The 115,343-nt window shown below is 60.2% G+C and carries 94 protein-coding genes, 1 pseudogene and 1 riboswitch (1 of these 96 running past the window's edge); of the genes and pseudogenes, 70 read left to right on the top strand and 25 right to left on the bottom strand.

Annotated elements, in window-relative coordinates:
* The 5 genes in view from fni to BN1079_RS09715 are tightly spaced (at most 16 nt apart) and all read left to right on the top strand, a layout consistent with a single transcriptional unit that may run on beyond the window.
* On the top strand, positions 1 to 268 hold the 3' end of the coding sequence (gene fni / locus BN1079_RS09735; RefSeq protein WP_037023998.1) for a type 2 isopentenyl-diphosphate Delta-isomerase. 773 nt of this gene lie to the left of the window's left edge; 268 of the gene's 1,041 nt are visible here — the last part of the coding sequence; the start codon falls outside the window, past its left edge; the stop codon is at positions 266 to 268.
* A 16-nt stretch (positions 269 to 284) separates the two neighbouring features.
* The gene (locus BN1079_RS09730; RefSeq protein ID WP_037023996.1) at positions 285 to 1,568 is read left to right on the top strand and encodes a glycosyltransferase; all 1,284 of its coding nucleotides are present in this window, start codon (positions 285 to 287) and stop codon (positions 1,566 to 1,568) included.
* On the top strand, positions 1,558 to 2,727 hold the full coding sequence (crtY, locus tag BN1079_RS09725; protein ID WP_037023994.1) for a lycopene beta-cyclase CrtY: 1,170 nt from the start codon (positions 1,558 to 1,560) through the stop codon (positions 2,725 to 2,727). The genes BN1079_RS09730 and crtY overlap by 11 nt, the downstream gene beginning before the upstream one ends.
* A complete protein-coding gene (locus tag BN1079_RS09720; RefSeq protein WP_037023993.1) occupies positions 2,724 to 4,214 on the top strand; it encodes a phytoene desaturase in 1,491 nt (496 codons plus the stop codon). The genes crtY and BN1079_RS09720 overlap by 4 nt, the downstream gene beginning before the upstream one ends.
* Positions 4,211 to 5,137: a phytoene/squalene synthase family protein gene (locus BN1079_RS09715; protein ID WP_037023992.1), complete on the top strand. Its 927-nt coding sequence runs from the start codon at positions 4,211 to 4,213 to the stop codon at positions 5,135 to 5,137. Before BN1079_RS09720 ends, BN1079_RS09715 begins: the two co-directional genes overlap by 4 nt.
* Here BN1079_RS09715 and BN1079_RS09710 read toward each other — a convergent pair.
* Positions 5,097 to 5,624, bottom strand: a complete 528-nt coding sequence (locus BN1079_RS09710) for a sterol desaturase family protein (protein ID WP_037023990.1) — start codon at positions 5,622 to 5,624, stop codon at positions 5,097 to 5,099. The two genes, BN1079_RS09715 and BN1079_RS09710, sit on opposite strands and share 41 nt — an antisense overlap.
* Positions 5,625 to 5,709: 85 nt before the next feature.
* Positions 5,710 to 6,753, bottom strand: coding sequence for an NAD(P)H-dependent flavin oxidoreductase (locus BN1079_RS09705; RefSeq protein WP_037023988.1), 1,044 nt, complete (start codon positions 6,751 to 6,753; stop codon positions 5,710 to 5,712).
* A gap of 119 nt (positions 6,754 to 6,872) precedes the next feature.
* Between BN1079_RS09705 and BN1079_RS09700 the strand changes: the two genes are divergently transcribed.
* Positions 6,873 to 7,715, top strand: a complete 843-nt coding sequence (locus BN1079_RS09700) for a 23S rRNA (adenine(2030)-N(6))-methyltransferase RlmJ (RefSeq protein ID WP_037023986.1) — start codon at positions 6,873 to 6,875, stop codon at positions 7,713 to 7,715.
* A gap of 298 nt (positions 7,716 to 8,013) precedes the next feature.
* On the opposite strand, the gene BN1079_RS09695 is transcribed toward BN1079_RS09700, so the two are convergent.
* Both BN1079_RS09695 and BN1079_RS09690 read right to left on the bottom strand, forming a co-directional pair.
* A complete protein-coding gene (locus BN1079_RS09695) occupies positions 8,014 to 8,988 on the bottom strand; it encodes a serine/threonine protein kinase (protein WP_037023984.1) in 975 nt (324 codons plus the stop codon).
* A 174-nt stretch (positions 8,989 to 9,162) separates the two neighbouring features.
* Entirely contained in the window at positions 9,163 to 9,873 is a 711-nt protein-coding gene (locus BN1079_RS09690; protein WP_037023983.1) for a ComF family protein, read from the bottom strand.
* A gap of 82 nt (positions 9,874 to 9,955) precedes the next feature.
* Between BN1079_RS09690 and bioB the strand changes: the two genes are divergently transcribed.
* From bioB to BN1079_RS09645, 9 genes are all read left to right on the top strand, one after another.
* Positions 9,956 to 11,011: a biotin synthase BioB gene (gene bioB, locus BN1079_RS09685; RefSeq protein ID WP_037023976.1), complete on the top strand. Its 1,056-nt coding sequence runs from the start codon at positions 9,956 to 9,958 to the stop codon at positions 11,009 to 11,011.
* A gap of 120 nt (positions 11,012 to 11,131) precedes the next feature.
* Positions 11,132 to 12,301, top strand: coding sequence for an 8-amino-7-oxononanoate synthase (gene bioF / locus BN1079_RS09680; RefSeq protein WP_037023975.1), 1,170 nt, complete (start codon positions 11,132 to 11,134; stop codon positions 12,299 to 12,301).
* A 2-nt stretch (positions 12,302 to 12,303) separates the two neighbouring features.
* Positions 12,304 to 13,026 carry an alpha/beta fold hydrolase gene (locus BN1079_RS09675; RefSeq protein ID WP_037023974.1) on the top strand — a complete coding sequence of 241 codons (723 nt, stop codon included), beginning with the start codon at positions 12,304 to 12,306 and terminating at the stop codon, positions 13,024 to 13,026.
* Positions 13,023 to 13,829 carry a malonyl-ACP O-methyltransferase BioC gene (gene bioC, locus BN1079_RS09670; protein WP_037023973.1) on the top strand — a complete coding sequence of 269 codons (807 nt, stop codon included), beginning with the start codon at positions 13,023 to 13,025 and terminating at the stop codon, positions 13,827 to 13,829. Before BN1079_RS09675 ends, bioC begins: the two co-directional genes overlap by 4 nt.
* A gap of 1 nt (position 13,830) precedes the next feature.
* Positions 13,831 to 14,511, top strand: a complete 681-nt coding sequence (bioD, locus tag BN1079_RS09665; protein WP_037023972.1) for a dethiobiotin synthase — start codon at positions 13,831 to 13,833, stop codon at positions 14,509 to 14,511.
* A gap of 72 nt (positions 14,512 to 14,583) precedes the next feature.
* The gene (locus BN1079_RS09660; RefSeq protein WP_037023971.1) at positions 14,584 to 14,838 is read left to right on the top strand and encodes a hypothetical protein; all 255 of its coding nucleotides are present in this window, start codon (positions 14,584 to 14,586) and stop codon (positions 14,836 to 14,838) included.
* Positions 14,839 to 15,184: 346 nt separating this feature from the next.
* On the top strand, positions 15,185 to 16,990 hold the full coding sequence (locus BN1079_RS09655; RefSeq protein ID WP_037023970.1) for a phenylacyl-CoA dehydrogenase: 1,806 nt from the start codon (positions 15,185 to 15,187) through the stop codon (positions 16,988 to 16,990).
* Between the two features lie 195 nt (positions 16,991 to 17,185).
* Positions 17,186 to 18,487, top strand: a complete 1,302-nt coding sequence (locus BN1079_RS09650) for a GGDEF domain-containing protein (RefSeq protein WP_037026760.1) — start codon at positions 17,186 to 17,188, stop codon at positions 18,485 to 18,487.
* A 137-nt stretch (positions 18,488 to 18,624) separates the two neighbouring features.
* A complete protein-coding gene (locus tag BN1079_RS09645) occupies positions 18,625 to 20,403 on the top strand; it encodes an acyl-CoA dehydrogenase C-terminal domain-containing protein (RefSeq protein WP_037023969.1) in 1,779 nt (592 codons plus the stop codon).
* A 531-nt stretch (positions 20,404 to 20,934) separates the two neighbouring features.
* On the opposite strand, the gene msrA is transcribed toward BN1079_RS09645, so the two are convergent.
* Both msrA and BN1079_RS09635 read right to left on the bottom strand, forming a co-directional pair.
* Entirely contained in the window at positions 20,935 to 21,582 is a 648-nt protein-coding gene (gene msrA, locus BN1079_RS09640) for a peptide-methionine (S)-S-oxide reductase MsrA (RefSeq protein WP_037023968.1), read from the bottom strand.
* Positions 21,583 to 21,638: 56 nt separating this feature from the next.
* A complete protein-coding gene (locus tag BN1079_RS09635) occupies positions 21,639 to 24,302 on the bottom strand; it encodes a bifunctional diguanylate cyclase/phosphodiesterase (RefSeq protein ID WP_037023967.1) in 2,664 nt (887 codons plus the stop codon).
* 105 nt (positions 24,303 to 24,407) lie between these two features.
* Between BN1079_RS09635 and BN1079_RS09630 the strand changes: the two genes are divergently transcribed.
* Positions 24,408 to 24,932, top strand: coding sequence for a hypothetical protein (locus BN1079_RS09630; RefSeq protein ID WP_052114461.1), 525 nt, complete (start codon positions 24,408 to 24,410; stop codon positions 24,930 to 24,932).
* A gap of 235 nt (positions 24,933 to 25,167) precedes the next feature.
* On the opposite strand, the gene aceF is transcribed toward BN1079_RS09630, so the two are convergent.
* Entirely contained in the window at positions 25,168 to 26,868 is a 1,701-nt protein-coding gene (aceF, locus tag BN1079_RS09625) for a dihydrolipoyllysine-residue acetyltransferase (RefSeq protein WP_037023966.1), read from the bottom strand.
* Positions 26,869 to 26,895: 27 nt separating this feature from the next.
* Positions 26,896 to 29,541, bottom strand: a complete 2,646-nt coding sequence (gene aceE / locus BN1079_RS09620; protein WP_037023965.1) for a pyruvate dehydrogenase (acetyl-transferring), homodimeric type — start codon at positions 29,539 to 29,541, stop codon at positions 26,896 to 26,898.
* A gap of 441 nt (positions 29,542 to 29,982) precedes the next feature.
* Here aceE and glnE point away from each other — a divergent pair, with 441 nt between their 5' ends.
* From glnE to BN1079_RS09550, 14 genes are all read left to right on the top strand, one after another.
* Positions 29,983 to 32,928: a bifunctional [glutamate--ammonia ligase]-adenylyl-L-tyrosine phosphorylase/[glutamate--ammonia-ligase] adenylyltransferase gene (gene glnE / locus BN1079_RS09615; protein ID WP_037023963.1), complete on the top strand. Its 2,946-nt coding sequence runs from the start codon at positions 29,983 to 29,985 to the stop codon at positions 32,926 to 32,928.
* A gap of 45 nt (positions 32,929 to 32,973) precedes the next feature.
* On the top strand, positions 32,974 to 33,897 hold the full coding sequence (locus BN1079_RS09610) for a branched-chain amino acid transaminase (protein ID WP_037023961.1): 924 nt from the start codon (positions 32,974 to 32,976) through the stop codon (positions 33,895 to 33,897).
* Between the two features lie 81 nt (positions 33,898 to 33,978).
* Positions 33,979 to 35,028 (top strand): lipopolysaccharide heptosyltransferase II, encoded by a 1,050-nt coding sequence (gene waaF, locus BN1079_RS09605; protein WP_037023959.1) that lies wholly within the window; start codon positions 33,979 to 33,981, stop codon positions 35,026 to 35,028.
* Positions 35,029 to 36,030 (top strand): lipopolysaccharide heptosyltransferase I, encoded by a 1,002-nt coding sequence (waaC, locus tag BN1079_RS09600; RefSeq protein ID WP_037023957.1) that lies wholly within the window; start codon positions 35,029 to 35,031, stop codon positions 36,028 to 36,030.
* Positions 36,030 to 37,151 carry a glycosyltransferase family 4 protein gene (locus BN1079_RS09595; protein ID WP_037023956.1) on the top strand — a complete coding sequence of 374 codons (1,122 nt, stop codon included), beginning with the start codon at positions 36,030 to 36,032 and terminating at the stop codon, positions 37,149 to 37,151. The genes waaC and BN1079_RS09595 overlap by 1 nt, the downstream gene beginning before the upstream one ends.
* Positions 37,152 to 37,563: 412 nt before the next feature.
* On the top strand, positions 37,564 to 38,376 hold the full coding sequence (rfaP, locus tag BN1079_RS09590) for a lipopolysaccharide core heptose(I) kinase RfaP (RefSeq protein ID WP_037026754.1): 813 nt from the start codon (positions 37,564 to 37,566) through the stop codon (positions 38,374 to 38,376).
* Positions 38,376 to 39,110 carry a lipopolysaccharide kinase InaA family protein gene (locus BN1079_RS09585; protein ID WP_037023953.1) on the top strand — a complete coding sequence of 245 codons (735 nt, stop codon included), beginning with the start codon at positions 38,376 to 38,378 and terminating at the stop codon, positions 39,108 to 39,110. Before rfaP ends, BN1079_RS09585 begins: the two co-directional genes overlap by 1 nt.
* Positions 39,107 to 39,853: a lipopolysaccharide kinase InaA family protein gene (locus BN1079_RS09580; RefSeq protein WP_037023951.1), complete on the top strand. Its 747-nt coding sequence runs from the start codon at positions 39,107 to 39,109 to the stop codon at positions 39,851 to 39,853. Before BN1079_RS09585 ends, BN1079_RS09580 begins: the two co-directional genes overlap by 4 nt.
* Entirely contained in the window at positions 39,850 to 41,274 is a 1,425-nt protein-coding gene (locus BN1079_RS09575; RefSeq protein WP_037023950.1) for a lipopolysaccharide kinase InaA family protein, read from the top strand. Before BN1079_RS09580 ends, BN1079_RS09575 begins: the two co-directional genes overlap by 4 nt.
* Before the next feature lie 172 nt (positions 41,275 to 41,446).
* A complete protein-coding gene (locus BN1079_RS09570; protein ID WP_037023949.1) occupies positions 41,447 to 43,201 on the top strand; it encodes a carbamoyltransferase family protein in 1,755 nt (584 codons plus the stop codon).
* A complete protein-coding gene (locus BN1079_RS09565) occupies positions 43,188 to 44,306 on the top strand; it encodes a glycosyltransferase (RefSeq protein WP_037023947.1) in 1,119 nt (372 codons plus the stop codon). Before BN1079_RS09570 ends, BN1079_RS09565 begins: the two co-directional genes overlap by 14 nt.
* Positions 44,306 to 45,211 carry a DUF6625 family protein gene (locus tag BN1079_RS09560; protein ID WP_074436835.1) on the top strand — a complete coding sequence of 302 codons (906 nt, stop codon included), beginning with the start codon at positions 44,306 to 44,308 and terminating at the stop codon, positions 45,209 to 45,211. The genes BN1079_RS09565 and BN1079_RS09560 overlap by 1 nt, the downstream gene beginning before the upstream one ends.
* On the top strand, positions 45,211 to 46,347 hold the full coding sequence (locus tag BN1079_RS09555; protein ID WP_037026752.1) for a glycosyltransferase: 1,137 nt from the start codon (positions 45,211 to 45,213) through the stop codon (positions 46,345 to 46,347). Before BN1079_RS09560 ends, BN1079_RS09555 begins: the two co-directional genes overlap by 1 nt.
* Before the next feature lie 128 nt (positions 46,348 to 46,475).
* Complete coding sequence (locus tag BN1079_RS09550) at positions 46,476 to 47,639, top strand: O-antigen ligase family protein (protein ID WP_037023943.1); 1,164 nt, start codon at positions 46,476 to 46,478, stop codon at positions 47,637 to 47,639.
* Positions 47,640 to 47,707: 68 nt separating this feature from the next.
* Here BN1079_RS09550 and BN1079_RS09545 read toward each other — a convergent pair whose 3' ends face one another.
* Complete coding sequence (locus tag BN1079_RS09545; protein ID WP_037023941.1) at positions 47,708 to 48,352, bottom strand: BUD32 family EKC/KEOPS complex subunit; 645 nt, start codon at positions 48,350 to 48,352, stop codon at positions 47,708 to 47,710.
* Positions 48,353 to 48,386: 34 nt separating this feature from the next.
* On the opposite strand from BN1079_RS09545, the gene msbA reads away from it, so the two are divergent.
* From msbA to hldE, 4 genes are all read left to right on the top strand, one after another.
* The gene (gene msbA / locus BN1079_RS09540) at positions 48,387 to 50,204 is read left to right on the top strand and encodes a lipid A export permease/ATP-binding protein MsbA (protein WP_037023940.1); all 1,818 of its coding nucleotides are present in this window, start codon (positions 48,387 to 48,389) and stop codon (positions 50,202 to 50,204) included.
* Positions 50,205 to 51,101, top strand: coding sequence for a GNAT family N-acetyltransferase (locus tag BN1079_RS09535; RefSeq protein WP_037023939.1), 897 nt, complete (start codon positions 50,205 to 50,207; stop codon positions 51,099 to 51,101).
* Between the two features lie 2 nt (positions 51,102 to 51,103).
* Complete coding sequence (locus BN1079_RS09530) at positions 51,104 to 52,498, top strand: PIG-L deacetylase family protein (protein ID WP_037023937.1); 1,395 nt, start codon at positions 51,104 to 51,106, stop codon at positions 52,496 to 52,498.
* Between the two features lie 94 nt (positions 52,499 to 52,592).
* On the top strand, positions 52,593 to 54,014 hold the full coding sequence (hldE, locus tag BN1079_RS09525) for a bifunctional D-glycero-beta-D-manno-heptose-7-phosphate kinase/D-glycero-beta-D-manno-heptose 1-phosphate adenylyltransferase HldE (RefSeq protein ID WP_037023935.1): 1,422 nt from the start codon (positions 52,593 to 52,595) through the stop codon (positions 54,012 to 54,014).
* A 388-nt stretch (positions 54,015 to 54,402) separates the two neighbouring features.
* Here the strand turns inward: hldE and BN1079_RS09520 are convergent, their stop codons facing one another.
* From BN1079_RS09520 to BN1079_RS09510, 3 genes are all read right to left on the bottom strand, one after another.
* Positions 54,403 to 55,293: a hypothetical protein gene (locus tag BN1079_RS09520; protein WP_037023933.1), complete on the bottom strand. Its 891-nt coding sequence runs from the start codon at positions 55,291 to 55,293 to the stop codon at positions 54,403 to 54,405.
* 546 nt (positions 55,294 to 55,839) lie between these two features.
* The gene (locus BN1079_RS09515; RefSeq protein ID WP_171819297.1) at positions 55,840 to 56,643 is read right to left on the bottom strand and encodes an aldo/keto reductase; all 804 of its coding nucleotides are present in this window, start codon (positions 56,641 to 56,643) and stop codon (positions 55,840 to 55,842) included.
* Positions 56,640 to 57,812 (bottom strand): NAD(P)/FAD-dependent oxidoreductase, encoded by a 1,173-nt coding sequence (locus BN1079_RS09510; RefSeq protein WP_037026751.1) that lies wholly within the window; start codon positions 57,810 to 57,812, stop codon positions 56,640 to 56,642. The genes BN1079_RS09515 and BN1079_RS09510 overlap by 4 nt, the downstream gene beginning before the upstream one ends.
* A gap of 634 nt (positions 57,813 to 58,446) precedes the next feature.
* Between BN1079_RS09510 and waaA the strand changes: the two genes are divergently transcribed.
* The 18 genes and pseudogenes from waaA to BN1079_RS09440 all read left to right on the top strand — a co-directional run bounded on the left by waaA (position 58,447) and on the right by BN1079_RS09440 (position 78,933).
* On the top strand, positions 58,447 to 59,718 hold the full coding sequence (gene waaA / locus BN1079_RS09505) for a lipid IV(A) 3-deoxy-D-manno-octulosonic acid transferase (protein ID WP_037023929.1): 1,272 nt from the start codon (positions 58,447 to 58,449) through the stop codon (positions 59,716 to 59,718).
* Positions 59,719 to 59,924: 206 nt separating this feature from the next.
* Positions 59,925 to 60,635, top strand: a complete 711-nt coding sequence (locus tag BN1079_RS09500) for a Wzz/FepE/Etk N-terminal domain-containing protein (protein WP_037023928.1) — start codon at positions 59,925 to 59,927, stop codon at positions 60,633 to 60,635.
* Positions 60,636 to 60,658: 23 nt separating this feature from the next.
* Positions 60,659 to 62,296, top strand: coding sequence for an MBL fold metallo-hydrolase RNA specificity domain-containing protein (locus BN1079_RS09495; RefSeq protein ID WP_037023927.1), 1,638 nt, complete (start codon positions 60,659 to 60,661; stop codon positions 62,294 to 62,296).
* Positions 62,297 to 62,395: 99 nt separating this feature from the next.
* Positions 62,396 to 63,283 carry a UTP--glucose-1-phosphate uridylyltransferase GalU gene (gene galU, locus BN1079_RS09490; RefSeq protein ID WP_037023926.1) on the top strand — a complete coding sequence of 296 codons (888 nt, stop codon included), beginning with the start codon at positions 62,396 to 62,398 and terminating at the stop codon, positions 63,281 to 63,283.
* A gap of 203 nt (positions 63,284 to 63,486) precedes the next feature.
* On the top strand, positions 63,487 to 64,656 hold the full coding sequence (locus BN1079_RS09485) for a nucleotide sugar dehydrogenase (protein ID WP_037023925.1): 1,170 nt from the start codon (positions 63,487 to 63,489) through the stop codon (positions 64,654 to 64,656).
* Positions 64,657 to 64,871: 215 nt separating this feature from the next.
* Positions 64,872 to 66,167, top strand: a complete 1,296-nt coding sequence (locus tag BN1079_RS09480; RefSeq protein ID WP_037023923.1) for a lipopolysaccharide biosynthesis protein — start codon at positions 64,872 to 64,874, stop codon at positions 66,165 to 66,167.
* Positions 66,164 to 66,826 carry a hypothetical protein gene (locus BN1079_RS17590; protein ID WP_139053058.1) on the top strand — a complete coding sequence of 221 codons (663 nt, stop codon included), beginning with the start codon at positions 66,164 to 66,166 and terminating at the stop codon, positions 66,824 to 66,826. Before BN1079_RS09480 ends, BN1079_RS17590 begins: the two co-directional genes overlap by 4 nt.
* Positions 66,823 to 68,049, top strand: coding sequence for an O-antigen ligase family protein (locus tag BN1079_RS17585; RefSeq protein ID WP_139053057.1), 1,227 nt, complete (start codon positions 66,823 to 66,825; stop codon positions 68,047 to 68,049). Before BN1079_RS17590 ends, BN1079_RS17585 begins: the two co-directional genes overlap by 4 nt.
* Before the next feature lie 2 nt (positions 68,050 to 68,051).
* Entirely contained in the window at positions 68,052 to 68,660 is a 609-nt protein-coding gene (locus BN1079_RS17355) for a CatB-related O-acetyltransferase (protein WP_074436833.1), read from the top strand.
* Positions 68,657 to 69,802, top strand: coding sequence for a glycosyltransferase family 4 protein (locus tag BN1079_RS09475; protein WP_037023921.1), 1,146 nt, complete (start codon positions 68,657 to 68,659; stop codon positions 69,800 to 69,802). The genes BN1079_RS17355 and BN1079_RS09475 overlap by 4 nt, the downstream gene beginning before the upstream one ends.
* Positions 69,803 to 69,811: 9 nt before the next feature.
* Positions 69,812 to 70,846 (top strand): polysaccharide biosynthesis protein, encoded by a 1,035-nt coding sequence (locus tag BN1079_RS09470; RefSeq protein WP_037023920.1) that lies wholly within the window; start codon positions 69,812 to 69,814, stop codon positions 70,844 to 70,846.
* Positions 70,847 to 70,849: 3 nt separating this feature from the next.
* Complete coding sequence (gene wbjC, locus BN1079_RS09465) at positions 70,850 to 71,968, top strand: UDP-2-acetamido-2,6-beta-L-arabino-hexul-4-ose reductase (protein ID WP_037023919.1); 1,119 nt, start codon at positions 70,850 to 70,852, stop codon at positions 71,966 to 71,968.
* 19 nt (positions 71,969 to 71,987) lie between these two features.
* Positions 71,988 to 73,118 (top strand): non-hydrolyzing UDP-N-acetylglucosamine 2-epimerase, encoded by a 1,131-nt coding sequence (gene wecB, locus BN1079_RS09460; RefSeq protein WP_037023917.1) that lies wholly within the window; start codon positions 71,988 to 71,990, stop codon positions 73,116 to 73,118.
* Between the two features lie 5 nt (positions 73,119 to 73,123).
* Positions 73,124 to 74,257 (top strand): annotated as a pseudogene (locus BN1079_RS17835) (glycosyltransferase family 4 protein); the annotation flags it as partial.
* Between the two features lie 75 nt (positions 74,258 to 74,332).
* The gene (locus BN1079_RS17830) at positions 74,333 to 74,962 is read left to right on the top strand and encodes a sugar transferase (protein WP_231850804.1); all 630 of its coding nucleotides are present in this window, start codon (positions 74,333 to 74,335) and stop codon (positions 74,960 to 74,962) included.
* Complete coding sequence (locus BN1079_RS09450) at positions 74,959 to 75,579, top strand: acetyltransferase (RefSeq protein ID WP_037023914.1); 621 nt, start codon at positions 74,959 to 74,961, stop codon at positions 75,577 to 75,579. Before BN1079_RS17830 ends, BN1079_RS09450 begins: the two co-directional genes overlap by 4 nt.
* A gap of 12 nt (positions 75,580 to 75,591) precedes the next feature.
* Complete coding sequence (locus BN1079_RS09445) at positions 75,592 to 76,788, top strand: DegT/DnrJ/EryC1/StrS family aminotransferase (protein WP_037023912.1); 1,197 nt, start codon at positions 75,592 to 75,594, stop codon at positions 76,786 to 76,788.
* A gap of 132 nt (positions 76,789 to 76,920) precedes the next feature.
* Positions 76,921 to 78,933 carry a polysaccharide biosynthesis protein gene (locus BN1079_RS09440; RefSeq protein ID WP_037023911.1) on the top strand — a complete coding sequence of 671 codons (2,013 nt, stop codon included), beginning with the start codon at positions 76,921 to 76,923 and terminating at the stop codon, positions 78,931 to 78,933.
* Positions 78,934 to 79,118: 185 nt separating this feature from the next.
* Here BN1079_RS09440 and BN1079_RS09435 read toward each other — a convergent pair whose 3' ends face one another.
* Positions 79,119 to 80,549, bottom strand: a complete 1,431-nt coding sequence (locus BN1079_RS09435) for a TolC family outer membrane protein (RefSeq protein ID WP_037026749.1) — start codon at positions 80,547 to 80,549, stop codon at positions 79,119 to 79,121.
* Positions 80,550 to 80,687: 138 nt separating this feature from the next.
* Positions 80,688 to 80,794: riboswitch (TPP riboswitch) on the top strand.
* Between the two features lie 104 nt (positions 80,795 to 80,898).
* Here BN1079_RS09435 and thiC point away from each other — a divergent pair.
* Positions 80,899 to 82,779, top strand: a complete 1,881-nt coding sequence (gene thiC / locus BN1079_RS09430; RefSeq protein ID WP_037023909.1) for a phosphomethylpyrimidine synthase ThiC — start codon at positions 80,899 to 80,901, stop codon at positions 82,777 to 82,779.
* 419 nt (positions 82,780 to 83,198) lie between these two features.
* Here the strand turns inward: thiC and BN1079_RS09425 are convergent, their stop codons facing one another.
* A complete protein-coding gene (locus tag BN1079_RS09425; protein WP_081950825.1) occupies positions 83,199 to 84,050 on the bottom strand; it encodes an RsiV family protein in 852 nt (283 codons plus the stop codon).
* Between the two features lie 216 nt (positions 84,051 to 84,266).
* On the opposite strand from BN1079_RS09425, the gene BN1079_RS09420 reads away from it, so the two are divergent.
* The 9 genes from BN1079_RS09420 to BN1079_RS09375 all read left to right on the top strand — a co-directional run bounded on the left by BN1079_RS09420 (position 84,267) and on the right by BN1079_RS09375 (position 94,122).
* The gene (locus tag BN1079_RS09420) at positions 84,267 to 84,884 is read left to right on the top strand and encodes an NUDIX domain-containing protein (RefSeq protein WP_037023908.1); all 618 of its coding nucleotides are present in this window, start codon (positions 84,267 to 84,269) and stop codon (positions 84,882 to 84,884) included.
* Positions 84,881 to 85,327, top strand: a complete 447-nt coding sequence (locus tag BN1079_RS09415) for a DUF1249 domain-containing protein (RefSeq protein ID WP_037023907.1) — start codon at positions 84,881 to 84,883, stop codon at positions 85,325 to 85,327. Before BN1079_RS09420 ends, BN1079_RS09415 begins: the two co-directional genes overlap by 4 nt.
* Before the next feature lie 220 nt (positions 85,328 to 85,547).
* The gene (gene cpdA, locus BN1079_RS09410; RefSeq protein ID WP_037023906.1) at positions 85,548 to 86,363 is read left to right on the top strand and encodes a 3',5'-cyclic-AMP phosphodiesterase; all 816 of its coding nucleotides are present in this window, start codon (positions 85,548 to 85,550) and stop codon (positions 86,361 to 86,363) included.
* Positions 86,364 to 86,856: 493 nt separating this feature from the next.
* Positions 86,857 to 87,474: a YqiA/YcfP family alpha/beta fold hydrolase gene (locus tag BN1079_RS09400; RefSeq protein WP_037023903.1), complete on the top strand. Its 618-nt coding sequence runs from the start codon at positions 86,857 to 86,859 to the stop codon at positions 87,472 to 87,474.
* 18 nt (positions 87,475 to 87,492) lie between these two features.
* Positions 87,493 to 89,379 carry a DNA topoisomerase IV subunit B gene (gene parE / locus BN1079_RS09395; RefSeq protein ID WP_037023902.1) on the top strand — a complete coding sequence of 629 codons (1,887 nt, stop codon included), beginning with the start codon at positions 87,493 to 87,495 and terminating at the stop codon, positions 89,377 to 89,379.
* A gap of 11 nt (positions 89,380 to 89,390) precedes the next feature.
* Positions 89,391 to 90,362 carry an esterase-like activity of phytase family protein gene (locus BN1079_RS09390; RefSeq protein ID WP_037023900.1) on the top strand — a complete coding sequence of 324 codons (972 nt, stop codon included), beginning with the start codon at positions 89,391 to 89,393 and terminating at the stop codon, positions 90,360 to 90,362.
* Complete coding sequence (locus tag BN1079_RS09385) at positions 90,362 to 90,889, top strand: retropepsin-like aspartic protease family protein (protein ID WP_037023898.1); 528 nt, start codon at positions 90,362 to 90,364, stop codon at positions 90,887 to 90,889. Before BN1079_RS09390 ends, BN1079_RS09385 begins: the two co-directional genes overlap by 1 nt.
* A complete protein-coding gene (gene parC / locus BN1079_RS09380; RefSeq protein ID WP_037023896.1) occupies positions 90,886 to 93,141 on the top strand; it encodes a DNA topoisomerase IV subunit A in 2,256 nt (751 codons plus the stop codon). Before BN1079_RS09385 ends, parC begins: the two co-directional genes overlap by 4 nt.
* A 342-nt stretch (positions 93,142 to 93,483) precedes the next feature.
* Positions 93,484 to 94,122 carry a PqiC family protein gene (locus tag BN1079_RS09375; protein ID WP_081950847.1) on the top strand — a complete coding sequence of 213 codons (639 nt, stop codon included), beginning with the start codon at positions 93,484 to 93,486 and terminating at the stop codon, positions 94,120 to 94,122.
* A gap of 140 nt (positions 94,123 to 94,262) precedes the next feature.
* Here the strand turns inward: BN1079_RS09375 and BN1079_RS09370 are convergent, their stop codons facing one another.
* Positions 94,263 to 95,789: an AhpA/YtjB family protein gene (locus BN1079_RS09370; protein WP_037023894.1), complete on the bottom strand. Its 1,527-nt coding sequence runs from the start codon at positions 95,787 to 95,789 to the stop codon at positions 94,263 to 94,265.
* 182 nt (positions 95,790 to 95,971) lie between these two features.
* Between BN1079_RS09370 and serB the strand changes: the two genes are divergently transcribed.
* On the top strand, positions 95,972 to 97,186 hold the full coding sequence (serB, locus tag BN1079_RS09365) for a phosphoserine phosphatase SerB (protein WP_037023892.1): 1,215 nt from the start codon (positions 95,972 to 95,974) through the stop codon (positions 97,184 to 97,186).
* A 246-nt stretch (positions 97,187 to 97,432) separates the two neighbouring features.
* Here the strand turns inward: serB and BN1079_RS09360 are convergent, their stop codons facing one another.
* The 6 genes from BN1079_RS09360 to BN1079_RS09335 form a co-directional block, all read right to left on the bottom strand.
* Positions 97,433 to 98,506, bottom strand: coding sequence for an NAD(P)-dependent alcohol dehydrogenase (locus BN1079_RS09360; RefSeq protein WP_037023890.1), 1,074 nt, complete (start codon positions 98,504 to 98,506; stop codon positions 97,433 to 97,435).
* 96 nt (positions 98,507 to 98,602) lie between these two features.
* A complete protein-coding gene (locus BN1079_RS09355; RefSeq protein ID WP_037023888.1) occupies positions 98,603 to 100,669 on the bottom strand; it encodes a GGDEF/EAL domain-containing response regulator in 2,067 nt (688 codons plus the stop codon).
* Between the two features lie 61 nt (positions 100,670 to 100,730).
* Positions 100,731 to 102,539 carry a hypothetical protein gene (locus BN1079_RS09350; protein ID WP_037023887.1) on the bottom strand — a complete coding sequence of 603 codons (1,809 nt, stop codon included), beginning with the start codon at positions 102,537 to 102,539 and terminating at the stop codon, positions 100,731 to 100,733.
* A 156-nt stretch (positions 102,540 to 102,695) separates the two neighbouring features.
* Positions 102,696 to 103,598: an archaetidylserine decarboxylase gene (asd, locus tag BN1079_RS09345; protein ID WP_037023886.1), complete on the bottom strand. Its 903-nt coding sequence runs from the start codon at positions 103,596 to 103,598 to the stop codon at positions 102,696 to 102,698.
* 11 nt (positions 103,599 to 103,609) lie between these two features.
* Positions 103,610 to 104,425, bottom strand: a complete 816-nt coding sequence (locus tag BN1079_RS09340) for a rhodanese-like domain-containing protein (RefSeq protein ID WP_037023884.1) — start codon at positions 104,423 to 104,425, stop codon at positions 103,610 to 103,612.
* A 49-nt stretch (positions 104,426 to 104,474) separates the two neighbouring features.
* The gene (locus tag BN1079_RS09335; RefSeq protein ID WP_037023883.1) at positions 104,475 to 105,980 is read right to left on the bottom strand and encodes an HDOD domain-containing protein; all 1,506 of its coding nucleotides are present in this window, start codon (positions 105,978 to 105,980) and stop codon (positions 104,475 to 104,477) included.
* 171 nt (positions 105,981 to 106,151) lie between these two features.
* On the opposite strand from BN1079_RS09335, the gene motA reads away from it, so the two are divergent.
* Positions 106,152 to 107,003 carry a flagellar motor stator protein MotA gene (motA, locus tag BN1079_RS09330; protein ID WP_037023882.1) on the top strand — a complete coding sequence of 284 codons (852 nt, stop codon included), beginning with the start codon at positions 106,152 to 106,154 and terminating at the stop codon, positions 107,001 to 107,003.
* A gap of 6 nt (positions 107,004 to 107,009) precedes the next feature.
* Complete coding sequence (gene motB / locus BN1079_RS09325) at positions 107,010 to 108,008, top strand: flagellar motor protein MotB (protein ID WP_037023881.1); 999 nt, start codon at positions 107,010 to 107,012, stop codon at positions 108,006 to 108,008.
* Between the two features lie 24 nt (positions 108,009 to 108,032).
* Here motB and rsgA read toward each other — a convergent pair whose 3' ends face one another.
* Entirely contained in the window at positions 108,033 to 109,055 is a 1,023-nt protein-coding gene (rsgA, locus tag BN1079_RS09320) for a small ribosomal subunit biogenesis GTPase RsgA (protein WP_037023880.1), read from the bottom strand.
* Between the two features lie 127 nt (positions 109,056 to 109,182).
* Here rsgA and BN1079_RS09315 point away from each other — a divergent pair, with 127 nt between their 5' ends.
* Both BN1079_RS09315 and orn read left to right on the top strand, forming a co-directional pair.
* Positions 109,183 to 109,971: a hypothetical protein gene (locus BN1079_RS09315; RefSeq protein ID WP_037023879.1), complete on the top strand. Its 789-nt coding sequence runs from the start codon at positions 109,183 to 109,185 to the stop codon at positions 109,969 to 109,971.
* Positions 109,972 to 110,011: 40 nt separating this feature from the next.
* Positions 110,012 to 110,554: an oligoribonuclease gene (gene orn, locus BN1079_RS09310; RefSeq protein WP_037023878.1), complete on the top strand. Its 543-nt coding sequence runs from the start codon at positions 110,012 to 110,014 to the stop codon at positions 110,552 to 110,554.
* A 147-nt stretch (positions 110,555 to 110,701) separates the two neighbouring features.
* Here orn and BN1079_RS09305 read toward each other — a convergent pair whose 3' ends face one another.
* The gene (locus BN1079_RS09305) at positions 110,702 to 111,343 is read right to left on the bottom strand and encodes an NAD(P)H-binding protein (protein ID WP_037023877.1); all 642 of its coding nucleotides are present in this window, start codon (positions 111,341 to 111,343) and stop codon (positions 110,702 to 110,704) included.
* A gap of 167 nt (positions 111,344 to 111,510) precedes the next feature.
* Positions 111,511 to 111,966 (bottom strand): MaoC family dehydratase, encoded by a 456-nt coding sequence (locus tag BN1079_RS09300; protein WP_037023876.1) that lies wholly within the window; start codon positions 111,964 to 111,966, stop codon positions 111,511 to 111,513.
* Positions 111,967 to 112,137: 171 nt separating this feature from the next.
* On the opposite strand from BN1079_RS09300, the gene BN1079_RS09295 reads away from it, so the two are divergent.
* The 3 genes from BN1079_RS09295 to BN1079_RS09285 all read left to right on the top strand — a co-directional run bounded on the left by BN1079_RS09295 (position 112,138) and on the right by BN1079_RS09285 (position 113,919).
* Positions 112,138 to 112,500, top strand: a complete 363-nt coding sequence (locus BN1079_RS09295; RefSeq protein ID WP_037023875.1) for a CidA/LrgA family protein — start codon at positions 112,138 to 112,140, stop codon at positions 112,498 to 112,500.
* A gap of 5 nt (positions 112,501 to 112,505) precedes the next feature.
* Positions 112,506 to 113,216 carry an LrgB family protein gene (locus BN1079_RS09290; protein ID WP_414860259.1) on the top strand — a complete coding sequence of 237 codons (711 nt, stop codon included), beginning with the start codon at positions 112,506 to 112,508 and terminating at the stop codon, positions 113,214 to 113,216.
* Positions 113,217 to 113,328: 112 nt separating this feature from the next.
* Complete coding sequence (locus BN1079_RS09285) at positions 113,329 to 113,919, top strand: LON peptidase substrate-binding domain-containing protein (protein WP_037023873.1); 591 nt, start codon at positions 113,329 to 113,331, stop codon at positions 113,917 to 113,919.
* Between the two features lie 4 nt (positions 113,920 to 113,923).
* Here BN1079_RS09285 and BN1079_RS09280 read toward each other — a convergent pair whose 3' ends face one another.
* Positions 113,924 to 115,240, bottom strand: coding sequence for a bifunctional DedA family/phosphatase PAP2 family protein (locus BN1079_RS09280; RefSeq protein ID WP_037023872.1), 1,317 nt, complete (start codon positions 115,238 to 115,240; stop codon positions 113,924 to 113,926).
* Positions 115,241 to 115,343: the final 103 nt, after the last annotated feature.

Here is a 115,343-nt window from a genome sequence, read left to right as displayed (position 1 = left end):
GACGGTGCGCGAAGCCTGTCCTGATACGCCGCTGATCGCCTCCGGCGGCGTTCGCGACGGTGTTGAAGTGGCCAAGGCGATTCGCCTGGGTGCGGACCTGGTCGGTCAGGCCGCGGGCGTGCTGCAGGCCGCTCTGCATAGCAGCGAGGCAGTGGAGGCGCACTTTCGAGTGCTTATCGATCAGCTGCGCATTGCCTGTTTCTGTACCGGCTCGGTGGATCTCGCCGCCCTGCGCCAGGCTCCGCTGTTGCGGAACTCGACGTCCTGAACGCCGGAGGCGTCGAATGACCCATTTTGCGATCATTGCGCCGCCCTTTCACAGTCATATGCGGGCGTTCGAAGCAATTGCCCTGCTGCTTGTATACCGCGGCCATCGCGTGACTTTCGTTCAGCAGGCCGATGTTCGCGCCATGCTGAGCCTGCCTCAGGCTGAATTCGCGGCCATCGGCGCCGGTTCTCATCCTGCCGGCTCGCTGGCGGCGGTAGTGCGCCGGGCCGCTCAGCCGGGGAACCCCATCGGGTTGCGTCGGGTAATTGCCGATATGGCGGCCAGCACCGACATGATCTGCCGCGAGGCGCCAGCGCTGCTGCGCAGCCTGGGCGTCGATGCCCTGCTGGTGGACCAGATGGAGCCCGGCGGCGCGCTGGTGGCCGAGCACCTCGGGCTTCCCTTCATATCCGTCGCCTGCGCCCTGCCGTTCAATCGCGAGCCTTTGGTGCCGCTGCCGGTGATGCCCTGGCGCTACCGGGCCACGCCTTGGGGCGAAAAGCTCAACCTGAACGCCGGGCGCGTCTACGACTACCTGATGCGACCCCATGGCGATGTGATCCGCCAGTACTGCCAGGCCTTCGGTCTACCACCGCGTCACGGCCTCAGCGATTGCCTGTCGCCGCTGCTGCAGATCAGCCAGACGGTCGCCGGCTTCGACTTCCCGCGCCAGGCGCTGCCTGCGCACTTTCACGCTGTCGGACCGTTGCGCCTGCCGATGAACGAAGCTGCGTCACCCGTACTCGCAACGCTGGAAAAGCCTTTCGTCTATGCCTCGCTGGGTACATTGCAGGGTCATCGCTATCGACTGTTTCGCCAGATAGCCCAGGCCTGCAGTGTGCTGAGCGTGCCGCTGCTGATCACCCATTGCGGCGGGCTGGGTGCAGAACAGGTCAAGCGCCTGGCGGGCGAGGGAGAGGTGTGGGTCAGCGATTTCGTGCCGCAGCGCGCCGCCTTGGCTGAGGCGGCGGCGGTGGTTACCCATGCCGGGCTCAACACTGTTCTTGATGCGCTGGAAGCCGGCGCGCCGATGCTGGCGCTGCCCATCGCCTTCGATCAGCCTGGTGTGGCCGCGCGTATCGAACATTCCGGGGTGGGGTTGCGGCTGAATCATCGCCTGGCCAGCCCTGCGCGCATCGCCGCTGCCCTCGATGGGTTGCTCAGCGAGACGAGGTTTCGGGAGCGTTCGATGCAGCTGGGGGAGGAGGTCCGCAGTTCTGGTGGTGCAGTGCGCGCGGTGGAGTTGATCGAGGCTGCCCTCGGCGTGAAGAAAAAATCGGAGGTCCGCCGTGCCGGTTGATGCCAATCTGATCCTCGTCGGTGGCGGACTTGCCAACGGATTGCTGGCCTGGCAACTGCGCCGGCGGCGTCCGGCCATGCGGGTGCTGGTGCTTGAGCAAGGCAGAGTGCTGGGCGGCAATCACACCTGGTCGTACCATGCGGGTGATCTCGATGAACAGCAGCATCGCTGGCTGCGGCCGCTGATTGGGCATCAATGGCCGGGCCAGGAGGTGCGTTTCCCGGCATTGAAGCGGCGCCTGGACAGCGGTTATGCCAGCATCTGCTCGGAAGATTTTCACCGCCTGTTGGTTGACGAACTCGCCGATGCGGTGCGTCTGGATACGCCAGTGGTCGATGTGTTCCCGAAGGAGGTGCTACTCGCCGACGGACAACGGCTGCGCGCCACGGCGGTGATCGATGGTCGCGGCCCGCGCAGCAGTCGTCACCTGGCGCTCGGCTTTCAGAAATTCCTCGGCCAGGAGCTACGCCTGGCCGCACCGCATGGCTTGAGCGTGCCGGTGATCATGGACGCCACGGTGGACCAGCACGAGGGGTACCGCTTCGTCTATGTGCTGCCGTTGACGGCGGACAGCTTGCTGATCGAGGACACTTACTACGCCGATGCCGGCGACTTGCCGGTCGAGCGCCTACGGGAAAATCTGCAGGGCTACGCCCGCGATCACGGCTGGCAGATTGCCGAACTGCTGCGCGAGGAACAGGGCGTGCTGCCCATCGTGCTCGCCGGAGACATCGAGGCCTTCTGGGACGAGGCCGGCGAGGTGCCGCGCGCGGGGTTGGCCGCTGCGCTGTTTCATCCCACGACCGGCTATTCGCTGCCCGATGCGGTGCGCCTGGTGGATCACCTGATCGCCACCGACCGTTGGGATGCCGCCAGCCTCTACGCGACGCTGCGCGCCTACTCCTGCCGGCTGTGGCAGCAGCGGCGCTTCTTCCGCTTGCTTAACCGCATGCTGTTCCTCGCCGGCCCGGCGGACCGGCGCTGGCAGGTGATGCAGCGTTTCTACCGGTTGCCCGAGCCCTTGATCGAACGTTTCTATGCCGCGCGGCTGACGCTTGCCGACCGTGTCCGCCTCGTCAGTGGCAAGCCGCCCGTCCCGCTTGGCGAGGCGCTGCGCGCGCTCGCTGCTCATGATCTGCATCGCAAGGAGCTTCGATGAACCCTGCCAAACGTGCCGTGGTGATAGGTGCCGGCTTCGGCGGCCTGGCGCTGGCCATCCGGCTGCAGCGTGCCGGCATCCATACCACGCTGCTGGAAAAACGCGACAAGCCCGGCGGCCGCGCCTACGTCTACCACGAGCAGGGCTTTACCTTCGATGCCGGGCCCACGGTGATCACCGACCCGGCCGCGCTGGAGCAGCTCTTCGAAGGTGCCGGGCGGCGCATGGCCGACTATGTCGAGCTGCTGCCGGTCAGCCCTTTCTACCGACTGTGCTGGGAGGATGGCTACAGCTTCGACTACGTCAACGACCAGGCTGAACTGGACAGGCAGATCCACGCGCGCAATCCGCGGGATGTCGCCGGTTACCAGCGTTTTCTTGACTACTCCAAGGCCGTCTACCAGGCCGGCTACGTCCAGCTGGGCACGGTGCCCTTCCTGTCGATTCGCGACATGGTCGCGGTGGCGCCGCAGCTGGCCAAGCTGCAGGCCTGGCGCAACGTCTACGGCACGGTGGCACGCTTCGTCGAAGATGACCGCCTGCGCCAGGCGCTGTCCTTCCATTCGCTGCTGGTGGGTGGCAACCCCTTCGAGACCTCGTCGATCTATGCGCTGATTCATGCGCTGGAACGCCAGGGTGGCGTGTGGTTTCCCCGTGGCGGCACCGGCGCGCTGGTGCAGGGCATGGTCAGGCTGTTCGAGGACCTGGGCGGGCAACTCGAACTGAATGCCGAGGTGGCGCGCATCGAACTGGAGCAGGGGCGTGCGAATGCGGTCATCACCCGCGACGGGCGGCGTTTCGACACCGATGCAGTGGCCTCCAATGCCGATGTGGTGAATACCTACAAACAGCTGCTGGGGCACGAGAAGCGCGGGCGCGACGAGGGCAGACGGTTGTCCGGCAAGCGGTTTTCCATGTCGCTGTTCGTCATCCACTTCGGCCTCAAGCGTCGTCATGCCCATCTGCAGCATCACACCGTCTGCTTCGGCCCGCGCTATCGCGAGCTGATCGACGAGATCTTCAAGCGTGACGGTCTGGCCGATGATTTCTCGCTTTACCTGCACGCGCCCTGTGTCACCGACCCGTCGCTGGCGCCGGAAGGCTGCGCCAGCCACTACGTGCTGGCGCCGGTGCCGCACCTGGGCACGGCCGACATCGACTGGGCGGTGGAAGGGCCGAAGTATCGCGACCGCATCTTCGAGTACCTCGAGCGCCACTACATCCCCGGCCTGCGCGACGATCTGGTGACCCACCGGATCTTCACGCCGGTGGATTTTCGCGACGAACTCAACGCGCACCTGGGCTCGGCGTTTTCCCTGGAGCCGATCCTCACCCAAAGCGCCTGGTTCCGCCCGCACAACCGCGACGACGTGATTCCCAACCTCTACATCGTCGGCGCCGGGACTCATCCCGGCGCGGGCGTACCAGGCGTGGTGGGTTCGGCCAAGGCCACCGCCGGGCTGATGCTGGAGGACCTGACGCCATGAGTGATCAGGTTATTGCGCAGGCCACCCGGTCGATCAATGTCGGCTCCAAGAGTTTTGCCGCAGCGGCCAGGCTGTTTGACGAGCACACCCGGCAAAGCGCGGTGATGCTCTATGCCTGGTGCCGGCACTGCGACGACGTGATCGACGGCCAGGTCCTGGGCCACGGACAGCTCGAGGGCGATCGCTCGTCGGGCGAAGAGCGATTGGCAATCTTGCTGGAGCTGACCGAGCGAGCCTATGCCGGCGAACTGATGCAGGACCCGGCTTTTGCCGCGTTTCAGCAGGTGGTGCAGCGCCATGGCATTCCGCCCAAATATCCTCTGGAACACCTGGCCGGCTTTCGCATGGATGTGCAGGGTTACCGTTACCAGACCCTCGATGACACGCTGCTGTACTGCTACCGGGTCGCGGGCGTGGTGGGCCTGATGATGGCGCAGGTAATGGGCGCCGAATCGGAAGCCACGCTGGATCGTGCCTGTGACCTGGGTCTGGCGTTCCAGCTGACCAACATCGCGCGGGATATCGTCGAAGATGCCCAGATCGGTCGAGTCTATCTGCCCGCCGACTGGCTGGAAGAAGTAGGCATTCCGCCTGACGAGATCGCCCTTGCCCATCATCGGCCGGCATTGGCGCTGCTGGCCGCCCGGCTGGTCGATCTGGCCGAACCCTATTATCAGTCCGCATCGCAGGGGTTGCGCGATCTGCCCTGGCGCTCGGCGTGGTCCATCGCCACGGCGCACGGCGTCTACCGGCAGATTGGCATTGAGGTGAAGGCGCTCGGTGCGGCGGCCTGGGATGAGCGAGTGTCTACCAGTCGCGCGCAGAAGCTGCAGTTCCTCGCGGGTGGCGCTCTGCTGGCGCTGGCTTCACGGCGGATGCCGTTCAGGCCGCGTCCGAGCGCTCTGTGGGAGCGTCCGCGCTAGCCTCGGCTTTGCGCAGCGGCCCGTCGTGCAGTTCGCGCAGCTGTCGCTTGAGGACTGGCAGCGGCGGAGCGTAAAGGAAACCGAACGAAACGCAGCGCTCCTTGCCCTCCACCGCGTGGTGCAGGCGGTGCGCCTGATATAGACGCTTGAGGTAACCGCTGCGCGGCACGTAGCGCAACGGCCAGCGGTGGTGCACCAGGCCGTCGTGGGCGACGAAGTAGAGAAAGCCGTAGGCGGTCATGCCGGCGCCGATCCACTCCAGCGGATGGTAGCCGGCGCTGCCCAGCGCAATCAGCACAATGGCCACGCCGGCGAAGACCACCGCATAAAGGTCGTTCTTCTCGAACCAGCCGCTGCGCGGTTCATGATGGGAGCGATGCCAGCCCCAGCCCCAACCGTGCATCACGTACTTGTGCGCCCACCAGGCGAAGACCTCCATCCCGGCGAGCGTGGCAAGAAAGACGAGGGTATTGGTCAGGGGGCTCATGGCGGCGGAACCTAAGTGAAGTCCGGTCAAGTGTACCTTGGCCGCCGGCCACGCTGATCTGGGCCGACGGGCTGCCGGTCCTGACTTAGGCCTGCCAGCCCGCTGCCAGTTCACGGGTCAGCTCGGCGGCGGACACTTCCCGACAGCCGCTGACGTTCTGCCCGGCCCACAGCGGCGTGCAATGGTCCAGCCCCAGGCCTTCGGTCTTGGCGCGCAGCGCGCCGATGGCATTGCCCGCCAGCGGGAACGCCGGTACGCCCACAGGCAGCGGTCCGAGTTCGCGCATCAGGCGGTTGACGATGCCGCGGGCCGGCCGCCCGGTGAACAACGTCGTCAGCGTGGTATGCCGGGCGCGTGGGCTTTGCAGGGCAGCGCGATGCAAGGCGCTGGTGCGGCTTTCGGGGCACAGCAGGTAGGCTGTGCCCAGCTGCACGCCGGCAGCCCCCAGTGTGTGTGCGGCCGCGACGCCCTTGCTGTCGGCGATACCCCCTGCGGCGACGACCGGCACCTTCAGCGCATCGACCAGTTGCGGCAGCAGGGCGAAGGTCCCCAGCTGGGTGGTCAGGTCTTCGTTCAGGAAGATGCCTCGATGGCCGCCGGCCTCCAATCCCTGGGCGATCACCAGATCGACCCCATGCTCCTGCAGCCACAGACCCTCTTCGAGCGTGGTGGCGCTGGAGGCGATCTTCGCGCCGGTAGCACGGGCGCGCTTAAGCAATTCCGGCGACGGCAGGCCGAAATGGAAACTGACCAGCGCCGGGCGGTGGCGCTCCAGCACCTCTGCCATGGTGTCATCGAACGGCTGGCGGGTCGGGCCGCTGGGCAGGGTGCTCGAATCGATGCCGAACTCGGCGAACCAGGGCGCCAAGCTCTGGTGCCAGGCCTCGATACGTGCGGGGTCGTGAGCGGGCGTCGGGTGGCAGAAGAAGTTGACGTTGTAGGGGCGGTCCGTCAGTGCCTCGATAGCGCTCAGTTCGGCTTCCAGCGCCTGGGCATCGAGCATGCCTGCCGGAATCGAGCCCAGACCGCCGGCACCGCAGACGGCGGCGGCCAGCTCATGATTCTGCGCACCGGCCATGGGCGCCTGGATGATGGGAAGTTCGGTGCCAAGCAGGTCGCGCAGGTCCATGTCAGTTCCGTTCAGTCGTTGAGTGAAGTGCCAACTGTAGTCTGAAACGGCATCGTTCGTGATCGTCCTGCACAGTCGCGGGCGGCGCGGTAAACTGCGCGGCTCTTGAGGAGCCCCTGATGAACTACCGCCACGCCTTCCATGCCGGCAATCATGCCGACGTGTTCAAACACCTGGTCCTGAGCCGCATCTTTGCTCTGTTGTCGCGCAAGGAGGCGCCTTTTGCCTACCTCGACAGCCATGCCGGAATCGGCCTTTACGATCTGGCGGGCGACCAGGCCAGCCGCACCGGCGAGTGGCAGCAGGGCATCGAGCGCATCTGGAATGCCGAGGCGCGTCCGGCAATGCTCGATGATTATCTTGGCGTGATCCGCTCGCTCAACAGCGATGACGAGCTGCGTTATTACCCCGGCTCGCCCGAGCTGGCGCGGCGGTTGAGCCGAGAACAGGATCGGCTGCAGCTCAACGAAAAGCATCCCGAAGACGGGCGCCTGCTCAAGGACAACATGGCCGACGAGCGCGTCGTCGTGCACCTGGGTGAAGGCTGGCACGTGCCACGGGCGCTGATGCCGACGCGGGAAAAGCGCGTGGTGCTGCTGATCGACCCGCCGTTCGAGCAGGCCGACGAACTCAGCCGCTGCGTGACGGCACTCAAGGAAGCGCTGGGCCGAATGCGCCAGACCATCGGCGTGATCTGGTATCCGATCAAGGACGAGCGCCAGCTCAAGCGTTTCTACCAGGATCTCTCACGCAGCGGCGCGCCCAAGTTGTTGCGCGCCGAACTCTACGTGCACCCGGCCGATGACGCTCAGCGCCTCAATGGCTCAGGGCTGGCCATCAGCAATCCGCCTTGGGGGCTGGAAGAGGAACTGCGCGAACTGCTGCCCTGGTTGGCCAAGCAGCTGGCACAGAGCGAAGGCGGCTGGCGGCTGGATTGGTTGGTCGAAGAAAAGCAGGCGTAGGGTTTATCGCGCGTTAGCGGTCGGGCGGTTGGCGATCCACCGTGGGGAGCCCGGGAGGCGAAGGTGTATGTAAAAAGCGACATCCACCCTACGCAAGACGATACGCGCTGGGCCGATTAAAGCAGCGAGTAACCTGGAAGTGATGCGTGGAAAGGCTTCGCCGTCTTCCACCCAACGCAACGCTGCTGCCTCGCCGGGTGCGACGGTGCGGTGAGGTAGGGTGGATCACGCTTCACCGATCCACCGACGACCCACCGGGTGGCGGTCCATCACGGCACGGAACCCAAAACCGTGCCCGTTAAAACAGCTTCAGCGGCTCTTCCTGCAGCGCCGAAATCTGCTCGCGCAGGATCAGCACCTGATCGCCCCAGTAGCGCTCGCTGCCGAACCAGGGAAAGCTCATTGGGAAGGCCGGGTCATCCCAGCGGCGCGCCAGCCAGGCGCTGTAGTGCAGCAGGCGCAGGGCACGCAGGGCTTCGATGAGCGGCAGTTCGCGTGGGGCGAAGTCGTGGAACTCGTTGTAGCCATCCACCAGTTCAGACAGTTGTCCGAGGCGCTCGTGGCGTTCGCCGGCAAGCATCATCCAGATGTCCTGCACCGACGGCCCCATGCGGCAGTCATCCAGATCGACCAGATAAAAGGCGTCGTCGCGGGCGAGGATGTTGCCTGGGTGGCAATCGCCATGCAGGCGGATCGGCTGAAAGTCGGTCTGCGCAAATACATCATCGACCCGCTTGAGCAGATCACGCGCCACGGATTCGTAAGCCGGCAGCAGGCTCTTCGGGATGAAGTTGCCGTCCAGCAGCGTGGCCAGGGAGTCGTGGCCGAAGCTTTGCGCGTCGAGGGTCTGGCGGTGCTCGAAGGGGCGGCTGGCGCTGACCGCATGCATGCGTCCTAGCAGCTGCCCGAGGCGGTAGAGCTGGTCGAGATTGCCCGGCTCGGGCGCACGCCCGCCGCGCCGGGGGAACAGCGCAAAGCGAAAACCTGCATGCTCGAACAGGGTCTTGCCGTCACGCGATAGCGGTGCCACCACGGGAATTTCCCGCTCGGCCAGTTCCAGGCTGAACTGGTGCTCTTCGAGGATGGCCTCGTTGCTCCAGCGGTCGGGACGGTAGAACTTCGCAATCAGCGGTGTTTCGTCCTCGATGCCCACCTGATAAACACGGTTTTCGTAGCTGTTCAGTGCCAATACCCGCGCATCACTGATGTAGCCGGCACTCTCCACGGCATCGAGCACAAGGTCCGGCGTGAGAGTGTCAAAGGGATGGCTCATGGTCGGCTCCGTGAATGGGCCGATCAGTGTATTGCAGCTGCGGAGTTAAACAAGGCTGAGCCCGTGGCTGGTTGGTCCATGGGCGATGTTAGAGCGGATTTATCCACGAGCTTCTAGCGGGGCTTGGTGCCGAAACTCAAGTTAAAGCTCGCGGCCGAGGCCGCTCTGGAGCCCCTAATCCCCCGGCTTTGGCGTACGCGCCAGGCAGTAGATATCCACCCGCGCCGCGCCGGCCCGCTTCAGCAGGCGGGCCAGGGCTTCGGCCGTGGCGCCGGTGGTGAGCACGTCATCGATGATGGCCAGGTGTTGATCGTGCAGCGGCTTCTTATCAGGCAGGGCGAATGCCTGGCGCAGGTTGCGACGACGCCCGGCGGCATCCAGTTGCTGCTGTGCCGGCGTGTCCAGGGTGCGTTGCAGCAGTTCGTTGCGCACCGGAATCCGCAATTCGGGGCTCAGCCAGTCGGCGAGCATCCTGGCCTGGTTGAAGCCACGCTGGCGCAGACGCTTGCGCGCCAGCGGCACCGGGAGCAGGGCGCTCGGGCGAGGCAGGCCGGCGTCGTCGAAAAGATGTTGCATGTGCCGCGCCAGTAACTCTGCCAGCAGTCGCCCGAACGGCCAGCGCGACTGGTGCTTGAAGCGGTTGATCAGGCTGTCGATGGGGAAGTCGAAGCGCCAGGGCGCTACGACTTGATCGAACGCAGGTGGACGTTTCAGGCATTGGCCGCAGATCAGGCCGCCCGCGTGCAGCGGCAACGCGCAGACCGTGCATTGCGGGCCGAGCCACGGAAGGTCGGCTTCGCAGGCGCCACATAGCGAATGCTCGGGGTCGCAGCGCTCATCGCAAAGCAAACAGAATTGTTCGATATTTAACCAGTTGTAAACCATGATTCCTTTCCTGGTTGACAGCTTGTCTGACTTGGCTAACCATTTCGCCTCCGTGCCAAACCCTATGTACAAGGAATGCCCCATGAGCGCCACTGCCGCTTGCGCCACGCGTCACGACTGGACTCTCGCCGAGGTCAAGGCGCTCTTCCTGCAGCCGTTCAACGATTTGCTGTTCCAGGCGCAGAGCGTGCACCGCCAGCACTTCGACGCCAACCGCGTGCAGGTTTCCACCCTGCTGTCGATCAAGACCGGCGCCTGTCCGGAAGACTGCAAGTACTGCCCGCAGTCAGGCCACTACAACACCGGCCTGGACAAAGAAAAGCTGATGGAAGTGCAAAAGGTGCTGGAGGCGGCAGCCGAAGCCAAGGCCATCGGCTCGACGCGCTTCTGCATGGGCGCCGCCTGGAAGCATCCGTCGGCCAAGGACATGCCCTACGTACTGAAAATGGTAGAAGGCGTGAAAGCGCTGGGCCTGGAAACCTGCATGACCCTCGGCAAGCTGGACCAGGAGCAGACCCGCGCTCTGGCGGCTGCCGGTCTCGATTACTACAACCACAACCTGGATACCTCGCCGGAGTTCTACGGCAATATCATCACTACCCGCACTTACGCCGACCGTCTGGAGACGTTGAGCTACGTGCGCGAGGCGGGCATGAAGATCTGCTCCGGCGGTATCCTCGGCATGGGCGAGTCGCTGGACGACCGCGCCGGTCTGCTGATCCAGCTGGCGAATCTGCCGGAGCACCCGGAAAGTGTGCCGATCAACATGCTGGTCAAGGTCAAGGGTACGCCCCTGGCTGAAGAGCAGGACGTGGATCCCTTCGACTTTATCCGCATGCTGGCGGTAGCGCGGATCATGATGCCCAAGTCCCACGTGCGGCTGTCAGCCGGCCGCGAGCAGATGAACGAGCAGATGCAGGCCCTGGCCTTCCTTGCCGGCGCCAACTCGATCTTCTACGGCGAGAAACTGCTGACCACCGCCAACCCCCAGGCCGACAAGGATATGCAGCTGTTCAAGCGTCTCGGCATCCAGCCCGAAGAGCGCCACGAGCACGACGACGAAGTGCATCAGGCGGCCATCGAGCAGGCGCTGCTGGAACAGCGCGACTCGAAGCTGTTCTATAACGCGGCGGTCTGATCACTTGCATGGTGGATGGATAAAGCGCCAGTTGCGCGCCCCTATCCACCCTACGCTCGCCCAACCTTTTCGTAGGGTGGATAACCCGCTTGCGGTTATCCACCTGTTTGCGGTGCTTTCATGAGTTTCGATCTCGCCTCTCGCCTGGCCGCACGCCGCGCCGAGCATCTCTACCGCCAGCGTCCATTGCTGGAAACTCCGCAGCAGCCGGAAGTGCTGGTCGATGGCGAACGGCTGCTGGCCTTCTGTTCCAACGATTACCTGGGGCTTGCCAACCATCCCCAGGTGATCCAGGCGATGCGCGATGGTGCGGATAAGTGGGGCGTCGGTGGCGGTGCGTCGCATCTGGTGATCGGCCATAGCTCACCACATCACGAACTGGAAGAAGCACTGGCTGCCTTCACGGGCCGGCCGCGCGCGCTGCTGTTCTCAACCGGCTATATGGCCAATCTGGCCGCCGTCACCGCACTGGTGGGACAGGGCGATACGGTACTGGAAGACCGTCTCAATCATGCTTCGCTGCTGGATGCCGGCCTGCTCTCCGGCGCGCGTTTCTCGCGCTACCTGCATAACGATGCCGCGAGCCTGGCCAAGCGTCTGGAAAAGGCCGTTGGCAATACCTTGGTGGTGACCGACGGTGTGTTCAGTATGGACGGCGACCTGGCCGATCTGCCGGCGATCTGCGCCGCCGCGCGGCAGCGCAATGCCTGGGTGGTGGTCGATGATGCCCATGGTTTTGGTCCGCTGGGTGCGACCGGTGGCGGTATCGTCGAGCATTTCGGGCTGGGTATCGATGAAGTGCCGGTGCTGGTCGGCACGCTGGGCAAGGCCTTTGGTACGGCCGGTGCCTTCGTTGCCGGCAGCGAGGAGCTGATCGAGACGCTGATCCAGTTTGCCCGGCCCTACATCTATACAACCAGCCAGCCACCGGCCGTCGCCTGCGCCACCCTGAAAAGCCTTGAGTTGCTGCGGAGCGAGCACTGGCGGCGTGAGCATTTGAGTCAGCTGATCGCCCGTTTCCGTCGGGGTGCCGCAGAGATCGGCCTGAGCCTGGTGGACAGCCCGACCCCGATTCAGCCGATCATCGTCGGCAGCAGTGAGCGTGCTCTGAAGCTCTCGGCAGCGCTGCGCGAGCGCGGCATTCTGGTCGGTGCCATCCGTCCGCCGACGGTGCCGGCCGGCAGTGCGCGACTGCGGGTCACCTTCAGTGCGTCGCATAACCAGGCGCACGTGGAACATCTGCTGGATGCTTTGGCCGAATGCTGGAATTCTTTGGCCGAGGAACCCTGACAATGTCCATTCAGCTGATCCTGCTGCCCGGCTGGGCTTTCGGTACGGCGGCGCTGCAGCCGCTCTGCGATGCGCTGGGCGAGCAATTACCGAACCTCGACGTAACCATCGCTCCGCTGCCGGAGCTGGCTGATGCCGATGCCTGGCTGGATGAACTTGACCGCCATCTGCCGCGTGATGCCTGGCTCGCAGGCTGGTCATTGGGCGGCATGCTGGCGAGTAAGTTGGCAGCGCGTCGCGTCGATACCTGTCCCGGCCTGATTACCTTCGCCAGCAATCCCTGCTTCCGTGCTTGCGGGCAGTGGCCCGAAGCGATGCCGGCAGAGGCTTTCGATACCTTCCATGAAGCCTTTCGCCTCGATGCCGAGCAGACCCTCAAACGCTTTTGCTCGTTGTGCAGCCGCGGCGCCGTCGATGTGCGCACCCTAAGCCGGCAACTTCAGGTCAGCCAATTGCAATCGCCCGTGGCGGTGCTCGACGCCGGCCTGCAACTGCTGGCGAAACTGGATGGGCGTGAAGCGCTGCTTGGCTACTTCGGGCCGCAGCTGCATGTGTTTGCCGAAGCGGATGCACTGGTGCCGGTGGCTGCCGCGGGCGCGCTGCGCAACTGGCTGCCCGGCACCCGCGTCGAGGTCATGCCCAAGGCCAGTCATGCGCTGCCGCTGGAGCGGGCCGATGAGTTGGCGGTGCTGGTCGCCAACTTCATTCAAGGGTATGCGGCATGACGGATGTCGTTGGCTCCGACTCGGCCCTGCCGGATAAGCGTCGTGTCGCCGCGTCCTTCTCCCGTGCCGCCACCAGCTATGATGCTGTGGCCGAGTTGCAGCGCGCTGTCGGCAATACCCTGATCGAGCGCCTGCCGGATGACCTTGAGCCTAACCGCTGGCTCGATCTGGGTTGTGGTACGGGATACTTCTCGCGCCGGTTGGCGCAGTGTTTTCCCCAAGCCGAGGGCGTAGCGCTGGATATCGCCGAAGGCATGTTGCGCCATGCCGCGCCTCAGGGCGGCGCCGGTGCTTTCGTGGCGGGCGATGCCGAATCCCTGCCGCTGCGCGAGGGGAGCGTAGACCTGATCTTTTCCAGCCTGGCGCTGCAGTGGTGTGAAGACTTTCCCGCCGTGCTGCGCGAGGCAAGACGGGTGTTGCGGCCCGGCGGAATATTCGCGTTCAGCAGCCTCTGCGCCGGAACTCTGCAGGAGCTGCGCGATAGCTGGCAGGCGGTGGACGGCTTTGCCCACGTCAACCGCTTCCGTACGCTGGACACCTATCAGCACCTGTGCGCTGACAGTGGTTTGGCGCAGCTTGAGCTCAGCGTGCAGCCGCGGGTGCTGCATTTCGCCGAGCTGCGCCAGCTGACCCACGAACTCAAGGCCCTCGGCGCACACAACCTCAACCCCGGTCGCCCGGGCGGACTTACCGGTCCGGCGCGCATTCGCGCGCTGATCGCCGCCTACGAACAGTTCCGCACGCCATTCGGGCTGCCGGCCACCTACCAGGTGGTTTATGGCGTATTGCGCAAGGAATCCTGAGATGGCTGCGGCTTTCTTCGTCACCGGCACCGACACCGAAGTCGGCAAGACCACCATCGCCGCCGGCCTGCTGCATGCGGCACGGCATGCGGGGCTGAGCACTGCCGCGGCAAAGCCGGTGGCCTCCGGCTGCCTGAGGACGCCCGAAGGCTTGCGCAACGATGACGCCCTGGCCCTGCTGGCCGAGTGCACGCTGCCAATGCGCTACGAGGCGATCAATCCCTTCGTCTTCGAGCCGCCCATCGCCCCGCACCTGGCCGCCCGCGAAGCCGACATCGAACTGAGCGCCGCCCGGCTGGCCGAGCCGGTGCAGCGGGTGCTGGCGCTGCAGGCGGACTTTTCCCTGGTCGAAGGCGCCGGCGGCTGGCGCGTGCCGCTGGCCGGTCGCGAGAACCTGTCCGACCTGGCGATCCTGCTGGGCCTGCCGGTCATTCTGGTGGTGGGCGTGCGCCTGGGCTGCATCAATCATGCGCTACTCACTGCAGAGGCCATCGAGCGTGATGGCCTGCAGCTGGCCGGCTGGGTGGCCAATGTTGTCGACCCAGCCACTTCTCGGCTGGAGGAAAACCTCGCGACTCTCGACGAGCGGCTGTCCGCACCGTGCCTGGGCCGTGTGCCGCGTTTGCCGCAAGCCACCGCTGCCGAGGTCGGGCGCCTGCTGGATCTCAGCTTGCTGAGCTGATTTAAACAGCGTGGTGGTCTCGAGGCGCTGTCTCTGCTTCAATGATGGCAAGTCGATAGCGGGAGTTGCGTTATGGAAATCAACAGTCTCATGTCCTCCGGGCTCGGCGCCGTTCAGGTGGGGCAGCAGCGCATCGAGGACGCCGCAGCGACGATTGCCGAGGCCAGCCTGCCTGCCGCGAGCAATTCGCAGGCGGTGGCAGAAGTGGTTGAGCTGACCGAGCAGCTGGTACAGATGAAGGTCGGCGAACATGCGGCCAAGGCCGGCGTGCGGATGATTCAGAGTGCCGATGAGGTGCTCGGAACCCTGATCAACACCATCGCCTGAAGCGCCGGCCGTCATGGCTGGCGATTCGAGCAAGGTCCGCGCTGTTAAGTCTTGTTAATTCTCCTTTGTTGCCAATCGACCGCTCGGCTGGCTCACGTTCGTCCGTCTCTCTCTTTTGGTAGTTGTGGGTCCAGTCCCTGCCCATCCGAACTACTCTTGCCCCTGTTTGTAATTTGAGGAATGTCTAAGAACGACGTTCTGGCCACTGCTTGACATCGCACAGGCCGAAACGTATGTTTCAAACGCCTGTTTGACCCGTTATGCGACCGCAAAGGGTCACAAGAATCCAATCAGAAGTTGGCTCGTCAGCCACCTGAACAAAGAACCCACCGCTGAGGTTTACGCTATGCCCGATTACAAGGCCCCCTTGCGCGATATCCGCTTCGTACGTGACGAATTGCTTGGCTACGAGGCGCATTACCAGAGCCTGCCGGGCTGCGAAGACGCGACCCCGGATATGGTCAATGCCATCCTGGAAGAAGGTGCCAAGTTCTGTGAGCAGGTGCTGGCGCCGCTCAACCGTGTCGGCGATACGGAAGGCTGCACCTGGAGCGAGTCCGGCGTGAAGACGCCGACTGGCTTCAAGGAAGCCTATCAGCAGTACGTTGAAGGTGGCTGGCCGAGCCTGGCCCATGACGTCGAGCACGGCGGCCAGGGTCTGCCGGAGTCGCTGGGCATGGCCATGAGCGAGATGATCGGTGAGGCCAACTGGTCCTGGGGCATGTACCCCGGCCTGTCTCACGGTGCGATGAATACCCTGCATGCACACGGCACCCCCGAGCAGCAGCAGACTTACCTGACCAAGCTGGTATCCGGCGAGTGGACCGGCACCATGTGCCTGACCGAGCCGCATTGCGGCACCGATCTCGGCATGCTGCGTACCAAGGCCGAGCCCCAGGCCGATGGCAGCTACAAGGTCACCGGCACCAAGATCTTCATCTCCGCTGGCGAACATGACATGGCCGACAACATCGTCCATATCGTGCTGGCTCGCCTGCCCGATGCGCCGGAAGGCACCAAGGGCATTTCGCTGTTTATCGTGCCCAAGTTTCTGCCCAACGCCGAAGGCGGCGTCGGCGAGCGTAACGGTGTGTCCTGTGGCTCGCTGGAGCACAAGATGGGCATTCACGGCAACGCCACCTGCGTGATGAACTTCGACAGCGCCACCGGTTTCCTGATCGGCCCGCCGAACAAGGGCCTGAACTGCATGTTCACCTTTATGAACACGGCGCGTCTGGGTACTGCTCTGCAGGGCCTGGCCCACGCCGAGGTCGCGTTCCAGGGCGCCATCAAATACGCTCGCGAGCGTCTGCAGATGCGTTCGCTGACCGGCCCGAAGGCGCCTGAGAAGGCCGCCGACCCGATCATCGTGCATCCGGACGTGCGTCGTATGCTGTTGACCATGAAGGCATTCGCCGAAGGCAACCGTGCGATGCTCTACTTCGCTTCCAAGCAGGTCGACATCTCCCAGCGCAGCCAGGACGAAGAGCAACGCAAGGCCGCTGACGCCATGCTCGCGTTCCTCACTCCGATCGCCAAGGCGTTCATGACCGAAGTGGGCTTCGAAGCCGCCAACCACGGTGTGCAGGTCTTCGGTGGCCACGGTTATATCGCCGAGTGGGGCATGGAGCAGAACGTGCGCGACAGCCGCATCTCCTGCTTGTACGAAGGCACCACTGGCATCCAGGCGCTGGACTTGCTGGGCCGTAAGGTGCTGATGACTCAGGGCGAAGCGCTGAAGGGCTTCACCAAGGTCGTTCACAAGTTCTGCCAGGCCAACGAAGGCAACGAGTCGATCAAGCAGTTCATCGAGCCTCTGGCCAAGCTGAACAAGGAGTGGGGCGATCTGACTATGAAGGTCGGCATGGCCGCGATGAAGAACCGCGACGAGGTCGGTGCGGCTTCGGTGGATTATCTGATGTACTGCGGCTATGCCTGCCTGGCGTACTTCTGGGCCGACATGGCACGAGTGGCGTCCGAGAAGATCGCCGCCGGCGAAGACAGCGATGGCTTCTACACCGCCAAGGTGCAGACGGCGCGCTTCTACTTCCAGCGCATCCTGCCGCGTACCCGTACGCATGTGGAGGCCATGCTTTCCGGTGCCGACAATCTGATGGAGATGGACGAAGCTCATTTCGAGCTGGCCTACTAAGTCCCTCACCGAACCGCTGCTCGGCAGCGGTTAAGCTGACAACAGAACCTCGCTCCCGGAGCGGGGTTCTGTCGTTTTAGGGCAGGCAATTTGAGATTGGAGTGAAACGGCGGCTATTGATCATCCAATGGGGTGAATGAGTTCTCGCATGATGGCAAAATGCCTGACTTTCCTGCTCAAGATTTCGGAACCTACGTGCCTCGTCTATTTGCTGTGCGTTTCAGCCACTTCTATGCGCCACTGGCCTTGTTGGTGGGCGGGGTGGTAGCGGCGCGGCAGTCGGCTCTCAACGACTTCTTCACCTCGCTGTTCAACGTTCTGCCCACGGTGCTTCTGCTGCTGGGAGCAGCCTTCTGCTGTGCCTATGGTCGGGCCCGCGAGGCTTTCCTGCTGTTGGTGGTCTATCTGGTCTATTTTCTGCTCGACACCCAGGTGGACCATTACCGGGCGACCGGAACGGTGCTGCCCGAGGCGGCTCTGACCTTCCACTTGTGCAGCGTATTGCTGCCGGTGCTCTTTGGGTTGTACGGCGCTTGGCAGGAGCGCACTCAGATGTTGCAGGAGTGCTTGGCGCGGCTGAGCGTATTGCTCGTGGTCTCTCTGATTGCGTTTCTGCTGGCGTGGCGGTCTCCTGAGCGCCTGTTGGAATGGCTGGCAGTGGTGCGCTGGCCTGGTCTTTATGCAGATTGGCTGAGTCTGATCCAGCTGGCCTATCCGCTGTTTCTACTGGCCTTCGTAGTCATGGTGGTGCAGTACCTGCGGCAGCCAAGACCGGTGCATGCGGCACAGTTTGTCGCTTTGGTCGGTCTGCTGATGATGCTGCCGCAGGTCTTCAAGCAGCCCGGTGTGCTGAATGTGCTGAGCAGCGTAGTGATGCTGATTCTGGTCGTATCCATTGCCCAGGAAGCCTATCAGATGGCGTTCCGCGACGAACTCACTGGCTTGCCGGGGCGTCGGGCGCTGAACGAGAGGCTGCAGCGGCTCGGGCGGCACTATGTCATCGCCATGGCAGATGTGGATCACTTCAAGGCGTTCAACGATACCCATGGTCACGATGTCGGCGATCAGGTGCTGCGGCTGGTGGCGAGCCGGCTGCGCAAGATCGGTGGCGGTGGGCGGGCCTACCGTTATGGCGGCGAAGAATTCACCCTCGTGTTCCCTGGGCGCAATCTGGACGACTGCTTGCCACACCTCGAGGCGGTGCGTCAGGCGGTGGAGAGCTACCGCATGCAGCTGCGCGACAAGGCTAACCGCCCCAAGGCAGCGCAACAGGGCAAGCGGCGCCGTGGCAGCGGTAGTGGTAGCCAGGTTTCCGTCACCATCAGTATTGGTGTGGCCGAGCGACTGCTGGAACAGCGCAACCCGGAAGAAGTGATCAAGGCCGCGGACCAGGCGCTTTATAGTGCGAAGAATGCCGGTCGCAACTGCATACGGGCCTTCGGTCAGAACCGTCGCGGTGCGGTACGCACGCCCAAGCCTGCCGCAACCGAAGTCTGATATGGGTGTTTCGTAGCTGGTACCCGGCAGAACCGATCGGTCATAAAAAGACGCTTCGGGCGTCTCTTGGCGTCAGTTAGACTCGCTGAATCCTGCGGCCAACCGGCCGGGTGATATGTTCTCTGCGAGGTTTCTCCATGGCTGACTACAAAGCACCGCTGCGCGATATGCGTTTCATCCTGAATGAAGTCTTCGATGCGCCGACGCTCTGGCAGACGCTGCCTGCGCTGGCTGAAGTGGTTGATGCGGAAACCGCCGAGGCCATACTTGAGGAAGCCGGCAAGATCACCGGTAACACCGTCAGCCCGCTCAATCGCAGCGGCGACGAAGAAGGCTGTCACTGGGACAATGGCGCGGTCCGCACGCCGGCCGGCTATCGCGAAGCCTACAAGCTGTATGCCGAAGGCGGCTGGGTAGGTGTGGGTGGCGACCCGGCCTACGGCGGTATGGGCATGCCCAAGGCAATTTCCGCACAGGTCGAGGAGATGATGAACTCGGCGAGCCTCGCCTTCGGTCTGTATCCGATGCTGACCTCGGGTGCCTGCTTGTCCATCCACGCCCATGCCAGCGAGGAGCTTAAGCAGAAGTACCTGCCGAACATGTACAGCGGCGTTTGGGCCGGCTCCATGTGTCTGACCGAGCCACAAGCCGGCACCGATCTGGGCATCATTCGCACTAAAGCCGAGCCGCAGGCCGATGGCACCTATAAAGTCAGTGGCACCAAGATTTTCATCACCGGTGGCGAGCACGACCTGACGGAAAACATCATCCACCTGGTACTGGCCAAGCTGCCCGACGCGCCGGCCGGCTCGCGCGGCATCTCGCTGTTCCTGGTGCCCAAGGTGCTGGTCAATGACGACGGCTCGTTGGGCGAGCGCAACTCCCTGTCCTGCGGCTCCATCGAACACAAGATGGGCATCCAGGCCTCGGCCACCTGCGTGATGAACTTCGACGGCGCCACCGGCTGGATGGTCGGCGAGCCGAACAAGGGCCTGGCAGCCATGTTCACCATGATGAACTACGAGCGCCTGGGCGTTGGTATTCAGGGGCTGGCGACTGGTGAGCGCTCTTATCAAAGCGCTATCGAATACGCCCGCGAGCGCATCCAGAGCCGTGCTCCGACTGGCGCGGTGGCGCCGGACAAAGCGGCTGATCCGATCATCGTGCATCCCGATGTACGCCGTATGCTGCTGACCATGAAGGCGCTCAATGAGGGTGGCCGCGCGTTCTCCAGCTACGTCGCGCTGCAGCTGGACATTGCCAAGTTCAGTGAAGACCCCGAGGCGCGCAAACGTGCCGAATCCCAGGTGGCCTTGCTGACGCCGGTGGCCAAAGCCTTCCTTACCGACATGGGGCTGGAAACCACCATCCACGGCCAGCAGGTCTTCGGTGGCCACGGCTTCATTCGCGAATGGGGGCAGGAGCAGCTGGTGCGCGACTGCCGCATTACCCAGATCTACGAAGGCACCAACGGCATCCAGGCGCTGGACCTTCTGGGGCGCAAGGTGGTGGGCAGTGGCGGCGAGATGTATCAGATTTTCGCCGACGAGATTCGCAGCTATTGCGCCGAAGCGGGCGCGGAGCTGGCTGAATTTGTCACACCGTTGAAAGCTGCGCTGGATAATCTCGATGAGCTGACCAGGTTCGTTCTTGAGAGTGCAAAGAGCAATCCCAATGAGATTGGCGCCGCTTCGGTTGAGTACCTGCATGCCTTCGGCTATACGGCTTACGCCTACATGTGGGCGCGCATGGCTGCAGCGGCGCTGGGCAAGCATGAGCAGGACGACTTCTACGCAAGCAAGCTGGGTACGGCACGTTTCTACTTTGCCCGCCTGCTGCCACGCATCGAGTCGCTCAGCGCTTCGGTGAAGGCCGGTAGCGAATCGCTGTACCTGCTCGACGCAGCGCAGTTCTAAGGTCAAGGCCAAATGAAATTAATTGGCCATCCTTAGGAACAACCAGCTGCTGCATCCAGTCATAAAACGGTGACATTAGCCAATCACTTACAGTGGAGGTCACACTCCTTTGTAAGTGATGGCTTACAAAGCATGGTGCAGTTTGCTACTACAGCTTAATTCGAGTGGTCGGTAGTCTCCATGCATTGGGACGCCGCGTATGGAAGCGCATACGACAAAACGGATGCACGAGGAATGGCGCCAGGAAGGCGCAAGTCACGGATGTCAGATTCAGTCTGCAAAGACCCTGCTTCGGCAGGGTTTTCTTTTTCTGGGCATGTTTCGGTCAAGCACTGCTCACATACCGGCCAGAGCAACTCAGGCCAAAGAGCAGGCTTGTCCAGGAACTCTGCACCGCACGAGCTACCCTGCGCTGCTCATGAGCAAGCTGTATACCGCGAAAGCTGCCGTTTGCAGCGCGGGATCGCTTCCACGTAAAACACCTGCATTGCGCGATAGTCGGGTTACGCCTTCGGCTACCTCGACCTGCGCTTAAAACGGCATGCAGACGCCGGTACCGCCTAGCCCACAATAGCCTGCGGGGTTCTTCGCCAGATACTGCTGGTGGTAGGTTTCGGCGTAATAGAAATGTGGTGCCCGGGCAATTTCGGTAGTGATCTGGCCGAAACCGTGCTCATCCAGTTGGGCCTGGAAACGCTCCTGGCTGTTGCGCGCTTTGGCCAGCTGCTCATCGTCGAAGCAGTAAATGGCGGAACGATATTGGGTGCCGATGTCGTTGCCCTGACGCATGCCCTGAGTTGGGTTGTGAACCTCCCAGAACAGCTTGAGCAGTTCCTCGTAGGTAACTTCCTGCGGGTCGAATACCACCAGCACGGCTTCCGCATGGCCGGTCAGGCCGGAACAGACTTCTTCGTAGGTAGGGTTGGGCGTAATTCCGCCGGCATAGCCCACGGCCGTCGTCCAGACGCCCGGCTGTTGCCAGAGACGTCGTTCCGCGCCCCAGAAACAGCCCATGGCGAACATTGCCTGCTGCAAATGTGCCGGGAAGGGCGGCTGCAACGGATTGCCATTGACGAAGTGGGCGGCAGGAACCTGTACCGGAGTGTCGCGGCCTGGCAAAGCCTGATCTGCTTCAGGCAGGGCCTGCTTGTGAACGAGAATTTCTGAGCGCAGGGTCATAGGTGATACTCGACTTTTGGGTGCTGTGCAAAGCCTGGCAGGCTGCCGCGGGGATATCAGGCCCAGCGCGGGTAGCGGGCGAGCGCTTCGGCAAGCTGACTGCCGGGAATGGGCTGATCGAACAGGTAGCCCTGACCGATATCGCAGCGATGGTAACGCAGGAAAGCCAATTGTTCGGCGGTTTCGATGCCCTCGGCGACGACTTGCAGCCGCAGATTGCGGGCCATGGCGATGACCGCAGAAGTGATCTCCATGTCGTCCTGATTGCCCGGGATATCCTTGATAAAGCTTCGATCGATCTTGATCACGTCGATGGGAAACTTCTTCAGATAGCTAAGGGACGAATAGCCGGTCCCAAAATCATCCATCGCCAGCATTACGCCGAGAGCCTTGAGGCCGATCAGTTGCTGGCGTGTTTCCTCAGTAGCATCGAGCAGCAGACTTTCGGTCAGCTCAAGCTCCAGTAGATGAGGCGGCAGATGCTCTTCTCGAAGAATGCTGGAGATGGACTCAACCAGCTCGGGATCGGAAAACTGCTTGGGCGACAGGTTGATGGCGATTTGCGGTGAACCGCGACCGAGGCTGGCCAGGCGTACGCCGGTGCGGCATGCCTCGCGGGCAACCCACTTGCCGATGGGGATGATCAGTCCCGTTTCTTCCGCCACGGCGATGAACTGATCCGGCCGGATCATGCCCTTTTCCGGGTGCTGCCAGCGGAGCAGCGCCTCCAGGCCCTGCAAGCGCCCCGTACGCAGGCACAGTTTGGGCTGGTAGAAAACTTCGAGTTCATCCTGGCTCAAAGCGCGGCGCAGGTTGCTTTCCAGAAACAGCTTGTAGTTGGCTTCGGCGTGCAGCGCTTCGGTGAACACCTGCACCTGGTTCTTGCCGTTGGCCTTGGCCTTATGCAGGGCTTGGCCTGCGTGCTTCATCAGTGTTTCCGGGTCGCGCCCGTGCAGCGGCGTACAGGCCAGGCCCAGCGAGCCGCTGACGCTGATCAGTTGCTTGTCAACGAACAGGGGCTTGTCGAGAGTGCTGAGAACCTGGTTGGCCAGGCGCTGACCTTCTTCCAGACTCATGTCGTCGAACAGCAGCGCAAATTCATTGCTGGCAAAGCGTGCCAGTACACCCTCGCGGCTGAGGCCGTTGCGCAAGCGCCGCGCCAGGCTGGCTAGCAGTTTGTCACCGGTCTGGTGGCCGAGGCTGTCGTTGATGCGCTTGAAGTTGTCGATATCGACCAGAATCAGGCACAGCCGTGGCTCTTTGCCGTCGGCGAAACGCTCTTCGAGGCTGCGAATGAAGAAAGGGCGGTTGGCCAGGTGGGTGAGGTTGTCGGTGTAGGCTAGCTGCTCGATATGCTGCTGCGCCTGCTTGCTCTGGGTGATGTCTTCGTAGATGCCGATGTAGTGGGTCAGCTCGCCGCTTTCGGCAAACACCTTGGAGATCGAAAGTTGCCCCCAGTACGGCTCCAGGTTCTTGCGCCGGCTGTGGAATTCGCCCTGCCAGCTGTTGTGCTGCGCCAGGGTGGAAGAGGTATCGAACAGCAGCTCGCTAAGGTTCTCCAGCGCCGTCAGCTCGGCCAGCGGATGCCCGCGAACCTCGTCGGCGGAGTACTGGGTGATAGAGGTAAAGCTCGGGTTGACGTATTCAACGATCCCTTCACGGTCTACCAGAATGAAGGCGCTGGCGCTCTGTTCCACGGCGCGGCGGAACAGGTGCAGGCTGTGGGTGGCGCTGAGCCGCTGCTGATTGGCCAGGACCTGCGCATATTGGTCGGCTAGCTCGCCGGCAAAGGCAATTTCGTCGGGCAGCCAGGTGCGCGGCGTGCCGGCATGCTCCAGGCAAAGTACGCCAACCACTTCGCCGCCAAGGCGAATGGTCGCATCAAGGATCGAGGTGATCTTGCGCGGCTCGAAAAAGCTATCGAACAGCTCTTGGGTGCGCGGGTCGACACGAATGTCGGAGACGTCCAGCGCTCGCTCACTTTGCAACGCCTGCAGGTAGTGCGGGTAGGACGTCATGTCCAGGGCTGCCGGATACTCGTAACTGTCGCTATCACGACGGTACCCGGCGATGGCCTCCAGCCGGCTGCCGTTCAGGTGCCAGATGGAAGCGCGGGCGATCCCATAGGCTTCACAGGCCGCCTGGGTAATCAGTTGCGCGGCTTCGAGGTGTGGGTTGGAGGAGCTGTAACGATGTCGGGCCAGGCGGACGATCAGGCTCTGCTGAGCGCGAGAGCGAATCAGGTGTTCCAGGTGACTGTCTTGAGGCTGTTGGGAGTCGAGCGGGGCGGGAGAGGGAGCCTGATGGGGCTTGGCTTGTTCCGCGCTTTGCTGCTCGATGATCAGGTAACCGCGAATCAACTCGCGGCCATATTGCTGACAGGTCTCGCCGATCTCCAGCGTGTCCAGTGCGCCATTGGCCGAATGCAGGCGATAGCGGATGGAGTAATGGCCGTTGCTGGCCAGCTGCGCTTGCACGATATCGTGCAGATGCAGGCGTTCCGCAGGCTCCATCAGGCTGGCAAACGGCGAGTCGATCAGCGAGCAAAGCTCTTCAGCGGGCTGGCCCAGATAGCGCTCACAGGCAGGGTCGAGATACAGCAATGCCCAACTGGACTCGTTCAAACGCTCGAAGCGCAGCATCCCGAGCCTGGAGGGCACTGGCAACTGCGTCACAACCTCGGTCGCCAAACGGCTGGCGGCATCGGTATGTATTTTCATCAAGCGGTTGGCTTCCAGTATGCTGCGGGAGTCTTTCCACCAGCTGCGGCGCGTGCGTTGGGCGTTTGCCTGGCTGATTCCATTCAATTACGGCAAGGGTGCATCATGCAGAACGGACTGACAAGTCGGCTTTGGAAGTTATGGGCCTTAGTGCTTTTTCTCGTGCTTGGCAGCCCGATGCAAGCTGCTGAAACCAACCGGCTAGAGCCTGAGGAATCGGCAAAATACCTGGCCGGGCTCAGAGCTCTGTATCTGACTTCCGATGAGCGTGCCGCGCTGCTGAGCCACGCCAATGCCCTGCTTGAAACCTATGGCTTGCGAGCGGCCTACCAGGTCGGGCAGCCGAATCCGCAGGATTTGCGTTATCGGCTTGCTGTGGGCGCGCCAGGCGAGTTGCGCATTCGGGAAGAGCGGCGTGATTCCTCAGGCAATCTTGCCGTGCGCAACCGCAGCTTCTCGGTGTTTGGCCTGGATCCCTATGTACAGTACCAATGCCCGTCGCAGGGGGTTATCTGCACGTTCGCCAATCAGAATGGCGAGCCCTGGCTGATCATCCTGCGCGACCCGAAAGGTGCTGAGGAACTGGCCAAGGCGCTGTCCTACCTGATCCGCAATCTGCAGAAAGGCTGAGCAGGAAGGTTTCACTATTGAATCCGTGGAGATGGTACGGGTGGGCCATGCGCGCGAACATGGCGGCCCTCCGGCATGCTTCCCTTCACTGGCATGGCCCGTTCCCATATGCAAAAGGGGCTTCTGCTTAAAGCGTAAAAGCCAGCACTCCAGCAAAGGGCTCAATCCAACCCGTAAGTACAAAAAACGCCGCATCCCGTGAGGGTATGCGGCGTTTTTTTTCACGCTCGAAGGCTTACAGCAGCATCGTGCGGATATCCGCCAACAGCTCGGACAGACGCTTGGTGAAGCGAGCTGCCGCGGCACCGTTGATCACGCGGTGATCGTAGGACAGCGACAGCGGCAACATCAGGCGTGGCTGGAAGGCCGAACCGTCCCAGACCGGCTGCATGGTGGCCTTGCTGACACCAAGGATCGCCACTTCCGGCGCGTTGACGATCGGCGTGAAACCGGTGCCGCCAATGTGCCCGAGGCTGGAGATGGTGAAGCAGGCGCCCTGCATCTCATCTGCCGAGAGCTTCTTGTTGCGCGCCTTATCGGCCAGCTGAGCCGCTTCGCCGGCCAGCTGCAGCAGGCTCTTCTGGTCGACGTTGCGGATGACCGGCACCATCAGACCGTCCGGCGTGTCCACGGCGAAGCCGACATGCACGTACTTCTTGCGAATCAGTGCCTTGCCGCTGGGCGCCAACGAGCTGTTGAAGTCCGGCAGCTCCTTGAGCAGATGCGCACAGGCCTTGAGCAGCAGCGGCAGTACGGTCAGCTTGACGCCAGCCTTTTCCGCCACGGCCTTCTGCGCAACACGGAAGGCTTCAAGCTCGGTGATGTCGGCCGACTCGAACTGCGTCACGTGCGGCACATTCAGCCAGCTGCGATGCAGGTTGGCGGCACCGACCTGCATCAGGCGGGTCATCGGGACTTCTTCGATCTCGCCGAAGCGGCTGAAGTCGATGGTCGGAATCGGCGGAATGCCGGCCCCGCCAGTCGCTCCGTCAGCGTCCTTGCTCTGCTGCAGCCGGGACTTGACGTAAGCCTGGACGTCTTCCTTGAGGATGCGACCTTTCGGGCCGGTGCCCTTGACCTCGGTCAGATCGACGCCGAATTCGCGCGCCGTCATGCGAACTGCGGGGCCCGCATGAACCTTGCTGCCAGCCTTGCTAGGTCCGCTAACCACTGGCGGTGCCTTGGTCGCTGCTTCAGCTGGCGGCACGCCCTGCTTGTTCGGGGCAACCGACTGCTGCGGGACGGCTTCCTCAGGCGCCTCGGCTTTCTTCGGCTCTGCTGCAGCTTGCGCTTGAGGCTTGGCTGCTGCAGGTACCGGAGCAGCGCCGGCGACTTTCAGGCGCATGATCAGGTCGCCGGTCTTGGCCTGGTCACCGACCTTGATCTCAAGGCTTTCGACGACGCCGGCCTTGGGCGCAGGGATTTCCATGCTGGCCTTGTCGGATTCCAGGGTGATCAGCGACTGGTCCGCTTCCACGGTATCGCCAACGCTGATCATCACCTCGATGACTTCGGCAGTGCCGCTGGAGCCGATGTCCGGAATCCGCACTTCCTCGACGCTTTCGCCCGCAGGCGCTTCGGCGGAGGCCGAAGGGTTGTCATCGCCAGGCGCTGTCGGCGCTTCGGCTTCGTCAGCCGCGCCGCCAGAGGCTGCGCCGGCCGGCTCGGCAGCCGCTGCAGGTGCAGCTTCGCTCTCACCCGCGTCTTCGGTTTCCAGCTCAAGCAGCTCGTCGCCTTCTTTCAGACGGTCGCCGAGCTTGACCTTGAGGCTCTTCACCACGCCGGCTTTCGGCGCGGGAATTTCCATGCTGGCCTTGTCCGACTCGAGCGTCAGGATGCTCTGGTCGGCTTCGATGCGGTCGCCAACCTGGACCAGTAGCTCGATTACTTCACCCTCACCGCTGCCGATGTCGGGTACGCGTATGGTTTCACTCACGATAGGTTCTCCTGTGCGCACGCAGCATCAGCAATCCAGAGGATTGCGCTTTTCGGGGTCGATGCCGAACTCGGCGATGGCTTCGGCTACCACCTTGCGTTCGATGGCACCGCGATCGGCGAGCGCCTGCAGTGCGGCAACGGTTACCCAGCGGCGGTCGACTTCAAAGAAGTCGCGCAGCTTGGCGCGGGAGTCACTGCGGCCATAACCGTCGGTGCCCAGCACCTGGTATTCACGCGACGGAACCCACTGGCGAATCTGGTCGGCGAACAGCTTCATGTAGTCGGTGGAGGCGATGACCGGGCCTTCGCGACCTTCCAGGCACTGCTGGACGTAGCTCTTGCGCGGCTCCTCGGTCGGGTGCAGGCGGTTCCAGCGATCCACGGCCAGGCCTTCGCGACGCAGTTCGTTGAAGCTGGTGACGCTCCAGACATCGGCGCCGATACCCATCTTGGCAAGGATGTCCACCGCAGCGCGGACTTCCAGCAGGATGGTGCCCGAGCCCAGCAGCTGCACGCGGTGCTTGAAGTCGCCTTTGGCTTCTTCGAGCAGGTACATGCCCTTGATGATACCTTCCTGGACACCTTCGGGTATCGCCGGCTGCTGGTAGTTCTCGTTCATCACGGTGATGTAGTAGTAGACGTTCTTCTGCTGCTCCATCATCTCGTGCATGCCGTGGTGCATGATCACCGCCAGCTCGTAGCCGTAGGTGGGGTCATAGCTGCGGCAGTTGGGAATGGTGCTGGCGAGGATGTGGCTGTGGCCGTCCTCGTGCTGCAGACCTTCGCCGTTCAGCGTGGTACGGCCGGAGGTGCCGCCCAGCAGGAAGCCGCGGGTATGCGCATCGCCGGCAGCCCAGGCCAGGTCGCCAATCCGCTGGAAGCCGAACATCGAATAGAAGATGTAGACCGGCAGCATCGGCTGGTTGTAGTTGCTGTAGGCGGTGCCCGCGGCGATGAACGAGGAGAACGCGCCAGCTTCGTTCAGACCTTCCTGAAGAATCTGGCCACTCTTGTCTTCGCGGTAGTACATGACCTGGTCGCGGTCGACCGGCTCGTACAGCTGGCCTACCGGGGAGTAGATGCCCAGCTGGCGGAACATGCCTTCCATACCGAAGGTGCGCGCCTCGTCGGCGAGAATCGGCACGATGCGCTTGCCCAGGTCCTTGTCCTTGATCAGCTGCGACAGGATCCGGCCGAAGGCCATGGTCGTGGAGATTTCACGCTCGCCGGAACCATCGAGTACGGCCTTGAGGGTTTCCAGTGGCGGCGTCGGAATGCTGAAGCTCTTGTCGCGACGCTGCGGCAGGTGACCGCCGAGCTTTTCCCGGCACTTCATCAGGTAGCGCATTTCCGCGCTGTCCTCGGCCGGACGGAAGAAGGGCAGATCTTCCAGCTGCGAGTCCTCGACCGGGATGTTGAAGCGGTCGCGGAATTTCTTCAGGCTCTCGATATCGACCTTCTTGGTGTTGTGGGCGATGTTCTTCGCCTCACCGGCACCGGTGCCGTAGCCCTTGATCGTGTGTGCAAGGATAACGGAAGGCTGGCCCTTGTGATTGACCGCGCTGTGGTAGGCCGCGTACACCTTGTAGGGGTCGTGGCCGCCACGGTTGAGGTTCCAGACCTCCTGGTCGGAGAGCTTCTCGACGCGCTTGAGCAGCTCCGGGTCGGCACCGAAGAAGTGCTTGCGTACATAGGCGCCGTCGTTGGCCTTGTAGTTCTGGTACTCGCCGTCGATGGCTTCGTCCATCCGGCGCTGCATGCGGCCGTCGTGGTCGGCTGCGAACAGCGGGTCCCACAGGCGACCCCAGACCACCTTGATAACGTTCCAGTCGGCACCGCGGAAGTTGCCTTCCAGTTCCTGGATGATCTTGCCGTTGCCGCGAACCGGGCCGTCGAGGCGCTGCAGGTTGCAGTTGATGACGAAGACCAGGTTGTCGAGGTTTTCACGGCCCGCCAGGGAGATCGCGCCGAGGGTTTCCGGCTCGTCACACTCGCCGTCACCGATGAAGCACCAGACGCGCTGCTTGCCGGCAGGAATGAAGCCGCGGTTTTCCAGGTACTTCATGAAGCGTGCCTGGTAGATCGCCTGAATCGGGCCCAGACCCATGGATACGGTCGGGAACTGCCAGAAGTCCGGCATCAGGTGCGGGTGCGGATAGGACGACAAACCGTTGCCATCAACTTCCTGACGGAAGTTGTTCATCTGCTCTTCGGTCAGGCGGCCTTCGAGGAAGGCGCGAGCGTAGATGCCGGGCGAGGCGTGGCCCTGATAGTAGATCAGGTCGCCGCCGTGCTCTTCGGTCGGGGCCTGGAAGAAATAGTTGAAGCCGATGTCATACAGCGTCGCGCTGGAGGCGAACGTGGAAATGTGTCCGCCCAGGTCCGGGTCTTTCAGGTTGGCACGCATTACCATCGCCAGCGCGTTCCAGCGGACCAGTGAGCGGATGCGCCGCTCCATGAACAGGTCGCCGGGCATCATCGCTTCGTGCGAGACGGGGATGGTGTTGCGGTAGGGCGTGGTGATCGCGTAGGGCAACTGGGTGCCGGTACGGGTGGCCAGTTCACCCATACGGGTCAACAGGTAATGGGCTCGCTCTTCACCTTCGTTATCGAGGACTGATTCGAGGGCGTCCAGCCATTCCTGGGTTTCGACGGGATCGAGATCTTGCATGGCTTGCTCCAGGGCGGAAAGGCTTCCAGAATCGGTTGCCTGCTTCGCTGCCGGCTTTGTGGGCCGGCGCGTATATGTTCTTGGATTGTGCCGGGGGTAGAACCGGTGTCTGTAGTTTTACTACAAAACGGCGTCTGATTCAGCCCCCTGCAACATTCTTTCGTAGTAAAACTACATTTTCGGCGACTCGGCCTGTCTGGAAAGCGTAAACGCCAAGGCTCTGGCCTCAGCGTTTGCGCTGCCCACAGTCGAAAACGCAGCTGTTTCGGCGCTAGTCAGACCGTTGAAAACGTAAGCGAGGCAGGCAAGACAAGGCAAAAATAGGCGAGGAACGGACCGGGCTCGCGTACGAGTTAGTGTCCTAAGTGAGCAATCCGAGCCTCTTTTTAACGCTGTATTGCCAACGCAGGTAGTTTTTCAACGGCCTGCTAAGGATGCTATATGAGTCTGCCATCATTGGTTGCATTGCCGAAATCGCTACTGCCATTGGTCAGTCGCGCCAAGGAGTTGTTCCTCAGCGCGGCGCGCGATGTCTCGCCGCAGGCTGCGGATGACTTTGCAGCCTGGCCTGCCGAGCGCTGTGCAGCGTTCGAGCGAGTCTGTGCGGCCAGCGATTTTGTCACCGAACAGGTTAGTCGAGATCCGCAGATGTTGCTGCAGCTGGCCGAGGCCGGGCTGCTGGAGCGCCCTCTGCGTACGGGCGAGATGCATACGGCGCTGAATGCGCTGCTCGCCGATTGTGCGGACGAGGCGAGCCTCGCGACTCTCCTCAGGCGCTTTCGCAACCGTCAGCAGGTACGAATCATCTGGCGCGACCTGACACGCCAGGCTGACCTTGCCGAGACCTGTGCCGACCTGTCGGACCTTGCCGATACCTGCATCGATCTCGCCTATCGCTGGCTCTATGCGCGCCATTGCGAGCAGTTCGGCGTGCCGACCGGGCGCAGGAGCGGTCGCCAGCAGCAGATGGTTGTACTCGGCATGGGCAAGCTAGGCGCCCACGAACTCAACCTGTCGTCGGACATCGACCTTATCTTCGGCTACCCGGAAGGTGGCGAAACCACCGGAGCGCGCCGCTCGCTGGATAACCAGGAGTTTTTTGTCCGCCTTGGGCAGCGTCTTATCAAGGCGCTGGATGCGCCAACCGTAGATGGCTTCGTCTTCCGTGTGGACATGCGCTTGCGGCCTTACGGTTCCTCCGGCGCGCTGGTGATGAGCTTCAGCGCGCTGGAACAGTATTACCAGGACCAGGGGCGCGACTGGGAGCGCTACGCCATGATCAAGGCGCGGGTGGTCGGCGGCGACCAGCAGGCCGGCCGGGAACTGCTCGATATCCTGCGGCCCTTCGTCTATCGACGTTACCTGGATTTTTCCGCCATCGATGCGCTGCGCGGCATGAAGCAGTTGATCCAGCAGGAAGTGCGACGCAAAGGGGTTGCGGCGAACATCAAGCTGGGTTCTGGCGGCATTCGCGAGGTGGAATTCATCGCCCAGGCGTTTCAGCTGATTCATGGCGGGCGCGACCTGAGCCTGCAGCAGAGGCCGTTGCTCAAGGTCCTGACAACGCTGGCCGGGCAGGGTTACATGCCCGCCGCAGCGGTCGATGAGTTGCGCGAAGGCTACGAGTTTCTGCGTTACACCGAGCATGCCTTGCAGGCCATCGATGATCGCCAGACGCAGATGCTGCCGGACAGTGGCATCGACCGTGACCGCGTGGCCTTCATGCTCGGCTTCGAGACCTGGGACGCCTTTCACGAGCGCCTGTTGTACTGGCGCAGCCGGATCGATTGGCATTTCCGGCAGGTAATCGCCGATCCGGACGAAGACGAACTGGATGAAGGTGAAGAACTGGTGGGCGGCGAGTGGCTGCCGCTGTGGGAGCAGGACTGGGACGAGGAATACGCCAGTCGCCAGCTGGCCGACGCCGGATTCCATGATGGCCATGCTGCCTGTCAGCGCCTGGCTGCGCTGCGTAGCGCGCAGCAGGTGCGGACCATGCAGCGGCTGGGGCGTGAGCGCCTGGATGCTTTCATACCCCGCCTGCTGGCGCAGGTGGTCGAGCACGATAATCCGGATCTGGTGCTTGAGCGTGTATTGCCGCTGGTCGAAGCGGTGGCGCGCCGTTCGGCCTATCTGGTGCTGCTGACGGAAAACCCCGGTGCTTTGCAGCGGTTGCTGGAGCTTTGCGCGGGCAGCCCGTGGATCGCCGAGCAGATCGCTCGCTTCCCGCTATTGCTCGATGAGCTGCTCAATGCAGGACGGCTCTACCGGCCACCGCAGGCGCCGGAACTGGCCGCCGAGCTGCGCGAGCGGCTGGCGCGCATTCCCGAAGATGACCTGGAGCAGCAAATGGAGGCGCTGCGCAACTTCAAGCTGGCACACAGGCTGCGCGTGGCGGCCTCGGAGCTCGCCGGCACGCTGCCTCTGATGAAGGTCAGCGACTACCTGACCTGGCTTGCCGAGGCGATCCTCAGCGAAGTGCTGGCGCTGGCCTGGCATCACACGGTGGCGCGTCATGGCCGCCCGCGCCGCGCCGATGGCGAGTTATGCGATCCGGCCTTTATTGTCGTGGGCTACGGCAAGGTTGGCGGCATCGAGATGAGCCACGGTTCGGATCTGGATCTGGTGTTTATCCATGACGGCGACTCCAATGCCGAGACCGATGGCGCCAAACCCATCGACGGTGCGCAATTCTTCACCCGCCTGGGGCAACGCATCATTCACCTGCTGACGACCCAGACCACTTCCGGCCAGCTCTATGAGGTGGACATGCGCCTGCGGCCCTCCGGTGCTTCGGGGCTGCTGGTCGGCTCGCTCAGCGCCTTTGAGCGCTATCAGAGCGAAGAAGCCTGGACCTGGGAACACCAGGCGTTGGTGAGGGCGCGGGTGCTGGTTGGCTGCCCACAGTTGGCGCAGGATTTCGAGCGTGTGCGAGCTTCGGTGCTGGGCCGAGAGCGTGATCTTGAGCGCTTGCGCAGCGAGGTCAGCGAGATGCGGGCGAAGATGCGCGACAACCTCGGCACCCGCGTAACGCAAGCCGGTATGGCCGACAGAGCGTTCGAGCCGGAAGGCGAGTTCAATCTCAAGCAAGACGCCGGTGGTATCGTGGATATCGAATTTATGGTGCAATACGCGGCTCTGGCGTGGTCGCACCAGCATCCGCAACTGCTGCGCTATACCGATAACATCCGCATTCTCGACGGGTTGGAGCAGGCCGGGTTGATGACCGGCGATGAGGTTCGGCTGCTGCAGGATGCCTACAAGGCATACCGTGGCGCAGCTCACCGGCAATCACTGCAAAAGCTGCCCGAAGTGGTGAGTGGGGACCAATTTCATGATGAGCGTCGCGCAGTCATGCGCATGTGGCGTGAGCTTGGGCTCAGCTGATGCTCGTCTACAACTGCATTTATCGAATTTCCGAGGTGGCAACCAATGTCGATGGCCGATCGTGATGGCGTGATCTGGTATGACGGCGAACTGGTCGAATGGCGTAACGCGACCACTCATGTGCTGACCCACAGCCTGCACTACGGCATGGGGGTCTTTGAGGGCGTACGCGCTTACAACACGCCGCAGGGCACGGCGATCTTCCGTCTGCAGGCGCACACTGACCGCCTGTTCGACTCCGCCCACATCATGGGCATGAAGATTCCCTACACCAAGGAAGAGATCAACGAAGCGACCCGTGCTGCGGTGCGCGAGAACAACCTGGACAGCGCTTACATCCGTCCGCTGGTGTTCTACGGATCGGAAGGCATGGGTATCCGCGCCGACAACCTGAAGGTGCATGTCGTCGTAGCTGCCTGGCACTGGGGCGCCTATATGGGCGAAGAGGCGCTGGAGAAAGGCATCAAGATCCGCACCAGCTCCTTCACCCGTCACCACGTCAACATCACCATGACCCGCGCCAAATCCAGCGGCAGCTATGTCAACTCGATGCTGGCGCTGCAGGAAGCGGTGTCCGCAGGTGCCGACGAAGCGCTGCTGCTCGATCCGGAAGGCTACGTAGCCGAAGGCTCCGGCGAGAACGTGTTCATCATCAAGGATGGTGTCATCTACACGCCGGAAGTAACCGCCTGCCTCAACGGCATCACACGTGGTACCGTTTTGACCCTGGCGCGCGAGCTGGGTATCGAGATCGTCGAGAAGCGCATCACCCGCGACGAGGTCTATATTGCCGACGAGGCGTTCTTCACCGGCACCGCTGCGGAAGTGACCCCGATCCGTGAGCTTGACGGCCGCCAGATTGGCATCGGCCGCCGCGGTCCGATCACCGAGAAATTGCAGAAGGCCTACTTCGACCTGGTCACCGGTAAAACCGATGCCCACGCCGAATGGCGAACGTTGGTCAAGTAAGCCCGAGACTGGAAGCGAGGCGCCGGAGATGAGAAGGTTCCGGCACGCGCTTCCAGCCCTCATGCTTATGGCTTCCAGCTTATGAATATTCTGATCGTAGGTCCCAGTTGGGTAGGCGACATGGTGATGGCGCAGACGTTGTTCGTCTGCCTGAAACAGCGCCATCCCGACTGCCAGATCGACGTGCTGGCGCCCGAGTGGAGCCGGCCGATCCTCGAACGCATGCCCGAAGTGCGCCAGGCGCTGAGCTTCCCGCTCGGCCACGGTGTGCTGGACCTGGCGACCCGGCGCAAGGTCGCCCAGGGCCTGCGTGGCCAGTATGAGCAGGCGATCCTGCTGCCCAACTCGCTTAAGTCGGCGCTGGTGCCGTTCTTCGCTGGTATTCCCAAGCGTACCGGTTGGAAAGGCGAGATGCGCTATGGCTTGCTCAATGATCTGCGCAAGCTCGACAAGCAGCGCTACCCGCTGATGATCGAGCGTTTCATGGCGCTGGCGTTCGAGCCGGATGCCGAGTTGCCCCAGCCTTATCCGCAACCGCGTCTGCAGATCGATGAAGTCAGCCGTGCGGCGGCGCTCGCCAAGTTCGGGCTGGAACTGGACCGGCCGGTGCTGGTGCTGTGTCCTGGAGCCGAGTTCGGCGAAGCCAAGCGTTGGCCTTCCGAGCATTATGCCGCCGTGGCCGATGCGAAGATTCGCGCCGGCTGGCAGGTCTGGCTGTTCGGTTCGAAGAAGGACCATCCAGTGGGCGAGGCGATTCGTGATGAATTGATCCCAGGGCTGCAGGAAGAGGCGATCAATCTGTGCGGCGAAACCAGCCTGGCCGAGGCCATCGATCTGATGTCCTGTGCCACCGCGGTGGTTTCCAACGATTCCGGCCTGATGCATGTGGCCGCGGCACTCAACCGGCCGCTGGTGGCAGTCTACGGTTCGACTTCACCGCAGTTCACGCCGCCATTGGCCGATCAGGTGGAAATTGTCCGTCTGGGTCTCGAGTGCAGTCCCTGCTTCGATCGCACCTGCCGTTTCGGTCACTACAATTGCTTGCGTGATCTACATCCGCAGCCAGTGCTGGATGCGCTGCAACGTCTGGCTGGCGACCCGCTGGCCGATCCGCTGCCGCTGGTGCACTGAGTGCGCGTTCTGCTGATCAAGACGTCGTCGCTGGGCGATGTCGTCCATACCCTGCCGGCGCTGACCGATGCGCAGCGAGCGATTCCCGGCATTCAGTTCGACTGGGTGGTTGAGGAAGGCTTCGCTGAAATTCCCGCCTGGCATCCGGCCGTGGCCCAGGTGATTCCGGTAGCCATTCGCCGCTGGCGCAAGAACCTGCTGCAGACCCTGCGTTCCGGGGAATGGCGGCGCTTCAAGGCACGCCTGCGCGAGACCCGCTATGACCTGGTGATCGATGCCCAGGGGCTGCTGAAAAGTGCCTGGCTGACCCGTTACGTCAAAGCGCCGGTGGCCGGCCTGGATCGCGACTCGGCACGCGAACCGCTGGCCTCGCGGTTTTATGACCGGCGCTACAGCGTGCCGCGTGACCAGCATGCACTGGAGCGGACGCGCCAATTGTTCGCCCAGGCCCTGGGTTATGAGTTGCCGTCAGGCATTGGCGACTATGGCCTGAATCGCGAACAGATGGCCGCGCCTGGCGAGGAGCCGTATCTTTTGTTCCTGCACGGGACGACGTGGCCCAGCAAGCACTGGCCGGAAGCCTACTGGCGCGAACTGGCCGAACGCATGAGTGCTTTCGGCTGGCAGATTCGTCTGCCATGGGGCAATGCCGAGGAAAAGGCCCGCGCCGAACGCATCGCCGAAGGGATCGCCGGCGCTTCGGTATTGCCGCGGCTGAACCTCGGCGGTGTGGCCAAGGTGGTCGCCGGCGCTCGTGCTTGTGTGGCGGTGGACACCGGCTTGGGCCATCTGGCCGCCGCGCTGGATGTACCGAGCATTTCGCTGTACGGCCCGACCTTGCCGGGACGTGTGGGCGCCTATGGTCGTTCGCAGGTTCATCTGTGCGCCACCGGCCCCAATGCCGGCAAGGGTGATCGGCACACACCGTGCTTCGACGACTTGCTTCCCGAGCGCGTCGCCAATGAACTCAAGGCCCTGTTGCGGTCAGCGGAGACGAACTGATGCAATTGGCCTTCATTCTTTACAAGTACTTCCCCTTCGGCGGCCTGCAGCGCGACTTCATGCGTATCGCCCAGGAGTGCCAGCGTCGCGGTCACAGCATTCGGGTCTACGCGATGATCTGGGAGGGCGAAGTGCCGGATGGCTTCGAGGTGCTGATCGCGCCCGTCAAGGCCATTTTCAACCACACCCGCAACGAGCGCTTCACCGCCTGGGTCGAGCGTGATCTCGCAGCACGTCCGGTCGATCGCGTGGTGGGTTTCAACAAGATGCCGGGGCTGGATGTTTACTACGCAGCCGACCCCTGTTTCGAGGACAAGGCGCAGACCCTGCGTAACCCGATCTATCGTCGCTGGGGCCGCTACAAGCACTTTGCCGAATACGAGCGCGCGGTGTTCGCGCCCGAGTCGAAGACCGAAATATTGATGATTTCCGAAGTGCAGCAGCCTCTGTTCGTCAAACATTACGGCACCCAGGCCGAGCGCTTCCACCTGCTGCCGCCGGGTATTGCCCAGGATCGCCGTGCCCCGGTCAACGCGGTAGAGATACGTGACGAGTTTCGGGAGGAATTCGAGCTTGGCGCCGATGACCTGCTGCTGGTGCAGATCGGCTCCGGCTTCAAGACCAAGGGCGTCGACCGCAGCCTCAAGGCACTCGCCACGCTGCCGCGGGAGTTGAAGCGGCGCACGCGGCTGCTGGTGATCGGCCAGGATGATCCCAAGCCCTTCAAACTGCAGGCCAAGACGCTGGGCATTTCCAGCATGGTGGAGTTTCTCAAGGGGCGCAGCGACATTCCGCGTTTCCTGCTGGGCGCCGACCTGCTGATCCACCCGGCCTATAACGAAAATACCGGCACCGTACTGCTGGAGGCCCTGGTTTCCGGCTTGCCGGTGCTGGTCACCGATGTTTGCGGTTATGCCCACTATATCCAGGATGCCGATTGTGGTCGGGTCGTTCCCAGCCCGTTCGAGCAGTCCACGCTGGACCGCATGCTGGCGCAGATGCTTGAGAATGATGCGCAGCGTGTGGCCTGGGGCGGTAATGCGCTGCGCTATGCCGACAGCGCCGATCTTTACAGCATGCCGCAGCGAGCCGCCGACGTGATTCTCGGAGAGCGCTCATGAACAGATCGGCAATAGTGCTTCACCCCGTAGGAGCAAGCCATGCCCGCGAAGCTTCCGAGTCGCCCCTGTTCACGGGCATGGCCCGTTCCCACAAAGATCACGGCATTTCCCCTGCGGCGCTGCAGGCCGCCTTTGCTCCTGTAGGAGCGGGCCGTGCCCGCGAAGTGTCCGGGTTGTCCTCGTTCACGGGCATGGCCCGTTCCCACAAAGATCACGGCATTTCCCCCGCGGCGCTGCAGACCGCCATTGCTCCTGTAGGAGCGGGCCGTGCCCGCGAAGCGTCAGTGCCGTCCTCGTTCACGGGCATGGCCCGTTCCCACAAAGGTCACGGCATTTCTCCCACGGCGCCGCAGATCGCCTTTGCTCCTGTAGGAGCGGGCCACGCCCGCGAAGCTTTTCATTGGGGGCGCGCGTGCCTACAAAGTTGATTCTCGCCGAACCCTTTAAAACCCTCTGGCAAGGCAGGGATCCGTTCGCCGAAGTAGAGCGCTTGCAAGGCCAGGTCTATCGCGAGCTGGAAGGCCGACGCACCCTGCGTACCGAGGTCGACGGGCGCGGCTACTTCGTCAAGATCCATCGCGGAATCGGCTGGGGCGAGATTGCCAAGAACCTGATTACCGCCAAGGCCCCGGTGCTTGGCGCCGGCCAGGAATGGCGCGCGCTACAGCGCCTGCACGAAGCCGGCGTGCCCACCATGACGGCCGTGGCCTATGGCGAGCGTGGCAACAACCCCGCGACCCAGCACTCCTTCATCATCACCGAAGAGCTGGCGCCCACCATCAGCCTGGAAGACTTCGCCGCCAACTGGCGCGAGCAGCCGCCACAGCCACGCCTCAAGCGCGCGCTGATAGCTCAGGTCGCACACATGGCCGGCGATATGCACCGTGCCGGAGTCAATCACCGGGACTTCTATATCTGCCACTTCCTGCTGCATACCGACAAACCGGTAACTGCAGAGGATTTCCGGCTGTCTCTGATCGACCTGCACCGTGCCCAGGTCCGATCAGAAACGCCGCACCGCTGGCGCAACAAGGACCTGGCCGGGCTGTACTTCTCGGCCCTTGATATCGGCCTGACCCGACGGGATTTGCTGCGTTTCCTGAAAGGTTATTTCCAAAAGCCGCTTCGCCAGTCGCTGCGTGAGGAAGCCGCACTGTTGAGATGGCTGGAAGGTCGGGCTGCGAAGCTCTACAAGCGCAAGCAGCGTTATGGGGATGCGCTCTGATGGCGGGTTGGAGGCTTGAGCCAGCCTATGCCGAGCTGGCCAGCGACTTTGCCAGCCTGGACGCAGTCTTCGCCTTACAGGGAGAGCGGCTGACCTCCGATCCGCTGTCTGAAGTCATCCGCATCGAGCGCAAAGGTGTGCGCTATTACGTCAAGCGCTACTGGGGCGCGGGCAAGGGGCTGCGTCGCTACATTGGCCGGCCCCGGGTCAAGGCTGAATGGCAGAATCTCATGCTGTTTCAACGTTGGGGCATACCGACGGCCCCAATCGTGGCGTACGGGATGGAGCGGCGTGCTGGCATGTTTTCACGCGGCGCGCTTATCACGCGCGAACTGGAGCTGACTGAGGATCTGGCTTTGCTCGCCAACAGCGGCGATGCTCGTCTTCAGGACCCTCGCTGGGTACAGGAAATCAGTCTGCAGGCGGCAGACGCGACTCGGACCATGCACGAGCATGGTTTTGCCCATAACGATCTAAAGTGGCGCAATCTGCTGGTCGACCCGCAGCGCCGTCTTTTCCTGATCGATTGTCCGACCGGTTCGTTCTGGTGCGGTCCTTTTTTGCAGTACCGCATCATCAAGGATCTGGCCTGCCTGGACAAAGTTGGGAAATACCATCTGAGCCGGACTCAGCGTCTACGCTTCTATTTGCAGTATTCGCAGCGTGAGCGGCTGACCGCAGAGGACAAGCCGCGCATTCGCAAGATCGTGCATTTTTTTCAGGGACGAGAATGAGAGACTTCCTTGCCGAGGATGATCGGGCTTTGCTCGAAAGCCATGGCCTTGCCAGCTTTGACGCGCTGTGGGCGCTCAAGCTGGAGGCTGTGGATGAGCCTAATGTTGAGCGCGGTGGCTGGAGCAGTGTTTTCCGGCTGGAGCTGGGAGAGCGCGCCTACTACCTCAAGCGCCAGAGCAATCACCTGACCCGCAGCCTGCTACGCCCGCTGGGCGAGCCGACCTTTGCCCGTGAATTCCGCAATATCCAGCGCTATCAGCAACTGGGCATTCCGACTCTGCAGGCAAGCTTTTTCGGCAGCCGCAAGCTTGCAGGTGAGCGGCGGGCGATTCTTCTGACACGCGCACTGGATGGGTGGGAAGACCTTGACAGCTGCCTGGCTCGATGGCCGCAACTGGATGCGCCGTGCCAGACAGCAATCGTTCGCGCGGTCGGCGAGTTGGCGCGCGACCTCCATCAGGCTGGGCAGGTACACGGCTGTTTCTACCCCAAACATATCTTCCTGCGCGAACAGGACGGGCGCTGGGAGGCTTGCCTGATCGATCTGGAAAAGACCCGCCCGCTGCTCTTGGGGTGCCGGGACCGAATCAAGGATCTGGAGCCATTGTTGCGTCGCGCCCAGCGAATGGGCAGTGAAGGCATGCGCGCATTGCTTGCAACCTATCTGAATGATGAAAGTGCCGTGGAACCCTGGCTGCAGCGTTTGCACCAACGCCGTATGGATAAGGAATCGCGCGCATGAAGCTTTCCGCTCTAGCCGATGCCGGGCGTGCACCTGCGCTGCCGATGCAGGTGGGGTTGCCGGACTCCACCGCGCTTGAGCTTGAGGCCTGGATGCGTGTGCTTCCGGGCCAGCGCTATGTGGCTCGTGCCGTATGGAATGGCCGCTTGGTGCTGGCCAAGCTGCTGGTCGGCCCCAAGGCCTCCCGGCAATACCAGCGCGAACGCGAGGGCGCAGGATTGCTGGCAGAGCAGGGGCTTCCGACCCCGGGGCTACTGGCCGAAGGCCTTCAGGAAGGTGAAGGCGGATGGCTGCTGTTCGATTGGCTCGATGGCGCTGAAAGCCTGTGGGGTGCCTGGCGCTCTGTCGCCGGCGAGGCAGTGCTTTCCGATGCCCAGCGAGACGTGCTGGGCGATGCACTTGAGCTGATTGCCCGGATGCACGCACGTGGCCTGTGGCAGGACGATCTGCATCTGGACAATCTGCTGCGCGCAGATGGCCAACTGTTCGTCGTCGATGGCGGCGGGGTTAGGGGGGAGACGCCCGGCCGCCCGCTGTCCCGTGAGCGAGTGCTGGAGAATCTAGGGGTTTTCTTTGCGCAATTGCCTGCCGAGCTGGAGCCCTTCATCGAAGAGCTGTCAGTGCACTACCTGTTGGCTAATGGCGAGCATGCATTGCCGTTGGAAGCTCTGCTTAAGGAAACCCGGAAGGTTCGTAGTTGGCGCCTGAGTGACTATGTAAAAAAGCTTGCTCGTGATTGCAGCCTCTTCAGCGCACGCATTGGCGCTTTCGGCGCCCAGGTGGTGCGACGTGAAGACGAGGCGTTTTTGCAGCCGCTGCTGGATGATCCCGATACTTTCATCGCGCAAGGGGCTTTGTACAAGGGCGGCGGCACGGCCACGGTGGCGCGGGTTGAACTGAATGGCCGGGCGCTACTGGTCAAGCGCTACAACATCAAAGGTCCTGCGCACTGGCTCAAGCGCTTCTGGCGCCCGAGCCGTGCCTGGCATAGCTGGATCGAAGGCAATCGTCTCGATTTTCTCGGCATCGCCACGCCGCGTCTGCTCGCCGTCAAGGAGCAGCGTTGGTTGTGGCTACGCGGCAAGGCCTGGCTGGTAACCGAGCTGCTTGAAGGCGAAGACGTCATCGCGCGCTGGCAACCCTATCTGCAGAACTCACCTCCTGAAGAGGAGCTGGAGGCGCTGGATGTGCTTTTCTCCAGGCTGATCCGCGAGCGCATCAGCCACGGTGATTTCAAAGGGCATAACCTGTTCTGGGAGAACGGTCGCTGGGCGCTGATCGACCTCGATGCCGTGCAACAGCACCGCAGCGATGCCGCCTTTGCTCGTAGTTACAGTCGTGACCGGGCGCGCTTTCTGCGTAACTGGCCGGCTGATTCAGCTCTCCACCGGTTGCTGGATGAGCGCCTGCCGCGGTTGTGACGATCCGTCGCGACTGCCGTTCGTAGCCTTGCTGTGAGATGCGCCCTTCGTCATGGTGCTTCAGGGCAGATCGTGCCGCTATAATTCGCGCCTTGTTTGCGGTCCGTCATTTAGGCCGTGTTTATTTGGTTCGTGATAGCATTAGGCTATCACCTGTACAAGAGGCTTTTCCGTGGCCCTGACGATTCTCGGCTTGTCCGGCGCTCTCAGTCATGATCCTTCCGCTGCACTTTATATCGACGGCAAGCTCATTGCCGCCGTGGAAGAAGAGCGTTTCGTGCGCGACAAGCATGCCAAGAATCGCATGCCTTACGAGTCGGCCAAGTTCTGCCTGGAACAGGCCGGCATCAAGCCGTCCGATGTCGACGTGGTGGCGATTCCCTTCGCACCCATCAGCATCTTTGAAAAGGCGCGTTGGCATTACGCCAAGCGCTACTGGTACGCCCCGGATCGTGCGCTCGATGCCATTCTTATGGGCAATCGCCGCTACTACCGCTACAAGAAGCGCATCCAGTGGTGCCTGCAGCAGCTGGGCTTCGATCTGAAGAAGGTCAAGCTGCAGCCGGTCGAGCACCACCTGGCCCACGCCTCCAGCGCCTATCACTGCTCGGGTTTCACCGAGAAGACCGCCATCCTTGGTATCGACGGCAAGGGCGAGTACGCCACCACCTTCTTTGGTTGGGGCGAGAACGGCAAAATTCACAAGATCAAAGAATTTTACGACCCGGATTCCCTGGGCGGTCTCTACGGCGCCATCACCGAGTACCTGGGTTTCGAGATGCTCGACGGCGAGTTCAAGGTCATGGGCATGGCGCCCTATGGCGATGCGGCCAAATACGATTTCTCGCGGCTGGCCAAGTTCGAGAACGGCGAGCTGATCATCAATACCGAATACGCCAACGTCATTGGTTTCCGCCGCTATAAGGAAAAGGGCAAGGGCTACTACTTCTCGCCCAAGCTGATCGAGTGGCTGGGCCCGAAGCGCGAAGGCGATATCGCCGACGATCCCTACATCCATTACGCCGCCAGCATGCAGGCGCTGTTCGAAAAGCTGGCGCTGGAAATGATGGACTACTACCTGGGCGACATCATTCGCGAGACCGGCAGGATCGCCTTTGCCGGCGGCTGCGCGCTGAACGTCAAGCTGAACCAGAAGATCATCGCCCGCCCCGAGGTGAAGGAGCTGTTCGTCCAGCCCGCCTCAGGTGATGCGGGCACCGCAGTAGGGGCCGCCGCATATGTTTCTCACCAGCGCGGCGTGCCGGTGGAAAAGATGGAGCACGTCTACCTCGGCCCGTCCTACACCAACGAAGAAGTGATTGCCGCCTGCGCCAAACACCCGAACAAGCCGGTGTTCAAGCAGATCTCAAATACGCCCGAGCGCATCGCCCGAATCATGGTCGATGGCAACCCCGTGGCCTGGTTCCAGGGGCGCATGGAGTTCGGCCCGCGTGCCCTGGGCGGTCGCTCCATCATCGGCTGCCCGAGCGTGCCGGGAGTGGCTGACCGCATCAACGAACAGATCAAGTTCCGCGAGCGCTGGAGGCCCTTCTGCCCGTCCATGCTCGATACCGTGGCGCCGCAGATGCTCAAGGTCGATCACCCCAGCCCCTTTATGACCTTCACCTTCGAAGTCAATGAGGGCTGGAAGGAGCGTGTCGGCGAAGTCGTCCACGAAGACGGCACGTCCCGCGCCCAAGTGCTGGAGCGCCGCCACAACCCGCGCTGGTATGACCTGATGCTGGAGCTGGAAAAACTTACCGGCAACGGCGTATCGCTCAATACCTCTCTCAACCGCCGCGGCGAGCCCATGATCTGCTCGCCCACCGATGCGTTGAACATGTTCTATGGGTCGGATCTGCAGTATCTGATCATGGAAGATGTGCTGGTGGTGAAGGATGGCAAGGATTGGTATGACGGAGTCTGAACAGCCGCCCGGCCAATCGCAGCAATGGATTCTGCAGTTCTGCCATGGCTACGACGGCCCCTTCCTTGATTGCGCGCGGCAGTATGCCGTGCTTTTCAAGGGCACGGCCTACAAGGTCTGTACTGTCTACCTGACCGGAGCGCCCAGCGAGAAGGTCGTGCGAGGCTCTGCGTCGGATGAAGTGCTGTTTCTCGACTACAGCAGTCGCGACGTGCGTGGGCTGAAGTTGAGGGCTATCCGAGATATTCGCCGTATTGCCGCAACGCGATCTTTTACGGCCTGCATAGCGCATCGCTTCAAGCCTGTGTACGTGGCGTTACTGGGAACCAACCTGCCGGTAATAGGCGTCCACCACGCCTTTGGCGATTACCAGCGCCGTTCACGTCAGTTGTTTGCCAATTACTTTCGAAAGCGTTTAGCGCTGCTCGGCGTCTCCAATGCGGTGCGTGATGACATTCGCGCCTGCTTGCCGAGCTGGCCGTCTGAACGTATCGAGACGCTGTACAACCGCATCGATATCGAAGCAGTCCAGGCCGAGCAGGTCTCCCGAGAGGTTGCTCGCGACTATCTCGGCCTGCCGCAAGATGCATGGGTGGTGGGCAACGTCGGTCGTCTGCACCCGGACAAGGATCAGGCAACGCTGATTCGAGGCTTTGCACTGGCATTGCCGGATCTGCCTGCCGGCAGTCTGCTGGCAATCATGGGAAAGGGAAGATTGGAAGCTTCGCTGAAGTCGCTTGCGGTCGAGCTGGGTGTGGCTGAGCGGGTGCGCTTTCTTGGCCAGATATCGAGCGGTCGCAATTACTTCAAGGCCTTCGATGTATTTGCCCTGACCTCTGATCATGAGCCGTTTGGCATGGTGCTGCTTGAGGCAATGGCGGCGAGTGTGCCGGTTATTTGCAGTGAGTGCGGCGGGGGTGCAGAAGTTGTTCAGGGTACGGGCGAGTTATTTCCCTTTGCTCAGCCCGCTGCGCTTGCGCATTCCTTGCGTGCACTTTTGCCAAGGGCCGGTGACCAGTTACTAGTCGCACGCCGTCTACGAGAGTGCTTCAGTGATCAGGCAGCTCGTGAGCGCTTCTGGGTACTGGGATGGATAGCAAGCTGATGTTTGATTCGAGGTCAGGGAGCGTGACTGGAAACCCTAGTATCTGCTTTGTAATCCCATATTTTGGAAGTTGGCCCTTTTGGATGCCGCTGTTTCTCGAGTCCTGCAGGCGCAACCCAGATATCGACTGGCTCCTGTTCACGGACTGCGGTACCCCGCCCGATCTGCCGCACAACGTGCGTATAGAACACATCAGTTACGTGGACTATTGTGCGCTGGTGTCTGAACGCCTCGGAATAGATTTCGCGCCTGATAACGCCTACAAGCTCTGCGATATCAAGCCCGCGTTGGGCTATATCCACGAGGATAGGCTGCAGGGGTATGACTTCTGGGCATTCGGAGATCTGGACGTTATTTACGGCAAGTTGCGCACATATTTCACTGCCGAGCGGCTTGCCCGATACGATCTCTATTCGACACATGCGCGTCGGGTTTCCGGCCACCTTTGCCTGATACGTAACGTCTCGCAGATGAGAGAGCTGTTCATGAAGATGCCTCGTTGGAAGGAGCGCTTCATGGATCAAGAACACCATGCTCTCGACGAGGGGGCTTTTAGCCGTCTTTTTCTATGGCGCAAGAATTTCCCTCAACCTCTTTTCAAGCTGGTTGGATTGTTCAATCCGCTGCGTCGGCGCAGCGAGTTTATCGAGGCGTTCAGTACTCCGGACGGCTGCATTCCGTGGGTTGATGGTGCGTTCCGTTTTCCACAGCGCTGGTATTGGAATGATGGGTCGTTAACCAACGATCAGGATGGGGCTCGGGAGTTTCCTTATTTTCACTTCGCAATCTGGAAGCGAGGAGCATGGGCTGAGCGAACTGCGCCGCTGCCGGAAACGGTGCGGACACTTGCATCTCGTCCGGCATGGAGGATTGATGCAACCGGCCTATCGGAGTGCGTGCAATGATGAAACGTCGTATCAAAGTCTTGCAGTTGCACCCTGACTACAACATCAAAGCACATGACTTTGCTGATTTGGGTGAGCAGATATTCAAAGCTCTACCGGACGATCGTTACGAGACGGTCAACGCGTTCCTGCGAGGGCGCCCAGCACCCGGAGCGCCGGAGAGCCGAGCGCACCGTTCGGTGTATTTTGAGCTTAGTGATGCCCAGCTCAAGGGCTTGCGAATTCGGGCCCTCTGGGCCTTGTATCAGTTTTGCCGTGCCGAGCAGTTTGATGTGGTGATTTGCAATCGCTTCAAGCCCGTTAACATGATGCTGCAGCTAACTCGCTTGCTCAAAGTGCCGCTCTGCATTGGTATTGCTCACGGCTTTGGTGAATACGACCGTTTTTATCGGCGTCGCCAGGCTAAGCGGCTGATCGATAAGTCCTGGCGTTTTGTCGGGGTTTCACCTGCGGTTAAACAATACTTGCTGGACTGCGACTGCGGCTTTACCGAGTCCAATACCGTAGCGATTACCAATGCCATTGATATCGAGCAAGCGAAAGCGCTGCAGTTGACTCGTGAGGAGGCCCGTGAGCAATTGGGGCTGGATCCCAGCGTGCGCTTGATCGGTGCGCTGGGTAGGCTCGTGCCTGTGAAAGGGCATATCTATCTGATTCGGGCCTTTGCTTCTCTTAAGGACCGCCATGTAGATGCACAACTGGCGATCATTGGCGCAGGGCGTGAAGAGAAGAACCTGTTGGCTGAGGTCGACCGCCTGGGCCTTACAGGTCGAGTTCACTTGCTCGGCTTTCGTGCGGATGCTTTGCAATATGTTCGGGCTTTTGACATCTGGACCATGCCTTCGCTAGCCGAAGGTCTGGGGTTGGCCCTGTTGGAAGGGATGAGCGGGGCATTGCCAGTAATCGCCAGCAACGTCCCTGCCATGCTTCCTCTAATTGAGGGGGCTGGCGGTATTGCTGTGCCGCCGGCGGATTCAAGTGCCCTGAGCGGAGCACTCGATACCTACTTATCTTTAAGTGACGCGCAATTGCGCGAAAAGGGTAACCAAGCCTATCAATATCTCGTAGAGAATCACGAGATCTTTTCATTTCGACAGAAATATCTAAGCCTCATAGAAGGCAGCCTGAAAGATTAGAGTGAACGAGCTCCCCATAAGATATTGGGATCTGCGAAGCGTGGTTTCGCTGTCGTTGTGTTTGTCAGAAATTTAACGTGCGCAGTTGTTTTTATTGTGGCGTATCTTGATTTTTTACTGGGGGTTGTATGGGTTTTGTACGCTGCTTGAAAGGGGCTTATGGGTGGTCCGGCTATTTTACTGTTGCGCTTCTGCTGTTTATCGTAAGCTTTTTAATTTTGCCAACCAGTAAGATGGTGAATAATGTTTATTATGTTTTTCTGGCTGTTCCGGCGTTAGGGTGCATAATAGTTAGTCGGGGGCGAGGGGTTGAGTTTTCGCTGGGTTTCTCATTGTGGGTGTGTGTGTGTTTTTGCTTGGCTCTTGCCGGTATATGGTCGGGTGACGGAAGATGGTTAAAGTATATTCTTTACACTGTCTTGTTTGTGGTGCTGGTTAGTCAATTTGTTGATCCGCGGCCGTTCCGAACACCGTTTTTTGCTCGTGGATTGTTCTGGGTTTTGGGTGGCTATGTATTAGGCTCGGCCATAGTCTATTGGGTTATAGGGCGCTACGCTCCGGGTGAGCGCGTCCTCTGGTTGCCCTCCCGGATGACTGGGCCTATTTATACCAGTATGTGGTTGGCTTGCTGTTTTACGTTGGCACTTCCGGTATGGGTAGAGCAACGTCGATGGTTTGAGCTTTTTGCTGCTCTGTTGTTGGCTGTGTTTTGCATGGCTTATGTGCTACAGAGTCGGTCAGGCTTGTTGGGAATGGTTGCGCTTGGTGGTTTGGTTGCAGTTGGGCTAGTACTGCGGCGGGTGCGCCATGTTTTATGGTTAGGGTTAGCAGCTTCTTTGGGTGCGCTGCTGGTTTACTGGGCGACGCTCGAGATTCCTGAGGTTGCTCGGTTGTTCGCGCGGGCTGATTCGGGCCGTTTTGAGTTGTGGGGAGTTTTTTTTAGTGAGTGGGTAAAGTGTGGAGTGTGGCTTGGCTGTGGAGTGAATCCAAATATTGATGTTGTTCTGTCGAGTGGGCTATCTATTCAGCATCCTCATAATATTTTTTTAGCGCTTGGCCTTTACAGTGGCCTATTTTCTTTGCTGGTTTTCTTGCTAACGATGGTGGTGATTTTGCGGCAGGCCTGGAAGAGGCGCGACCCCTGGGGAGGGTACTTGCTGCTTGCTTTGATAATGTTGAATTTTGATGGGGATAGGTTTATTGATAATCCCAATGAGCTTTGGCTTCTAGTGTTGTTGCCAGCTGCGCTCATTATAAATAAGCGTGATGTAAGCTTGCCAAATGGCCGTTAGCTTGAACATTGCTAAGCGTGCGTTGAGAGCCCCTCAGCCTTCTGGCTTTTAAGTGAATTCTCTTGTTTTTATGGTCTTTCGTGTTTATTGGTTTTGACCTTAAGAGACTGCGGGCTGTTTTGATACGCGTCCATTAGGGCGCGCCAGGGGAATTCAGCCAATAACCCTCTGCGCTGAAGGTAATTTTCAAGGTGCGCAAGGTTGCGGCGTATTAGTGAGGAGGAGAGTGGCCCCCGTTTGCGCTGTAGATCTAAGCAGTCGATGAGGCCAAACTTTCCGCTCGGAAGCTCCAGTATGTTGCCGAGATGCAGTGAGCGAAAATAGATCCCGCGATTGTGTAGAAGTTTAAAGAATTCAGCGACTGCCGGAATTCTAGCAATAAATCCAGCGCGATCTTTTAGATAAATCTGTTCCAGAGACTGACCGGGTAGCGGATGGTATAAGCACGCGCTTAGGCCTCGGGCTTTGTTTATCCAAAAGATTTCGCTCACGTTAGGCGCAGTAATTCCGCAAGCTTGAAGTGTTTCGGTATTGCGCTGGAAGCGCCGCGCAGAGGGCGCCAGGCGTGCTAGTAAAGAGTTGCGACGAGTATAAAAAATTTTCAGGTAAAGCCCGTTTTCTAGTGCTACTACCTTCGCCCCTCTGGCGTCTTGCTCCAATACCTTGCCGCTGGCCAGCCAGCTTTCCAGCTCGTCCGCTGTTACAATCCGCATCTTGTTCCTCTAGCCGATTCATGGGGCCCGCCGAATGGCCAATTCTACCCAGCAATCCAGCGTAAAGGTGTATCTGCGGTTGCTGCGCTATGTCATCCCCTATTGGGGATTGTTTGCTGTCAGCTTATTCGGCTTCCTGATCTTCGCCTCCACACAGCCCATGCTGGGCTATATCCTTAAGTTTTTTGTCGATGGACTGAGCAACCCGGACGCCAGTCTCTTTGCCCAAGTTCCACATCTGCAGGATCAGCCATGGCTCGCCGAGCTCAAGCTGCTACAAGCTGTGCCATTGCTAATTGTGTTTATCGCGGTGCTGCAGGGCGTCGGCTCGTTTCTCGGCAATTTTTTCCTGGCCAAGGTATCTCTAGGGCTGGTGCATGACCTGCGTGTGGCGCTGTTTAACAACCTGCTGACGTTGCCTAACCGCTATTTCGACAGCCACAACTCAGGCCATTTGATCTCGCGCATCACCTATAACGTAACCATGGTCACCGGTGCGGCAACGGATGCGATCAAGGTTGTCGTGCGCGAGGGCATGACGGTGATCTTCCTGTTCGCCACGCTGCTGTGGATGAACTGGAAGCTGACCCTGGTGATGGTGGCGATCCTGCCGGTCATCGGAGTGATGGTTTCCAGCGCAAGCAAGAAATTCCGTAAGCAGAGCAAGAAGATCCAGGTGGCGATGGGCGATGTCACGCACGTGGCGTCCGAAACCATCCAAGGTTATCGGGTGGTGCGCAGCTTCGGGGGCGAGAATTACGAGCAAGAGCGTTTCCTGAGATCGAGCGAGGACAATACGGCCAAGCAGCTGCGTATGGTCAAGACCAACGCGGTGTACACGCCGTCCCTGCAGCTGGTGATTTACAGTGCGATGGCGTTGCTGATGTTTCTGGTGCTTTTGCTGCGTGGCGATGCTTCTGCTGGCGACTTGGTGGCCTATATCACGCTTGCCGGCCTGCTTCCCAAGCCTATCCGACAGCTTTCTGAAGTCAGTTCCACCATTCAGAAGGGTGTTTCTGGCGCGGAAAGTATCTTCGAACAATTGGATGAAGATCCTGAAATTGACAGCGGCGCGATCGAGCGTGAGCGAGTTTCCGGGCAGTTGCAGGTCAACGGATTGAGCTTCGTCTACCCTGGCACTGACAAGCAGGTGCTGCACGACATCACCTTTACCGTCGAGCCAGGTCAGATGGTGGCGCTGGTTGGCCGTTCGGGCAGTGGCAAGTCCACCTTGGCAAACCTGATTCCACGCTTCTATCACCATGACCAGGGGCAGATTTTGCTTGATGGTGTGGAGGTTGGTGATTACAGGCTGCGCAATCTGCGTAGACATATCGCCTTGGTAACCCAGCAGGTCACTCTGTTCAACGATACGGTGGCTAACAATATCGCCTATGGTGACCTCGCCGGTGCGCCACTGGAGGATATTCAGCGCGCCGCCCGTGACGCCTATGCCGATGAGTTTATCCAGCAGATGCCGGAGGGCTACCAGACCCAAGTCGGGGAGAATGGTGTACTGCTGTCAGGCGGCCAACGACAGCGCCTGGCCATCGCTCGTGCGCTGTTGAAGGACGCGCCGGTGCTTATTCTGGATGAGGCTACTTCCGCACTGGATACCGAGTCCGAGCGGCACATCCAGGGTGCACTGGATCATGTGATGACGGGTCGCACCACACTTGTGATCGCGCACCGTCTGAGCACCATTGAGAAGGCTGATCTGATTCTGGTTATGGAGCAGGGCCGCATCGTCGAGCGTGGTACTCATGCCGAGCTGCTTGCCATGAATGGCGCTTACGCCAGGCTACACGCCACGCAGTTCAAGGACGAAGTGTCGGACGAGCAGGAATCCTGAATGTTGCAGTTTTTGCAGTGCTGGCGCGAACGCGGCTGGAGCACCATTGATGCATCCGCTTATGCCGAAGTCTGGCAGCGTTACGGTGGCAGCGTTGCTACACACCCAGAGGTAGTTGAGCGGTTGGCACGTCTTGCTGATATTCCCGTGCGCTATCTGGCTTGGGAGCATCAGGGCGAACTGGTTGCGGCGGTTCCTTGCTGGGGGCGGCATCTGGCGCTATCAAAGGATGTGTTGAAGAAGATCGGCAAGCGCGGCCTGTTCGACCTGGGCAATGCCGAAATCATCCTGCCGGTGGCCGAGCAGGTCGGTGTGCCAGTGCGTCAGCGTATGCGCTATGTCTCCGAGCTTAATGCGGGCGCCATCAGTACGTTGCGTGAGCAGCCGGAAGGCCTGGCGCTGGCACGTGAGCCGGAACAGTATTCGAAGAAGTTCCGCTATAACCAGCGCCGTGAACAGCGCTTGCTCGAAGAGGCCGGCGGGGTGTTGCGTCCCATGCTCGACTTCTCTCCAGCAGAGCAGGCGGCTATGTATGCCGATCTGTTTCAGCGGCGCTGGAGTTTCGAAGCACCTGGCAAGGCGCATCTTCATGAGGTGTTCGAGCTTCTGCGAGATTTTATGACCGGCTCAGTGGTGTTTCTCGACAAGCAGCCTATCGCGATTCAGGTGCTCTACCGGGTCGAAGCGCCGAAGTGGGTATCGATCGAGTATATCAATGGTGGCGTGGATCCCCAGCAGCGCGATTTCAGCCCGGGCAGCGTGCTCAGCTTCGTCAATACCCAAACGGCATGGGCGGAGGCGCGTGCCCTGGGCAAGCCGCTACGTTATTCCTTTGGCCGTGCGGACCGTGAGTACAAGGACCGCTGGTGTAATCGGGTTCCAGTCTTCCAGGTGTAAGCATGGACGCACGTAAACAAAGACTTTTACGGCAGCACCGTCGCAATAAGCGTATCGCCATGCTAATGGCGCTCGCCGTGCTTCTTATGGTCGGTATGACCGTTAGCTTCTGGTTGATACCAGTACTGCTGGTGCTGGGGTGGATCGCTCACGAAGCCTGGTTCGCCGATCACCTGTTCTATCGTCCGCAAGAAGATTACCGCTATGAATTCCCGCCGGATGTTGTGCCGCTGGCAGGGCGAATCGAGCGGGGCTGTCTTTACCTGGCCGGTGAGCTGCCAGATGCCGACACGCTGGTTCTTGAGGTGCAGCTGGCGGCAACCTGGGTTGGCCGTTTTCGTGATCCTCGGGTGTATATCAGCGGCGACCGCCAGGATTTCGAGCGTGCTGTTCGTGGTCAACGCTACCTGAACCTGTCGGGGCAACAAGAGGCGTTGCGGGCGGGTTCGCTGCGTTTCGATAGTTGCTACTGCCGCCTGGGTAGCGAAGTCAGGCTCTACGCTATGCGCAACCCCGACTATGCGCAGCGCCGAATGATGATCATCGCTCCCCATGCGGATGATGCCGAGCTGGCGGCCTTTGGTGTTTACAGCCGTGCCAGTGAGGTGGCTATCGTTACGCTGACTCAGGGCGAGATTGAAGCTGACAACTATCGCCGACTCGGGCTCGACAGTGCTGCAGCCGCCCGGCTTAAAGGGCGGCTGCGCACTTGGGGGAGTCTCGCTGTACCGCTGTGGGGCGGCGTGTCGCAACAGCACTGCGTGCAGCTAGGCTATTACTGTTTGCAGCTGCCGGCGATGGAAGCCATGCCCGAGCGGGTCTTCGGTTCTCGTGAGTCCGGTGAAACTGATATCCGCCCGGTAAGAGTGCACAACCCGTTGCAGTTGCCGGGAGATCTCGACGGACAGCCGACCTGGCAGAACCTGCAGGCTGATCTGCGCGCGCTGCTCGCGCATTTTCGTCCCGAGGTGGTGATCACCCCTCACCCTGAACTGGACCCGCACGCCGATCATGTTGCAGCCACCCGCGCGCTTCGTCAGGCGATAGAGGAGGGTGAGTGGAAGCCATCAACCTTGCTGCTATATGCCAACCACCTGCACGACAATGATCGCTGGCCCATGGGGCCCGCGGGCTGTGGTGTCGCCCTGCCGCCTGCTATCGAGCCACTGCCTGCCGATCGGCTTTGGAGTCCGACGCTGGATGCCGAGGCGCGCCTGAACAAGGCCATGGCGCTGGCCATGCAGCATGATCTGCAGGTTCCCCTGCCGCTGAAGAAGCGCTTGCGTCGAACTATCCAGCGTGTACTGGCAGGCCGGCGCTGGCCGACTACGGGTGATGACGAATTCTTCCGCAAGGCAGTGCGTCGCCACGAGCTGTTCTGGGTGCGTGAGCTGTAGCTTCGATCTGGTTGCTCGTCCTCAATCGTGCAGAACTCGCCTGGCCCATGCTGGTATGCTTTGCACCGTTTTTTCTTCCGCCCCGGAGCCCTTCATGAAGCTGTCCATGCCCCGTTTCGACCAAGCCCCTGTTCTGGTGGTGGGCGATGTCATGCTCGATCGTTACTGGCATGGCGGCACCTCGCGGATTTCGCCCGAGGCGCCGGTTCCGGTGGTCAAGGTCGAGCAGATCGAGGATCGCCCCGGCGGCGCAGCTAACGTGGCGCTGAACATTGCCGCGCTAGGCGCGCCAGCGACATTGGTGGGGGTTACCGGTGATGATGAAGCCTGCCAGAGCTTGACCGACAGCCTGGCCGCGGCGGGGGTAGTGGCTCGTTTTCAGCGTCTCGAACACCAGCCGACCATCGTTAAGCTGCGTGTCATGAGCCGCCACCAGCAATTGCTGCGAATGGATTTCGAAGAACCGTTCGACACCGATCCGGCGGCACTGCTGGGCGAAGTGGAGGCGCTGCTGGATGGCGTCAAGGTGCTGGTGCTATCGGACTACGGCAAGGGGGCACTGAAAAATCATCAGGTGCTTATCCAGGCCGCCCGCAAGCGTGGCATCCCGGTGCTGGCCGATCCCAAAGGCAAGGATTTCGAAATCTACCGCGGCGCTTCGTTGATCACGCCGAACCTCGGTGAGTTCGAGGCCATCGTCGGGCGTTGCGCCGATGAGGCTGAACTGGTGGCCGAGGGTGCCGAGCTGATGCGCAGCCTGGAGCTGGGCGCGCTGCTAGTTACCCGTGGTGAGCATGGCATGACCTTGTTGCGTCCTGAGCATGCACCGCTGCATTTGCCGGCGCGGGCGCGTGAAGTGTTCGACGTCACCGGTGCCGGCGATACCGTGATTTCTACCCTGGCCGCGGCGCTGGCTGCCGGAGCCGAGTTGCCCCAGGCGGTAGCACTGGCCAACCTGGCTGCGAGCATCGTGGTCGCCAAACTGGGTACTGCCTGTGTCAGCGCTCCCGAGTTGCGACGGGCCATCCAGCGCGAGGAGGGGTCTGGACGCGGCACCATGACCGTCGAGCAGCTGCAGACCGTGGTAGAGGATGCTCGTGCCCAAGGCGAGAAAATCGTCTTCACCAATGGCTGTTTCGACATCCTCCATGCCGGCCATGTCACATATCTGGAACAGGCGCGCGCCCAAGGCGACCGGTTGATCGTTGCGGTCAATGACGATGCCTCAGTCAGCCGCTTGAAAGGGCCGGGCCGACCAATCAACAGCGTAGATCGCCGCATGGCTGTACTGGCCGGCCTGGAAGCGGTGGATTGGGTGGTGTGCTTTGCCGAAGACACCCCCGAGAGCCTTCTGGCCCAAGTACGTCCCGATGTACTGGTCAAGGGCGGTGACTACGGGGTCGATCAGGTGGTCGGTGCTGACTTGGTCAGAGCTTGGGGTGGTGAAGTGCGCGTCCTGGGCCTGGTGGAAAACAGCTCGACCACGGCCATCGTCGAGAAGATCCGCAAGGCATAGAAGCTAGCCATCGCATCCCGTGGGAGCGGGCCACGCCTGCGAAGGGCTCTGCATCCGCGCACCAGCCCAAGCGCTGATTCGCAGGCATGGCCAGCTCCTACAAGGTGTACCACCGTGGCTTTTTGTGGGGGCGGGCCATGCTCGCGAAAGGTTCGGCTCCAGAGCATGAGCCTGTTCGCACGCATGGCCAGTTCCTACAGGGTGCACCGCCCGCCGGCTTTTTGTGGGAGCGGGCCATGCCCGCGAAAGGTTCGGCACCAGAGCATGAGCCTTGCTCGCAGGCATGGCCAGCTCCCTACAGGGTGCGCCGCCGCTAGCTTTAGTGGGAACGGGCCACGCCCGTGAAGGGTTCCAAGCCCGATTCAGGCAGGCCTACAGGACCCAACACCTATCCGTGTGCAGTTGTGACCGACCTGGCCGCCCACCAATCCCTCCAGCGAATTCGCTCTGCACGCACCACCCAGCCTTCTTGTGGAGCAAAACTCTCGGATAGCCACAGCCCTCGTGTATTCACGGGGCTGAGCTGACCATCGCGCAATTGCAGCAATTGCTCTTGCGGTTGGCCTTGCAGCAGCGGAATCAGATAGAGATCCGCCCGGCTGCGATCCAGGCGTGCCACCAGCTGTTCGCCTTCAAGGGACTCGTCCACATGGAAGAGGCTGAGCTGGCGCACCTCCTTCGGTATTTCCAGGCGCATGTCGTAAATCAGCTGCAGGGAGGCGGTCGGCAAATGCACATAGGCTCGCGGACGCTCCATCAGTACTTGGCTGCCGCAATGTACCGGTCGTGCGGCCCCGGATAGCGAAGCGAGTTTGAAGTGGACCGTTTCCCGGTAGGGCAGGCTGCTTTGGTAGGGCGTAGGCAGCCAAGTGTTGTCGAAGCGCCCAGCAAGCCAGCCTTCGGGTGTTTCCAGTAGGCATTCCTCAGCTATTTCCTGAATGGCGGTGAGTAGCGGCAAATTCAGTTCATGGGCTGGGACGTAACCGGAAATCAGCTTGAGCACCACGTCGCCTCGGTCCAGTCGCCGCTGACGGACCAGCCCCCAGTACTCGCGACCCTGCCAGGAGAGGGTTAGACGTACCGAGACGCCGAGATTGGCCAGCTCAATAGCGAATGCGTTGGTGTCGGAAACGCTTACTGGGCGGCGGCGTTCGATTACTTCGCTGAAGTTCAGTGGTCTGCCAAGGCTTTGATAACTGAGGCCGTCCGGGCTGGCTTCCACATGCAGCGGCAGCGTTTTGAAGTCACTAGGGCTTTTGCGAAGCAGGACTTTAGGCATGGAATATCTCTATGCGTGGCAGCATTGGCTTTGTTCGCTGGCATGGCCAGCTCCTACGAGATGCACCGCCCGCCGGCATTTTGTGGGGGGGACATGCCGGCGAAAGATCTTGCACCAGAGCATGAGCCCTGTTCGCAGGCACAGCCAGCTCCTAAGAAGTGCACCGCTGCCGGCTTTTTGTGGGAGCGGGCCATGCCCGCGAAAGATTCCGCGCCAGAGCATGAGCCCTGTTCGCAGGCATGGCCAGCTCCTACAGGGTGCGCCGCCGCTAGCTCTTGTGGGAGCGGGCCATGCCCGCGAAAGATCTCGCACCAGAGCATGAGCCCTGTTCGCAGGCATGGCCAGTTCCAATGAGGTGCACCGCTGCCGGCTTTTTGTGGGAGCGGGCCATGCCGGCGAAAGATTCCCGCGCCAGAGCATGAGCCTTGTTCACAGGCGTGGCCAGCTTCTACAGGGTGCGCCGCCGCTAGCTCTTGTGGGAGCGGGCCATGCCCGCGAAAGATCCCGCACCAGCGCATGAGCCTTGCTCGCAGGCAGGGCCAACTCCTACGAGCGCACGTTAGCCAGCACCGCGGCGGCAGTACGTACATTCTCGGTGAGGTGCCGCGGGTTTATCGTCCCAACAATGGCGCTGCTGACCCCAGGCTCGCCAAACAGCAGCTCAAAGCTACGCCTTACCGGATCCTCTCCCGGCGCAAGGTGCCCGCTGGCCAGCGCCTTTTTCACCAGAATGCCCTTGCCATGGGCGGCCGCGTAATCGATCACCTGGCGCTCGGCCTGCTCGTTGAGGTTATAGGTCACCATCGCGCAATCGCCCTGTTCCAAGGCTAGCAGTCCGCCTTCCACTGTCTTGCCGGAGAAGCCGAAACCGAGAATCTTGCCCTCCTGCTTAAGCTCCGCAAGGGCCTGGTACACGCCGCTGTTGCGCAGGATATCTACATCGTTGCCATCCGAATGCACTAGCACCAATTCAATCCGATCGGTGCGCAGACGCTTAAGGCTGCGTTCTACAGAGAAGCGCGTATGGTCGGCGGAAAAGTCGAAACGGGACTGACCGTTCTCGAACTCCTCACCAACCTTGCTAACGACCACCCATTTATCGCGCTGGCCGGCCAGCAGTGGGCCCAAGCGTTCTTCGCTGACGCCATACGCCGGCGCAGTGTCGATCAGATTGATGCCCAGCTCGCGAGCCAGCGCCAGCAACTGTCGCGCCTGCTCATCGTCGGGAATGGTGAAGCCGTTGGGGTATTTCACCCCCTGGTCTCGGCCCAGCTTTACGGTGCCCAGGCCCAACGGCGAAACCAACAGGCCAGTGCTGCCCAGCGGCCGGTAATGTTCGTGCAGTGTCACAGCAAGCCCTCCCAGAATGGCCCGGTTACAGGTGGACGGGGCAGTTGCGGCAGCTGGGGGTGATTGCCGGGAGAAATGCCGTCACGCTCCAGCGCAGCCAGTACGCGGTCAGCAAAGTCTGGTGAAAGCGCCAGCTTGGTCGGCCAGCCAACCAGCAGGCGACCTTGTTCGGCAAGAAACGCATTGTCCGGCCGCGCCAGGCTGGATTGTGCAGGCTCAGCGCGATCAACACGCAGCGTTGCCCAGCGGGCGGCGGATAGATCGATCCAAGGCACTAGCTCAGCCAGCTCTTTTTTTGCCGCAGCGATCTGGCCGGCTTCGGCACGCGCAACGCCATCGGCTTCAGCGAGATCCCCACCCAAATACCAGACCCACTCGCCGTCTGCCGTCGGGTGGCTGGTTACCGTAATGCGAGGTTTGCTACCGCCACCCAGGCAGTGGGCGTAAAGCGGTTTGAGCGTCGGTGCCTTGACCATCACCATATGCAGTGGACGGCGCTGCATGGCCGGTTGCTGCAGGCCAAGCGCGGCGAGCAGTTCTGCGGTGCCGCCGCCTGCGCTGAAGACGATGCGCTGCGCGCGAACTTCCCGCCCGTCGATGCGTAGTCCAACCAGCTCACCGTCTTCATGTAACGGTTCTACCTGCTCGGCAGCCAACAGGCTGCCGCCAGCCAGCTCGCCCAGCCGGGCGATCAGGCTCGGCACATCCAGTACCAGCTCACTGAGGCGATAGACCTTGCCCTTGAACTGCGGGTGCTGCAGTGCAGGTGGTAGCTCATCGCCCTTGACCTGGCCCACCCGGGAACGCACAGCCTTGCTGGCAAAAAAACTGGTGAGATTGCCCGCCAATGTGCCGGGAGACCAAAGATAGTGCGCATCGGACAGCAGCCGAACGCCGGAAAGATCCAGCTCGCCAGTGCCCGCCAACGCCTCGCGCCAGCGCCTGGGCATATCGGCGATGGCCTCGGAGGCGCCCGTCAGCGCGCCGCTCAGCGCGTACTTGGTGCCGCCATGGATAATCCCCTGGGACTTCACACTCTGCCCGCCGCCCAATGCGGCTTTTTCCACCAGCACAGTGGCGAAGCCCTGGCGACGCAGACGCGCATTGAGCCAGAGGCCGGCGACACCACCGCCGACGATCAAGACATCGGTGCTTAAAGGTTCGGGCATAACACGGGCCTCGCAGGAAAACAGGGCGGCAGTATAAACCAACGGCATAGCACGCCTGCTTTTGTGGGAACGGGCTACGTCCGTGAAGGATTACGCGCCCGCGTACAAATCCGAGCACCGCTTCGCAGGCATGGCCTGCTCCCACAGGGTGTGCCGCCCGCCAGCTTTCGTGAGAACGGGCCATGCCCGTGAATGGCTTGCACTGAGGTAGGGGCCTTATTCGCGAGCACGGCTCGCTCCTACAAGTGTGCCGCCAGCCGTCTCCATGCCCGCGAAAACCTCAGCACTGGCGCTCGGCCACATTCGCAGGCATGGCCTGCTCCCACAGGGTGCCGCCCGCTTGCTTTTGTGGGAACGGGCCATGCCCGTGAATGGCTTGCACTGAGGTAGGGGCCTTATTCGCGAGCACGGCTCGCTCCTACAAGTGTGCCGCCAGCCGTCTCCATGCCCGCGAAAACCTCCGCACCGGCGCTTGACCACATTCGCAGGCATGGCCTTGCTCCCACAGGGTGCCGCCCGGCAGCTTTTTTTGTGGGAACGGGCCATGCCCGTGAATGGCTTGCACGGAGGCCGCGCATTATTCGCAAGCATGGCTAGCTCCTACAGGGACTGCTTTCGCGTAAACTCCGCCCCCATGAATCGCACCCTCTATACAGTTTTATTCCACCTCGGCCTGCCGCTAGTGTTTCTGCGCCTACTCTGGCGAGCCAGGCGCGCGCCGGCTTATTCAAAACGCATCGGCGAGCGCTTTGCCATTGGGCTCCCGCCGCTCAAGCCGGGCGGTATCTGGGTGCATGCGGTATCGGTAGGGGAGAGCATCGCCGCCGCACCGATGATCCGCGAACTGATGGCCCGCTATCCCAAACTGCCGATCACCATCACTTGCATGACCCCCACCGGTTCCGAACGAATCAAGGCACTGTTCGGCGACAGCGTCCAACACTGCTACCTGCCCTACGACTTGCCCTGGACAGCCGCTCGCTTCCTCGACCGCGTCCAGCCAAAGCTGGCTGTAGTGATGGAAACCGAACTGTGGCCCAACCACATTCACCAATGTGCGCAGCGTGGCATTCCAGTGGCTCTGGCCAATGCGCGGCTATCCGAGCGCTCGGCGCGAGGCTATGCGCGCTTCGCCCGCCTGACCGCACCGATGTTGGCCCAGCTAAGTTTGATCGCCGCGCAGACGGAAGCCGAAGCCGAGCGCTTTCGTCGCCTCGGTGCCCGCCCCGAGTGCGTCGAAGTGACTGGCTCGATCAAATTCGACCTCACCATCGATCCTAAACTGCCGGAGGCTGCAACTACCCTTCGCCAACAGTGGGGCGCGGTAGATCGACCAATATGGATCGCAGCAAGCACCCATGCCGGCGAAGACGAAATCCTGCTAGACGCCCATCGACAACTGTTGGCTAGCCATCCCAACGCTCTGCTGATTCTCGTGCCGCGCCACCCCGAGCGCTTCGCCACAGTCCATGAGCTGTGCCTTAAACAGGGCTTTGGCACAGTGCGCCGCTCCCTGAATGAGTCGCCCGAGCCGAGCACCGAGGTGCTGCTCGGCGACACCATGGGCGAGTTGCTGTTTCTCTACGCCCTGGCCGATGTCGCCTTCGTCGGCGGCAGCCTGGTGCCCACCGGTGGCCACAACCTGCTCGAACCCGCCGCGCTCGGCAAGCCCGTGCTGACCGGCCCGCATCTGTTCAACTTTCTCGATATTGCCGCGCAGTTGCGAGACGCAGGCGCGCTCGTTGAAGTCAACAGCGCCGCCGAGCTGGCTGCTTCGGTCGATTCGCTTTGGCGGCGTTCGAATAACAAAGAGCGCATGCGTGAGGCTGGGCTGGGTGTGCTCAGGAATAACCAGGGGGCGCTGAATCGGTTGTTGGCTGGGCTGGAGCGACTGATCGGTTCGTAAAAGCGAGATACTACGCTAGGTAATGCAAGGACCGGCTAATAAGCATGTTTTTTTCGATTGATAAACGAGCGTCCTGCTAATCCGTAACGAGAATATCTCGCATTAATGTGTCCGGTTTTGTTGATGCAGACCGTCGCCAACTTATGGCGCTGTTCGTGTGTTTGTGGGAAGCTGCGCACCTTTCTATGGCTAGATGGCGAAGTGATATGAGTGACTGCGGGCTGAACCAACGAAGTGTCGATGATGAGATAGACTTGGTCGAATTGGTCCAAGCAATTTGGGCTGAAAAGATTACGGTGCTGGCTTTTCTCATTACAGCTACGTTAGGAGCGCTAGCGTACTCGTTTTTGGTTTCGCCCCAATACAGTTCCAGCGCTGTAGTTTCGCCTGCGCCTGTTAATTCATTCGGCGCTTTAGCTGGTGAGCTTGGCGCTCTGCAAGCTAACAGCAGCGCCTTTGGTATCAAGGCGGGTATTCAAGTCTCCAATGATTCCTTTTCTATCTTTACGTCGAATTTAGAGTCGCTCAGCGGACAACAGGCTTTTCGAAAAGCCTTCCAGTCGGAGGTGCCGTTTGAACTGGCAGTTAAGAAAGGGCGGGGCGCTAGAGATCCTTTGACGGTGTCGGCAACAGCAGGCGTCGCTGAATCACCTAAGGTCGTGGTTGAGCACTATCTGGCTTATACCGCGCGAATTACCGCAGCCCAGATCAATGACTACTTCGGTGGCTTAGGCATTAGCCAGCGTATCGAGCCGGCGTCGTTATATCGTCTGGAGCAACCAGCGACGGTTAATTCAACGCCAGTGAAACCAAAGCGCACGTTGATTGTTGCACTTGGTTTTGTTCTCGGCGGGATGCTGGGCGTGTTCGTCGCCTTAGTGCGGATTATGCTTAAAAAGCGAGCTCGCACAAACTAAGCGGATAGCCAAAGGAATAGCTTGTGGTATATCCCGAAATTCAACACCACGGCGCCAGGGATGGCGTAACCGGCTCTTGCCATCAGCTCGTCATGAATGCATCGGCTAGCCTTCTAGTCGATTGCGGCCTGTTCCAGGGTGACGACGCCTCCATTCCAAGCGGCGAGAGCGGTAGCCGTCTGCCCATCGACTTTCCGCTCGATACCATCAAGGCGCTGGTGGTCACCCATGTTCACATCGACCATGTCGGACGCATTCCCTATCTGCTGGCGGCAGGCTTCGAGGGGCCGATTCTGTGCAGTGAGGCCTCGGCGAAACTCCTGCCCATCGTTCTCGAAGACGCCTTCAAGCTGAGCTTCAGCCGCGACCAGCAGCGGGTCGAGCGTTACATTGACATGGTCGAAAGCCGCCTCGTTGCCTTGCCTTACCAGCGTTGGTTCACCGTGGTCGATACCGAAGAGCTCATCGCGCGCGTCCGCCTCCAGCGTGCGGGCCATATCCTCGGCTCCGCCTATGCTGAAGTCGACCTTCATTACCCGCAGCAGAAACAGAGCAAGCGGGTGGTGTTTTCAGGCGATCTAGGCGCACCCCATGCGCCTTTTCTGATGCCCCCGCAACCGCCCGAGCGCGCCGATATCCTAGTACTGGAAAGCACCTATGGCGACCGTCTCCACGAAGACCGCCAAACCCGCCGCCAGCGCCTGGAAGCGGTTATCGAACATGCACTGCAAGACCAGGGCACTGTACTGATCCCCGCCTTCAGCGTCGGTCGCACCCAGGAACTGCTCTACGAACTCGAAGACATCATCCACACCAAGCTCAACCCCCCGCCCGCCCCTGTAGGAGCGAGCTCGCTCGCGAACACAGCCAGCTCGGAAAATCCCAATCTCCCCTCCGAGGAGAGCGTCAACCCCGCCCAACTCCCTCTCCCCTCTGGGGAGAGGGCAGGGGTGAGGGGTAGCGAAACCAAGCTGCAAAACGAAATCACCCCCGAAAGCGCCAGGGGGAGGGAAACTGAAACCAACCCCCAGCCAGCCCCCGAAACCAACTGGCCCCAACTCCCCATCATCCTCGACTCACCCCTGGCCAGCCGCTTCACCGAAGCCTACCGAGCGCTGAAGCCCTTCTGGAACCAGGAGGCCCGCGAGCGCGTCCAAGCCGGGCGCCGCCCGCTGGCCTTCGAGCAGCTCCTCACCATCGACAGCCACGCTGACCACCAGCGCATCGTGGACTACCTGACCCAGACCGCCCGTCCTGCCATCGTGATTGCCGGTGGCGGCATGTGCAGCGGTGGCCGTATCGTCAATTACTTGAAGGCCATGCTGGGCGATAAAAGGCATAACGTTCTCTTCGTTGGCCATCAGGCCAAGGGCACGCCGGGGCACGCAATCCAGACATATGGCCCGAAAGGCGGCTACGTTGATCTGGACGGAAAGCGCATCGATATTCGGGCCGGTGTCACCAGCATCGGGGGCTACTCCGCCCATGCGGACCAAAAAGGTTTGGTGGAATTTGTGACCGGCATGCAGCGGTGGCCGACTGAGATACGGGTAGTACACGGAGAGGAAAAGGCCAAGCAGGCATTAGCTGCCCAATTGCAGTCGAGATACAAGGAGCAGGGCAGCCTTGGCCTGAAGGTCATAGCTGGCGCACGGGAATGAACGAACGACGATCGCATGCAATAAAGCACCCGCCTTGGCCTGATTTAACAACCAGCGCGTCACCCATAGTTGTGTTTGATATAACCTGTCGAGAAACCCATGCCTAAAGTCACCAAAGCAGTTATTCCGGTTGCCGGTCTTGGCACTCGGATGCTGCCTGCCAGTAAAGCCATTCCGAAGGAAATGCTCACCCTGGCCGACAAGCCACTGATTCAATATGTGGTGAATGAATGCGCTGCAGCCGGTATCACCGAGATCATCCTCGTAACGCACTCCTCAAAAAATACCATCGAAAACCACTTCGATACCTCATTTGAGCTGGAAACCACTCTTGAAGCACGAGTAAAGCGTCAGCTACTCGAAGAGGTTCGATCCATTACACCCAAAGGCGTCACCATTATGCAGGTGCGCCAAGGGCAGGCCAAAGGCTTGTGGCATGCGGTACTTTGTGCCAAACCACTCGTAGGCGATGCGCCCTTTGCCGTGGTGCTGCCTGACGTGCTGATCGATGATGCTGCCGCCAATCTGGAGCAGGAAAACCTAGCCGCCATGGTGCGCGAGTTCGAGCAAACCGGGGTCAGCCAGATTCTGGTAGAGCCCGTGCCGAAAGAAGATGTCAACAAATACGGCATCGTCGACACAGGTGAAGCAACGCTGCTACCCGGCCAAAGCACCACGCTTACTAATATTATCGAGAAGCCCGAGCCCAAGGTGGCGCCTTCCAACCTCGCGGTAGTAGGGCGCTATGTCTTTCCGGCCCACCTGATGGACATCCTGGCCCACATTCCGCCCGGAGCGGGAGACGAAATTCAGCTGACTGACGGCATTTTCGAGCTGATGAAGCAGGAACCGGCCAACGCCTTTTACATGACCGGGAAATCACACGACTGCGGGGGCAAGTTGGGTTACATGAAGGCGTTCGTGGAATACAGCATGCGCCATAGCACAGAAGGCAAAGCCTTCACTGCTTGGGTTAAGAGTCTTTGAAGACTGGGAGGTTTGCGAACTGAATCGCACTGAAATCCCTGTGGCACATTACAGATCAAACTGTCGGTCGTGCGATTTCCGTAGGGTGGATGACGCTTTACCCATCCACCACTTGTGATTGATGAAAAGAGTGGCACCCACTCAGTATCGCCTCAACATCTCATCGTTGACGCGGCACCGGCTCAGTTAAGGTATGGATATTTATGAACATCACAGTCGCCGGCACCGGCTACGTAGGGCTCTCCAACGCCGTTCTTTTGGCCCAGCACAATAAGGTTATTGCGCTGGATATCGTCCAGGCCAAGGTTGATCTGATCAACGACCGCCAGTCGCCCATTGAGGACCAAGAGATCCAGCTATTCTTGGCTGAAAAAGATCTCGATTTGAAAGCGACTCTCAACAAGGAAGAGGCCTACCGCAACGCCGAATTCGTGATCATCGCCACCCCTACCGATTACGACCCCCAAACCAACTTCTTCAACACCCGCAGTGTCGAGGCCGTAATTGAGGACGTGCTGGCCATCAATCGCGCTGCGGTCATGGTGATCAAATCCACCGTACCGGTTGGCTACACCAAAAGCCTGCGAGAAAAGTACAACACTCAGAACATTATTTTCTCCCCAGAATTTCTCCGTGAAGGCAAGGCGCTGTACGACAACCTCTACCCCTCGCGCATCATCGTCGGCGAGCAAAGCGAGCGTGCCAAGGTATTTGCGGGGCTGCTCCAGCAGGGCGCCATTAAGCAGGATGTACCTACGCTGTTTACCGAATCTACGGAAGCGGAGGCCATAAAGCTGTTCTCCAATACCTACCTGGCCATGCGCGTAGCCTATTTCAATGAGCTGGATTCCTACGCTCAGGTGCATGGCCTAGACACCCGGCAAATAATCGAGGGAGTAGGGTTGGATCCGCGTATCGGCACCCACTACAACAACCCGTCCTTCGGCTACGGTGGTTACTGCCTGCCCAAGGACACCAAGCAATTGCTGGCTAACTACGATGAAGTACCTAACAACCTGATCAAGGCCATCGTTGAAGCCAACCGTACCCGCAAGGACTTCATCGCCGAGAGCATTCTAGCTCGCAACCCGAAAGTGGTTGGTATCTATCGCCTGGTGATGAAGTCCGGCTCTGACAACTTCCGCGCCTCTGCCATCCAAGGGGTAATGAAAAGGCTCAAGGCCAAGGGAGTTGAGGTTGTGGTATACGAGCCTGTCCTGAAGGAAGAAGCTTTCTTCAACTCGCGCGTCATCAGCGAGCTGAACGAGTTCGTCGCCCTCAGCGACGTCATTGTGGCTAACCGCCTTTCTGGCGACCTGCAGGACGTTGCAGGAAAGATTTACACTCGCGACCTGTTCGGGAACGACGCATGAAATACCTGATCACCGGTGCCCCGGGCTTTATTAGAATGCACACCGCTAAGCGACTGCTGGAGCAGAGGAAGAGGTCGCTGGGTTGTGATGGCAAGCTCTCAGCAACCTTGTATTTACTCTAAATATGGTTGCTATTGCTAACTGATAAAGAAAGTGACAGGAATTCAATTGTTTATTGTGATGTGTCCCGGCGTGGTTATTGAATATAAAACTATATGGCGAAATTTATCTTGGGGAAATTTGATAAAGCTTCCGAAGTTCTTAAGAATATGTCGGTTCTGGCCTTGGGTTCCTTTGTCGGTAAGGTAGCCTCGGTAGTTCTAGTTCCTATAATAACTAGGATATATGGGCCAGAAAGTCTGGGGGTGTTGACTGTTTACTTGGCTACTCTGATGGTTATTACGCCATTTGCTTCGTTTCGTTACTCTATAGCTCTTCCGTTAATTCGATCAGATTCCTTGGCCATCAATCTGGCGACATTGGCGGCGTGTTGCACTTTGCTTGCTGCTGTTATTGTTTTTTGTTTTTTGTTTTTTGTCTTTAAAATTCTGAAAATCCCTGGGTCCGATAGTGTGTTTGTTGATAGTTGGTGGCTGCTTCTATTAAGCTTTTTGCTGTTAGGGTTCTATGAGCTCTTTACTGGGTGGGCCATACGTAAAAAAGAGTTTAAATTGATTTCTTATTCAAGTGCATTGCCTACGATACTGGGTGATAGTGCTAAGGTGCTGCTTGGCCTTTTGGGGGCCTCGCATATGGGACTGCTAGCCGGCCAGTTGTTGAAGCACGCTCTCAGCGCCCTGTACCTTGCAAAGTTATTTTTCGGCGCTTGGAATAAGCATAAGGTAAGCATTACTTTTAGAAGGTTAGTATTCCTCTCAAGACGGTTTTCTGACTATCCGATTTTTCGATTGCCCTCACAGTTCGTTTTATTGCTTTCTATGCAGCTGCCGATATTCTTTTGTGCATCGCGATATGGCGCTGACGTAGCTGGTCAATTAGGGCTGGCGCTTATGACTCTCGCGCTGCCTGTTGCCTTGTTCGGGCAAACAACAAGCCAGGCTTACTACGCTGAGATAGCAAAACTGGGAGCTACGAGGTTGGCGGAGATAAGGGAAATCACAAAAAGTCTGATTGTAAGATTGTTTATATTAAGTCTTTTCCCCTTCTTCACTTTGCTTTTTGGAGGCCCTTACCTTTTCAAGATTGTTTATGGTGATGAGTGGCGTCTGGCGGGGGTTGCAGGAAGCGCATTGTCTATTTGTATCGTGTTTCAGTTTATCACTACGCCAATTATGCGGATTTTCGATTTGCTAGATAAACAGCGGCTCTACTTGTGCCTTAATTTTGTTCGGCTTGTCGGTGTGGCCTTTGTTTTCTTATTTTCTTGGTATCAGAGTTTGAGCTTTGTATCTACAATGTGGGTCTATTCGTTCTGTATGTCATCGTACTATTTTTTAATAGCTTTCATCTTGTGGACTTTAATAAGGTTTAACCAAGGGGTGGCGCAATGAGGTTAATAGAGCTATATGGCCCTGCTGGCTCTGGTAAAACAACGTTAAAATATCGTCTGGCAAAAAAAATGTACATTCCTCAGGAATTTGTTGTTTCATATAGATTTAGTTTTCTTCTGCCGCTTTTGATGCTTTTCTGTAGGTTTGCGCCAAAACAGACAATCAAAGTCTATTCAAAGCTTTCAAGACACAAAGAAGATGTGAGGACCTTTGTGGGGAGTGTTTCTTATAGTAGGTATGTCTCTGCGCTAGAGTATTTTTCGCCTAGGTCAATATATTTAAAACAGCGGATAATTTTGGGGCGTAAGGCTTTTTATGGGTTTAGTTTGGCGCGAAGGCTAAAGAGTGATCAATGCGTCATATTTGATGAGGGTCCAGCTCAGCGTGCTACATCTCTGTATTATGCAGGTGTCCCAGTAAAAACTATTGAGGATTACTTAAACGAGGCTCCCATTCCCGATAAGCTGGTTGTTTTAAATATCGAAAGAGACGAGCTGCACAGACGCCTGAGCCTTCGAAATGGCGTTGGCAATATTTTCTCTGATGATATTGATGGTGTTTTAATGTTGACCGAAAAGGTGATTCAGATATATAGAGATCGCGGATGCCCGGTTACCGTGGTGGATGATCAGCTAGATGATTATTGGCTAGATATATGAGTGACAATAGAAAGGTTCAAACCGGCATCGTTAGTAAGTCAGCTTATCTTTTCTTCTTTTTAGTTTTTGTTGGGTATTATATAGGGTTGGCTGTTGTTTTGCATTTTGATGCCTTTGATAGTATATATTATTCGGTACCGCTGCGAGTGGCTACGCTATTTCTAGCGCTTGTAATCCTGTTCGGCTCCAAAAAAATATTTAACATCAGGTCATTGCTTTTTATTGTGGCGTTATGCTTGTTTTTTTGCCACTACTTTTTGGTTTTAGTGTTGAATTTATTTGATCAAGAATACGAAAATAGTGTTTATGTTTACATGCTATACGCACTGTCATATTGCATTATCCCTGTTTCTGTTTTTTCTCTTTCTAGTATTGATAGTGTAAAGCTTCGCAGGCTTGCAGTAGGTAGCATAACTTGCTCGGGATTTTTTTTCTCTTTCGTATGCTTGCTCATATATCATGAGTATATTATCTCTGGAATTGTAAGAATTAGCCATGTCAGGTTTTTAGATGAAAATATTAAGTATCTAAGCCCTATCTCGCTTGGTTATGTATCAGCGCTCGTAATGTCTATCTGCCTTTATAGGTTAGCTTTTCGTAAGGAGGGTGGTTGTAAGACTTTTTGGGTTGTGGTTGTTCTGCTTCTATCTGTTGTGCCGCTTACGTTGGGCTCGACGCGTGGGTCTCTGGTCGCGCTCTTGCTTTCTTTTGGTTCTATTGCCTATTACTCAAATAAAGAAAATTTTAACTCTATGCTGGTTTTTACCTTAACAGTATCACTGCTCGGCATGCTGCTTGTTATGGGGGCGGGCTTTTCCGAAAGATTATTTTCCGAACGTCCCGGCCACGACTTTACGTCCGGCAGGCTCGCCCTCTGGGATGGAGCGATAAGTTATTTTCTGGCTAGCCCTCTTTTTGGTGGTGCGGTAGTGGTTAATGGTCATTACCCACATAATGTATTTTTAGAGGCTCTGATGTCTACCGGGCTGGTTGGCTTTAGTATATTTTCTTTTATTGTTTTTTATGCGCTTTGGTTGGTTTGCAGTATGTGTAAGAAAGACCCTGAGGATACTTGGCTTTTGGTTTTATATATCAACGGTCTTGTTATGTTTTGCTTTTCTGGAAGCCTGGTTTTCGCCATAAATCTATTTTTGCCAATAGCCATGATAATCAATTTAGAATTACAGAATAAATGGCCACATGTCTCGGTTAAAAGGAGATAGTCATGCGGTACTATGTATCAAAGCTTATCAAGCTGATGCGCCTCTCTGCAGTTAAGGGCTCGGCTATACACCCGAGTGCAAAGGTTTGTAGTGCAAGTCATGTTTTAAATAGCTCTATAGATCGCTATAGTTATGTCGGGAATGACTGCACTATCATCGAGGCGGAGATTGGGAGTTTTTGTTCAATTGCAGATAACGTTATCATTGGTGGGGCTAGTCACCCCGTGAGCTGGGTCTCAACTTCTCCAGTTTTTATAAAAGGCAGAAATGTCCTTAATTTCAATTTTTCCAGTTTTGAATATCAGGCGACAGAAAAGACCTATATAGGCTCGGATGTGTGGATAGGCAACAATGCGCTAATAAAGTCAGGTATTCACATAGGTCATGGCGCTGTTATCGGTATGGGTGCAGTAGTAACTAAGTCTGTTCCTCCCTACGAAATATGGGCTGGAAACCCAGCGCAACGAATAAAAATGAGATTTGATGTTGAGACTGTCGATAAGTTGCTAAGTGTTGCTTGGTGGGATTTGGCTGATTCTGAGATAAAACAGTTATCAAAAGAGTTCAATAATGTCCTGCAGTTTGTTTCTGAGTTTAAAGGTGCGAGTTGAAAATTCTTCATTTGTGCTTGGCAAGCTTTTATATTGATAACGCTAGCTACCAAGAAAATCTGCTTCCAAGATATCATAAGCGGCTCGGGTATGAGGTTGAGATACTGGCCTCGCCTGATGTGTTTGATGTGAATGGCAAGTTAATCATATCGGAAGCCCCGCGCTGTTATTTTAATGAAGATGGGATTAAAGTCAGGCGGCTTCGCTATGTACACAATTTGGTTGACCATAAGCTCAAGCGCTTTAAGGGCGTCTATGAGTCGCTTAAGGAGTTTGAGCCTGATGTTCTGTTTATTCACGGTTGTCAATTTCTGGACATGTTTTCTGTTGTCCGTTATTTGAAAAATAATTCAGCTAAAGTTTTTGTTGATAATCATGCTGACTTTTCTAATAGCGGTCGAAGTTTTATCTCAAAATACTTATTACATAGAGTTGTCTGGCGTGCGTGTGCGCAAGCTATTTTGCCTTTCGTTGAGCGGTTTTACGGTGTCCTTCCAAGTCGAGTGGATTTCCTATCAAGTGAATATAAAGTGCCGTTGGATAAGATTGAGCTTCTGTTAATGGGTGCTGATGATGATTGTTTAAGTTTTCCTAGATCAATTATTGATAGGCTTCGGGCGCGCTTTAGTTTGAGCTCTGATGCTTTTTTGATTGTTACGGGGGGTAAGATTGATAACGCCAAGCTTGAGGTTCTTGAGCTAATGCGTGCCGTTGCCGAATTTGAGGGGCGGGTTAAGTTGATTGTGTTTGGCTCTGTGTTGCCAGAAATAAAAGATAAGTTTGATTGCTTGCTTAACGAGCATGTTATTTATGCTGGCTGGGTTACTCCCGAAGAAAGTTTTCATTTCTTTGAGCTTGCTGATCTAGTGGTTTTCCCAGGAAGGCACTCTGTTTTTTGGGAGCAGGTTGTCGCTCAAAAAAAACCAATGCTTGTCAAGTACTGGCCAGGGAGTGCACATATTGACTTGGGTGGTAATGTAATATTTCTCGAACGTTCCGACTTTAAAGAAATCAAAGGTTGCCTCGAGAATATTTTAGAAGACGCATGTTTTTTTTCGAAAATGAAAGCATCTGCTCGTTCTGATGAAAGTGAAAAGTTTTTATACTCTAATATTGCACGTCAGAGCCTTGGATTAAAGTAGGGTGGTTTTATGTTTTCAGGCAAAACGTTACTAATAACGGGTGGCACCGGATCTTTTGGCACTGCAGTTCTTGACGGTTTTTTGCATACTAACGTCTCTGAGGTCAGAATTTTTAGTCGTGATGAAAAAAAGCAAGACGATCTTCGGAAAAGATACTGTCATCCAAAGCTGAAATTTTATCTTGGGGATGTGCGTGACTTTCAGAGCATCCTAAATGCTACACGAGGGGTCGATTACATTTTTCATGCGGCTGCGCTCAAACAGGTGCCTTCTTGTGAGTTTCATCCTATGGAGGCTGTCAAGACCAACGTATTTGGCACCGAAAACGTCTTAGAGGCCGCGATTCAGAATCATGTGCGGCGAGTGGTCTGCCTAAGCACTGATAAGGCTGTCTATCCAATCAACGCCATGGGCATTTCTAAGGCGATGATGGAAAAGGTGATGGTGGCCAAGTCTCGCAATGTTGATGATAGTAAGACCGTCATTTGCGGTACGCGCTACGGTAACGTCATGGCGTCACGTGGCTCGGTGATCCCGCTGTTTATCGAGCAGATCCGTGCGGGTAAGGCGTTGACGCTCACCGATCCGAATATGACCCGCTTTATGATGACGCTGGCCGATGCCGTAGATCTGGTTCTTTATGCCTTTGAACATGGCAACAATGGCGACATCTTCGTGCAAAAGGCGCCCGCCGCTACAGTGGAGACGCTGGCGCGGGCGTTAACGCACCTGGTAGGTAAGCCAGACCATCCGATCAACGTGATCGGCACGCGTCACGGCGAAAAGCTCTACGAAGCACTCCTCAGCCGCGAAGAAATGGCCTCTGCCGAGGACATGGGTGATTACTTCCGCATACCACCGGATCTGCGCGATCTCAATTACGCCAAGTTCGTAGAGCAGGGCGAGACGAAAATCTCTCGCAGCGAAGATTACAACTCACACAACACCGAGCGACTGGATGTAGAAGGGATGCAGCGGCTGCTGTTGAAGCTGGACTTTATGCGCGCAATCCAGCGTGGCGAGCACGCAACGCCTGAGGAGTAAGCCATGAAGGTTTTGATTACCGGGGCTAATGGATTTGTTGGCCAAAATCTCATCGCACATCTGAACGAGCGCGCCGATATTGAGGTGCTGCGTTTTACCCGCGAGGATTCGTTAGCAAGCTTGCCAGAGCTTGTTGAGCAGGTGGACTGTATTTTCCATCTGGCTGGTGTCAACCGCCCGCAGGATCCGGAGGAGTTTCAGATCGGCAATGCCGATTTGACTCGTACGCTGTGCGAAGCCATCAAGCTTTGTGGCCGGCAGATCCCTGTGCTTTATACCTCCTCCAGTCAGGCCGAACTGGATAATCCTTATGGCAGTAGCAAGCGTAGTGCTGAAGAGGCGTTGCTCGAGCTGCAGAGCTCTCAAGGCTCGCCCGTTCACCTATTCCGTTTGCCTAATGTTTTCGGGAAGTGGGCACGCCCGAACTATAATTCGGCGGTAGCGACCTTCTGCCATAACATTTCCCGCGACCTGCCAATTCAGATCAACGATCCTGCTGCGCGTATCAACCTCGTTTACATCGATGATGTGATTCGGTCTTTCATTGACGTAATGGATGGCAAGGTGGCCTATGAGCCTTTTGTCAGTGTTGAACCGCAGTACAGCATTACGGTTGGCGAGCTGGCTGATCAGGTGCATGCGTTCCGTAATAGCCGCACGTCGATGATCACCGAGCCGGTGGGCACAGGCCTGGTCAGGGCGCTGTATTCCACTTACCTGAGTTACCTCCCGCCCGAGCGGTTTACCTACGAGGTGCCGAAATACGGTGACCCGCGTGGTGTGTTTGTGGAAATGCTCAAAACCAAGGATTCGGGGCAGTTTTCTTTTTTTACGGCCCATCCTGGTATTACCCGTGGCGGGCACTATCACCACTCCAAGACGGAAAAATTCCTGGTTATCAAGGGCCGGGCCTGCTTCCGGTTCCGGCACATCGTGACTGGTGAGTTTAATGAGCTGTTCACCACAGGTGATCAGCCGGAAATTGTCGAAACCGTACCGGGCTGGACCCATGACATTACTAACGTGGGCGACGACGAAATGATCGTGATGCTATGGGCCAACGAAATTTTCGACCGCGAACACCCCGATACCTACGCTCGCCCGGTCTGTACCGAAGCTTGAGCTAAAGGCAGAAACTGCAATGAAAAAACTTAAAGTTGTAACGGTGGTCGGTACCCGTCCGGAAATCATTCGTTTGTCGCGAGTCATGGCCAAGCTGGATGAACATTGTGAGCATGTGCTGGTGCATACCGGCCAGAACTACGATTACGAGCTGAACGAAATCTTTTTCCAGGATCTGGGCATTCGCAAGCCGGATCATTTCCTCAATGCCGCCGGGGCCAGCGGTGCGGAAACCATCGGTAACGTGATCATCGCTGTGGACCGCGTGCTGGCTGAAGTACAGCCCGAAGCGCTTCTGGTCTTGGGTGATACGAACAGTTGTATGGCTGTGATTCCGGCCAAGCGCCGCAAGATTCCCACCTTCCATATGGAAGCGGGTAACCGTTGCTTCGACATGCGCGTGCCGGAAGAGATCAATCGCCGCATCGTTGATCACACAGCCGATATCAACCTGACCTACAGCACCATTGCCCGCGATTATCTACTGCGCGAAGGGTTGTCGCCGGACATGGTGATCAAGACTGGCAGCCCGATGTTCGAGGTGCTCAATTATTACCGCGAGGGTATCGAGGCTTCCGGTGTGCTGGAGCGGCTGGGCCTTGAGGCCGGCAAGTTTTTCGTGGTCAGTGCGCACCGTGAAGAGAATGTCGACTCCGACAAGAACTTCCTCAAGCTGGTTGAGGTGCTGAATACCGTCGCTGCGCACTATGGCTTCCCGGTAATCGTCTCCACCCATCCGCGCACCCAGAAGCGTGTGGATGCGATGGGCGTGCAGTTCCACGCCAATGTTCGCCTGCTCAAGCCGCTGGGCTTCAAGGACTACAACAAGCTGCAACTCACTGCCAAGGCGGTGTTGTCTGACAGTGGCACCATCAATGAGGAATCTTCGATCCTCAATTTCCCGGCTCTGAACATGCGCGAGGCGCATGAGCGTCCCGAGGGCATGGAGGAAGTCGCGGCGATGATGGTCGGTCTAGAAGCCGAGCGTGTCATGCAGGCGTTGCAGATTCTCGAAAGCCAGGCCCGTGGCGATGAGCGCACCCTGCGCCTAGTTGGTGATTACAGCATGCCCAACGTGGCGAACAAGGTTGTGCGGATCATCCACAGCTACCGCGACTACGTAATGCGTACAGTCTGGAAGAGGTACTAAGTCGCATGGCTACCCGCGTACTCCTGCTGACACAGTGGTTCGATCCCGAACCGACCTTCAAGGGGCTGGTGTTTGCTCGCGAGCTGGTCAGGCAAGGCTTCGAGGTGGAAGTCCTGACCGGCTTTCCGAACTACCCGGGCGGCAAAATCTATCAGGGCTACAAGCTCAAGCTGCTGCAACGCGAGGAAATTGATGGTGTCCGGGTCACGCGGGTACCGCTGTATCCCAGCCATGATCAAGGAGCTGTCGGTCGTGTATTGAACTATGTCAGTTTCGCAGCTGCCTCGCTGATTTACGGTCTATTTGGCGCCAGGCGTCCAGATGTCATCTATGCCTATCACCCACCGCTAACGGTGGGGATTTCTGCGGCGCTGATTCGCCTGTTCCGTCGAGTTCCGGTGGTCTACGACATTCAGGATATGTGGCCGGACACCTTGCGGGCGACGGGCATGTTCTCTAACACAAACGCCTTGAAGGTCGTCTCCAAAGTGTGCGACTGGGTATATCGGCAAGTCGATCAGCTCGTGGTGCTGTCGCCTGGCTTCAAGCGCCTACTGATCGAGCGCGGTGTACCAAAAGACAAGATCGAGGTGATTTACAACTGGTGCGCGGAAGATGCCTTGGGCGCTCCCCGGGGCGTGGTTCCTACCAGCTTCCCCGACCGAGAGCAGTTCCGCATCCTGTTCGCCGGCAATATGGGAAAGGCTCAGGCGCTGGATGCCGTTCTGCAGTCCGCACAATTACTGCAGCAGCAGGCGGCAAGCATTACTTTCGTGTTTCTCGGTAGCGGCGTCGAGGTGCAACGTCTACAGCAACAGGCAGCGGAAAGACAACTGACCAACGTGACCTTCTTGCCGCCGGTGCCCATGGCGGAGGTTGGCAACTACCTGAATGCAGCTGATGCCCTGCTGGTTCATCTGCGCAAGGATCCGCTGTTCAGCATCACTATTCCGTCTAAAACGCAAGCTTACATGGCGGTTGGTAAGCCGATCCTGATGGCCGTAGATGGGGATGCTGCTGATTTGGTGTGTGACAGCGGCTGTGGACGAGTCGCTGAGTCGGAGAACCCGCAAGCAATTGCTGATGCGGCGCTGGCGTTGCATGACGCTAGTCAGGAGGAACGCCAAGCCATGGCCGAGAACGCTCGCCAGTTCTATCAGGAGCGGCTTTCCCTGCGCGTGGGCGCTGCCCGATTCGGCGAGTTGTTCCTGCAGATGGCCAGCAAACCAAAGGTTCGCTTGCTGCCGGCCTTTAAACGTCTGTTCGACATCCTGGCCTCGGCCTTCGGCTTGTTGCTGCTTTTCCCAGTCATCCTCATCGTCGCCTGGCTGATTCGCCGCAAGCTCGGCTCGCCGGTACTATTCCGCCAGATACGGCCCGGTCTCAACGGCAAGCCGTTCGAGATGATCAAATTCCGCACCATGCGAGATGCCGTGGATGCCCACGGCGACCCGCTGCCGGATTCCGAGCGAATGACGCCGCTCGGCCACTTCTTGCGTTCCAGCAGTCTGGATGAGTTGCCCGAGTTATGGAATGTGCTTAAGGGCGACATGAGTCTGGTAGGCCCGCGCCCGCTGCTGATGGAGTATCTGCCGCTGTATAGTCCAGAACAATACCGCCGCCATGAAGTGCGGCCCGGTGTCACCGGTTGGGCCCAGGTGAATGGTCGCAATGCATTGAGCTGGGAGGAAAAATTCAAGCTGGATGTTTGGTACGTGGACAACCGCTCGCTATGGCTGGACTTGAAGATTATCTTCCTGACCATCAAGGCGGTAGTCGTGCGCGACGGCATCAGCGCGAAAGGGGAAGCGACTATGCCCAAATTCACTGGCCGTCAGTCGTGAGCAGGTTAGCCATCCTGGGGGCGAGCGGCCACGGCAAGGTGGTTGCGGATACCGCTGAATGCTGCGGTTGGACAACCGTTGAGTTCTTCGATGATGCCTGGCCAGGCCAGAAGAAAAATGATATGTGGCAGGTTGTGGGCGACACGGCAGCATTGATGGAGCGGTTAGCCAATTTTGATGGCGTAGTGGTCGCTATCGGTAATAACCGTATCCGTCATGCAAAGTTGTTAGAACTGCAGGCGGCGGGGGCTCGCCTGGTAACACTGGTTCATCCAGCCGCCACTGTCAGTCGCTATGTTTCTATTGGAAAGGGAACCGTTGTTTTTGCTGGTGCGGTGGTCAATGCCGGCGCATGTATAAATCCGGGCAGTATTCTCAATACCGGCTGTAGCGTGGATCACGATTGCCTGCTGGGCGATGCCGTGCACATCAGCCCAGGTGCACGGCTAGCGGGCGGTGTGCAGGTGGGTGACTTGAGCTGGATTGGTATCGGTGCCAGCGTGCGCCAATTGATTCGTATTGGCCAGCGGGTGATGGTTGGCGCTGGTGCGGCGGTCATCGGTGATATTCCGAATGATGTGACTGTGGCTGGTGTGCCGGCCAAAAGGATGAGGTAACCAGAGATTATTATGCTCAACACGCCGTTTTCCCCTTGGCCAAGTTTCAGCGAAGAAGAAGCCAACGCCGTTCGCGATGTCATTTTTTCCAACAGGGTCAATTACTGGACGGGGCAGGAATGTCGTGAATTCGAGAAAGAGTTTGCGGTATGGGCTGGTACCGAGCATGCCATTGCTCTGGCCAATGGCACGGTAGCGCTGGATGTGGCGCTGCAGGCATTGGGCATTGGCGCAGGTGATGAGGTGGTTGTCACGCCGCGCACATTCTTGGCTTCGGTGTCGAGTATCGTCAATGCTGGGGCTGTCCCGGTATTTGCTGAGGTAGATCGTGACTCGCAAAACATAACGGCCGAAACCATCCGCGCTGTATTGACCCCGCGTACTAAGGCAGTGATCTGCGTTCATCTAGCCGGTTGGCCATGTGACATGGACCCAATCATGGCGCTGGCAAACGAGCATAGTCTCAAAGTGATTGAGGACTGCGCACAGGCACATGGCGCTCAATATAAAGGTCGTTCGGTCGGCTCTATCGGCGATGTAGGTGCTTGGTCGTTTTGCCAGGACAAAATCATGTCCACTGGTGGCGAAGGTGGGATGGTCACCACGAACGACCGTAAGCTCTGGTCGAAGATGTGGTCGTTCAAGGATCACGGCAAGAGCTGGGAAGCGGTTTATGAGCGTGAGCATGCTCCGGGATTTCGTTGGCTACATGAGAGCTTCGGCACCAACTGGCGAATGATGGAGGTTCAAGCCGCAATCGGTCGTATACAGCTGCGGCGAATGAGCGGCTGGCATGCAAGTCGCTTAGCTAACTGCGAGCGTATCTGGTCTGCTGCCAAGCCCCTACCGGGGCTTCGTGTTCCGGAAATCCCGGCGGCCATCGTCCATGCCGGCTATAAATGTTACGTTTTTGTTGAGCCTGGGGAATTGCTTGAGGGCTGGAGCCGTGATCGTATTCTGAATGAAATCTCGGCTAAGGGCGTTCCCTGCTTTTCAGGGTCGTGTTCCGAGGTGTATTTGGAGAAAGCCTTCGAGAATACGGGCTGGCGACCGACGGAGCGTTTAGCTGTTGCGCGAGAACTGGGTGAGACCAGCCTAATGTTCCTTGTGCACCCTACTCTGACTGCAGCAGAAGTCGAAAAGACTTGTTCGGTGCTTGAGGAGGTCATGGCTGTTGCAACCGTGGCTGATAGTCGATGTCAGGCTTAACTTGAGCGGGATATGAGCTCGATTTCTGATCTTCCCGTTTGGTCTGCGACGTAGCCTATCGCCAGCAAGCTGACTCCTACAGTGATGAGAAAGCGGCTTGCGTGTTTATGGCTGCCTGGTTGAGGTTTTCCTGTGTTGAGATTAGCTGAAAAATTGCGCACATGGTTGGTGCGCTTGCCCCGGCGCCAGAAGCGAATTATCCAGGTGCTCACTGATGTGATGCTTGTCTGGGCTGCGCTTTGGTTGGCATTCGTCGTGCGCATGGGCAATACCAGTTTCGTCGAGCCAGTCGGGGGGCACGCCTGGCTGTTCGGTTTGGCGCCGTTGATCGCGATCCCGTTTTTCATCCGCTTCGGTATGTATCGCGCTGTCATGCGTTACTTCGGTAACGATGCGCTGATGGCCATCGTCAAGGCGGTGACGCTTTCGACGCTATTACTGGCTTTGGCTGTTTATTGGCGCACCGATGCTCCGTTGCTCATCCCGCGCTCAATGGTATTCAACTACTGGTGGCTGAGCCTGATGCTGCTGGGTGGCTTGCGTCTGGTGATGCGCCAGTACTTCATGGGGGACTGGTTTTCTCCCGAGTCCCTCACGAAGTTTCGCAGTCGCGACGCGGGGCTGCCCAAGGTGGCGGTTTACGGCGCCGGTGCGGCGGGCAACCAACTTGTGGCGGCGTTGCGCATGGGCCGGGCGATGCGGCCGGTTGCGTTCATCGATGATGATGCCAATCTCTACAACCGGATGATTGCCGGGCTGCGGGTGTATTCGCCCAAGCATATCAGGCAGATGATCGATGAAACGGGCGCCGATGAAATCCTGCTGGCCATCCCTTCGGCCACCCGCGCCAGGCGGCGCGAGGTGCTGGAGCGGCTGGAGCCGTTCCCACTGCACGTGCGCAGCATTCCCGGTTTCATGGATTTGGCCAGCGGCAAGGTCAAGGTCGAGGATATCCAGGAAGTCGACATTGCCGACCTGCTCGGGCGCGATGCGGTGCCGCCGCAGCAGGCGCTGTTTGAGAAATGCATCATCGATAAGGTGGTGATGGTGACCGGCGCGGGGGGCTCGATTGGCTCGGAGCTGTGCCGGCAGATTTTGCTGAACAAGCCGGATGTCCTGCTGCTGTTCGAGCACAGCGAGTTCAATCTTTACAGCATTCATATCGAACTGGAGCGGCAGATCGAGCGGGCCTCGCTGCCGGTGCGGCTGGTGCCGATTCTGGGTTCGATTCGTGATACCGGGCGGCTGCTGGATGTGCTGCAGACCTGGAAGGTGGAAACGGTCTATCACGCGGCGGCCTACAAGCACGTCCCGATGGTCGAGCACAATATTGCCGAGGGCGTGCTGAATAATGTGATCGGTACGTTGAATGTCGCCCAGGCTGCCGTGCAGGCCGGCGTGGCCAACTTCGTGCTGATCTCCACCGACAAGGCGGTGCGGCCCACCAACGTGATGGGCAGTACCAAGCGCGTGGCGGAGATGATTCTGCAGGCGCTGAGCCGTGAGGCGGCGCCGGTACTGTTTGGTGCCGATGACGCGGTGCATCACGTCAACAAGACGCGCTTTACCATGGTGCGCTTCGGCAATGTGCTGGGGTCTTCGGGATCGGTGATTCCGCGCTTTTACCAGCAAATTCGCAGCGGCGGGCCGGTGACGGTTACACACCCGAAGATTACACGCTACTTCATGACCATTCCCGAGGCCGCCCAGCTGGTGATCCAGGCCGGCTCCATGGGGCAGGGTGGTGATGTGTTTGTGCTGGATATGGGCCAGCCGGTGAAGATCGCCGAGCTGGCTGAGAAGCTGATTCACCTGTCCGGCATGAGTGTGCGCTCGGAGAAGAACCCGCACGGGGATATCACTATCGAGTTCACCGGGTTGCGGCCTGGTGAAAAGCTCTATGAGGAGCTGCTGATCGGCGACAACGTTAGCGGCACCGAGCACCCAATGATCATGCGCGCCGATGAAGAGTACTTTAACTGGGATGTACTCAAGGCGTTGCTGGCACGGTTGCTCAAGGCAGTGGAACAAGATGACTACCCGCAGGTGCGTGTGCTGCTACGTGAGATGGTCAGCGGTTATGTGCCCGAGGGAGAGATTGTGGACCTGATCTACCTGCAGCGGCGGGTTGGGCCTAGCGAGTAGGTACGTTGTGCAGGCTTTCGCCTGCATTCGGCGCGGGGGTACGCCAATCAGGCGCTCTCGTGGGAACGGGCCATGCCCGTGAAGGGCTTTTACGCTGTGGTTTGACCTTGTTCGCGGGCATGGCCCGCTCCTACTGGCCGCGCGCGGTTGCATTCTGCGGAGCAGGCCGCGCCAGTGCGTGGACTTCAATGCTTGGGAAAATCTGGCGGCAAAAAATCCCTGTCCGGGTCGTAGTCCGGCTTTAGATAACGCGCCAGGTCTTCAAGGTCGCCGGGGTTGAGCGTGCCGGCCGCCTGTTTCAGGCGCAGGTTGTCGAGGATGTAGTCGTAGCGTGCGTTGTTGTAGTTGCGCACGGCGGCGTACAGGCGGCGCTGGGTGTCCAGCACATCGACGATATTGCGTGTACCGACCTCATAGCCAACTTCGGTGGCTTCCAGCGCGCTCTGGCTGGAGACGATTGATTGGCGTCGCGCTTGCACTTGCTCGATATCGGTATTTACGGCGCGATGCAGGTTGCGGGTGTTTTCCACGACTTGCCGGCGCAGGCTCTCGCGCCGCTGCTCGGCTTCGGTCAATTGGTGAAAGGCCTGACGGCTCTGTGAGCTGGTCAGCCCGCCGCTGTAGATCGGGATATTCAATTGCAGGCCGATGCTGCCCTGTTCGACGTTGCCGTTGTAGCGCGGGTAGCCCGGTAGCGCATCGGCCATGCCGCTATTGGCAAAGCCCATGCTGTCGTTGTCGCCCTTGCGGTAGCTGGCCACCGCATCCAGCGTCGGCGCGTGGCCGGCACGGTATTGGCGCAAGGTTTCGCCTGCGGCATTCACGGCCTGGTTCACCGCCAGCAGATTGAGGTTCTGACGGGTGGCCGTGTCGACCCAGGCGGTGGCGTCGTTGGGTGCCGGTGCCAGTACCGGCAAGCTGTGTTCAATGCCTTCCAGCGCCAGGTGCGTGCGGTTGGTCAGGGTTTCCAGCGCCTGTAGGGCGTCTGCCACCTGCCTCTCAGCGAGTATTCGGTTGGCGCGGGCGGTATCGAAACCAGCTTGTGCTTCCAGGGTGTCGGTACGGTCGGAAAGGCCCACTTCGAAGCGCTCATTGGCCTGGTCGAGCTGGCGCTTGAAGGCGGCTTCCTCGGCCTTGACCGCCGCGAGGTTGTCCTGGGCCTGGAGGACCGCGAAGTAAGCCTGGGCGCTTTGCAGGATCAGGTTCTGCTCGGCCGCTGAGTATTCCAGAGCGGCCTGTTCGCTGATCGCTTCGGCAGCCTGCAACTGAAACCAGCGGTCGGCGCGGAAGATAGGCTGGCTCAGGGTAGCCTGATAAACCGTGCCGCTACGCGAAAGCGTGCGCACGCCGGCGCTGGTGTCGACTTGGGTGCGGGTGTCGCTCAACTCGGCGCCGGCACGCAGGTTGGGCAGCAAGCCGGCCCGCGCTTGAGGCACTGTCTCGCGAATCGCCTCGAATTGTGCGCGCGCGGCGGCAAGCTCCGCATTGTTTTCCACTGCCAGTCGATAGACGCTGACCAGGTCGCTGCGCGGGGCGAGCACCGGGGCAGTTTCAGCCCAGGCGGATCCCGATACGGCGGCGGTGACGGCGAGGGCCAGGGTAATTGTGCGCGGCATAGCATCGGTCCCTGAAGCGGAGTGATGGGCAAGGCTAAGCGGCGCCTTGGGCAGGGTCAAGGTGGCGGGTTGGCTGCCAAAAAATGACTCGCTGGTCGCGTGCCTGGCTTTCATGCGCGCTGTTGGCTAGACTCGGTCCCGTTCTTGTCGGGGTGCCCAGAATCGTGGGCTGAGATCGGAAAGTTCCGGATCCCGTTGAACCTGATCAGGTTAAGGCCTGCGTAGGGAACAAGATGTGCTCGCCAGTCATCCTTCGGCGAGTCTCTCGGCGCCAGTCCCGGCGCACCCCGATGCCCTTATCCCACCGTGTTTTCAGGTTCGCTCCGACAACTATCGAGGAGCCAGTCTGATGCGTGCAGAACAACAACATCTTAGTGAGTCAGCCCAGGTCGACCAGCAGTCGATCCAGCCTTTCCCGCGTTCGCAGAAAATCTATGTGCAGGGCTCGCGCCCGGACATCCGCGTGCCGATGCGCGAGATCAGTCTCGACGTTACGCCCACCGCGTTCGGCGGCGAGATCAACGCGCCGGTGCTGGTCTACGATACCTCCGGTCCCTATACCGACCCCAATGTGCAGATAGACGTGCGCAAGGGTTTGCCGGATGTGCGCAGTGCCTGGATCGAGGACCGCGGCGATACCGAGAAGCTGCCAGGGCTTACTTCCGAGTTTGGCCAGCGCCGCCTGGACGACGCCGAACTGGCCGCCATGCGCTTCGCCCATGTCCGCAACCCGCGTCGCGCCAAGCCGGGCAAGAACGTCAGCCAGATGCACTATGCCCGCCAGGGCATCATCACGCCCGAGATGGAATTCATCGCCATCCGCGAGAATATGAAGCTGCAGGAACACCGCGCCGCTGGCCTGCTGGACCAGCAGCACCCAGGGCAGAGCTTCGGTGCCAGCATCCCTAAGGAAATCACTCCCGAATTCGTCCGTGACGAAGTCGCCCGTGGTCGCGCCATCATCCCCGCCAACATCAACCACACCGAGCTGGAGCCGATGATCATCGGCCGCAACTTCCTGGTGAAGATCAACGGCAATATCGGCAACTCGGCGCTGGGTTCGTCCATTGAAGAAGAAGTGGCCAAGCTGACTTGGGGCATCCGTTGGGGTTCGGACACGGTGATGGACCTGTCCACCGGCAAGCACATCCACGAAACCCGCGAGTGGATCATCCGCAACTCGCCGGTTCCGATTGGCACTGTGCCCATCTACCAGGCGCTGGAGAAGGTCGGCGGCGTGGCCGAGGATCTGACCTGGGAGCTGTTCCGCGACACCCTGATCGAGCAGGCCGAGCAGGGCGTGGACTACTTCACCATCCACGCAGGCGTGTTGCTGCGTTATGTGCCGCTGACGGCCAAACGCGTGACCGGCATCGTTTCCCGTGGCGGCTCAATCATGGCCAAGTGGTGCCTGGCGCATCACAAGGAAAACTTCCTCTACACCCACTTCGAAGACATCTGCGAAATCATGAAGGCCTACGATGTGTCCTTCTCGCTGGGCGATGGGCTGCGGCCTGGCTCCATCGCCGATGCCAACGACGCCGCCCAATTCGGCGAGCTGGAGACTCTTGGCGAGCTGACCAAGATCGCCTGGAAGCATGACGTGCAGTGCATGATCGAAGGTCCAGGCCATGTGCCCATGCATCTGATCAAGGAAAACATGGACAAGCAGCTCGAGTGCTGCGACGAGGCGCCGTTCTACACCCTCGGCCCGCTGACCACGGACATCGCGCCGGGTTACGACCACATCACCTCTGGCATCGGCGCGGCGATGATCGGCTGGTTCGGTTGCGCCATGCTCTGCTATGTCACGCCCAAGGAGCACCTCGGGCTGCCGAACAAGGATGACGTGAAGACCGGCATCATCACCTACAAGATCGCCGCCCATGCCGCTGACCTTGCCAAAGGCCATCCGGGTGCGCAGATCCGCGACAACGCTCTGTCCAAGGCGCGCTTCGAGTTCCGCTGGGAGGACCAGTTCAACCTGGGCCTGGACCCGGATACCGCGCGGGCATTCCACGACGAGACGCTGCCGAAGGATTCGGCCAAGGTGGCGCACTTCTGCTCCATGTGCGGGCCGAAGTTCTGCTCGATGAAGATCACCCAGGAAGTGCGCGAATACGCCGCCGAAAACGGCCTGACCGACGAGCAGAAAGCCATTGAAGCCGGCTTCGCCGAACAGGCCGAGCGGTTCAAGGATGAAGGATCGGTGATTTACCGGCAGGTGTAACAGCTTGCTATCTGTGGGAACGGGCCACGCCCGTGAATGGCTTGCACAGAGGCAGCGTGGTGTTCGCGAGCATGGCTCGCTCCTACAGGGCGGTGCAGTCCGCTTGCTTTGTGGGAACGGGCCATGCCCGTGAATGGCTTGCACAGAGGCAGCGTCGTGTTCGCGAGCATGGCTCGCTCCTACGAGGCGGTGCAGTGCGCTTGCTTTTGTGTGGGAACGGGCCATGCCCGTGAACGGCTTGCACAGAGGCAGCGCCTTGTTCGCGAGCATGGCTCGCTCCTACAGGGCGGTGCAGTTCGCTTGCTGCTGTGGGAACGGGCCACGCCCGTGAACGGCTTGCACAGAGGCAGGGCCTTGTTCGCGAGCATAGCTCGCTCCTGCAGGTTTGTAGGGCGGAATCGCCAATGGCGCAACGTCCGCTACAAATACTCCGGCCTAACGATGCCCTTGAGCTGATCATGCGGAATGGTCAGTTCAGGGTGCCCGCTGGAGTAGGGGGCGATGCTGTAGACGTCGTACTTGAGCAGGATGCTGTCCTTCAGCATGGCTATATGAGCCGTCTGCTGAAACGGCCAGAGCTCTATGAATTCGGCGTCCTGATCGTGCTCGTTTTCCACCAGCCAGCGCTGGTGCGCCTGGCGTGCAACGCGCCAGAAGTTGCCGGCCTGGCCGGGTAGCAGGATGTCGTTAAGGCGCAGCTCGCGATTCTGCTTGCGATCAAAATTGATAAAGCCTCGACCCGGCATGCCATGGGCGCCGCCGGTGAAGAGGTAGCTGGACAGCTCCACTACCAGAATATCGCCATGACGCTCGCGCAGTTTGGCCTGCAGGTAGCTGCTCCAGTGGGGCCTGGCGTCGCGTAGGAAGGCTTCCTGGTAGCTCTCCAGAGTCGTAGGCATTTGGCTTTCGGGGCCGAACATCGTCATGCGCCGCAGCCGTTCGTCGATCAACGCGTTAAGCACGGGCTCGTTGAGGAAGTGTTCGGTGTCGATATTCACCAGCGGGCAGCTCTCGTCCTGCTCGGGACAGCCTGCGGGGCGTTGTTCGCTGACGACCTGTCTGATCTCGACCGCCGGCGTGGCACCGAAATGTTGGCAGGCGCTCAGCAGCAGGGCGGTAGTGGTCAGGGTGACGATATTGCGAAAAAGCAATGCAGACCGATTGAAAGCTGCCGGCGCTGCCAGCGCGGTTGAAAGCTCCAGATCTATTGTCTGTTGATGCCTGCCGGCGACCTTGCCGAGGTTTTCAAACAGCCTGTAAATGGGATTCATCCGGTTTCCTCTGGTCCTACGCTGCGGTTTCGAGTCTGGGCAGCCTGTGAAGTTCTGCACGCACCAGCCCGCTGTTTCATTCCGTGGTTGCTGGTCGCAATAGGCTGCACGCGAGCATCTGGCGCGCTAGGATAACCTTCAGACCGCTCACGCAGTGACGGCGATGTCTTTTCTGTGGCGCTTCGCGTCCCGGAATAACCGATATGTGAGTGTGCAATGACCGAGATTTTCAAAGCCGGGCCCGATGACGTGGAAATTATCCAGCGGGATCGCTGTTTCAGCGGTTTCTATAACCTGGATCGCTTCCGGCTGCGTCATCGATTGTTCCGAGGCGGCATGGGCGCAGAAATCGAGCGCGAGCTTTTTGTGCGTCACGATGCCGTGTGCGTGCTGCCTTACGACCCGCAGCGCGACGAGGTGGTACTGGTCGAACAGTTCCGTATGGGCGCTATGGCGCGCGGCGACAGCCCATGGCTGGTGGAAACCGTAGCCGGCCTGATTGACAAGGACGAGCAACCCGAAGAAGTGGCCCGCCGCGAAGCCGTGGAAGAAGCCGGGCTGGAGATCGGTGAACTCTGGCCGGTCACCGCTTATTACCCCTCGCCGGGCGGCAGCACCGAGCGCATTCATCTCTATGTGGGGCGCTGCAGCAGCCTGGGTGCAGGCGGCGTGTTTGGTCTGGAAGAGGAAGGCGAGGATATTCGCGCGATGGTTTGGCCGCTGGATACTGCGCTGGCTGCCTTGCGAGACGGTAGCATCGACAACGCTGCAACCATCATTGCCCTGCAATGGCTGGCCTTGAACCGCGATGAAGTCAGGGAGGCCTGGGCATGAGGGTGAAGCGCGAGCGCTATCGTGTCGATCTGCTGGAATTGCAGTCGGCCTGTGAGGCGAACTATGTTCGGCTTATGCAGTTGCTACCCGATATGCGCGACCAGCCCGATGTGCGCCGTATAGCAATGAGCCAAGGGGATCGACTGCTGGGCGTGCTGGTGCTGCAGGTGGTGGAGAACTGTCCTTATACCAGCACGCTGCGTATCACTCAGGAGCACTGCCTGCCCTGGTTGCCGGCACCGCGGATGGAGGTGCGGGTCTATCACGATGCGCGCATGGCCGAGGTGATCAGCGCAGAAAATGCGCGACGCTTTCGCGGCATTTATCCCTACCCCAATGCGCATATGCATCAGCCCAACGAGAAGAACCAGCTCAACCTGTTTCTTGGTGAATGGCTGGGACATTGCCTGGCCTGTGGGTATGAGCTGGAACCAGTGCTCTAGGGCGCTTGGTTTAGGGTTGCGGCCTGAATTTCGGCTGTATTTCCTTGCCGGGTAATGGCAAAGTGACATGCCTGAAAGGGGCATCGTGAGCGGTTGGGTGAGCCGGTATGTCACTTGGACAAAACGGTCTATCTGTGACCCACGCCCGCAATGCGCGGTTTAACTCGCGATCACCTGCAACCATAATTCCTCCCGTCATCCGGGCAAAGGAGACGGGGTTTTGCCTGTCCAATCTCTTACCGCTAAGACCGATTCGGTTCTGCTTGTGCAGCTGACCGATAGCCATCTGTTCGCCGAAGCGAGCGACAGGCTATTGGGCATGGACACGGCCGAAGGACTGCAGCGCGTCGTCGAGCGAGTACTCGATGAACAGCCCCGTGTAGACCTGATTCTGGCGACAGGCGACCTGTCCCAGGATGGCTCTACAGCCTCCTACGAACTTTTCCGTACGCTCTGCGAACCCATCCAGGCGCCTGCGCGCTGGTGCCCCGGCAACCATGACGAGTTGGCGGCGATGCAGCAGGTCACGCAAGGCAGTGAGCTGATGGCGCCGGTCCTCGATATCGGTGCCTGGCGTGTGGTGATGCTCGATACGCTGGTGCCCGGGTCGGTTTTCGGCATGCTGAGCAGCGAGCAGCTTGAATTGCTTGAGCGCGCCTTGCAGGAAGCGCCGGACAGGCACCATCTGATTTGCCTGCATCACCATCCGGTATCCATCGGCAGTCAATGGATGGACCAGATCGGCCTGCACAATAGCGAGGCGCTATTCAAAGTGCTGGATCGCCACCCCAATGTCAGAGCCCTGCTCTGGGGCCACATCCACCAGGAATTCGATGGCCAGCGCAACGGCGTGCGGCTGCTGGCCTCGCCGTCTACCGGCGTGCAGTTCGCCGCTGGCAGTGAAAAATTCCAGGTAGACACACTCGCCCCCGGCTATCGCTGGCTGCGGTTGCATACTGACGGCCAGCTCGAAACCGGCGTGTCGCGGGTGGAAGGCGTGGACTTCGGGGTGGACTACAGCATCGAGGGATATTAGTCCCCGCTAGCTTTTTGTGGGAACGGGCCATGCCCGTGAAGGGGCCGCGCTGGGGTGTGGGTTTCGTTCGCGGGCGTGACCAGCTCCTACAGAGGCATGCAGCCCGCCTGCTTTTCGTGGGAACGGGCCATGCCCGTGAAGGGGCCTGCGCTGGGGTATGGGTTTTGTTCGCGGGCATGGCTCGCTCCCACAGGGGAGTGCAGCTCGCTAGCTTTTCGTGGGAACGGGCCGTGCCCGTGAAGGGGCCTGCGCTGTTCGCGGGCATGGCCCGCTCCTACAGGGGAGTGCAGCTCGCTAGCTTTTCGTGGGAACTGGCCATGCCCGTGAAGGGTTCCGCGCTGGGGTGTGGGTTTTGTTCGCGGGCGTGGCCCGCTCCTACCGGAAGGTAGTCCGCTTGCTTTTAGTGACGATGGTAACGGTGGGCTGATTGCGTTCGGGTTGCAGGAGCGGGTGGGCGCCTTGTAGCCTTAGTCCTTTTCGATGAACTGTATCCATGTCCAGTTGCCCGTCTTCGATTCTTTATCTGCACGGCCTCAATAGCTCTCCACTTTCGCACAAGGCGAGCCAGCTGACGGCTGCGCTGGAGCGTATCGGGATGAGCGCGCGACTGCAGGTGCCGGCGTTGCATCATCATCCGCGCCAGGCCATCGCTCAGCTTGAGACGGCCATCGCCGAGTTGGGGCGTCCCGTGCTGGTCGGCAGTTCGCTCGGCGGCTACTATGCGACGCACCTTGCCGAGCGTCACGGGCTCAAGGCTTTGCTGATCAATCCAGCGGTGACGCCGCATCGCCGTTTCGACGGTTATCTCGGTCCGCAGACCAACCTTTATACCGGTGAAGTCTGGGAGCTCACCCAGGATCACATCGCCGCTCTGGCGGAACTGGAAGTGGCGCCGCCGCAGGATGCCGAGCGTTATCAGGTCTGGTTGCAGACCGGCGACGAGACGTTGGATTACCGCGATGCGGTGGAATTCTATCGTGGCTGCGCGTTACGCATTCAGGCGGGCGGCGATCACGGATTTCAGGGCTTTGCCGAGCGGATTCCGGCGTTGCTGGCGTTTGCCGGATTTGCGCCGGCTGAATTTATCGAAGTCGATTTCTCCGATCTCTAAGGACATCACGAAACGCCCATGTCTTATACCGCAGAAGCCATTGAAGTCCTCTCCGGCCTTGACCCGGTGCGCAAGCGCCCGGGTATGTATACCGACACCTCGCGGCCCAACCATCTGGCGCAGGAAGTTATCGACAACAGCGTCGATGAGGCGCTGGCCGGGCATGCCAGCACGGTGCAGGTGATCCTGCATCAGGACAATTCACTGCAGGTCATCGACGATGGCCGCGGCATGCCGGTGGATATCCATCCGGAAGAGGGCGTTTCGGGCGTCGAGCTGATCCTCACCAAGCTTCATGCAGGCGGCAAGTTTTCCAACAAGAACTACCAGTTTTCCGGTGGCTTGCATGGTGTCGGGATTTCCGTGGTCAACGCGCTGTCGACGCGAGTCGAGGTGACCGTCAAGCGCGATGGCAACGAGTACCGCATGCATTTTGCCGATGGCTTCAAGGGCAGCGAGCTGGAGATCGTTGGCAGCGTTGGCAAACGCAATACCGGTACCAGCGTGCATTTCTGGGCCGACCCGAAATACTTCGATTCGCCGAAATTCTCCATCAGCCGCCTCAAGCATGTGCTCAAGGCAAAGGCGGTGCTCTGTCCCGGGCTGAATGTCAGTTTCGAGGACAAGAACACTGGCGAGAAGGTCGAGTGGCATTACGAAGACGGCCTGCGCTCCTATCTGATCGACTCGGTCAGCGAGTTCGTACGCCTGCCGGATGAGCCCTTCACCGGCAGCCTGGCCGGCAACACCGAGGCGGCCGACTGGGCACTGCTGTGGCTGCCTGAAGGTGGCGACAGCGTTCAGGAAAGCTACGTCAATCTGATCCCCACGGCTCAGGGGGGGACCCACGTCAACGGCCTGCGCCAGGGCCTGCTGGACGCCATGCGCGAGTTCTGCGAGTTCCGCAGCCTGCTGCCGCGCGGGGTGAAGCTGGCCCCGGAGGATATCTGGGAGCGCATTGCCTTCGTCCTGTCGATGAAGATGCAGGAGCCGCAGTTCTCCGGCCAGACCAAGGAACGCCTGTCGTCGCGTGAAGCGGCGGCCTTCGTTTCCGGTGTGGTCAAGGACGCCTTCAGTCTGTGGCTCAACGCCCATCCCGAGCTGGGTCTGCAACTGGCCGAGCTGGCCATCAGCAACGCCGGGCGGCGGCTCAAGGCGGGCAAGAAGATCGAGCGCAAGAAGGTCACTCAGGGCCCGGCGCTGCCGGGCAAGCTGGCTGACTGCGCCGGTCAGGATCCGGCCCGTGCTGAACTGTTTCTGGTGGAAGGCGATTCCGCTGGCGGTAGCGCCAAGCAGGCGCGGGACAAGGAATTCCAGGCGATCCTGCCGCTGCGCGGCAAGATCCTCAACACTTGGGAAGTGGACGGCGGTGAAGTGCTGGCCAGTCAGGAGGTCCACCATATTGCTGTCGCCATCGGCCTGGATCCCGGTTCGGCGGATCTTTCACAGCTGCGCTACGGCAAGATCTGCATCCTTGCTGACGCCGACTCCGATGGCCTGCACATTGCCACACTGCTCTGTGCGTTGTTCGTCCAGCATTTCCGCCCGCTGGTGGAGGCCGGGCATGTCTACGTCGCCATGCCGCCGCTGTACCGCATCGACCTGGGCAAGGACATCTTCTATGCGCTGGACGAAGCCGAGCGCGATGGCATTCTCGAGCGCCTGGTGGCCGAAAAGCGCCGCGGCAAGCCGCAGGTCACGCGCTTCAAGGGCCTGGGCGAGATGAACCCGCCGCAGCTGCGCGAAACCACCATGGATCCGAATACCCGCCGGCTGGTGCAGCTGACGCTGGATGACTTCGACAGCACGCGCGAAATCATGGACATGTTGCTGGCCAAGAAGCGCGCCGGTGACCGTAAAAGCTGGCTGGAATCCAAGGGCAACCTGGCCGAGGTGCTGGTTTGAACTGGCGCTCTATGGCGCTGCTGTTGGCATTGGCGGCACCGACCTGGGCTAGCGAGACGAATCCTGAGCTTGAGCTGGTCAGCGAGCATCCTGTCGCCGGCATGGAGACTGGCAACCTCTCCGGCATGGCCTGGTGCGGCGATGGTCTGTGGGTAGTTTCCGACCGTGAGGACAACCTGCTTTATCGCCTCGATGCTGGAGATGGCGATGCCGTCTGGCAGGCGCAAACGGAGCACTTCGAGCTACCGCCTGTGCCCGATACCGGTCTGCCCTGGGGCATGCGCATGCGCACCCAGGCCACTGGCATGGTGCGCGGCGGGCAGATGGATTTCGAAGGGCTGGCCTGCGACCGTCTGGGCAATCGCTATCTGGTCAGCGAGGCGCATGCCGCTGTGCTCAGGGTGAGCCCGGCGGGTACGTCGCAGTGGCTCAACCTGCCTTCCGCTTTGATCCGGCAGGCGCGCGCCAGCGGCATGTTGCTGAAGTTCAATGCCATGTTCGAGGGTATCGCCGTCGACCCGGATGCCGGGCGGATGTGGCTCGCAGCCGAGCGTGAGCGACGCGGCCTGCTGGTGATGCATCGCAACCAGAGCAGCTGGCAATGTACTGGTGGCTGCGTGCTGTTGGTCGAGGGCGGCAATGAGCTGCCTCCGCCGGCGCTGGGCGAGCGGCCATTGCCGATAAGCTTCTCCGCGCTGGCCTATTTCAACGAGCGCTTGTTCACCCTCGAACCCAATGCCCACCGAGTCTGCCGTCGCAATCTGGCCAGCGGCAAGGCCGAGCGTTGCTGGTCTTATGCCGCCACGGTGTTGGCCGATTCTCGTCGCTATGACACGCCGTTCGGCAATGCCGAAGCGCTGTCGCTGGATGAGCAGGGCGCCTGGATCGGAGTGGACAACAACGCCCAGACCCGCGCGGATGGCGAGAAGCGTCCGATTGTCTGGCGTTTCGCCGCGCCGCCCGGCGGCTGGAGTGCCAAGTAGTGAGCCAGCCTGCGGGTCGTCGTGCCGGCCGGGTCATGCTGGTACTGGCTTGGGGAATAGGCATCCTGCTGGCGACAAGATTTTTCGCCGACTGGGAGCAGAGCCGCTTCAATCCCAACCAGCAACCCGTTTCGCATGTCGGCAGCGGGCATATCGAAGTGCTGCTGGAAAGCAATGTCCAGGGTCATTTCGTTGCCAGCGGGCGGATCAATGGCGAAGCGGCGGTGTTTCTGCTGGATACCGGCGCCACCGATGTCGCCATTCCGGCTGAGGTCGCCAGCAAGCTGGGGCTTGAGCGCGGTGCGCCGATTCTGCTGCAGACGGCCAACGGCCAGACCACCGGTTATCGCACGGTGCTCGACAGCCTGAGCATAGGTGACATCGTCCTGCGCGACGTACGTGCCATCGTTGCGCCGGGCTTTGACAGCGAACAGATATTGCTGGGCATGAGTGCCCTGAAACAACTCGAATTCACCCAGCGCGCCGGCACTCTGGTGCTGCGCCAACACGCCACGGATCGACCATGAGCGATATTCTCGACCTGAGCCTGGACGGTGTGGAGCGTCGCTCCCTCGCCGACTTCACCGAGCAGGCCTATCTCAACTATTCCATGTACGTGATCATGGACCGCGCCCTGCCGCATGTCGGCGACGGCTTGAAGCCGGTGCAGCGGCGCATCGTCTACGCCATGAGCGAACTCGGCCTGAACGCCGACGCCAAGCACAAGAAGTCGGCGCGTACCGTGGGCGACGTGCTCGGCAAGTTCCACCCTCACGGCGATTCCGCCTGCTACGAAGCCATGGTGCTGATGGCGCAGCCGTTCAGCTACCGCTATACGCTGGTCGATGGCCAGGGCAATTGGGGTGCGCCGGACGATCCGAAATCCTTCGCCGCCATGCGTTATACCGAGGCGCGGCTGTCGCGTTATTCCGAAACCCTGCTGTCGGAGCTGGGCCAGGGTACGGTGGACTGGGTACCGAACTTCGACGGCACCCTGGATGAGCCGGCAACCCTGCCGGCGCGCCTGCCCAATCTGCTGCTCAATGGCACCACCGGCATCGCCGTGGGCATGGCCACCGACGTGCCGCCGCACAACCTGCGCGAAGTCGCCGCGGCCTGCGTGCGTTTGCTGGATGAACCCAAGGCCACGGTCGAACAGCTCTGCGAGCATGTACAGGGGCCGGATTACCCGACCGAGGCGGAGATCATCACCCCGCGTGCGGACCTGCTGAAAATCTATGAAACCGGCCGCGGCTCGGTGCGCATGCGTGCCGTATACCGGGTCGATGATGGCGATATCGTCGTCACCGCGCTGCCGCATCAGGTTTCCGGTGCCAAGGTGCTGGAGCAAATCGCTGCGCAGATGCAGGCCAAGAAGCTGCCGATGGTGGCCGACCTGCGTGATGAGTCCGACCACGAGAACCCGTGCCGTATCGTCATCATTCCTCGCTCCAATCGGGTCAATGCCGACGAGCTGATGCAGCACCTGTTTGCTACCACCGATCTGGAGTCCAGCTACCGGGTCAACACCAACGTCATCGGTCTCGACGGCAAGCCGCAGGTAAAGAACCTGCAAGTGCTTCTGTCCGAATGGCTGACCTATCGCATCGGCACCGTGCGCCGCCGCTTGCAGTTCCGTCTGGACAAGGTGGAAAAGCGCCTGCACCTGTTGGAAGGCTTGTTGGTGGCGTTCCTCAACCTCGACGAGGTGATCCATATCATCCGTACCGAGGACCAGCCCAAGCCGGTGCTGATGGCCCGCTTCGAGCTGTCGGAGCTGCAGGCCGACTACATCCTGGATACCCGCTTGCGTCAGCTGGCGCGGCTGGAAGAAATGAAGATCCGCGGCGAGCAGGACGAGCTGGCCAAGGAGCGCGAGAAGCTGCTGGCACTGCTGGGCAGCGAAGCCAAGCTGAAGAAGCTGGTGCGCAAGGAGCTTTTGGAAGACGCCGAGACCTACGGTGACGATCGTCGCTCGCCCATCGTTGCGCGGGCCGAGGCGCGTGCACTGACAGAAAACGAGTTGCTGCCGTCCGAGCCGGTAACCGTGGTTATTTCCGAGAAGGGTTGGGCACGCTGCGCCAAGGGGCACGACATCGATGCCACCGGGCTATCGTACAAGGCCGGCGACGGCTTCAAGGCGGCCGCTGGCGGACGCTCCAACCAGTACGCGGTATTTATCGATTCCACCGGTCGCAGCTATTCGCTGGCGGCGCATTCGTTGCCGTCGGCACGCGGCCAGGGCGAGCCGCTGACCGGCCGCCTGACGCCGCCGCCCGGTGCCGCTTTCGAATGTGTGCTGCTGCCAGAGGACGATGCGCTCTATGTGATCGCTTCGGATGCCGGCTACGGTTTTGTGGTCAAGGGCGAAGATCTGCAGGCCAAAAACAAGGCCGGCAAGGCACTGCTGTCGCTGCCTGCCGGGGCCAGGGTCATCGCCCCGCGTCCGCTCGGCAGCCGCGAGGAAGACTGGCTGGCGGCGGTGACCACCGAGGGGCGCCTGCTGGTATTCCCGGTGCGCGATCTGCCGCAGTTGGGCAAGGGTAAGGGCAACAAGATCATCGGCATTCCCGGTGATCGGGTGGCCAGCCGCGAGGAATATGTGGTCGACCTCGCCGTGCTGCCTGCTGGCGCGACCCTGGTGCTGCAGGCCGGCAAGCGTACCTTGTCGCTGCGTGCTGACGATCTGGAGCACTACAAGGGCGAGCGTGGCCGGCGCGGTAACAAGCTTCCGCGTGGCTTCCAGCGAGTGGATGGGCTGCTGGTCGAGGCGACATGACTGGCAGGCCGCTAGTAGGCAGTTACCCGCGTAGCAAAGCGGTGTTGCGAGCGGCCTTGAAAGGCCGCCTGCGGCTAAAGGGCTTCCGCGTGGCCGAGGGGCGAACGCAGTAAGGAATGCTCACGTATGCAGGGTGGCGTCCGTAGCTCAATTCACGGAAGATAGCGGGCTTTCACATCATTGCGACTCGAAGAAGATCGGCAGCCGAGCGGCGGCGAGGGGCTATTCGTCGATACAGCCGGTCGTCCGGCTGACAAGCGCCGGTCGCGAGTAGAGGTAGAAACGAACGTGTTGCGCTTCTCGACTGTAGTATTGCTGGCCTGTGCCAGCCTGGCCGGCTGCATGACGCAGCCGGTACCCATGTACCGACTTGATACAGGTACTACCGAGATCCCCGCCGAGGAAGGCCAGGTGGCCGTATTGTTGGGCCCGGTAACGCTGGCGGACTACCTGCAGCACGATGCGCTCCTGCAACGCCTGCCCGATGGCAGCCTGGCCCCGGAAGGGCAGAAGGCGCGCTGGGCCGGTAGCCTGCAGGGCAACATTGACCAGCTGTTGTTGCGCCAGCTGGCCTCGCGGCTGAAAACCCAGCGTCTGGAGCTCAACCCCGGAAAAGGCTTCAAGCCTGACGTGCAGGTCGAACTCGATATCACCCGCCTGGATTCCGGCCCCGAACATCCGGCGGTGCTCGAAGCTCAGTGGCGACTTCTGGACGCCAACGGCAAGCGCCACGGGAGTAGGCTGGTACGCCTGCAGGAAGAGCATCAGGGCAGTACCGCCGATCAGGTGCGGGCTCAGAGCGTGCTGCTGCAGCGGCTTAGCGAAATGGTAGCCGGTGCAATCGAACCACTGGCCACGGCAAAGGCGCCGGTCAGGCGCAGCAATCCCGTAGTTAAGGCGCCCGCCAAACCGGAGCCACAACAGCCGGTCATCAACGCCATCGAGCCGATCCGCACGGATCTGGAAGTGTTTCGCTTCTGAGTCTGGCCTGTTCGCGGGCGTGGCCCGCTCCTACCGGAAGGGTAGTCCGCTTGCTTTTTGTGGGAACGGGCCATGCCCGTGGCCCGGTGGGACTTAGTCGAAGGTGAAAGCCGGGCGCGCCGAATTCTCAGTCCCAGTTGTCAATCCAGCTTACGGTTGCGCAGCTCACGCATGCGCGTCAGTTGCCGCTCGAGCAGCGAAGGGTAGGGCTCGAGCAGGCGTTCGACGCAGCAGGCGCCCTCTGGGCTGGCGATGGAGCGAATGCTGGCGCGTTGGCGAATCAGCGGGTCGTTGCCAATTTCACGCTCGATCAGCAGCAGGTTGCGGCTGTGCAGGGACATCTCCAGTGCCGCCTGCGCTGGCTGGCTGAGCAGCAGATCGCCCTGGCTGAGATCGTACAGATCCTCACCTTGAGTCAGGCCCAGCTGCAGGTTGAGGGTAATGCCGGTGTCGGCCACCTCGATCTGCAAGGCGTGCCCGAGCGCGCGCATCAGCTCGCCGCAGCAGATAGCGTGGGTCAGGTAGTTCTGCTCATCGTCCTGGCTGTGAAACAGCATCAGGCTGCTGCCATCGTTGAGCGTATGCAATTCGGCCTGATAGAGCGTCGCCGCCTGCTGCAGGCTGTCCCGGTAGCGTTGCAGTAGTTCGGTTAGGCGGGGGCGGGGCAGCCGGCGCAGTTGCTCCTGGGCACCCAGCTGGATAGCCAGCACGGCGCTCTTGCCGGCGATGACCGGTTGCGGCGCGGGCGCGATGTAAGGCGCAGGGCGTGGCGGTTCAGCAAAGGGCGGGTCGTCATCGAAGGGGTCAAAGTCGTCCGCACTGCTCAGCCGAGAGTCTTCTTCCGTTCGTAGCTTGTCATCAGCACCACCGTCGTCGGCGTAATGTGCGTCAGCGCGCGGCAGGGTGGGCACTTCGAAATCCGCTGTGTAGACATCACCCAGGCTGTCATCGAGCTCGATTTCGGGCTCGGGGGCTTCCGGCACCAGGCGTGCTTGCAGTTGCCGCGCCAGATCACCGATCTCGTCCTGGCGCGCTGCGCCCGGCGCCGGATCATCCGGGTCACGCAGCCATACCCGCAGTTGCAGCAGCGGCGTTGACAGCTGTCGGCCCAGACGCATGCTCAGCGCCAGCGAAATCACCAGCACGATCAGGCTGATCAGCCCCATGGTCTGCAGGCTGATGGACATCGGCTGGCGAAGTTTCTGCAGGTCAAGGCTGATCCGCAAGTGCCCGGCAATCACTTCCTGGAAGCTGATGGGTGTGGAGTAAAGGCCTTCTTCATTGCCAAGCAGGTTGCGCTGGGGACGGGAGCCGGACTCGGCCATGACCCGGTTGTCCACGCTGTAGATCGCCGCATGGGCCACCAGCGGGTTCTTCACCAGGTTGCTCAACAGCACATTGAGGCTGAGGATGTCATTGGCTGCCAGCAGGTCGGTGGCCGAGGCTGCGGTTTGCATGATCAGGCTCTGGCCGAGCGCGTCGGCCTGCTGCTGCATGGCGTTCTTGTACTGGATGCCCATGACCCAGGCATGGATCAGCAATGCCAGCGTAACCAGCAGCAGGGTGTGGCTGACCACCCGCAACGCCAGCGGAATTCGACGCTGGCGCAGCGCGCGGTAGATCAGCAGGAAGAAGTTGTCTGGCTTGACGGATGCGGGCCGGTTCACAGAGCGCGGCTCTACTCATAAGGAAAGTGCCGCGCAGTATACGGAAAGCACGGCGGAGGCTGAAGGTCTGCACTGTAAAGCAGATGAATTGCATGCCAGTCTCATGGCAGGTGTCCGAGCAGCCGCCAGCGGCGCGTTGGCTGTTGTAGAATGCCCGCCTTCTTTGCCATGGGAGCTGCGCCTTGCGCGAAATCGTCCTGATCAACATCACCGGGGAAGATCGTCCCGGCCTGACAGCTGCCATCACCGGTGTGCTCGCCCAGGGCGGCGTGAGCATTCTCGACATCGGCCAGGCGGTGATCCACGACACCCTGTCGTTCGGCATTCTGGTGGAAATTCCGGATACCGAACGTGCATCTTCGGTGCTCAAAGACGTGCTGTTCATGGGCTACAAGCATGACCAGCAGGTGCGTTTCACGCCGGTTGCCGAAGCCGACTACCAGCAGTGGGTGGCCGGCCAGGGCAAGCCGCGCCACATCGTCACGCTGCTGACACGCAAGGTCACGGCTGAGCAGTTGCAGCGTGTCAGCTCGATCACCGCCAAGTACGGTCTGAACATCGACCATATCGACCGGCTTTCCGGGCGCCAGTCGCTGGATATGCCGGAAGAGCTGGGCAAGGGCTGCATCGAGTTTTCGGTGCGTGGCGAGCCTGCCGATATCGATGCCCTGCGCGCGGAGTTCCTTAGCGTTGCTCAGGAGCTGAACGTTGATATCGCCTTCCAGCGTGACTCGGTGTTCCGTCGTAATCGCCGTCTGGCGGTGTTCGACATGGACTCGACGCTGATCGAGGCCGAGGTCATCGACGAGCTGGCCAAGGCCGCCGGCGTCGGTGAGCAGGTTGCGGAAATCACCGAGCGGGCAATGCGCGGCGAGCTGGACTTCCGCGCCAGCTTCAAGGAGCGCCTGGCGTTGCTGGAAGGTCTGGAAGAAAGCGTGCTGGCCGAAGTCGGTGCCACGCTGCGGCTGACCGAAGGCGCCGAGCTGCTGTTTGCCGAGCTCAAGCGACTGGGCTACAAGACGGCGATCCTTTCCGGCGGCTTCAGTTACTTCGCCAGGCAGCTGCAGCAGAAGCTGGGCATCGATTATGTCTATGCCAACGAGCTGGAAATTGTCGACGGCAAACTGACCGGCGTGGCCATCGAGCCCATCGTCGACGCCCAGCGCAAGGCTGATCTGCTGCGCGAGCTGGCGCAGAAGGAAGGCTTGCGTCTGGAGCAGACCATCGCCGTCGGCGACGGCGCCAATGATCTGCCGATGCTCGGCCTGGCAGGCCTCGGTGTCGCCTTCCGCGCCAAGCCGTTGGTCAAGCAGTCGGCCAAACAGGCCATCTCGACCCTGGGGCTGGACGGGATTCTCTATCTGCTGGGATTCCGCGATCGGGAAGGGCTGGAATAGCAAAGGGCCGCGGCCATGGGGGCGGGCCATGCCCGCGAAGAGCGCTTTAAGCCATTCACGGGCATGGCCCGTTCCCACATAAGCATGCGGGCTGCTCCTCCTCGGAGGAGCTGACCACGCCCGCGAACCAAGCTACACAGCAGTTTGTTGACCCGTTCCCACAGAAAAAGCAGGTAGGTGGTATGGCTTTCGTGGGAGCGGGCCATGCCCGCGAACAGCTCCGCGAGCATGGCTCGTCCTACGGGGTTACGGCTTGATCGCGATCTTCAATACGCCGTCACGCTGGTTGGCGAACAGGTCGTAGGCGTCGACGATGGCGTCCAGCTTGTATTCGTGGGTGACCAGTGGAGCGAGATCGACTCGGCCGGAGGCAACCACGTTGAGCAGGCGGCGCATGCGTTCCTTACCGCCGGGGCACAGCGAGGTGATGATCTTGTGATCGCCCAGGCCGGCGAGGAAGGAGCCTAGAGGGATGCTCAAGTCCTGTGAGTAGACGCCCAGGCTGGACAGGGTGCCGCCGGGCTTGAGCACGCGCAGGGACTGCTCGAAGGTGAGCTGGGTGCCGAGCGCTTCGATGGCGGCGTCCACACCACGGCCGCCGGTGATCTTGAGAATTTCCTCCACCACATCGACGTTTCTGAAGTTCAGCGTGACGTCGGCGCCCATCTGCCTGGCGATCTCCAGCCGTGAATCGACACCGTCAACAACGATGATGCAGCTTGCACCGCGCAGTTTCGCTCCGGCGGTGGCGCACAGGCCGATGGGGCCTTGGGCGAAGATCGCCACGATATCGCCAATCTTGATGTCGGCCTTTTCTGCGCCGCCAAAGCCGGTTGACATGATGTCCGGGCACATCAGCACCTGTTCGTCGGTGAGGGCGTCAGGCACCGGGGCCAGATTGGCCTGGGCGTCGGGCACCAGCACGTATTCGGCCTGGGTGCCGTCGATGGTGTTGCCGAAGCGCCATCCGCCCATGGGCTTGTACCCGTGGCAGCTGCAGCCGTCAGCCTGTGACGAGACCCCGTCCTGGCTGGCGTAGGAAGAAAAGTCCGGGCAGATGGCGCCGGCGATCACCCGCTGACCTTCTTCGTAGCCCTTTACGTTGCTGCCGAGCTTTTCGATGATGCCCACCGGCTCGTGACCAATGGTCAGCCCCTTCGCCACCGGGTATTCGCCCTTGAGGATGTGCACATCGGTGCCGCAAATGGTCGTCGTGGTGATGCGCACCAGGGCGTCGTTGGGGCCTGGCTGGGGGATGGGTTTGTCGGCAAGCTCGATGCGGCCCGCCTCGACGAATACGGCGGCTTTCATCATGGACATGACAGTTCTCCTGGCAGGGTGCGTCAATGCACTCTAGTCCAACAGACTGAAGCCCTGATGATCGAGGTCAATACTTGAGGTGGGCGGCCGTTACGGCTATTCCTCGTCCGAGGAGAAGTTGTAGTCCATCGATTGGCTGGGGCCTTGCAGGTAGTGCCCCTGGATATAGCCGACGCCGGCCTGCCAGAGCGCGGCTAGCACGGTGGCGCTGTCGACGAAGGGTACGATGGTCTGCCGTGACTGCGCGTGCAGGTCGGCAAGCATCTGCTTGAGGGTTTCCTGATTTTCCTGACGACCCAGATCCTGGGTGTAGGAGCCATCGATCTTGATGAACTCGGCGTCCAGGTGCTTGAGCGTATTGAGCGGGTTGAGCGTGCAGCCGAACTGATTGAGAGCCGTACGCAAGCCCAGTCCGGCAAGTCCCTGGGTCAGTACCTTGGCCTGTTTGAGATAGGCGACGGCATCGCTCTCGGCGATCTGAATGACCAGCGAATCCCCTGGCAGGCGCGATGCCTTGAGTGCCGCCCCCAGCCATGGCAGCAGGGACGGATCGTTCAGGCTGGCGCTCGACAGGTTGATAAACAGCCGTGTGCGGTGGCCCTTGCTGCGATGTTCGGCGAGCAGCTTGATGGAGTTGAGCAGCACCCAGCGATCGATCTTGGTGGCCAATCCGGCTTCCTTCGCAGCATCGAGGAAAACGCCGGGCGGTACTTCAGTGCCTTTCGGGTCAAGCAGACGCAGCAGTACTTCGTAGTGCTCGTGGTTATCGCCGCGCAGGCTGATGATCGGCTGGAACAGCAGGCGGAAACTGTTCTTCTCCAGCGCCTGTTGCACCATGGCAAGGATATCGCCGCGGCCGGCAGCAGCGGCCAGTTCGTCTGCCGGATTGTAGATGTGCAGTGCGTTGCCGTTGGTCAGTTCTTCGGCGCAGCGGTGGGCGCGGTCGATGATGTTGCGTGTGGTGGTGGTCTGCTCATCGAGGCTGGCAGCGCCGATGCTGAGGGTTGTCTGTACGGTGCGTCCGGCGATCTCGAACAGATGCCCTTCGACCTTTTGCAGCAATTTGTTGAACAGCTGCTCGCACTGCTGAGCCGTGCAGTCGGCCAGCAGGGCGGCGAAGGCGTCATCGCCGAAGCGTGCGAGCTGGGCTGACTCGGGGAAATGCGCGCGTAGCTGATTGGCCAGTTCCGCCAGTAGACGGTCGCTGTCTGCCAGCCCGATATCGGCCTGCAGACTGGCGAAGCGATCCACACGAATATAGGCCAGGCAAGCATCCTGGCCAGCACCGACGGCGCGTGCCACGGCCTGATCAAGCAGGTCGAGGAAATGGGTACGGTTGTGCAGGCGGGTGACCGGGTCCTGGCTGCTGATTTCACGCAGCTTGGCCAGCTCGGCGCTGTCGCTTTCGGCGCGGATCACAACCTGGATGCAGGGCTCGCCATCATAGGTGGCAGGCGAAAAGCTCATGCGTGCCTTGAAGTCGCTGCCGTCGGCGCGAACACCCTTGCACACCAGCTCGGAGTTTTCCGGAATGCTCTGATAGTTCTTCAGGAAGCCCTTGAACTCGACCTGATCGCAGCTGGCGATCAGATCGATCATCGGCATGCCTTCCAGCTCCTCCACATCCTCGTAGGCGAACATCTCCAGGTAGGCACGGTTAGCGTAGATATGCATGCCGTCATGTACGTAGGCGATGGCGTCCACCGAGCTTTCCAGCAGCAGCTGGCAACGCTTTTCGGCTTCGCGCAGCGCCAGTTCAGCAGTGCGACGGGCGCGACGCTCTTCCAGGTTCGCCAGCTCCCGGTTGGCCACCAGGACCAGCCACTCATCCTCGTGTTGCGGCAGTGCGGCCTGGGCGCCGAGCATCAGGGCTTCGGTGATGGCATCGACGTCGTTGCCATCGATCAACTGAATGACGGGGATATCCTTGCCTTGCTTGCGAATCGTGCTGGTGGCTTCGCTGGGGTCAAGGTTGTCGCTGGTCGGGGCGTTGATCAGCAGGTCCCAGGTCTGCTGGAGCGCCTCTGCCAGATCCTCGCCGGAGGTAAGTCTGTGAACTCGGGTGGCCTGGCCGGCATTACGAAAAAGACTGACCAGCCGCTCGGCTTCATTTTGCGAGTCTTCGAGGATCAGCAGGCGGATGGTTTTCTTTTGCGGGGACATGGCAGCTGCTTTGGAACGCGCCTTAGCGGGGCGTTAGGGCTAAAAAACAGTGAGCCGCAATCTACAGCGACTTCCAGAGTGAGTCAAAATCTTCACCCACGGATACGCCCTGGGCTCCACGCATTGTGACGGGGGTCTTCTCCTGGGGTGCAACTGCCAGACTGACCAGTTGGTATTCGAACTGGTTATAGCTGCCCGAACCGTTCTGGCGGCGACGCAGAAGCGCGCGATGTTCTTCGCCGTTCTGGTTGATCAGCACCTTATGGCCTTCCTGGAACGGCAGGCGCGGCGCGATGAGTGTCGCCGGACGAGAAATAACGTTGATTTCCGGTAGCAGCAGCGCGCGCAGGTATTCGCTGCCGTGATCGCTCTTGCGCAACAGGCGCAGGCCGCAGGGCTGCGCATGGGGGGCGATAAGCTCGACACCCATTTGCGGGCCGCTGCCGCGAACCTGGCGTACCCAACGGATAACGGCCACGCTCCAGCTTTCTTCAGCGTTATTGCGCAGGCCGAGCAGTTCGCCCGCCTGCAGCTGTGCCGGCGTTTCACCCGACCATGACAGGCAGTAGCCACCGGGGCTGTGATTGACCAACTGCACATCGTGGATTGGGTAGGCCGGCTCGGCTGGCGGCGCTGATGCCGCTTCCGCCTCGGCTTTGACCGGACGGACAAACTCGATGCAGTCCGTAGGCAGCAGGCCCATTTCATTGACCGGCTGAGCATCGAATGCGACCGACCAAACGTCAGGCGCGGCGTTGTTCAGCTTGAACGACGAATGCGTGCTTTCCGGCCTTTGCAGCAACTCCCCAAAGGGGCGCTGGCCGGCAAGGTGGTAGTGCAGGGCGCTCATGCCTACGCACAGCTGCAGGCTGCCTTGTGCCTGGATGCGCTGGAAGCTGCGTTCTGAGGCACTGCCCCAGGCCGAGCAAAGGTGTTGTAGCAGGTCGGCGCCTAACCCAGCGGGAATCTCCAGTTTGACCCCTGCAGTGTCGGGTGCGTCCTCCAGGTGGGCCTTTATTGCCTGCACCAGGATCTCGGGGTCGATACCGAGTTGCAGCGGCAGCTCTTCGCCCTTGACCATCGACCGATACCGGGGTGGGCCATCTTGGCGCGGCGAGAGCACCAGCAGGCTGGATGCATGCTGCGCCGGCAGCAGGCGCACCAGGGCGCTCCACGGCTCCAGCGCCTGCGTCAGTTGGGCGATGCTCTGCTGGCGCAGCTGGTTGCAGCGTGCGCTGCCGAGCATCAGCGCGACGATATAGCTGCGCTCTACGCTCAGGCCTGCGGAGCCGCGGGCGAGATCATCTCGCACCAGAGTCTCCTGCACGCCATGTTCGACGGCTATGGTGTAGAGCTGGTGCAGCTCCAGCCAGAGCCCTTCGGGAGGCGGGCTATACAGCTGAGTGGAGCGCGCCAGTATCGCGCACAGGCTATGGATTGCTCGCTGCAGCACGATGGTGAGTAGTGGCAACCGTTCGCGCTCGGCCTGGGGGGCCAGCCTTACGGTGATCATCTTGTAGCCGGTGGCCAGGTGGTTTTGTAGCGCCTGGCACAGGCTGGCAATCTTGCGCGGCCGCTCGCCGAGAACGACCGGCTGATTGAGCAGGTAGTTGCGTTCCAGCTGGCGGCAGATGAAATGGATCTCCGGCCGCATCAGCTCCAGCAGTTGCAGGCGATTCTGGCTCGGAGTGCGCAGCTGATTGAGTTCGCGCATGGCCTGATACAGCAGCCGCGCGGTTTCGCCAAGGTTGGCCTTGGGGAGGCCGGCCAGCCATGTCTTGAGATCGCGCGCGTTGGGCTCACAGAAGGACAACCCCTGGCAATCCGGCGTCGGTACGCGCAACAGCAGTGGTTGACTCAGGCTTTCCAAACGGCGGCTCCGGTGAATGTCCTGGCGCCGGCCAGCAGATGCTGGCCGGGTTCTCATAGATAGAAGGTCTTACCTATGATGTCAAAATGGAATCATGGTTCCATTATCATAGCGAACATGCGGGCATTGAACAGCCCGGGCCGATCACCGGCGCATTCAGAGCGCCGGATCGACTTCCTCCGCGAGCGGCGGCGGAGCCACCGTTTTGCACTGGCCCAGACTTTCGCCCATGCGGACCGGGGACAGGGCAGACAGCTCTTCCGCCCAGCTCACCTGATCCGGCCCGAATAGCAGGATCACGGTTGAGCCGAGCTTGAAGCGACCCATCTCCGCGCCTTTGTCCAGATGAATGGGTGCGCGCGCTGCTTCGTCGTAGCGGATGGTCTTGAGGTTGCGCTTCGGCGGCGTGACCAGCCCGGCCCAGACGGTCTCGACGCTGGCCACGATCATCGCGCCGACCAGCACCATGGCCATCGGTCCGCGCTCGGTATCGAACAGGCAGACCACGCGCTCGTTGCGGGCGAACAGCTCCGGCACGCCTTGGGCGGTCACGGTGTTTACCGAAAAGATGCGCCCGGGCACGTAAACCATTTCACGCAGGGTACCGGCCAGCGGCATATGCACGCGGTGGTAATCCTTGGGTGAAAGGTAGACGGTGGCGAAATCGCCGCCCATGAAAGGTGCGGCACGCGCGTGATCGCCGCCAAGCAGCTCCATCACGCTATAGCTGTGACCCTTGGCTTGGAAGATGCGGCCCTGATCGATCTTGCCGAGCTGGCTGATGGCTCCGTCGCAAGGGTTGAGGATCGCGCCCGGGGTAGAGTCCAGCGGGCGTGCACCGTCTTTCAGGGCGCGGGTGAAGAATGCGTTGAAATGCTCATAGGCAGTCGGTTCTTCGATCTGCGCCTCGTGCATGTCCACCTTGAAGTGCCGGATAAACCACTTGATGAAGGTGTTCTTCACCCAGGGCAGACGACACTCGGCGAGACAGCCGGCCAGGCGCGAGATCAGATGATGCGGAAGCAGATACTGACTGAGAACGAACAAGCGATCTTTCATGGATGACCTTTTCATTGCTGGATCGGTGTGTCGGGCAGGTTGCCCCACTCGCCCCAAGAGCCTGGATAGCCTTTTACGCGCGGATAGCCCAGGGCCTTGGCCAACAGGTAAGTGAAGCCGGAGCGGTGATGCGTCTGGCAGTGAGTGATGATTTCCTTGTCGGGGCTGATGCCAAGCGCCAGAAGCTGCTCGGCAATGTCCTCGCGAATACGCATGGCTCGGGCCGGGTCCATCGCTGCGGTCCATTCGAGATTGATCGCGCCGGGGATGTGTCCGGCGCGGGCTGTCAGGGCCTTCTCGCCTCGGTATTCCTGAGGCGAGCGAGCATCCCAGATGACCAGGTCATCGGCGCCGAGGCGGCTTTCTATATAGTCGCGTGTCGCGCTGGGGGCACTGTCGAGTTCGAGGTTTGCCCGAGCCTCGAAGGGCGTGGGCACATCCTGGGACAGGCCACACCCTTCGGCGAGCCAGGCATGCAGGCCGCCGTTGAGGTAGTGATAGCGATGGTGCCCGATAACGTCCAGCAACCAGATGAAGCGGCCAGCCCAGCCGCCACCCTCGTCGTCGTAAACCACATAGACGGCTTCTGGGCGGTGCCCCAGCGAGCCGAACAAGGCTTCCAGGCGGGCTTTGTCCGGCAGCAAACCCGGCGCCGGTGGCTGGCCGAGCTGGGTGGACTTGGGGTCGACGAAACGGGCGCCGGGCAGGTGCCCTTCGGCATAGCGAGCGGCGCTGGTCAGGTCGACGAGGATCAGTTCGGGGGCGTCCAGTCGCTCGGCCAGTTGAGCCGGCTCGATGACCAGAGGTAATGAGGTGAAGACGGACACGGCAAGTCTCGATTCAAGCTCGTAGGAAGAGGCAGTCTAACTAAAAAGCTCACTTCCCGCGCTTGCTGAACGTCACTAGTGCGCGCTCGATGCATTGCACGGTTTTACCGAAAGCCTGCAGGTTGGTTTCATTGAGTTCAGTGTTGTTCTGGTCGGCCACTACCAGCATAAAGACCCGGTTACCGAGGCCGATCGAGCGCAGTAGCAGGTGCGCGCTGGGGAACAGGCTTTTCAGCGCCTCCGGAAGCCCGGTTAAAGCCTCCTCTGCGTTATCCGGTGTCAGGCGCAGCAGGGTCGGCTTGTCGAGCAGTCTGGACAGCACCTGGCTCTGCTCAGGTTGCAGAATCAGGCGGGCCGCCGCGGACCCAAGGCCGCTGGCTTGCTGGGCGAGCAGGCGATGCTGTTTGCGGTCGAGGACCATCAGCAGCACCCGTTGCATCCCGGCACTGGCCAAGGCTTTGCAAGCGGTTGCAGTCAGTTGCAGCACGTTGTCGTAAGGACTGCGCTCGCTCAATAGCTCGCGACAGTGCGTTCGCCAGGCGGCCAGGGCTTCGGCGTTGGGCAGTGGAGCCTTTTGAGCCACCTGAAAACGGCTTCCGCTGGGCCAGAGAAGCCCCTGGGCGGGATGCCAGAGATCCGTGGGGCCTATTTCCCGGGCGCTGGTGACGGCTTGTTGGTGCACCATCTGTTGCAGCTGGTCGAGGGGTACCTGCAGGTAGAGCCCGGTCAGCCATTGCCAGCGCAGGCAGTGGATGTCGTGCCAGCTATGGTGCGCGGACAACGCCAAACCGTTGGCCAGCAAAATGGTATTGCTCGGCAGGGTGAGCCAGCGGCGCAGGGGTGGATCGGCATCCAGCATCTGCTGCTGATGCAGAGGGTTTTCATTGTCGCGGGCGATATGCAGGGCCTTGATCAGCATACGGCGGTTGCCGTTGAGCATCCGGTAACCCATGGCGATCCATTCGGGTAGGCCCCAGTGAGCGGCCAGCGCAGCACAGAGCTCCGGCAGCGACACACCAAGCACCTCTCGTTCCACCACCGCCACGGGTTCGTGCCTGACCAGCACCCGCTGCTCCCAGATGGACAGCAGCTGTGGATGGGCTGCGACCAGTGTCCAGATCGGCGAAAGGAACAGCAGGCTGCTCCAGTGGATTTCCTGCCAGAGCCGCGCCAGACGCGCGGCAAACAGGCCGTTGGCCTGCTGGCTGGCGTGGCGGCTGATCAGGATGATTTGCCGCAGCGCGGGTTCGATGTCGCATGTCTGGGTTGGCGGAATAAGTGCAAACAGGGCTTCGGCGCGCTTGAGGCCGATACGGCTGAGCGCCACTTCCAGGCTTTCTGCAGGGCTGGCAGCGTGACGGTTGGCGTCACGAATCACCGTAAGGGCCATGACCGGGCTTTGCTTGATCAGCTCGGCGATCTGGCCCATGGACAGGCTGCTGTCATGCAAGGCGTGCAAGACCTGGGCGTGCACATCGGCAAAGGCCGGCAGCACCACAGCGTCCAGCGCCTTGATCCAGGCGGGCAAGGTGCGCGGAAGTGAGTTTGTTGTCATTTAGCTACCGAACTGGCTTTTCGTCGTAACGGCCTTTAGTCTGGCGCAAAAGTTCCGATAACCCGAATAATTCTTTTCATGCTCCCGCTGGCCCCAGGTTCGAGTGCGCAATAAACGTGGCGCGGTTCGTGTTCGGGTGTCAATGCGTCAAGGTTTTAGACGTATCTTCCTATGGTAAAAATTCTCGGCATCATCGTGGTATTCGCCAGCGTAATCGGCGGATTTGTGCTTTCTGGCGGCATGATCGGCGCACTGATACACCCTTTTGAGATGCTGATCATCTTCGGCGCTGCCTTTGGCGGATTTCTCCAGGCCAACCGTGGCAGCACGACCAAGGTCGTGTTCAAGAAATCGCTGCAGATGTTCGGCTCGAAGTTCAGCCAGAAATACTATCTGGAAGTGCTCGGCCTGCTTTACGAGATCCTCAACAAGAGCCGTCGCGAGGGCATGATGGCCATCGAGGCGGATATCGAGGAGCCTGCCTCAAGCCCGATCTTCAGCAAGTACCCGGCGATTCTCAAGGACGCGCGGATGACCGAGTACATCTGCGATTACCTGCGCATTATGTCTTCCGGCAACATGGCGCCCCATGAGCTTGAAGGCCTGTTTGACATGGAGCTGAGCGGCCTCAAGGAAGAGCTGGAGCATCCCTCTCATGCGGTGAGCAGGGTTGCCGATGGCTTGCCGGCCATGGGTATCGTGGCTGCCGTACTGGGTATTGTCCTGACCATGTCGATTCTTGCTGAGGCCGACAATGCCATGATCGGCATGAAGGTCGGCGCCGCGCTGGTGGGTACCTTCCTTGGTATTCTCGCCGCCTATGGCTTCGTCGGCCCGCTGGCCGCCGCCCTTGAGCATGATGCCAAGGAGGAGCTGAACCTTTACGAAGGCATCAAGGCCACGCTGGTCGCCTCAGCCTCCGGCATGCCGCCGACGCTGGCCGTGGAGTTCGGCCGCAAGACGCTGCTGCCTTCCCATCGTCCGAGCTTTAGCGAACTCGAACAAACCGTGCGCGGTAGCTGACGAGCGATGGACAATACCCAACCGATCATCGTCAAGCGGGTCAAGAAGGTCGCCGGTGGCCATCATGGCGGCGCCTGGAAGATTGCCCTTGCCGACTTTATGACGGCAATGATGGCCTTTTTCCTGGTGATGTGGCTGATGACCTCGGCCACGCCGGAGCAGAAACGTGCCATCTCCGGCTACTTTCAGGACCCCATCGGTTTTACCGAAAGTGCCAGCCCCCATGTCATCGATCTGGGCGGCACGCCGACGCCGTCCCCGGACCGGACGCTCCATGACCAGCCGGACCCGGCCATCACGCAGCAGCCCTCGACGCTCGACGCCGATCAGTTGGAAAGCCTTTCCGAGAAGATGGAGCGCGAGCGGCTGGAAATCGTGCTGCAGGAACTGCAGAACAAGGTTGAGGAAAACCCCGATCTGACCCGCTTCAAGGACCAGATTCTGTTCGAGATCACCCAGGACGGTTTGCGCATCCAGATCGTGGATGCGGAAAACCGGCCGATGTTCGCCCTCGGCAGCGCCCAGCTGCAGCCATACTTCGAGGATATTCTGTTGGCCATGGCCGACACTGTCCGGGCGCTGCCAAATAAGATCAGTATCAGTGGCCATACCGATGCCAAGCCTTACGCCGGGCGCGGTGATTTTGGCAATTGGGAGCTGTCGGCAGGGCGCGCCAACGCTGCCCGGCGTACCCTTGTCGCAGGCGGTTATCCGGATGAGCAGGTTGCCCGCGTGGTGGGTTATGCCTCATCGGCGCTGTATGACCGCGAGGATCCGCTCAACCCGATCAACCGGCGCATCGACATCCTGGTGCTGACCAAGAGGGCTCAGCGCAGTATCGAAGGCGAGCAGTCCGAGCAGACCACGCCGCCCGCGAACACCCCGGAAAGCTCCGGCGGAGCCGCGCCAGGCCAGGCGCCTGCTGAACCGCTGCAGCCGCCGCAGTTGCGCGAACGGCTGAATATCTTCGAAGAAGGCGTGTTGAACTTCGACGAGCAGAAATAGGCCGGCTGAGGCTGAAGCGCCTTTCTATTCCGTCAGCCCGCTGAGGATGTAGCGATAGCTGGCCATGCGCTGTGGCCGAATACGGCCTTCTTCGAGGGCCTTGAGCAGGGCGCAGCCCGGTTCGCGGTCGTGCTTGCAGTCGCGGAAGCGGCACTGCCCAAGCAGATCATTGAACTCGATAAACCCCGCTTCCACGTCGGCGCGGCTGACGTGGCCAAGACCAAACTCGCGGATGCCGGGGGAGTCGATCAGCTCGCCGCCGCCGGGAAAGTGGAACAGCCGTGCGGTGGTGGTGGTGTGGGTACCCTTGCCGGTCATTTCCGACAGTGCTCCGACGCGGGTGTCGACGCCGGGTAGCAGGCTGTTGACCAGCGATGACTTGCCAACCCCGGACTGCCCGACGAACACGCTGACGTGGCCGTCGAGCCGCCGCTTCAGTGCATCCATTCCGGCACCCTCATGGGCCGAGACTTCCAGCAGCGGGTAACCCAGGGTGCGATACACCGAAAGCAGCTCCTCAAGAGCCCCTTGATTCCTGTCATCGATCAGGTCGGCCTTGTTCAGCAGCAGCAACGGCGTGATGCCGGCGTGCTCGGCGGCAATCAGATACCGATCGATAAGGTTGGCGTGTGGCTCCGGTAGCGGCGCAAAGACGATCACGATCAGATCGACGTTGGCCGCTACCGGCTTGAGCTGGCCACGGGTATCGGGACGGCAGAGTTCGGAGTGGCGTGGCAGCTGGGCCACGATGACCCCAATCCCCTGGTTGCCGGGGCGCCAGACCACCTGGTCGCCGGTTACCAGCGCCGGCAGATTGGCCCGCAGATGACAACGGAAAACCTGTCCGCGCAGCTCGCCATCCTGTGCCTCGACTTCTACCTGTACGCCGAAGTGGGCGATGACCAGGCCGGTTTGCTCCGGACCCAGATCGCCACCTTCCAGCTCCTCAACCGCGCGCGATTCCCGGCGGGCAGCACGCGCAGCGCGTTCTTCCTGGATTTTCTCGATGCGCCAGTTCTGCCGGCGGTTGAGTTGGCGTTTGGCCATTTGCGTGGATGTCCAGGCTGGAAATCGGGTGATTCTAGCATGGGGAAATTTAGCGCTGCGGGCCTACAAGCGGCTATTTACAGACTGCTAGACTCAGCGACTTTTTGGATCCGCTGTGAAGGCCCCGATGCCGGCTTTGTCGTTCACAAGACTTCCCGCACTGCTGGCACTGATCAGCCAGCTGGCAGGGATACTCAGCACATGGCTGCTGCTGTGGCTGTTGGCGCGGTTGGCAGGCTGGACGGCTACCCCAATGCTGGCGGCCGGCCTGCAGGGTTTGCTGGCCGCGCTGATCGGGCAGCGGCTCGGGTTGCCGCGCTGGTGGCTGCCGATCAACCTCTGCTTTATGCCGGGGCTGGTGCTGACGCAAGGGCATACGCTGCCGCCCTGGTTGTTGCTGTGCGGTTTCGCCGTGCTTCTACTGTTGAACTGGAACGCCTTGTTGGAGCGCGTACCGCTCTATCTGACCGGCTCGGCTGCTGAGCAGGAGCTGCACCGGTGCCTGGACAGACTGCCGGCGGGCTTTCGCTTTGTCGATCTGGGGAGCGGGCTTGGCGGACCGTTGCTGCGACTGGCCAGAGCTTTCCCGCATGGGCATTTCGTCGGCGTCGAAAGCGCTCCGCTCGCGTTCCTCGTGTGCCGCGTACGCTGCCTGTTGCAGCCCAACTGCCACGTGTATTTGCGCAACTTCTGGCGTGAGCCGCTGGCCCCCTACGATGTGGTTTACTGCTTCCTGTCCCCGGCGCCCATGCCGGCTTTATGGAGCAAGGCCTGCGCCGAAATGCGCGCCGACGCGTTGTTGATCAGCAACAGTTTTGCAGTGCCAGACGTCGAGCCCGACGAAGTCGTGCCGCTTGATGACTGGCGCCACTCGCGGCTGCTGGTCTATCGCCCCAATTGCGCTGCGCGTGGCTGATCGGCTGCTAGACTGTGCGCCACCCTTCAAGGAGCTCCCCATGCAAAACCCGCAGAATCTGATCTGGATCGACCTGGAGATGACCGGTCTGGACCCCGATAACGACGTCATCATCGAGATGGCCACCATCGTCACCGACAGCCAGCTCAACGTACTGGCCGAAGGCCCGGTCATCGCCATCCACCAGAGCGATGAGATTCTGGCCGGCATGGATGAGTGGAATACCCGTCAGCACGGTGGCTCCGGCCTGACCCAGCGTGTACGCGAGAGCCGCATCAGCACCGAAGAAGCCGAGGCGCTAACCCTGGCGTTTCTGGAGCAGTGGGTGCCCAAGGGCAAGTCGCCGATCTGCGGCAACAGCATCTGCCAGGACCGGCGCTTCCTCTATCGGCGCATGCCGACGCTGGAGGCCTACTTCCATTACCGAAACCTTGATGTTTCCACTCTCAAGGAGCTGGCCGCACGCTGGGCGCCGGACGTACTTGCGGGCTTCAAGAAGGGCGGTACGCATCTGGCGCTGGACGATATTCGCGAATCCATCGCAGAGCTGCGCCACTACCGCGAGCATTTCATCAAGGTGTGAGGCCTTGTTCGTCAGAGTTGGCTTTTAATCGCTTCGCCGCGGGGTCGCCATGATTCGGGCTGGCTGCTCTTGCGGGAGCCCCGCTCTCGGGGCGAAGCGGACGAGCTTTGCTCTACCGACCCTACATGCCGAGTGTTCGCCTCGCGCTTATTTTCCCAGCCTTCTTAAGTCGTCCGATTCGATCACCCGGGTGCCCTTGTCGTCCTCCAGCGCCAGGCGCCAGAGGGCGCGGGCCAGGGTGCAGGCCGAGATGCCACGGTATTTGCCCGGCAGCAGATAGGAAAGCGGGGCAGTCAGGCGCTCCACCGGCCTGACCTCCATGCGCGTGCCAAGCAGCTGCGATGGGCGGACGATGGTCAGCTGAGGCCAGTTCTGGGCGCGTAAGGCGTCTTCCATCTCGCCTTTCACCCGGCAATAGAAGATCGAGCTGTCCGAGCTGGCGCCCAGTGAGCTGATCACCAGTAGATGACGTACGCCCAGCTCGCGGGCGCGGCGGGCGAATTGCAGTACCAGGTCATGATCGACGGCGCGGAAGGCTTCCTGGCTCCCGGCTTCCTTGAGCGTGCTGCCCAGACAGCAGAAAGCGGTATCGAAGTTGCCGCTTAGCTGTGGCAGCAACTGCTCAAGAGGGCCAACGGGATTGAGCAGGTTCGGGTGCTCGGCCAGTGGTTTGCGGCTGGGAGCCAGAACACATTCGACGGTGGGTTCATTGAGCAGGCGATCAAGCAGGTGCTCGCCGGTCAGGCCGGTGGCGCCGGCAAGCAGAATGCGCTGGGGCGTCAGATACATGGCTTGGATTCCTGTGCGGTAGTCGGCTGGGGAGGGCGCTGGTCCGCCGCGTTTGCTTCATCTCCCGTTCCGATAGTGGTCCCCGTCGTTGTCATTCGGCAAGCCCTGGATGCGCGGAAGTGAACCATGCACACAGTCAACCGAGAGCCTCGCTTAAGGAGCGCTGCTCAGAGAATGCAAAGCGCCAGCGTTTCGGCGATAAAGGCGGGCTTCTCCACGCCTTCGATTTCCATCACGGCGCGCGCCTTGAGCAGCCACTGGCCGGGGTTCTTTTCGTAGGCGTCGAGCAGGGTCACGGCCAGGCGCACCCGTGAGCCGACCCGTACCGGCTGGATGAAACGCAGGCTGTCGAGGCCGTAGTTGACGCCCATTCGAGTGCCTTCTGGCACCACCAGCAACTCTTCCATCATCATGGGCATTAGCGACAGGGAGAGGAAACCGTGGGCAATGGTGCCGCCGAAAGGTGTCTGCGCGGCCTTCACCGGGTCGACGTGGATAAACTGATGATCCCCTGTACATTCGGCAAAGCGGTCGACCCGCTGCTGGTCGATGTCGAGCCAGGGCGAGTGGCCCAGTAGCTTGCCGATGTGATTCTCGAGTTCCGCGATGGGTACCTGTGGCATGGCGCCTCCAGTGTCATTGGTTGCCTGAGCGCCTAGATCAGCATGGGCAAGGTGCTCGATCAACCAGCCATGCCTGTGCGAATGTCGTGTCATAGGCTGGCTAGGTAAAGGCTAAAGCCCTCGGCATGACGTGCCGCTTATACTCGAGTTCCTTGTTTCGGAGGTTCCCCCATGCTGCTACGCGGGCTGACCTGGCTGGTGCTGTTTCAATTGCTTGGCACCGCACTCAATGTTCTCTTCATACCGATACTGCCGGGGCCGATCATCGGTTTGCTGCTGCTGTTCGTGGCGCTGATGCTGCGTGGCAGTGCAAGTGAGTCGTTGCAGGTCGCGGCCAGCAGTCTGTTGCGCTATCTGCCACTGCTGCTGGTACCGCCTGCGGTTGGCGTAATGGCCTATACCCAGGCCATTCTCGATGATTTCTGGGCCATAGTCGGGGTATTGGTGCTTTCGCTGGTGGTGTCTTTGGTATTTACCGGCTGGCTGATGCAGTTGCTGATCCGTCGCCAGCAGCGCAAGAGGTCTCGAGCATGATCGCCCTGCAATGGCAGGCCGCCTGGGAGGCGGTTATTCACCATCCGCTGTTTGGTGTGGCCATCACCCTGGGCGCCTTTCAGCTGGCGTTTGCCGCCTATGAAAAGACCCGCTGGGTGTTCCTGCAGCCGGTGCTGGTGTCCATGTTGTTGGTGGTGGGCATTCTTCTCGCCTGTGGCATCGGCTATGAGGAGTACCGCTTCAGCGCACAGATGCTCACCGTCCTGCTGGGGCCGGCTACGGTCGCCCTGGCGGTGCCGCTCTACCTCAATCTGCGGCGAATTCGCGAGTTGTTCGGGCCGATCATGCTGACGCTGTTGATCGCCGGCAACCTGGCGACGGCGCTGGGCATGGGGCTGGCCTGGGCCTTCGGCGCCGATCAGATGATCCTGATGACCTTGGCACCGAAGTCCGTGACGTCTCCCATTGCGATGCTGGTGGCAGAGCAGATCGGCGGGGTGGTGGCGCTGGCGGCGGTGTTCGTGATGATCACCGGTATCATCGGGGCGATCTTTGGTCCGGAACTGTTGCGCCGCTTTGGCGTTCAGCATCCTGCGGCACGAGGCATGGCGCTGGGCCTGACTTCTCACGCCGTGGGTACTGCCCAAGCGCTGCAGGAGGGAGATGAATGCGGCGCCTTTGCCGCGCTGGCGATGAGTCTGATGGGCGTGATGACAGCGGTATTGCTGCCGCTGGCGGTTACCTTGTTGATGTAGGTCCGGGCTCAATGCCTCGGATGCAACCCTTCGGGGCGCCGCCGTGGATTGAGTCGTTTAAAAAGAAGCGCTGCCAGTGCAGGTGACTTGCCCTGATCTGTAAGGAGTTCTGATGAAGTTGCCGCTGTTCCCCCTCGATACCGTGCTGTTCCCCGGATGCATGCTCGACCTGCAAATTTTCGAGGCGCGTTATCTGGATATGATCAGCCGCTGCCTGAAGGCCGGGCATGGCTTCGGCGTGGTGCACATCATCGAGGGCAGTGAGGTCGGCACTGCGGCAAAGCTGTTCGCCCGGACCGGCTGCGAGGCACTGATTCGCGACTGGCAGCAGCGTCCCAATGGCCTGTTGGGGATTCGCGTGGAGGGTGGCCGGCGTTTCGATGTGGGGGTGAGCGAGGTGCAGCCTGACCAGCTGACGCTGGCCGAGGTCGACTGGCGCGACGAGCCGGAAGAGTTGCCGCTTACCGAACAACATGCCGAGCTGGCCACCTTGCGCGAGGCCCTCGGTCAGCATCCGATGATCGAGGCTCTGGGTATGGGTGGCGCGGCAAGGGGGCAGCGCTCCCTGGCGCATCAGCTGGCTTATCTGCTGCCGTTCCAGCCGGAGCAGAAGCTGGAACTGCTGCGCCTGGATGACCCGTCGCGCCAGCTGGAGAACATTCAGCTGTGGCTTGAACAGTTGCAGGGTGATAGTGCGCAGTAGGGGATCAATAGCGATACAGGCGCATACCTTCCGGCAGTCCCCAGAGCGTAAGCAGGCCGATCAGCCCCAGCGTGGCCGGCAGTATCAGCCACCAGATCTTCGGAGACAGCGCGTACAGCGGTGTTCGCCACTGCGCGATGCTCAGGCTGGCCGCACAGATTGTCGCTGCCAATAGCGCGCCGGCGATCACGTCGGTTGGCCAGTGCACGCCGAGATAGACCCGCGACAGGGCGATTGCGGTTGCCGGCAGGGTTGCCAGCAGCACCCAGGTCAGGCGCAGCCGGGGCGGTTGCTCACGACCGGCCAGCACGCCGAGGGTCAGGAACAGGGCGAAGGCCGCTGAGCTATGGCCGCTGGGGAAGCTGAAGGTCTCCAGCGGTTGCGCCAGTATGTCCGGGCGCAGTCGGGCGAATGCGGCCTTCAGCGCGCCATTGGCCACGGCGGTGCCCAGCAGGGTGAGAATGGCAAATGCCGCCGCGCGCCATTGCCTGACGGCCATCAGCAGCAGGCACAGCAGCACCGCAGCCCAGAGTTGGGTGTGGTAGTCCCCTGTACGGGTGACGATCACCATAAAGCGGTCGAAGGGCGGGCTGCGCTCACCCTGGACTACCGTCATCAGACCTTCATCGAACTCAACCAGATTTGGCCAGCCGAATATCAGCCCCAGCAGGATCAGCGCGCCCATTAGGGCTGCCGCCGGGCTGACCCAGCGCTGCTGGCGCAGGCTGTAGTGGGTTACGCCCACAGCCAGTAGCAATAGCGCAGCGAGAACGATCCCCGCTTCGCCCCAGAAGCCGTCCGGCAACGGCAGGCGAACGGCAGCGCCAGCGGTCCAGCCCGGAAGCAGATAGGCCATCGACCAGCCTGCGGTTGCCACCAGGCTGACCAGCAGGAAACGACCGAACGGCATATCCAGCATGCCCGCGGTGAGCGGCAGCATGGGCCGCAGGGGCCCGATAAAGCGGCCCACCAGCAGGCTAGCGACACCGTAGCGAGCTACATACAGCTCTGCCCCGGCGAGCCACTCGGGATGGTTGCGCAAGCCGCGCAGCCGGCGAATGTTCTGGTGATAGCGGCGGCCCAGTGCGTAAGACAGCAGATCTCCCAGCAGTCCGCCGACAAAGCCCAGCAGCAGCGTTTCACCCAGCGTCAGGATGCCGCTGCCGGCCAGCGCGGCCAGGGCAAATAGAACCACGGTGCCGGGAATCAGCAGGCCAACCACCGCCAGGCATTCCAGGCAGGCTGCCACGAACAGGATCAGGCCCAGCCACTGTGGATAATCGGCCAGCCAACGGGCCAGCGGGGCAAGCCATTCGGGCATGAGGGTTTTCCTTGGATCGGGAGGCTTTCGACCCGTGCGAACCTGCAGTGGTTTCGAGGGCGCGGGATGATAACGCTAGTTGTCTCGCGGACGGGAGACCGCG

The sequence above is a fragment of the Pseudomonas saudiphocaensis genome, assembly GCF_000756775.1.
Classification (GTDB): Bacteria; Pseudomonadota; Gammaproteobacteria; order Pseudomonadales; family Pseudomonadaceae; genus Stutzerimonas; species Stutzerimonas saudiphocaensis.
The sequence above is the reverse complement of the archived record's forward strand: the minus strand, read 5'-3'. Positions and strand labels throughout refer to the sequence as shown.

Excerpts from the sequence above, each read along its gene's own strand:
- parC (WP_037023896.1), top strand. The coding sequence starts at position 90,886 with ATGAGCGATATTCTCGACCTGAGCCTGGACGGTGTGGAGCGTCGCTCC.
- bioF (WP_037023975.1), top strand. The coding sequence starts at position 11,132 with ATGAGTTTCGATCTCGCCTCTCGCCTGGCCGCACGCCGCGCCGAGCAT.
- BN1079_RS09655 (WP_037023970.1), top strand. The coding sequence starts at position 15,185 with ATGCCCGATTACAAGGCCCCCTTGCGCGATATCCGCTTCGTACGTGAC.
- BN1079_RS09610 (WP_037023961.1), top strand. The coding sequence starts at position 32,974 with ATGTCGATGGCCGATCGTGATGGCGTGATCTGGTATGACGGCGAACTG.
- BN1079_RS09585 (WP_037023953.1), top strand. The coding sequence starts at position 38,376 with ATGGCGGGTTGGAGGCTTGAGCCAGCCTATGCCGAGCTGGCCAGCGAC.
- BN1079_RS09720 (WP_037023993.1), top strand. The coding sequence starts at position 2,724 with ATGAACCCTGCCAAACGTGCCGTGGTGATAGGTGCCGGCTTCGGCGGC.
- BN1079_RS09695 (WP_037023984.1), bottom strand. The coding sequence starts at position 8,988 with ATGAGCCATCCCTTTGACACTCTCACGCCGGACCTTGTGCTCGATGCC.
- BN1079_RS09535 (WP_037023939.1), top strand. The coding sequence starts at position 50,205 with ATGTTGCAGTTTTTGCAGTGCTGGCGCGAACGCGGCTGGAGCACCATT.
- asd (WP_037023886.1), bottom strand. The coding sequence starts at position 103,598 with ATGAAAGATCGCTTGTTCGTTCTCAGTCAGTATCTGCTTCCGCATCAT.
- BN1079_RS09480 (WP_037023923.1), top strand. The coding sequence starts at position 64,872 with ATGGCGAAATTTATCTTGGGGAAATTTGATAAAGCTTCCGAAGTTCTT.
- BN1079_RS09390 (WP_037023900.1), top strand. The coding sequence starts at position 89,391 with ATGGCGCTGCTGTTGGCATTGGCGGCACCGACCTGGGCTAGCGAGACG.
- wbjC (WP_037023919.1), top strand. The coding sequence starts at position 70,850 with ATGAAGGTTTTGATTACCGGGGCTAATGGATTTGTTGGCCAAAATCTC.
- BN1079_RS09485 (WP_037023925.1), top strand. The coding sequence starts at position 63,487 with ATGAACATCACAGTCGCCGGCACCGGCTACGTAGGGCTCTCCAACGCC.
- BN1079_RS09635 (WP_037023967.1), bottom strand. The coding sequence starts at position 24,302 with ATGAAAATACATACCGATGCCGCCAGCCGTTTGGCGACCGAGGTTGTG.
- BN1079_RS09445 (WP_037023912.1), top strand. The coding sequence starts at position 75,592 with ATGCTCAACACGCCGTTTTCCCCTTGGCCAAGTTTCAGCGAAGAAGAA.
- BN1079_RS09355 (WP_037023888.1), bottom strand. The coding sequence starts at position 100,669 with ATGTCCCCGCAAAAGAAAACCATCCGCCTGCTGATCCTCGAAGACTCG.
- BN1079_RS09470 (WP_037023920.1), top strand. The coding sequence starts at position 69,812 with ATGTTTTCAGGCAAAACGTTACTAATAACGGGTGGCACCGGATCTTTT.
- wecB (WP_037023917.1), top strand. The coding sequence starts at position 71,988 with ATGAAAAAACTTAAAGTTGTAACGGTGGTCGGTACCCGTCCGGAAATC.
- BN1079_RS17830 (WP_231850804.1), top strand. The coding sequence starts at position 74,333 with ATGGCCAGCAAACCAAAGGTTCGCTTGCTGCCGGCCTTTAAACGTCTG.
- BN1079_RS09305 (WP_037023877.1), bottom strand. The coding sequence starts at position 111,343 with ATGTATCTGACGCCCCAGCGCATTCTGCTTGCCGGCGCCACCGGCCTG.
- motA (WP_037023882.1), top strand. The coding sequence starts at position 106,152 with ATGGTAAAAATTCTCGGCATCATCGTGGTATTCGCCAGCGTAATCGGC.
- bioC (WP_037023973.1), top strand. The coding sequence starts at position 13,023 with ATGACGGATGTCGTTGGCTCCGACTCGGCCCTGCCGGATAAGCGTCGT.
- waaA (WP_037023929.1), top strand. The coding sequence starts at position 58,447 with ATGAATCGCACCCTCTATACAGTTTTATTCCACCTCGGCCTGCCGCTA.
- BN1079_RS09500 (WP_037023928.1), top strand. The coding sequence starts at position 59,925 with ATGAGTGACTGCGGGCTGAACCAACGAAGTGTCGATGATGAGATAGAC.
- BN1079_RS09510 (WP_037026751.1), bottom strand. The coding sequence starts at position 57,812 with ATGCCCGAACCTTTAAGCACCGATGTCTTGATCGTCGGCGGTGGTGTC.
- BN1079_RS09565 (WP_037023947.1), top strand. The coding sequence starts at position 43,188 with ATGACGGAGTCTGAACAGCCGCCCGGCCAATCGCAGCAATGGATTCTG.
- BN1079_RS09360 (WP_037023890.1), bottom strand. The coding sequence starts at position 98,506 with ATGTCCATGATGAAAGCCGCCGTATTCGTCGAGGCGGGCCGCATCGAG.
- hldE (WP_037023935.1), top strand. The coding sequence starts at position 52,593 with ATGAAGCTGTCCATGCCCCGTTTCGACCAAGCCCCTGTTCTGGTGGTG.
- BN1079_RS09420 (WP_037023908.1), top strand. The coding sequence starts at position 84,267 with ATGACCGAGATTTTCAAAGCCGGGCCCGATGACGTGGAAATTATCCAG.
- thiC (WP_037023909.1), top strand. The coding sequence starts at position 80,899 with ATGCGTGCAGAACAACAACATCTTAGTGAGTCAGCCCAGGTCGACCAG.
- BN1079_RS09415 (WP_037023907.1), top strand. The coding sequence starts at position 84,881 with ATGAGGGTGAAGCGCGAGCGCTATCGTGTCGATCTGCTGGAATTGCAG.
- msbA (WP_037023940.1), top strand. The coding sequence starts at position 48,387 with ATGGCCAATTCTACCCAGCAATCCAGCGTAAAGGTGTATCTGCGGTTG.
- BN1079_RS09400 (WP_037023903.1), top strand. The coding sequence starts at position 86,857 with ATGTCCAGTTGCCCGTCTTCGATTCTTTATCTGCACGGCCTCAATAGC.
- BN1079_RS09660 (WP_037023971.1), top strand. The coding sequence starts at position 14,584 with ATGGAAATCAACAGTCTCATGTCCTCCGGGCTCGGCGCCGTTCAGGTG.
- BN1079_RS09595 (WP_037023956.1), top strand. The coding sequence starts at position 36,030 with ATGCAATTGGCCTTCATTCTTTACAAGTACTTCCCCTTCGGCGGCCTG.
- msrA (WP_037023968.1), bottom strand. The coding sequence starts at position 21,582 with ATGACCCTGCGCTCAGAAATTCTCGTTCACAAGCAGGCCCTGCCTGAA.
- BN1079_RS09285 (WP_037023873.1), top strand. The coding sequence starts at position 113,329 with ATGAAGTTGCCGCTGTTCCCCCTCGATACCGTGCTGTTCCCCGGATGC.
- motB (WP_037023881.1), top strand. The coding sequence starts at position 107,010 with ATGGACAATACCCAACCGATCATCGTCAAGCGGGTCAAGAAGGTCGCC.
- BN1079_RS09555 (WP_037026752.1), top strand. The coding sequence starts at position 45,211 with ATGAAACGTCGTATCAAAGTCTTGCAGTTGCACCCTGACTACAACATC.
- BN1079_RS09315 (WP_037023879.1), top strand. The coding sequence starts at position 109,183 with ATGCCGGCTTTGTCGTTCACAAGACTTCCCGCACTGCTGGCACTGATC.
- BN1079_RS09710 (WP_037023990.1), bottom strand. The coding sequence starts at position 5,624 with ATGAGCCCCCTGACCAATACCCTCGTCTTTCTTGCCACGCTCGCCGGG.
- BN1079_RS09425 (WP_081950825.1), bottom strand. The coding sequence starts at position 84,050 with ATGAATCCCATTTACAGGCTGTTTGAAAACCTCGGCAAGGTCGCCGGC.
- BN1079_RS09560 (WP_074436835.1), top strand. The coding sequence starts at position 44,306 with ATGTTTGATTCGAGGTCAGGGAGCGTGACTGGAAACCCTAGTATCTGC.
- waaF (WP_037023959.1), top strand. The coding sequence starts at position 33,979 with ATGAATATTCTGATCGTAGGTCCCAGTTGGGTAGGCGACATGGTGATG.
- BN1079_RS09580 (WP_037023951.1), top strand. The coding sequence starts at position 39,107 with ATGAGAGACTTCCTTGCCGAGGATGATCGGGCTTTGCTCGAAAGCCAT.
- BN1079_RS09280 (WP_037023872.1), bottom strand. The coding sequence starts at position 115,240 with ATGCCCGAATGGCTTGCCCCGCTGGCCCGTTGGCTGGCCGATTATCCA.
- BN1079_RS17585 (WP_139053057.1), top strand. The coding sequence starts at position 66,823 with ATGAGTGACAATAGAAAGGTTCAAACCGGCATCGTTAGTAAGTCAGCT.
- aceE (WP_037023965.1), bottom strand. The coding sequence starts at position 29,541 with ATGCAAGATCTCGATCCCGTCGAAACCCAGGAATGGCTGGACGCCCTC.
- BN1079_RS17590 (WP_139053058.1), top strand. The coding sequence starts at position 66,164 with ATGAGGTTAATAGAGCTATATGGCCCTGCTGGCTCTGGTAAAACAACG.
- bioB (WP_037023976.1), top strand. The coding sequence starts at position 9,956 with ATGAGCGCCACTGCCGCTTGCGCCACGCGTCACGACTGGACTCTCGCC.
- parE (WP_037023902.1), top strand. The coding sequence starts at position 87,493 with ATGTCTTATACCGCAGAAGCCATTGAAGTCCTCTCCGGCCTTGACCCG.
- galU (WP_037023926.1), top strand. The coding sequence starts at position 62,396 with ATGCCTAAAGTCACCAAAGCAGTTATTCCGGTTGCCGGTCTTGGCACT.
- BN1079_RS09645 (WP_037023969.1), top strand. The coding sequence starts at position 18,625 with ATGGCTGACTACAAAGCACCGCTGCGCGATATGCGTTTCATCCTGAAT.
- BN1079_RS09375 (WP_081950847.1), top strand. The coding sequence starts at position 93,484 with ATGACGCAGCCGGTACCCATGTACCGACTTGATACAGGTACTACCGAG.
- orn (WP_037023878.1), top strand. The coding sequence starts at position 110,012 with ATGCAAAACCCGCAGAATCTGATCTGGATCGACCTGGAGATGACCGGT.
- BN1079_RS09675 (WP_037023974.1), top strand. The coding sequence starts at position 12,304 with ATGTCCATTCAGCTGATCCTGCTGCCCGGCTGGGCTTTCGGTACGGCG.
- BN1079_RS09435 (WP_037026749.1), bottom strand. The coding sequence starts at position 80,549 with ATGCCGCGCACAATTACCCTGGCCCTCGCCGTCACCGCCGCCGTATCG.
- BN1079_RS17355 (WP_074436833.1), top strand. The coding sequence starts at position 68,052 with ATGCGGTACTATGTATCAAAGCTTATCAAGCTGATGCGCCTCTCTGCA.
- glnE (WP_037023963.1), top strand. The coding sequence starts at position 29,983 with ATGAGTCTGCCATCATTGGTTGCATTGCCGAAATCGCTACTGCCATTG.
- rsgA (WP_037023880.1), bottom strand. The coding sequence starts at position 109,055 with ATGGCCAAACGCCAACTCAACCGCCGGCAGAACTGGCGCATCGAGAAA.
- BN1079_RS09545 (WP_037023941.1), bottom strand. The coding sequence starts at position 48,352 with ATGCGGATTGTAACAGCGGACGAGCTGGAAAGCTGGCTGGCCAGCGGC.
- BN1079_RS09700 (WP_037023986.1), top strand. The coding sequence starts at position 6,873 with ATGAACTACCGCCACGCCTTCCATGCCGGCAATCATGCCGACGTGTTC.
- BN1079_RS09715 (WP_037023992.1), top strand. The coding sequence starts at position 4,211 with ATGAGTGATCAGGTTATTGCGCAGGCCACCCGGTCGATCAATGTCGGC.
- BN1079_RS09530 (WP_037023937.1), top strand. The coding sequence starts at position 51,104 with ATGGACGCACGTAAACAAAGACTTTTACGGCAGCACCGTCGCAATAAG.
- BN1079_RS09705 (WP_037023988.1), bottom strand. The coding sequence starts at position 6,753 with ATGGACCTGCGCGACCTGCTTGGCACCGAACTTCCCATCATCCAGGCG.
- bioD (WP_037023972.1), top strand. The coding sequence starts at position 13,831 with ATGGCTGCGGCTTTCTTCGTCACCGGCACCGACACCGAAGTCGGCAAG.
- BN1079_RS09300 (WP_037023876.1), bottom strand. The coding sequence starts at position 111,966 with ATGCCACAGGTACCCATCGCGGAACTCGAGAATCACATCGGCAAGCTA.
- BN1079_RS09690 (WP_037023983.1), bottom strand. The coding sequence starts at position 9,873 with ATGGTTTACAACTGGTTAAATATCGAACAATTCTGTTTGCTTTGCGAT.
- BN1079_RS09575 (WP_037023950.1), top strand. The coding sequence starts at position 39,850 with ATGAAGCTTTCCGCTCTAGCCGATGCCGGGCGTGCACCTGCGCTGCCG.
- BN1079_RS09630 (WP_052114461.1), top strand. The coding sequence starts at position 24,408 with ATGCAGAACGGACTGACAAGTCGGCTTTGGAAGTTATGGGCCTTAGTG.
- BN1079_RS09730 (WP_037023996.1), top strand. The coding sequence starts at position 285 with ATGACCCATTTTGCGATCATTGCGCCGCCCTTTCACAGTCATATGCGG.
- BN1079_RS09520 (WP_037023933.1), bottom strand. The coding sequence starts at position 55,293 with ATGCCTAAAGTCCTGCTTCGCAAAAGCCCTAGTGACTTCAAAACGCTG.
- BN1079_RS09335 (WP_037023883.1), bottom strand. The coding sequence starts at position 105,980 with ATGACAACAAACTCACTTCCGCGCACCTTGCCCGCCTGGATCAAGGCG.
- BN1079_RS09295 (WP_037023875.1), top strand. The coding sequence starts at position 112,138 with ATGCTGCTACGCGGGCTGACCTGGCTGGTGCTGTTTCAATTGCTTGGC.
- BN1079_RS09550 (WP_037023943.1), top strand. The coding sequence starts at position 46,476 with ATGGGTTTTGTACGCTGCTTGAAAGGGGCTTATGGGTGGTCCGGCTAT.